Origin of the sequence: Vibrio sp. YT-18, from assembly GCF_033337345.1 — a bacterium.
Taxonomy (GTDB): domain Bacteria; phylum Pseudomonadota; class Gammaproteobacteria; order Enterobacterales; family Vibrionaceae; genus Vibrio; species Vibrio alginolyticus.
Genome location: NZ_JAWOQO010000009.1, coordinates 57,672 through 173,014 on the forward strand (window position 1 = coordinate 57,672; position 115,343 = coordinate 173,014).

Annotated in this window: 106 protein-coding genes and 1 pseudogene (2 of these 107 cut by a window edge); 61 read left to right on the plus strand and 46 right to left on the minus strand. The window is 43.8% G+C overall.

All coding sequences use genetic code 11. The features are described from left to right. The 4 genes in view from R7M72_RS13840 to R7M72_RS13855 are tightly spaced (at most 28 nt apart) and all read right to left on the minus strand, a layout consistent with a single transcriptional unit that may run on beyond the window. Positions 1–200, minus strand: partial view of a hemin ABC transporter substrate-binding protein gene (locus R7M72_RS13840; RefSeq protein WP_182016438.1) — the 5' end (the start) only. It extends 670 nt beyond the left edge of the window; the window shows 200 of its 870 coding nt (coding positions 1–200); its start codon is at positions 198–200; the stop codon falls past the left edge of the window. Between the two features lie 28 nt (positions 201–228). Continuing rightward, positions 229–642: an ExbD/TolR family protein gene (locus tag R7M72_RS13845; RefSeq protein ID WP_005375322.1), complete on the minus strand. Its 414-nt coding sequence runs from the start codon at positions 640–642 to the stop codon at positions 229–231. Further along, on the minus strand, positions 639–1,337 hold the full coding sequence (locus R7M72_RS13850) for a MotA/TolQ/ExbB proton channel family protein (RefSeq protein WP_005385044.1): 699 nt from the start codon (positions 1,335–1,337) through the stop codon (positions 639–641). The genes R7M72_RS13845 and R7M72_RS13850 overlap by 4 nt, the downstream gene beginning before the upstream one ends. Then, positions 1,337–2,080, minus strand: a complete 744-nt coding sequence (locus R7M72_RS13855; protein WP_025998667.1) for an energy transducer TonB — start codon at positions 2,078–2,080, stop codon at positions 1,337–1,339. Before R7M72_RS13855 ends, R7M72_RS13850 begins: the two co-directional genes overlap by 1 nt. 160 nt (positions 2,081–2,240) lie before the next feature. Here R7M72_RS13855 and hutW point away from each other — a divergent pair, with 160 nt between their 5' ends. The 4 genes from hutW (at position 2,241) to R7M72_RS13875 (ending at position 5,368) form a co-directional block, all read left to right on the plus strand. Next, positions 2,241–3,611 (plus strand): heme anaerobic degradation radical SAM methyltransferase ChuW/HutW, encoded by a 1,371-nt coding sequence (gene hutW / locus R7M72_RS13860; protein ID WP_206953515.1) that lies wholly within the window; start codon positions 2,241–2,243, stop codon positions 3,609–3,611. Positions 3,612–3,643: 32 nt separating this feature from the next. Continuing rightward, the gene (hutX, locus tag R7M72_RS13865) at positions 3,644–4,147 is read left to right on the plus strand and encodes a heme utilization cystosolic carrier protein HutX (RefSeq protein WP_005385051.1); all 504 of its coding nucleotides are present in this window, start codon (positions 3,644–3,646) and stop codon (positions 4,145–4,147) included. 56 nt (positions 4,148–4,203) lie between these two features. Continuing rightward, positions 4,204–4,734 carry a heme utilization protein HutZ gene (hutZ, locus tag R7M72_RS13870; protein WP_017635270.1) on the plus strand — a complete coding sequence of 177 codons (531 nt, stop codon included), beginning with the start codon at positions 4,204–4,206 and terminating at the stop codon, positions 4,732–4,734. 97 nt (positions 4,735–4,831) lie between these two features. Further along, positions 4,832–5,368, plus strand: a complete 537-nt coding sequence (locus R7M72_RS13875; protein WP_318056228.1) for an ATP:cob(I)alamin adenosyltransferase — start codon at positions 4,832–4,834, stop codon at positions 5,366–5,368. An 80-nt stretch (positions 5,369–5,448) separates the two neighbouring features. Here R7M72_RS13875 and R7M72_RS13880 read toward each other — a convergent pair whose 3' ends face one another. After that, positions 5,449–6,363, minus strand: coding sequence for a chemotaxis protein (locus R7M72_RS13880; protein WP_005385059.1), 915 nt, complete (start codon positions 6,361–6,363; stop codon positions 5,449–5,451). A 214-nt stretch (positions 6,364–6,577) separates the two neighbouring features. Between R7M72_RS13880 and ppiC the strand changes: the two genes are divergently transcribed. The 6 genes from ppiC (at position 6,578) to R7M72_RS13910 (ending at position 13,634) form a co-directional block, all read left to right on the plus strand. Then, positions 6,578–6,919, plus strand: coding sequence for a peptidylprolyl isomerase PpiC (gene ppiC, locus R7M72_RS13885; protein WP_080276970.1), 342 nt, complete (start codon positions 6,578–6,580; stop codon positions 6,917–6,919). Positions 6,920–7,263: 344 nt separating this feature from the next. Further along, on the plus strand, positions 7,264–8,568 hold the full coding sequence (locus R7M72_RS13890; protein ID WP_053303813.1) for an MATE family efflux transporter: 1,305 nt from the start codon (positions 7,264–7,266) through the stop codon (positions 8,566–8,568). A gap of 172 nt (positions 8,569–8,740) precedes the next feature. Further along, on the plus strand, positions 8,741–9,502 hold the full coding sequence (locus tag R7M72_RS13895) for an ATP-binding cassette domain-containing protein (protein ID WP_017635267.1): 762 nt from the start codon (positions 8,741–8,743) through the stop codon (positions 9,500–9,502). Positions 9,503–9,522: 20 nt separating this feature from the next. Next, positions 9,523–10,371, plus strand: a complete 849-nt coding sequence (locus R7M72_RS13900; protein WP_017635266.1) for an ABC transporter ATP-binding protein — start codon at positions 9,523–9,525, stop codon at positions 10,369–10,371. Next, on the plus strand, positions 10,361–11,875 hold the full coding sequence (locus R7M72_RS13905; protein ID WP_315957241.1) for an ABC transporter substrate-binding protein: 1,515 nt from the start codon (positions 10,361–10,363) through the stop codon (positions 11,873–11,875). The genes R7M72_RS13900 and R7M72_RS13905 overlap by 11 nt, the downstream gene beginning before the upstream one ends. Before the next feature lie 46 nt (positions 11,876–11,921). Then, a complete protein-coding gene (locus tag R7M72_RS13910) occupies positions 11,922–13,634 on the plus strand; it encodes an ABC transporter permease subunit (RefSeq protein WP_196363368.1) in 1,713 nt (570 codons plus the stop codon). A 313-nt stretch (positions 13,635–13,947) separates the two neighbouring features. Here R7M72_RS13910 and R7M72_RS13915 read toward each other — a convergent pair whose 3' ends face one another. Next, entirely contained in the window at positions 13,948–14,748 is an 801-nt protein-coding gene (locus R7M72_RS13915; RefSeq protein WP_202599865.1) for a hypothetical protein, read from the minus strand. A 287-nt stretch (positions 14,749–15,035) separates the two neighbouring features. Here R7M72_RS13915 and R7M72_RS13920 point away from each other — a divergent pair, with 287 nt between their 5' ends. Continuing rightward, the gene (locus tag R7M72_RS13920; protein ID WP_053303811.1) at positions 15,036–15,938 is read left to right on the plus strand and encodes a DMT family transporter; all 903 of its coding nucleotides are present in this window, start codon (positions 15,036–15,038) and stop codon (positions 15,936–15,938) included. A gap of 91 nt (positions 15,939–16,029) precedes the next feature. Here the strand turns inward: R7M72_RS13920 and R7M72_RS13925 are convergent, their stop codons facing one another. Further along, positions 16,030–16,929, minus strand: coding sequence for a LysR family transcriptional regulator (locus R7M72_RS13925; RefSeq protein ID WP_053303810.1), 900 nt, complete (start codon positions 16,927–16,929; stop codon positions 16,030–16,032). Positions 16,930–17,076: 147 nt separating this feature from the next. Between R7M72_RS13925 and R7M72_RS13930 the strand changes: the two genes are divergently transcribed. The 4 genes from R7M72_RS13930 (at position 17,077) to R7M72_RS13945 (ending at position 19,737) form a co-directional block, all read left to right on the plus strand. Further along, positions 17,077–17,616, plus strand: coding sequence for an NADPH-dependent FMN reductase (locus R7M72_RS13930; protein WP_053303809.1), 540 nt, complete (start codon positions 17,077–17,079; stop codon positions 17,614–17,616). 10 nt (positions 17,617–17,626) lie between these two features. Next, positions 17,627–18,091 (plus strand): Dps family protein, encoded by a 465-nt coding sequence (locus R7M72_RS13935; RefSeq protein WP_053303808.1) that lies wholly within the window; start codon positions 17,627–17,629, stop codon positions 18,089–18,091. Between the two features lie 96 nt (positions 18,092–18,187). After that, on the plus strand, positions 18,188–19,069 hold the full coding sequence (locus tag R7M72_RS13940) for a glutathione S-transferase C-terminal domain-containing protein (protein ID WP_053303807.1): 882 nt from the start codon (positions 18,188–18,190) through the stop codon (positions 19,067–19,069). 32 nt (positions 19,070–19,101) lie between these two features. After that, positions 19,102–19,737, plus strand: coding sequence for a DsbA family protein (locus R7M72_RS13945; protein ID WP_053303806.1), 636 nt, complete (start codon positions 19,102–19,104; stop codon positions 19,735–19,737). 359 nt (positions 19,738–20,096) lie between these two features. Here the strand turns inward: R7M72_RS13945 and rcnR are convergent, their stop codons facing one another. Next, a complete protein-coding gene (gene rcnR / locus R7M72_RS13950) occupies positions 20,097–20,369 on the minus strand; it encodes a Ni(II)/Co(II)-binding transcriptional repressor RcnR (protein ID WP_005375370.1) in 273 nt (90 codons plus the stop codon). A gap of 135 nt (positions 20,370–20,504) precedes the next feature. Here rcnR and R7M72_RS13955 point away from each other — a divergent pair, with 135 nt between their 5' ends. Together R7M72_RS13955 and R7M72_RS13960 are read left to right on the plus strand one after the other, a co-directional pair. Further along, complete coding sequence (locus R7M72_RS13955) at positions 20,505–21,581, plus strand: nickel/cobalt efflux protein RcnA (protein WP_213906917.1); 1,077 nt, start codon at positions 20,505–20,507, stop codon at positions 21,579–21,581. Between the two features lie 549 nt (positions 21,582–22,130). Then, positions 22,131–23,690, plus strand: coding sequence for a methyl-accepting chemotaxis protein (locus R7M72_RS13960; protein WP_017635256.1), 1,560 nt, complete (start codon positions 22,131–22,133; stop codon positions 23,688–23,690). Between the two features lie 147 nt (positions 23,691–23,837). Here R7M72_RS13960 and R7M72_RS13965 read toward each other — a convergent pair whose 3' ends face one another. After that, the gene (locus R7M72_RS13965) at positions 23,838–24,737 is read right to left on the minus strand and encodes a LysR family transcriptional regulator (RefSeq protein WP_017635255.1); all 900 of its coding nucleotides are present in this window, start codon (positions 24,735–24,737) and stop codon (positions 23,838–23,840) included. A gap of 141 nt (positions 24,738–24,878) precedes the next feature. Between R7M72_RS13965 and accD the strand changes: the two genes are divergently transcribed. Continuing rightward, complete coding sequence (accD, locus tag R7M72_RS13970) at positions 24,879–25,742, plus strand: acetyl-CoA carboxylase, carboxyltransferase subunit beta (RefSeq protein WP_065275419.1); 864 nt, start codon at positions 24,879–24,881, stop codon at positions 25,740–25,742. 31 nt (positions 25,743–25,773) lie between these two features. Here accD and R7M72_RS13975 read toward each other — a convergent pair whose 3' ends face one another. Then, complete coding sequence (locus R7M72_RS13975) at positions 25,774–26,751, minus strand: hypothetical protein (RefSeq protein WP_258474246.1); 978 nt, start codon at positions 26,749–26,751, stop codon at positions 25,774–25,776. Between the two features lie 450 nt (positions 26,752–27,201). On the opposite strand from R7M72_RS13975, the gene R7M72_RS13980 reads away from it, so the two are divergent. Next, entirely contained in the window at positions 27,202–29,628 is a 2,427-nt protein-coding gene (locus R7M72_RS13980; RefSeq protein ID WP_213970899.1) for a M9 family metallopeptidase, read from the plus strand. Positions 29,629–29,910: 282 nt separating this feature from the next. Then, complete coding sequence (locus tag R7M72_RS13985; RefSeq protein ID WP_005375384.1) at positions 29,911–30,141, plus strand: PAS factor family protein; 231 nt, start codon at positions 29,911–29,913, stop codon at positions 30,139–30,141. 77 nt (positions 30,142–30,218) lie between these two features. Here R7M72_RS13985 and R7M72_RS13990 read toward each other — a convergent pair whose 3' ends face one another. Together R7M72_RS13990 and R7M72_RS13995 are read right to left on the minus strand one after the other, a co-directional pair. Continuing rightward, a complete protein-coding gene (locus R7M72_RS13990; protein ID WP_042521541.1) occupies positions 30,219–30,596 on the minus strand; it encodes a carboxymuconolactone decarboxylase family protein in 378 nt (125 codons plus the stop codon). 58 nt (positions 30,597–30,654) lie between these two features. Further along, on the minus strand, positions 30,655–31,011 hold the full coding sequence (locus R7M72_RS13995) for a MerR family transcriptional regulator (RefSeq protein ID WP_017821530.1): 357 nt from the start codon (positions 31,009–31,011) through the stop codon (positions 30,655–30,657). A 521-nt stretch (positions 31,012–31,532) separates the two neighbouring features. On the opposite strand from R7M72_RS13995, the gene R7M72_RS14000 reads away from it, so the two are divergent. Further along, entirely contained in the window at positions 31,533–32,882 is a 1,350-nt protein-coding gene (locus R7M72_RS14000; RefSeq protein ID WP_053350526.1) for an alpha-amylase family protein, read from the plus strand. 108 nt (positions 32,883–32,990) lie between these two features. On the opposite strand, the gene R7M72_RS14005 is transcribed toward R7M72_RS14000, so the two are convergent. After that, positions 32,991–33,284, minus strand: coding sequence for an ArsR/SmtB family transcription factor (locus R7M72_RS14005; protein WP_005375388.1), 294 nt, complete (start codon positions 33,282–33,284; stop codon positions 32,991–32,993). Between the two features lie 245 nt (positions 33,285–33,529). Here R7M72_RS14005 and R7M72_RS14010 point away from each other — a divergent pair, with 245 nt between their 5' ends. Further along, a complete protein-coding gene (locus R7M72_RS14010; RefSeq protein WP_005375389.1) occupies positions 33,530–33,823 on the plus strand; it encodes a hypothetical protein in 294 nt (97 codons plus the stop codon). 91 nt (positions 33,824–33,914) lie between these two features. Here the strand turns inward: R7M72_RS14010 and R7M72_RS14015 are convergent, their stop codons facing one another. The 3 genes from R7M72_RS14015 to R7M72_RS14025 all read right to left on the minus strand — a co-directional run bounded on the left by R7M72_RS14015 (position 33,915) and on the right by R7M72_RS14025 (position 37,085). Further along, positions 33,915–35,879 carry a monovalent cation:proton antiporter-2 (CPA2) family protein gene (locus tag R7M72_RS14015; protein ID WP_005385095.1) on the minus strand — a complete coding sequence of 655 codons (1,965 nt, stop codon included), beginning with the start codon at positions 35,877–35,879 and terminating at the stop codon, positions 33,915–33,917. Continuing rightward, entirely contained in the window at positions 35,876–36,493 is a 618-nt protein-coding gene (locus R7M72_RS14020; protein WP_005375391.1) for an NAD(P)H-dependent oxidoreductase, read from the minus strand. Before R7M72_RS14020 ends, R7M72_RS14015 begins: the two co-directional genes overlap by 4 nt. Positions 36,494–36,659: 166 nt before the next feature. Continuing rightward, the gene (locus R7M72_RS14025) at positions 36,660–37,085 is read right to left on the minus strand and encodes a universal stress protein (protein WP_005375398.1); all 426 of its coding nucleotides are present in this window, start codon (positions 37,083–37,085) and stop codon (positions 36,660–36,662) included. A gap of 445 nt (positions 37,086–37,530) precedes the next feature. On the opposite strand from R7M72_RS14025, the gene R7M72_RS14030 reads away from it, so the two are divergent. From R7M72_RS14030 to R7M72_RS14060, 7 genes are all read left to right on the plus strand, one after another. Continuing rightward, on the plus strand, positions 37,531–39,102 hold the full coding sequence (locus tag R7M72_RS14030; protein WP_053303800.1) for an ATP-binding cassette domain-containing protein: 1,572 nt from the start codon (positions 37,531–37,533) through the stop codon (positions 39,100–39,102). Positions 39,103–39,308: 206 nt separating this feature from the next. Further along, the gene (locus R7M72_RS14035; protein WP_053303799.1) at positions 39,309–41,468 is read left to right on the plus strand and encodes a prolyl oligopeptidase family serine peptidase; all 2,160 of its coding nucleotides are present in this window, start codon (positions 39,309–39,311) and stop codon (positions 41,466–41,468) included. A 528-nt stretch (positions 41,469–41,996) separates the two neighbouring features. Continuing rightward, complete coding sequence (locus R7M72_RS14040; RefSeq protein ID WP_017635247.1) at positions 41,997–42,788, plus strand: hypothetical protein; 792 nt, start codon at positions 41,997–41,999, stop codon at positions 42,786–42,788. Between the two features lie 90 nt (positions 42,789–42,878). Then, the gene (gene vmeP, locus R7M72_RS14045) at positions 42,879–44,021 is read left to right on the plus strand and encodes an efflux RND transporter periplasmic adaptor subunit VmeP (RefSeq protein WP_053303798.1); all 1,143 of its coding nucleotides are present in this window, start codon (positions 42,879–42,881) and stop codon (positions 44,019–44,021) included. A gap of 10 nt (positions 44,022–44,031) precedes the next feature. Then, positions 44,032–47,172 (plus strand): efflux RND transporter permease subunit VmeQ, encoded by a 3,141-nt coding sequence (vmeQ, locus tag R7M72_RS14050; RefSeq protein ID WP_129830583.1) that lies wholly within the window; start codon positions 44,032–44,034, stop codon positions 47,170–47,172. A 120-nt stretch (positions 47,173–47,292) separates the two neighbouring features. Then, positions 47,293–48,378: an OmpP1/FadL family transporter gene (locus R7M72_RS14055; protein WP_315957239.1), complete on the plus strand. Its 1,086-nt coding sequence runs from the start codon at positions 47,293–47,295 to the stop codon at positions 48,376–48,378. 176 nt (positions 48,379–48,554) lie between these two features. Next, the gene (locus R7M72_RS14060) at positions 48,555–49,352 is read left to right on the plus strand and encodes a hypothetical protein (protein ID WP_151515405.1); all 798 of its coding nucleotides are present in this window, start codon (positions 48,555–48,557) and stop codon (positions 49,350–49,352) included. 47 nt (positions 49,353–49,399) lie between these two features. Here the strand turns inward: R7M72_RS14060 and speG are convergent, their stop codons facing one another. Continuing rightward, positions 49,400–49,939: a spermidine N1-acetyltransferase gene (gene speG / locus R7M72_RS14065; protein WP_005375417.1), complete on the minus strand. Its 540-nt coding sequence runs from the start codon at positions 49,937–49,939 to the stop codon at positions 49,400–49,402. A gap of 246 nt (positions 49,940–50,185) precedes the next feature. Between speG and R7M72_RS14070 the strand changes: the two genes are divergently transcribed. Beyond that, a complete protein-coding gene (locus R7M72_RS14070; RefSeq protein WP_005375418.1) occupies positions 50,186–50,338 on the plus strand; it encodes a hypothetical protein in 153 nt (50 codons plus the stop codon). A 112-nt stretch (positions 50,339–50,450) separates the two neighbouring features. On the opposite strand, the gene R7M72_RS14075 is transcribed toward R7M72_RS14070, so the two are convergent. The 7 genes from R7M72_RS14075 to R7M72_RS14105 all read right to left on the minus strand — a co-directional run bounded on the left by R7M72_RS14075 (position 50,451) and on the right by R7M72_RS14105 (position 60,597). Next, positions 50,451–51,500 (minus strand): sensor domain-containing diguanylate cyclase, encoded by a 1,050-nt coding sequence (locus R7M72_RS14075; RefSeq protein WP_053303796.1) that lies wholly within the window; start codon positions 51,498–51,500, stop codon positions 50,451–50,453. A gap of 282 nt (positions 51,501–51,782) precedes the next feature. Further along, the gene (locus R7M72_RS14080; RefSeq protein WP_005375420.1) at positions 51,783–52,634 is read right to left on the minus strand and encodes a carbenicillin-hydrolyzing class A beta-lactamase CARB-42; all 852 of its coding nucleotides are present in this window, start codon (positions 52,632–52,634) and stop codon (positions 51,783–51,785) included. Between the two features lie 326 nt (positions 52,635–52,960). Next, positions 52,961–53,506 (minus strand): copper-resistant cuproprotein CopI, encoded by a 546-nt coding sequence (gene copI / locus R7M72_RS14085; RefSeq protein WP_315957238.1) that lies wholly within the window; start codon positions 53,504–53,506, stop codon positions 52,961–52,963. A 76-nt stretch (positions 53,507–53,582) separates the two neighbouring features. Further along, positions 53,583–56,762 (minus strand): efflux RND transporter permease subunit, encoded by a 3,180-nt coding sequence (locus R7M72_RS14090; protein WP_315957237.1) that lies wholly within the window; start codon positions 56,760–56,762, stop codon positions 53,583–53,585. A gap of 2 nt (positions 56,763–56,764) precedes the next feature. Further along, complete coding sequence (locus tag R7M72_RS14095; RefSeq protein ID WP_170897038.1) at positions 56,765–58,483, minus strand: efflux RND transporter periplasmic adaptor subunit; 1,719 nt, start codon at positions 58,481–58,483, stop codon at positions 56,765–56,767. A 164-nt stretch (positions 58,484–58,647) separates the two neighbouring features. Beyond that, positions 58,648–60,039: a TolC family protein gene (locus R7M72_RS14100; protein WP_318056229.1), complete on the minus strand. Its 1,392-nt coding sequence runs from the start codon at positions 60,037–60,039 to the stop codon at positions 58,648–58,650. 135 nt (positions 60,040–60,174) lie between these two features. Then, complete coding sequence (locus R7M72_RS14105; RefSeq protein WP_315957235.1) at positions 60,175–60,597, minus strand: hypothetical protein; 423 nt, start codon at positions 60,595–60,597, stop codon at positions 60,175–60,177. Positions 60,598–60,912: 315 nt separating this feature from the next. On the opposite strand from R7M72_RS14105, the gene fdhF reads away from it, so the two are divergent. Together fdhF and R7M72_RS14115 are read left to right on the plus strand one after the other, a co-directional pair. Continuing rightward, complete coding sequence (fdhF, locus tag R7M72_RS14110) at positions 60,913–65,151, plus strand: formate dehydrogenase subunit alpha (RefSeq protein WP_315957234.1); 4,239 nt, start codon at positions 60,913–60,915, stop codon at positions 65,149–65,151. Between the two features lie 391 nt (positions 65,152–65,542). Then, the gene (locus tag R7M72_RS14115) at positions 65,543–65,914 is read left to right on the plus strand and encodes a hypothetical protein (RefSeq protein WP_005375433.1); all 372 of its coding nucleotides are present in this window, start codon (positions 65,543–65,545) and stop codon (positions 65,912–65,914) included. A gap of 109 nt (positions 65,915–66,023) precedes the next feature. Here the strand turns inward: R7M72_RS14115 and R7M72_RS14120 are convergent, their stop codons facing one another. From R7M72_RS14120 to R7M72_RS14135, 4 genes are all read right to left on the minus strand, one after another. Further along, on the minus strand, positions 66,024–67,121 hold the full coding sequence (locus R7M72_RS14120; protein ID WP_315957438.1) for an ABC transporter permease: 1,098 nt from the start codon (positions 67,119–67,121) through the stop codon (positions 66,024–66,026). Further along, positions 67,121–68,047 (minus strand): ABC transporter ATP-binding protein, encoded by a 927-nt coding sequence (locus R7M72_RS14125; protein ID WP_054822160.1) that lies wholly within the window; start codon positions 68,045–68,047, stop codon positions 67,121–67,123. The genes R7M72_RS14120 and R7M72_RS14125 overlap by 1 nt, the downstream gene beginning before the upstream one ends. Before the next feature lie 4 nt (positions 68,048–68,051). Then, the gene (locus R7M72_RS14130; RefSeq protein ID WP_372430176.1) at positions 68,052–69,002 is read right to left on the minus strand and encodes an HlyD family secretion protein; all 951 of its coding nucleotides are present in this window, start codon (positions 69,000–69,002) and stop codon (positions 68,052–68,054) included. Positions 69,003–69,209: 207 nt separating this feature from the next. Continuing rightward, positions 69,210–70,001, minus strand: coding sequence for a PhzF family phenazine biosynthesis protein (locus R7M72_RS14135; RefSeq protein WP_213873907.1), 792 nt, complete (start codon positions 69,999–70,001; stop codon positions 69,210–69,212). 187 nt (positions 70,002–70,188) lie between these two features. Here R7M72_RS14135 and R7M72_RS14140 point away from each other — a divergent pair, with 187 nt between their 5' ends. Continuing rightward, entirely contained in the window at positions 70,189–70,722 is a 534-nt protein-coding gene (locus R7M72_RS14140) for a YbhB/YbcL family Raf kinase inhibitor-like protein (RefSeq protein ID WP_053307853.1), read from the plus strand. Positions 70,723–70,741: 19 nt separating this feature from the next. Continuing rightward, positions 70,742–71,521 (plus strand): helix-turn-helix domain-containing protein, encoded by a 780-nt coding sequence (locus tag R7M72_RS14145; RefSeq protein WP_054701303.1) that lies wholly within the window; start codon positions 70,742–70,744, stop codon positions 71,519–71,521. A gap of 36 nt (positions 71,522–71,557) precedes the next feature. Here R7M72_RS14145 and arsB read toward each other — a convergent pair whose 3' ends face one another. Both arsB and R7M72_RS14155 read right to left on the minus strand, forming a co-directional pair. After that, positions 71,558–72,613 (minus strand): ACR3 family arsenite efflux transporter, encoded by a 1,056-nt coding sequence (gene arsB, locus R7M72_RS14150; RefSeq protein WP_005385145.1) that lies wholly within the window; start codon positions 72,611–72,613, stop codon positions 71,558–71,560. A gap of 85 nt (positions 72,614–72,698) precedes the next feature. Next, positions 72,699–73,040, minus strand: a complete 342-nt coding sequence (locus tag R7M72_RS14155) for an ArsR/SmtB family transcription factor (protein ID WP_005375451.1) — start codon at positions 73,038–73,040, stop codon at positions 72,699–72,701. 270 nt (positions 73,041–73,310) lie between these two features. Between R7M72_RS14155 and R7M72_RS14160 the strand changes: the two genes are divergently transcribed. Both R7M72_RS14160 and R7M72_RS14165 read left to right on the plus strand, forming a co-directional pair. Then, positions 73,311–73,895, plus strand: a complete 585-nt coding sequence (locus tag R7M72_RS14160; RefSeq protein ID WP_017635228.1) for an NAD(P)H-dependent oxidoreductase — start codon at positions 73,311–73,313, stop codon at positions 73,893–73,895. Positions 73,896–74,062: 167 nt separating this feature from the next. Further along, positions 74,063–74,428: a winged helix-turn-helix transcriptional regulator gene (locus R7M72_RS14165; protein WP_054865851.1), complete on the plus strand. Its 366-nt coding sequence runs from the start codon at positions 74,063–74,065 to the stop codon at positions 74,426–74,428. Between the two features lie 195 nt (positions 74,429–74,623). Here the strand turns inward: R7M72_RS14165 and R7M72_RS14170 are convergent, their stop codons facing one another. Together R7M72_RS14170 and R7M72_RS14175 are read right to left on the minus strand one after the other, a co-directional pair. Beyond that, positions 74,624–75,307, minus strand: coding sequence for a hypothetical protein (locus R7M72_RS14170; RefSeq protein WP_064369141.1), 684 nt, complete (start codon positions 75,305–75,307; stop codon positions 74,624–74,626). Between the two features lie 511 nt (positions 75,308–75,818). Further along, complete coding sequence (locus R7M72_RS14175) at positions 75,819–76,358, minus strand: redoxin domain-containing protein (RefSeq protein WP_315957233.1); 540 nt, start codon at positions 76,356–76,358, stop codon at positions 75,819–75,821. Between the two features lie 638 nt (positions 76,359–76,996). Here R7M72_RS14175 and R7M72_RS14180 point away from each other — a divergent pair. The 10 genes and pseudogenes from R7M72_RS14180 (at position 76,997) to R7M72_RS14225 (ending at position 87,683) form a co-directional block, all read left to right on the plus strand. Then, on the plus strand, positions 76,997–78,076 hold the full coding sequence (locus R7M72_RS14180; protein WP_017635225.1) for a phosphoribosyltransferase domain-containing protein: 1,080 nt from the start codon (positions 76,997–76,999) through the stop codon (positions 78,074–78,076). Between the two features lie 5 nt (positions 78,077–78,081). Further along, positions 78,082–78,825, plus strand: a complete 744-nt coding sequence (locus R7M72_RS14185) for an HAD family hydrolase (RefSeq protein WP_053303784.1) — start codon at positions 78,082–78,084, stop codon at positions 78,823–78,825. 7 nt (positions 78,826–78,832) lie between these two features. Further along, positions 78,833–79,951 (plus strand): cysteine protease StiP family protein, encoded by a 1,119-nt coding sequence (locus R7M72_RS14190; RefSeq protein WP_053303783.1) that lies wholly within the window; start codon positions 78,833–78,835, stop codon positions 79,949–79,951. Next, complete coding sequence (locus R7M72_RS14195) at positions 79,948–80,823, plus strand: HpcH/HpaI aldolase/citrate lyase family protein (RefSeq protein ID WP_053303782.1); 876 nt, start codon at positions 79,948–79,950, stop codon at positions 80,821–80,823. The genes R7M72_RS14190 and R7M72_RS14195 overlap by 4 nt, the downstream gene beginning before the upstream one ends. A 70-nt stretch (positions 80,824–80,893) precedes the next feature. Further along, complete coding sequence (locus R7M72_RS14200) at positions 80,894–82,006, plus strand: hypothetical protein (protein ID WP_053303781.1); 1,113 nt, start codon at positions 80,894–80,896, stop codon at positions 82,004–82,006. Continuing rightward, positions 82,007–83,254, plus strand: a complete 1,248-nt coding sequence (locus R7M72_RS14205) for a toxic anion resistance protein (protein ID WP_017635836.1) — start codon at positions 82,007–82,009, stop codon at positions 83,252–83,254. It begins immediately after the preceding gene. 3 nt (positions 83,255–83,257) lie between these two features. After that, positions 83,258–83,824 (plus strand): TerD family protein, encoded by a 567-nt coding sequence (locus R7M72_RS14210; protein WP_053303780.1) that lies wholly within the window; start codon positions 83,258–83,260, stop codon positions 83,822–83,824. A gap of 9 nt (positions 83,825–83,833) precedes the next feature. Continuing rightward, positions 83,834–84,412, plus strand: coding sequence for a TerD family protein (locus R7M72_RS14215; RefSeq protein ID WP_017635838.1), 579 nt, complete (start codon positions 83,834–83,836; stop codon positions 84,410–84,412). Between the two features lie 488 nt (positions 84,413–84,900). Continuing rightward, positions 84,901–85,416 (plus strand): annotated as a pseudogene (locus R7M72_RS14220) (IS5/IS1182 family transposase); the annotation flags it as partial. Between the two features lie 509 nt (positions 85,417–85,925). Further along, positions 85,926–87,683: an SgrR family transcriptional regulator gene (locus R7M72_RS14225; protein WP_053303779.1), complete on the plus strand. Its 1,758-nt coding sequence runs from the start codon at positions 85,926–85,928 to the stop codon at positions 87,681–87,683. A gap of 9 nt (positions 87,684–87,692) precedes the next feature. On the opposite strand, the gene R7M72_RS14230 is transcribed toward R7M72_RS14225, so the two are convergent. After that, the gene (locus R7M72_RS14230) at positions 87,693–88,568 is read right to left on the minus strand and encodes a LysR family transcriptional regulator (RefSeq protein ID WP_017635840.1); all 876 of its coding nucleotides are present in this window, start codon (positions 88,566–88,568) and stop codon (positions 87,693–87,695) included. A 141-nt stretch (positions 88,569–88,709) separates the two neighbouring features. On the opposite strand from R7M72_RS14230, the gene R7M72_RS14235 reads away from it, so the two are divergent. The 3 genes from R7M72_RS14235 (at position 88,710) to R7M72_RS14245 (ending at position 90,622) form a co-directional block, all read left to right on the plus strand. After that, positions 88,710–89,678, plus strand: a complete 969-nt coding sequence (locus R7M72_RS14235; protein ID WP_053303778.1) for an aldo/keto reductase family oxidoreductase — start codon at positions 88,710–88,712, stop codon at positions 89,676–89,678. A gap of 9 nt (positions 89,679–89,687) precedes the next feature. Further along, the gene (locus R7M72_RS14240; RefSeq protein WP_005375465.1) at positions 89,688–90,074 is read left to right on the plus strand and encodes a GlcG/HbpS family heme-binding protein; all 387 of its coding nucleotides are present in this window, start codon (positions 89,688–89,690) and stop codon (positions 90,072–90,074) included. A gap of 167 nt (positions 90,075–90,241) precedes the next feature. Next, the gene (locus R7M72_RS14245; protein WP_005375467.1) at positions 90,242–90,622 is read left to right on the plus strand and encodes a hypothetical protein; all 381 of its coding nucleotides are present in this window, start codon (positions 90,242–90,244) and stop codon (positions 90,620–90,622) included. Positions 90,623–90,733: 111 nt separating this feature from the next. On the opposite strand, the gene R7M72_RS14250 is transcribed toward R7M72_RS14245, so the two are convergent. Then, positions 90,734–91,066, minus strand: coding sequence for a helix-turn-helix transcriptional regulator (locus R7M72_RS14250; protein ID WP_315957232.1), 333 nt, complete (start codon positions 91,064–91,066; stop codon positions 90,734–90,736). A 141-nt stretch (positions 91,067–91,207) separates the two neighbouring features. On the opposite strand from R7M72_RS14250, the gene R7M72_RS14255 reads away from it, so the two are divergent. The 3 genes from R7M72_RS14255 (at position 91,208) to R7M72_RS14265 (ending at position 93,980) form a co-directional block, all read left to right on the plus strand. Beyond that, positions 91,208–91,519, plus strand: coding sequence for a hypothetical protein (locus tag R7M72_RS14255; RefSeq protein WP_005375472.1), 312 nt, complete (start codon positions 91,208–91,210; stop codon positions 91,517–91,519). Between the two features lie 723 nt (positions 91,520–92,242). After that, entirely contained in the window at positions 92,243–93,400 is a 1,158-nt protein-coding gene (locus tag R7M72_RS14260) for an amino acid permease (protein WP_053303777.1), read from the plus strand. 232 nt (positions 93,401–93,632) lie between these two features. Next, complete coding sequence (locus tag R7M72_RS14265) at positions 93,633–93,980, plus strand: hypothetical protein (protein WP_318056230.1); 348 nt, start codon at positions 93,633–93,635, stop codon at positions 93,978–93,980. 144 nt (positions 93,981–94,124) lie between these two features. On the opposite strand, the gene R7M72_RS14270 is transcribed toward R7M72_RS14265, so the two are convergent. From R7M72_RS14270 to R7M72_RS14285, 4 genes are all read right to left on the minus strand, one after another. Further along, positions 94,125–95,996 carry a methyl-accepting chemotaxis protein gene (locus R7M72_RS14270; RefSeq protein ID WP_025768473.1) on the minus strand — a complete coding sequence of 624 codons (1,872 nt, stop codon included), beginning with the start codon at positions 95,994–95,996 and terminating at the stop codon, positions 94,125–94,127. A gap of 436 nt (positions 95,997–96,432) precedes the next feature. After that, positions 96,433–97,797 (minus strand): YjiH family protein, encoded by a 1,365-nt coding sequence (locus R7M72_RS14275; protein WP_017635848.1) that lies wholly within the window; start codon positions 97,795–97,797, stop codon positions 96,433–96,435. Between the two features lie 455 nt (positions 97,798–98,252). Next, positions 98,253–98,924, minus strand: a complete 672-nt coding sequence (locus R7M72_RS14280; protein ID WP_005375484.1) for a YoaK family protein — start codon at positions 98,922–98,924, stop codon at positions 98,253–98,255. A gap of 153 nt (positions 98,925–99,077) precedes the next feature. Continuing rightward, complete coding sequence (locus tag R7M72_RS14285; RefSeq protein WP_025768472.1) at positions 99,078–99,479, minus strand: GFA family protein; 402 nt, start codon at positions 99,477–99,479, stop codon at positions 99,078–99,080. A gap of 200 nt (positions 99,480–99,679) precedes the next feature. Here R7M72_RS14285 and R7M72_RS14290 point away from each other — a divergent pair, with 200 nt between their 5' ends. Together R7M72_RS14290 and R7M72_RS14295 are read left to right on the plus strand one after the other, a co-directional pair. After that, positions 99,680–100,309 carry a hypothetical protein gene (locus R7M72_RS14290; RefSeq protein WP_017635850.1) on the plus strand — a complete coding sequence of 210 codons (630 nt, stop codon included), beginning with the start codon at positions 99,680–99,682 and terminating at the stop codon, positions 100,307–100,309. A gap of 124 nt (positions 100,310–100,433) precedes the next feature. After that, complete coding sequence (locus R7M72_RS14295; RefSeq protein ID WP_017635851.1) at positions 100,434–101,717, plus strand: peptidoglycan DD-metalloendopeptidase family protein; 1,284 nt, start codon at positions 100,434–100,436, stop codon at positions 101,715–101,717. A 106-nt stretch (positions 101,718–101,823) separates the two neighbouring features. On the opposite strand, the gene R7M72_RS14300 is transcribed toward R7M72_RS14295, so the two are convergent. Next, a complete protein-coding gene (locus R7M72_RS14300) occupies positions 101,824–103,644 on the minus strand; it encodes a putative bifunctional diguanylate cyclase/phosphodiesterase (RefSeq protein WP_318056231.1) in 1,821 nt (606 codons plus the stop codon). A gap of 183 nt (positions 103,645–103,827) precedes the next feature. Beyond that, on the minus strand, positions 103,828–104,715 hold the full coding sequence (locus tag R7M72_RS14305) for a LysR family transcriptional regulator (protein WP_025768470.1): 888 nt from the start codon (positions 104,713–104,715) through the stop codon (positions 103,828–103,830). Between the two features lie 105 nt (positions 104,716–104,820). Here R7M72_RS14305 and R7M72_RS14310 point away from each other — a divergent pair, with 105 nt between their 5' ends. From R7M72_RS14310 to R7M72_RS14320, 3 genes are all read left to right on the plus strand, one after another. Then, a complete protein-coding gene (locus tag R7M72_RS14310; RefSeq protein ID WP_017821607.1) occupies positions 104,821–106,014 on the plus strand; it encodes a multidrug effflux MFS transporter in 1,194 nt (397 codons plus the stop codon). A 176-nt stretch (positions 106,015–106,190) separates the two neighbouring features. Next, positions 106,191–106,538, plus strand: a complete 348-nt coding sequence (locus R7M72_RS14315; protein WP_005375501.1) for a hypothetical protein — start codon at positions 106,191–106,193, stop codon at positions 106,536–106,538. Positions 106,539–106,671: 133 nt separating this feature from the next. Next, on the plus strand, positions 106,672–106,806 hold the full coding sequence (locus tag R7M72_RS14320) for a hypothetical protein (protein WP_017635854.1): 135 nt from the start codon (positions 106,672–106,674) through the stop codon (positions 106,804–106,806). Between the two features lie 127 nt (positions 106,807–106,933). On the opposite strand, the gene R7M72_RS14325 is transcribed toward R7M72_RS14320, so the two are convergent. From R7M72_RS14325 to R7M72_RS14335, 3 genes are all read right to left on the minus strand, one after another. After that, a complete protein-coding gene (locus R7M72_RS14325; RefSeq protein WP_315957230.1) occupies positions 106,934–107,548 on the minus strand; it encodes a glutaredoxin in 615 nt (204 codons plus the stop codon). A gap of 43 nt (positions 107,549–107,591) precedes the next feature. Continuing rightward, the gene (locus R7M72_RS14330; protein ID WP_315957229.1) at positions 107,592–108,449 is read right to left on the minus strand and encodes a DMT family transporter; all 858 of its coding nucleotides are present in this window, start codon (positions 108,447–108,449) and stop codon (positions 107,592–107,594) included. Positions 108,450–108,913: 464 nt separating this feature from the next. Beyond that, positions 108,914–109,885 (minus strand): porin, encoded by a 972-nt coding sequence (locus R7M72_RS14335; RefSeq protein ID WP_005375535.1) that lies wholly within the window; start codon positions 109,883–109,885, stop codon positions 108,914–108,916. A 609-nt stretch (positions 109,886–110,494) separates the two neighbouring features. Between R7M72_RS14335 and R7M72_RS14340 the strand changes: the two genes are divergently transcribed. Beyond that, the gene (locus R7M72_RS14340) at positions 110,495–111,553 is read left to right on the plus strand and encodes a porin (RefSeq protein ID WP_086047288.1); all 1,059 of its coding nucleotides are present in this window, start codon (positions 110,495–110,497) and stop codon (positions 111,551–111,553) included. 220 nt (positions 111,554–111,773) lie between these two features. Further along, positions 111,774–112,388, plus strand: coding sequence for a fumarylacetoacetate hydrolase family protein (locus R7M72_RS14345; protein WP_213893613.1), 615 nt, complete (start codon positions 111,774–111,776; stop codon positions 112,386–112,388). Here the strand turns inward: R7M72_RS14345 and R7M72_RS14350 are convergent. The 3 genes from R7M72_RS14350 to R7M72_RS14360 all read right to left on the minus strand — a co-directional run bounded on the left by R7M72_RS14350 (position 112,385) and on the right by R7M72_RS14360 (position 114,313). Beyond that, complete coding sequence (locus R7M72_RS14350; protein ID WP_005385193.1) at positions 112,385–112,696, minus strand: AzlD domain-containing protein; 312 nt, start codon at positions 112,694–112,696, stop codon at positions 112,385–112,387. The genes R7M72_RS14345 and R7M72_RS14350 overlap by 4 nt on opposite strands. Further along, positions 112,696–113,406 (minus strand): AzlC family ABC transporter permease, encoded by a 711-nt coding sequence (locus R7M72_RS14355; RefSeq protein WP_005375526.1) that lies wholly within the window; start codon positions 113,404–113,406, stop codon positions 112,696–112,698. Before R7M72_RS14355 ends, R7M72_RS14350 begins: the two co-directional genes overlap by 1 nt. 79 nt (positions 113,407–113,485) lie before the next feature. After that, the gene (locus R7M72_RS14360; protein ID WP_005385198.1) at positions 113,486–114,313 is read right to left on the minus strand and encodes an AraC family transcriptional regulator; all 828 of its coding nucleotides are present in this window, start codon (positions 114,311–114,313) and stop codon (positions 113,486–113,488) included. Between the two features lie 229 nt (positions 114,314–114,542). Here R7M72_RS14360 and R7M72_RS14365 point away from each other — a divergent pair, with 229 nt between their 5' ends. Further along, a complete protein-coding gene (locus R7M72_RS14365) occupies positions 114,543–115,175 on the plus strand; it encodes a LysE family translocator (RefSeq protein WP_017635859.1) in 633 nt (210 codons plus the stop codon). A gap of 79 nt (positions 115,176–115,254) precedes the next feature. Next, a protein-coding gene (locus R7M72_RS14370) for a GNAT family N-acetyltransferase (protein WP_005375519.1) crosses the window boundary here: on the plus strand, positions 115,255–115,343 show its start. The gene runs 334 nt beyond the window's last position; only the first 89 of its 423 coding nucleotides appear in the window; it begins with the start codon at positions 115,255–115,257; the stop codon falls past the right edge of the window.

Genomic DNA, 115,343 nt, shown 5'->3' on the forward strand with positions numbered 1-115,343 from the left:
CCTTTTGGTAATTGACTGGTGACGTCGATAGCAACCAAGCTATCTTTAGCGTCGAGTTCAAGCAAGAGTTCAGTGACGGCGCTGCCTGCGCTAACAACGCGCTCTGAGGATGGCGTTTCATTGGCAAAAAGTTGACTACTCGCAAGTAGGGAAATGGCTGCCGTGACAACAGCATGAATAGTGATGCGTGTGTTCTTCATTTTGAAAGGATCTCTATCTTACTTATTTTTATGATGGCTCTTCAGTGAGTAACTGAGTTGCTTGAATTCCGTTTTCTTGTAAAAAGCCGAGAAGTTGTACTAGCGACTGAATATTCGCGGTTTTTTCTGCTCCAATTACAATCGGTTTATCGCTTGACTTACTCTCTTCTAACAGCGCGAGGGTAAAGTTGTCCCAATCGATATATGTCTTGCCGTTAATAGCCCAGTAAGGCTCGTCTTTAAGAATATTTACCGTGATGGATTGCTTATCGACATCTGCAACAGCCTGAGATTCTGTGCTCGGTAAATTGACGTCTAATGAATCGAGTTTGACCGCTGCGGTTAACATCAGGAAAACCATGACGATAAAAATAATGTCTAACAGCGGTGTTAAATCGGGGGTTAAACCGTTACGACTATTTTCTTGTGGTGTTTTAATCATTGAGTTGCAGCCTCAATCTTCTCAGAAGAGCGCAGTGTTACTTTTGAGTGGTCTGGCGAGACATGCTGTAACGAGATACCTTCAAGCCATAAGTTGACGTAGTTTAAAGTGTGCTCAAGCTTGGCGATTACACGATCCGCCCACAAACCAATGATCTGCGCTCCTGAAATGGCAGGAAGTGCGATAATGAGACCCGCGGCAGTGGTGCGCATAGCAAGACCTAGGCCGTCAGCCAAATCATTCGGAGTGATATTCCCCGTTGAAACCGCGATGCCTTTAAACATGTCAATTAAGCCAAGTACCGTACCAAGCAAGCCAATTAAAGGGCTGATGACGCCAATCAGCGTCAGCAAACGAAGGCCGGAATGCAACTGATGGCGTTTTTCTTGCAGCCAAATACCTGCGGCATCTTCTCTTAAAGATTTCGAAAACGAATGATGAGCAAGCAACATCGCAACACCACGGTACAGAAGCGGCCGCTTATTCGACAACTCTTCAGCAAGTGCTTCAAGTTCGCTCCCATTTGTTGGGTCTAATCCTGTGAGCTTTTGGCGAATGGCTCGCTTTCCTACACCAAGGCTAATTAACACATGGAATAATCGCTCGGCGATGATCATCACGGTTAGAGCTGAGCAAATGATCAAAGGCCATGTCATCAGCCCAAATTGAGTTTGTAATTCTTGTAGTTGTTCCATTATCCATCCAACTTAAAACGAACAGGTACTTGTACTCGGTGAGCGACTTTTAGCCCACCTGAAATATGTGGTGTAAATTGCCACTGTTTGATCGCACGAAGTGCTGAGGCATCTAGCGACTCTGTGCCGGAAGACTCAATCAAAACCTGTTTAATCTGGTTACCATTCTCATCTAGCCATATCTCATACAAGGCTACACCTTCAATACCGCGTCTTTGTGCAGACCTTGGGTAACGGGGTTGTGTTGGTTGACTCACAAACGTTGGTTTGTCGACCAAGACAGGCTGAGACGTTGCCCCTTTGGATTGGCTCGCAGGTGCGGATTGTTGAGCTACCGTCTCTTTCTTCACCGGTTCCGTTTTTTTCTTTGGTTTCGCTTCGGGCTGAACCTTTTGCTTTGTTACGGTTTTGGTGGGCTCGACCGCTTTAGGTTTAGATTGTTTAACCGGTTCAGGTTTTTTCTCTACTACCTTCTTCTTAACAGCGTCTTTCTTGACGACCTGTTTTTTTACAATCTTCTTTTCTGGTTCAGGTTGGTCTTGAGGCTGCTCTTTTGGTGGCGCTACATTTTCTGGTGTAGATTTTTCGACAGCGGGAGGAGCAGACACAAGATTTAGACTTACCGAACTTGCTGGGTTTCCAGCCGGCATCGCGAACACCTTTGTCTCTTGAGAAACAAAAAGAAGTGCGGCATGGATGGCAAGGGAAGCACCTCCTGCAATGACATATCTTTGTACGTTCACGGAATATCTCGGGAAACTATGAAAACTTGGGCAGATTATTACTTACAATGGAAATAAGATCAATTATCAATTGCATTATCATTACGCTCAAATTATGATTCTTGCAGAATTTTTAAGATCAGCTTCCATCCCTTACATGATGGGAGTTAAGCGAGTATATATGAGCGTCGATATCGATAAGCTTGATGAATCAGTGTTGGGCAGTGATAGTCCTGATCCATTGCGATTTGCTTTTGTTAAGAAGCATTCTGCACATGCCGGGGGAGCGAGCGTACCTGTGCCCTCGTCTCAACAACAGGCGATTTTTTCGAGTATTACGGCTAACTCAATTAAAGCGACCAATAAACGCTGTCTTTATATTCATGTTCCGTTTTGTCGCGTTCGTTGCACTTTTTGTAATTTCTTTCAAAATGCTGCAAGTCGCACACTGGTTGATGAGTACTTTGAAGCATTAATGCAGGAGCTTAGAGAGAAAGCGGCATTACCTTGGACACAAAATGGTATTTTTCACGCCGTATATATCGGGGGCGGAACGCCAACGGATTTATCTCCAGTACAGGTTCGTGTGTTAGGCCAGGCTATCCGAGACTACTTTCCTTTGGCTGCAGACTGCGAAATCACCTTAGAAGGTCGCATCAATCGTTTTTCTGATGAGTTGTATCAAGGCGCTTTAGAGGGTGGGTTTAATCGTTTCTCTTTTGGTGTGCAAAGTTTTAATACACAAGTGCGCCGCAGCGCAAAACGTTTAGATGATAGGGAAGATGTCCTCAAACGAGTGAGCGAGATCGCCAAAGAAGACAAAATTCCGGTCATTATCGATTTACTCTATGGCTTACCTTATCAAACCAAAGAAGTGTTAGAGCAAGATTTAAATGATTTCCTCTCGACTGGCGCACACGGACTGGATTTGTATCAGTTAGTGGTTGGTGGGTCAGCTCCCATGCTCAACCTCGTAGAAAAGGGAAAAATCCCGCCACCTGCGACCACACCAGAAAAAGCGGGAATGTATGAGCTCGGTGTGAGCTTTATGGCCAAACACCATATGAAGCAACTTAGCGTGAACCATTGGGCAATCGATAACCGCGAGCGTAGTTTATACAATAGTTTAGCCAAGACTTATGCAGAGGTATTGCCAATTGGCTGTGGTGCTGGAGGTAATATCGGTGGCTACGGGATGATGCAACACCGCACACTAGAGACCTATATTAAAGCGGTCAAAGAAGGTCAATGCACCATCGCGATGATGATGAAACAAAGCCCTCTAGAACCACTTTTTTCTGCACTCAAATCTGCGTTTGACCGTGGCATTGTTCAAGCAAATCAACTTCCATCATTTATGGGAGAGGACGCGTTCGTGTTTTTATTGCCTCTATTTAAAGTGTGGCAAGCGAAAGGCTTAGTACAGCTACATGAACGTAGCGCAGTCCTTACTCTTGCAGGCAGCTTCTGGGCAGTGTCATTGGCTCAAAGTTGTATTCAGGTACTCACGTCAGAGATGAACGAAACGGTACCGAAAGCATCCAATAATTAATGAAAACAAATTGAACAAAAACGGAAGACACAATGGAATCAATCAAGCAACAAGTTGAAGTATTACTAGAGCAAGAACCACAATTATTGCCAGCTGCGATGGCAGAGCGTCTTGGCATTTCCGAGTTTGAGGTTGTTGCGGCTCTACCTCAGGAAATGGTGGCTATTGCACCAGGAGAGCAAGCGCAAAGCATCCTAGAAAGTTTGGTTGGTTTTGGCCCGGTGACGACCATCGTCCACTCTTTTGGTTCTATCTTTGAAGTTAAAGCGCCGTTTCCAAAAGGAAAAGTGGCGCGTGGCTATTACAATTTAATGGGTAGAGAAGGTGAACTGCACGGCCACCTTAAATTAGATAACGTTAAAAATGTCGCATTAGTCAGTAAACCGTTTATGGGTAGAGAGAGTCACTATTTTGGTTTTTTCTCGGAGTGCGGAAGCAATATTTTCAAGGTTTATTTAGGCCGTAACGAAAAGCGCGAGTTGATTGAAGAACAAGTAACCGCATTTCGCGCCCTACAAGCCGAATTAAAAAAGTAATCACAAACATAATCGAGGCTTAACTCGAATACTAATTAGTAAAGTCAGGTATCAATATGGATCAACAAGTTAAACAAGAGCGTTTGCAAGGTCGTTTAGGGCCAGAGATCAAAGAGTTTCGTCAGGAGCGCCGTACACTTCAGCTTGCAACTGTCGATGCAGAAGGTCGCCCGAATGTAAGCTACGCGCCTTATGTCCAAAACCAGGAAGGTTATTTCGTTCTCATTTCTAAAATCGCTCGTCATGCCCGTAACCTTTTAGAAAATCCAAATGTTTCATTGATGATGATCGAAGATGAAGAGTCTTCAAAGCAGCTGTTTGCTCGTAAGCGCTTAACTTTTGATGCGGTAGCAAATGTAGTTGAGCGAGACACAGAGATGTGGCAACAAGTTGTTGAACAAATGAAAGAGCGTTTTGGTGAGATTATTGATGGTCTAAGCCAGCTAGAGGATTTCGTTTTGTTCAACTTAAAGCCAGAATCGGGGCTATTTGTTAAAGGTTTTGGTCAGGCGTATCAAGTGTCTGGTGATGATTTAGTCGATTTTGTTCACCTTCAAGAAGGTCACAAGAAAGTCGAAAGTGCCTGATTGTTAACCGATCATATGAATGTCGATCATTTGGCATAATGAACGTTTAAAGGGAGTTAGGTTATACTGACTCCCTTTTTTATATTGGAACAAAAGCATGAAACCTGTAAGTAAGGAATTGAGCGAGATTTGCTATCCGTTTATTTACGAGGACAGTCCGGTTTGTGACTTTGAAATTACAGCAGATGAACTTTGTAGTCGTATTGGCCTTGTTCTCGCTATGGAGTTGGACGAGTTTAGCCGCGATATACTGACAAGAATGCAGCCTAATGTTTATCATCTAAATGGCTCGGTTCGCGGAAAATTAGCGATTACAGAGGCGGAAGTTGAAGAGTTAAAGGCCGATTATGCTTTGCTCAAGCAACGTATTGATGGCGGCTTCAAAGGCTTTGTTCTACCCGGAGGGCACCCGGCAGCCAGTCAATTGCATTTGTGCCGTTGCCAAGCTAAAAAAACGGTACGAGCATTAGTTACCGTTGAACATACAGGTAAGAAGCAGCCCGCACCTATTTTGTTTCTTTACGCGAACTTATTAGCGAATGTACTTTACAGCCTAGCTTCTTATATTAATCATGCTCACCAAGTCAAAGAGACGGAATTCGTTTCTCGTAGTTACGCGATGCCAAAGAAGTGAGCTGAGAAATTAGCGGATGTGAGCATCAGGGATAGGACAAGCACTGCATTATATTCTCAAATCAAGTCGTCCAATAAGAGTTAAGAAGTCATAGCTTTGGCTTCTAGCTCTTTTGCTCCGCGAAGCATCGCTTCGATTAGTTCTCCTGCATTGAATTTCTCAAGTGCCTCATGCGCGCCAACTTGGTGAGCTCTGTCTACACAGATTTCGCTCGATAACGATGTGTGTAAAATGCGGTATGAATGGTTCAGAGAGGAATTATTCTGAACTTCAAATGCTAACTCATAACCGTCTAATCCGGGCATTTCAATATCGCTGACCAGAATATCAATTGGGCGATGAGCCGCAGCGTCACTTTTCATCAGTTCCAATGCATCTAAACCATTTTTACAGATTTGATACCCAATATTGATGCTATCGAGTGCGTCACATAGCTGTTTACGAGCGATGGAAGAGTCATCCACCAATAGAATACTGAGTGCTTTTAGGCGTTCTCGCTCAATATCTGTCAGCATTGGGATCTTTGAATTCTCGTACTGCGGATAAATTTTGGAAAGTAGCAGTTCCACATCCAGCATTTGAACCGTTTTATCCTCGTAGCGAGTAATTCCAGTCACGAAAATATTTTTTCCAGCGCTCGGAGGTGGCGTTTCAATAGCTTTCCAATCGCACTCAATGATCTTCTCTATACTACGAACCATAAAAGCAACCACGGTTCGCAAGCAATCTGTCACGATCAAGTAGCAGCTTTTATATTCTTCTTCACTTATAGGACGAAAGCCAACAGCCGCTGACATATCGATCACTGGTACTGTTAAGTTACGTATCGTAACGGTTCCAATGACGTGATGATGCGAGTAAGGGATCTTTGTCGTTGGCATGTACGGGACGATTTCACGGACTTTTAGCGTACCGATAGCGAAACTCTGTTGCAGGGTGAGCTTAAACATCAACATACCCTGAGATTGATTCGCTTTGCTAACGACTTTTGCCATGAAAATAACCTTATAAATACCACCGAATTGTGTCTAATCTAATCTTATCAGACGAAGGCTTCAACCATCGGAGAGACAAATGTGAGCTTTTTAGACAATCTTTTAGAGAATAGTGATTAACTGAGCAAAACTTGTTTGTATTTTAAACTCATTATGTAGACGATTTTATATTCCTCGTGTAGTTGGGCCTTTACCGCTGAGTTATTATTAAGAAATGTTTGGTCTGTTAAAAAGGATTGGGTACACTTGCGCGACCAGAATAGTGAGAGATAGATCAATGGCAAATACAGCAGCCGCATTACATATTCTTGTGAAGCACAAAGAGCAAGCGGAAGACATAATCAAGCAACTGAAAAAAGGCGCAAAGTTTCAGACATTAGCGAAGAAGTATTCAACTTGCCCGTCAGGCAAACGCGGTGGTGACCTTGGTGAATTCCGCCGTGGTCAAATGGTACCTCAGTTCGACAAAGTGTGCTTTTCTGGCGAAGTGTTAACGCCGCATTTAGTTAAAACCAAGTTCGGTTGGCATGTTGTAAAGGTGCTTTACAGAACATAAGGCTTGGTATCGACCTAAACATTGTCAGATGAAACCCACAAGCATTAAATATCATCTGTACGGTCTCTTTTCACCAATCACTACCGTTATGACATGGCAGATACATTCTGATCTGCCATGCTCAACCAAACGCTAATCTTTCCAAACTAGAAACTCATTTATATGCAGTTAACTTGGCTTTTCTCATAAGTCGTTATCCTATTTCAAGCTTTGGTATGAGAATACGTTTGCTGGTTGTATCAATTATCAATGCTATTCCTTGCTGGCGAACTTTGGTTCATGTTCGGACGCCATTCGCATATGATAGCGACCTTATAAAAAATTAACCCCGTTCATAATTTAAGATGTCCCTGACTCATAAAGACTATTTTAAAATCGCATTTCCTTTCATTGTTTCTACTGTTACCCAACCATTATTGGGGGCGGTGGACACCGCGGTGATCGGTAAACTCGGTGTGGCTGAGATGATTGGTGGTGTGGCGATCGGCACCGTCATCATGAATACCTTGTATTGGCTGTTTGGCTTTTTCCGCGTCAGTACTACCGGGCAAAGTGCAATTGCATTAGGTAAAAATAGCCCAGAAGATCAAGCGAGCAGCTTATTCCGTCCTTTCGTGCTTTCGCTCTGCCTTGGCTTGATTTTCATTGCGTTGCAGTCCGTGATTTGGATGGGGGCAGAGCTGATTATCTCCCCTGATGCCGTCGTGGCAGAAAACGCTAAGATTTACTTCGATATTATGATCTTTGGTGCGCCATTTGTACTGCTGAACTACACCGTGATTGGTTGGTTGATGGGGCAGGCGAAAGCCAAAGAAACCTTGTTCACGCAAGTGTTTGGTAACGTGCTGAACATCGTGCTGGATATCGTATTTGTGTTGTACTTCGATATGGGGATTGCTGGCGTTGCGGTAGCGACACTTATCGCGCAAATCTCGACGTTTGTTATCGGTGCGGTGCTGGTGTTGAAAACCTGTCGCTTCCCGCTGTTTGATTACATTCAAACAGCGAAAATGACGCGTAAAGATCTCAAAGTTATCGCGTCTTCCAATATGGATCTGCTGCTTCGTACTGTGTGTCTATTGGTGTTCTTCAACATGATGGCGCGTGTAGGCTCTCAACTAGGTTCTGATGTGCTCGCGGCGAACGCAATCTTGATGCAAGTGACCTTTATCGTCAGCTACATGTTTGATGGTGTAGCGAATGCGTCGAGCGTCTTTGCAGGTAAAGCCGTAGGGCAGAAGAATCCGACATTGCTTGATAACGTGATTAAGCTAAACACGCAATGGACCGCGGCGTTCGTTGTTGTATTGACCTTGCTGTTGGTACTGTTCAAACACCAAGTGGTGACGTTGTTTACCACTTTGCCAAACCTTGTTGCGCTGTACCTAGACATGAGCCCTTGGTTATTGGCATTCCCGCTGGTTGCTGGTTTTGGTCTTACGTTTTACGGCATCTTTACCGGCACGGGGACAACGCGACCAGTTCGTAACTCTACCTTCCTAACCATGGTGTTGTTCTTAGTGACGCAATTTATTGCGGTGCAATACTGGGGCAATCACGGTTTGTGGCTGGCATTCACTTTGTTCTACGTTGGGCGCTTTGTCTTCTTGTTCCCGTACCTCGATCAAGTGAAACAAAAGTGTCAGTAATTCACGCTTTTACAATCGGTTTTATTTCGATTTTTTATCGCAAGGGCGGAGCCATCTGCCCTTGCTGATAAAAGCGTGAAAAAGGTGATGAAATAACCCCTCTGAGTTGTTTTCTTGCTCAGACCTGCGTGATACTATCGTTATGTTATATTGTTACATTTAGTTTGATGTCGTGATTTCTCAACCAATACTCTCCGTTAATAATCTCAGCCTTACAGACTCAGAACGCACACTCTTCAAAGACATTTCTTTTGAGCTGTTTCAAGGTGAAGTTCTTGCCATTATGGGACCTTCCGGCATTGGTAAATCCATGTTGTCGAAAGCCGTCGCAGGTTTTTTGCCGTCTGATATTTGGGTAGACGGAATTATCCAGCTTAACAGCAGTGAAGTCGCACAAACTGCCATGCTGCAACGGAGTCAATCCCAGCGTCCCGCGGTCATTTTCCAAGATGCACTTAAAGCGCTGAATCCATTGGCGTCTGTCGAGCAACAACTGTGTTTGGCATTGACGGGCAACAAAACGCGCTTGTCTTCAGCAAACCGAGACACGGTGACGACCTTGTTGTCTCAACTCGGATTTACGGAGCCAAAAGCAGCATTGGCGCAGCATCCAAGCCAGTTATCTGGTGGTCAGCGCCAGCGTATTTGTATTGCGATTGCGTTGCTTGGTAGTGCGAACTTGATCATCGCTGATGAACCTACCAGTGCGCTCGATCCCATCACCGAAGCGGAGATCCTTGAGTTGTTCCGCAGCAGTGTTCAGCAACGCAGCATCAGTGGTTTGTTGATCACGCACGATCTGTCTGCGGCTTTGGCGTGTGACAAAGTCTTGGTGATTGCGGATAACACCATGGTGGCTTATGGCGAACCATGGCAAGCCATTCAGCAAAGCTCGCATCCTTTCTGCCAACAACTTGCGCAACTGCTGCCTTAACCTCATCTCTGGAGCCTATTTTGACTAAGCACAACTTGAGCGGGCACACGCAGCCTAAATCGGCGGAAGTTCGCTTTGAGCAAGCCAGTGTTCACTATTACTCCAAACCAAGTTGGTTAGGGGGCAAACCGTTTAAAGCGCTCGAACAACTGGATCTTGCCATCGACACAAAGAACATTGCGATTGTTGGTCCTTCTGGTGCGGGTAAATCGACCTTGATTGAACTTCTGTTTGGTCTTCGTAAACCCACATCTGGTGAAGTGTATGTGTGTGGTTATCCGTTATCGCGTAGCTCGGCTAAGCAGCGTCAAGAGTTGTGTCAGCACATTCAACTGATTCCTCAAGAGCCGCAATCGAGCTTGAATCCGTACTACACCGTTCGCCAGATCTTACTGGAGCCGCTAAGCAACATTGGTTTGACGCAAGAGCTTAACGAGAAGGTGGAAAAGGTTTTGACGGATGTCGGTTTGGATCTCACATTGCTGGATCGTAACCCGCAGCAATTATCAGTTGGGCAAGCTCAACGTGTGGCTATCGCCAGAGCTTTGATTGTTGAGCCTTGCGTGTTGGTTGCCGATGAGCCAACCAGTAGCTTAGACCCCGTCAGTCGTAAACAGATTCTCGACTTGTTGGCAGGCATTCAAAAGAGTCGTCAGATGCGCTTGATTTTGGTGACACATGACCTCGATGCGGCACAAACCCTATGCGATGAAATCCTAGTGTTAGACAAAGGACGCGTTGTCGAGCACGGCACAGCACAGAACGTGACAAATAACCCATCGCACTTGATCACGAGAGCCTTGATGAGCGCTCAACACAAAAGTAATGAATTCACAAAAACCATTGGAGAGGTTTCTTATGCACCTTAGTACTCCCAAGTTAGCTTTGTCGCTGGCTTTAAGCGCACTGCTGACGGGTTGTTTTGACTCTGGCGAAAGCAAGCCAGAAGCGGAAAAAGCAGCTGCACCGCAAGCAACGGAAATTCGCGTTGCCATGATGCAACCACCACGCACAGGTTTGTCACCACTTTCAGATGACGCGTTCAAACTGTCACGTTGGAGCACGGCAGAAACGCTGGTGAACCTAAACGATCAGTCGGTAGCAGAGCCTATGCTGGCAACAGAGTGGGAACAAATTGACCCGATGACGTGGCAATTTACGGTACGTAAGGGCGTGAAATTCCACGATGGTTCTGACCTTGATGCCAATGCGGTTGTGAACTCTCTACAAAAAGCATTAGATGCCGCTCCTAAGCCACGCATTTTGGATGGTATCGAATGGCAAGTTCGCGCATTGGACGACTTCACTGTTGAAATCAAAACGACCTTTAACGATCCACTGTTGCCAAGCCGTCTTTCTAGCCCACAGCTAGCGATCCTTTCTGGTGCTGCATATCAAGAAAACGGTCGTGTTGTGCCAATCAATGCGGGTACGGGTCCATTCGTTCTGACAGAAATCAACGGGACAACCAGCGCAAAACTGAAGCGTTTTGACGGTTACTGGGGTGAAAAAGCAAAAGTAGACAGTATCTTTGCTGAATACGTACCAAACGGTTTTGCTCGTGCTGCAGCGCTGCGTACCGGTGAGGCGGATGTAGTTGAAGCGGTTCCTGTATCGCAAATCGCGATGATGGAATCTTCACAGCTGCACGAAGTCGCCATGCCGCGTACCAACACGCTTTACCTAAACAACAAATCAGATGTGTTTAGCCAGTTCGGTTTGCGTAAAGCAGCGGCTCAAGCGGTTAACCGTGAGCAAATCATCAAAACGGTTTACGAGAACCACGCCGATTCAGCAAAAGGTTTGTTAGGTCCTGCATTGGCATGGGCTCAGCCAATTCGTGATGCGAACCCTCGTATGGAAACCATGGAAATACGCCACGCGAACGGTGAGAAGATCACCATCGGTACATTTACCGACCGTGCTGAGTTGCCAGAAGTAGCGGTGCTGCTAAAGCAACAACTTGAAGCGGCTGGCTTTGTGGTTGAGCTAGATGTTCGTGAATACGCACAAATCGAAAACGATGCACTAGCAGGTAAGTTCGATGCGTTCTTGTTGTCACGTGCAACAGTGCTGGATTCTGGTGACCCAGTAGCGTACATGCAAAGTGACTTTAGTTGTAAAGGTTCTTACAACCTAGGTCAGTTCTGCTCTGAAGAAGTGGACGCAGCATTGAAACACGCTGATCGTCAGCCATTGGGTGAGAAACGCCAACAAGCGATAATCGAAGCAGAAAGCAAAATCCTTGAGCAATACGCTGTGATTCCACTGCTTCACGAGCGTGTAATCCAAGGTGAGAGTGACCGCGTGAAGAATGCACAACGTGACCCACGTGAGCGTCGCCTGATCGACCAGTTTACTGAGGTGAACTAACTCGATGTCGTCTGTTGCCAACATGCGCTTTCGTTGGGGCGCTTGTATGCCCGAATGGTTTGCGCGTTTTTTGTCGCGCTTCCTGTCACTCGGGGTAGTGGTTGTACTGGTGGGTTTGATGCCGGATATTGCCGGTATCGATCCAAGCCAATCAATCCTCCGTGCCCGTGCGGGGGCTCAACAATTGCTGACGGCAGAAGCTCTGCAAGCAATTCGAGAAGATCTTCAACTTGACCGCAGCGCTGCTGAGCGACTGTGGGATTGGTTGACGCTTGCCATGCAAGGTGACCTAGGTGTCTCTTGGGTGAGCGGGGCGTCCGTCATGGAGAGCGTTCAACAAACCGCAAAAACGTCACTATTACTGATGCTTACAGCGTTAGGTATGGCATTTGTAATGTGCATGGCGAGCGTGCTTTACACCGTGCGTCGTTGGCAACAGAATCGTTTAGACAAGCATCATGACACGCTCAGTTCGGTGTTGGTCTCATTGCCAGAATACGTGATTGCTTCGTTGCTGATCATGGTGTTTTCCATTTGGTTGGGCTGGTTCCCGCCTTATGGTTGGCAAGGCGTGCAAAACCTCTGGCTACCAAGTTTGGCAATGGCATTGCCTGCTGCTGGCTTGTTCGGGCGCTTGCTCAATGACAGCCTCAAGCGAGTATTAGATGAGCCTTGGGTGATCACTTGGCTATCGGCAAACGTCAGTAAGTTTCAAATCTTACGCTTTGCCTTGTGGCGTGCCGTTAGTAACTTGATTCCTCAAATCGCAATGACGGTGATTGGTTTAACCGGCGGCGCGGTTGCTGTGGAACAAGTGTTTTCCATTCCGGGCATCGGACGACTAATCTTAGGCGCAGCGAAGTCACAAGATCTACCGATGCTGCAAGGTGGCTTGTTGGTGTTGCTGGTGTTCTCGATGTTGATCAGCAGTGCGAGCATCTTATTGCAACGCTGGTTACTCGGGCACAGTGTCACGAGTGGCAAGTTGATCAGCAGTCACAGCACGTTCCGTTTTACCCAAAGCACCACCAAACGTATCGTCAGTGCAACAATCTTTGCCTTGCTGATTGGTTGTGCGGGATGGGCGTTAATGCGCGATCCTTACACTATCCAATTTACTCGCCTTGAATCGCCTAGCTTAGCAGCACCGTTTGGTGCCGATGCGGTTGGTCGAGATCTGCTTGCTCGTGTTGGCGGCGGTATGATGTCGACAATCAAAATGGGCATCATCGCAACCTTCCTTAGTTTGGTGATTGGTTTGCTGCTCGGCTTTGTGACTCGTTATAGCCAAGGCTTAATTGAGATTACCAAAGGTGTGCCATACATTGTGGCGGGTCTGCTGATTGCTGGTCTAACGGGGATGAACCCAAACAGTGCCTTGATTGCGATTGTTATGGTGTCATGGGCACCATTAGCAGCGCACTGTGCAAGTTTGTTGATGGAAGCCAAAGCGCAGCCTTACACGCATCTTGCGCCCATTTGGGGAACCAGTCAGTGGCGAGTACTCCGTTACTACTTGTTGCCTTATGTGCTGCCGCCATTGATTCGTCATGCGTTTCTACGTTTGCCGTACATTACGCTCAGCCTGACTTCTCTGAGTTTTATCGGACTTGGCGTTAAGCCGCCAGAACCTGAGTGGGGTTTATTGATTGCGGAAAACCTGCCTTACATCGAGCGCTCACCATTGGGTGTCTTGCTGCCAATCTCAGGTTTAGTTTTGATGGCAATTGCGGTGAATTTGATTTTTGATGACAAGTGACGAGCAGCGATAAAGCGAAGTGAGCTTCCATATCCAGATGTAATCAGTAATTTGGTAATTTAGAAAACAAAAGGATGTGTTTTCTGCCAGAAAGTACACAGCACGGTCTATGTATATTGGAAGTGCTCAATCCCCACTTATTACCTATACAGTTGGCTTTTCTATCGCTAAGCTGTTGCTAGTTAAAGAAAAGTTATACTTACCAAGGACACTTCGTTAACCAAAGGAGTGATATCCCCTAAAAATGAAAAAAGACTCAGCAAGTAAGCCGAGTCATTTTTTTCGTTAGTCTTGGTTTGTCGTACTTTTGATATTAATCCAGTAGCTTTGGAATATCGCCGCTGAAGTCGATCCATGAGTTAGTACCCAGCGTTTCCGTACCTTCAACACTCGGCTCTTCATAACGCATAACAAAGTTTTTAGGGCCGTGTGCATAAGCGACAACCAAGCCATAAGGTGCATCTAAGAACCCACCATGAGGTACGAGACCTGGGTAGCTGATTCGCCACGCATCACCATCTAGTGAGACGTGACTCAGCGTCAGTTTACCAATCACATTGTCTGGTAATACAAAGAACCAAGTCCATGGCCCACCAGACACGATGGTCATCACTTCATCGATACCTACGCCATTCTCTGAGCTATTAACATGTAACTTGCCGAATTTTTCTTGTAGAAAGTGCATAACTTCTGGAGTCATTGCTTTCATATCATAAACCTTTGGATATGGAGCAACGCCTACTTCAGACGTCGATAGGAAACCGCCTCTGTGTGCCTCTGGTAATCGGCCAGCTTTTTCGATTTGATCCAGTAAGTCACCACGGTGCATAGAAAATAGTGAGATTAGTTTTTCACTTTCTTCCTTTGTAATAGCTCTTTTTTTGGATATTTCCAGAATAGGTTTGGCTTCTTCAGGCAGCGAAACGGTACTAACTCGCACACCAATAGTTTTGAGCACTTCGTTGACCTTCTCAACGCCTTGAGTTGGCGCTCTACCATCACTGTAAGACAGAGTCAGCTGACCCTCTGTTGACATTGTTTTTGCTACGCTTTGTGCGATCGGCATAGTGGCAATCATGCTCACTAATACTAAATTGATCCATTTTTTCATCATTCGGTCTCCTGCTTGATTATAGGACGATGAGTTGTGTTTTCAGGCCTAAGTGTAGAAGTCGCGCTAAATCAGATAAACAGCACTCAGGTAAACAAATTGTTTACCAATAGTGAACTGACGATGTGGAGGTGTATTAATAAGGAGTCAATTACTACAAACTATTTCTCTTTGGTAAACAGTTAAGTTACTAAATGGAGCTTTAATTACTCAATGCGGCTGTTATGGTTAAGTCTTTAGTGCTTGAGCACTAGTAGAGTATTTATCCCCTTAAAATAGATGGCCTTGATGTGAAAAATATTAAATATCACCTTTTGTCCTTATTAGTGACAGCGCTGGTTGCAGGATCTTTTTTATCTTCAGAAAAACTATCCGGTGTAATCAATCCATTCTCCTTAACGTTATTGAGATTCCTGCTTGCAGCACTGGTATTGTTTCCTTTTATTCTGACAAAGAAACATCGCATCAAAATGGCAAAAGATGTGTTTCCAAGAAGTCTTATCATGAGCCTTTTCTTTGCGATCTTTTTTATATGTATGTTCAGGGCTTTGCAGACAACCACGGCATTAAACACAGGCACACTGTATACATTAGTGCCATTTATTACTGCCATTGTTAGTGTTTTCCTCTTTAAGGAAAAATTATCTATTCAGATGCTTGGCGTTTATTTGGTAGGGACTGTCGGGACATGTTGGGTGGTTGTGAAAGGAGATTTAGAGACATTATTGAAACTAAACCTCAACAAAGGAGATATTTTGTTTTTGCTCGGGTGTATGTCTATGGTGTGTTTTTCTGTCTCGATGAAAGTTTTTCATCGTGGAGAAGAAACCATTGTTACCGTGTTTTGTACTCTGATTGGCGGTGCCTTCTGGATGTTGCTGGCATTGTTTGTATTCCATCAACCACTAGACTGGTTTGCATTAAATGCCGAGCTTACCTTGCACATGCTATACCTCGCTTTGTTTGCGACATTGCTCTCAACCTTTATCATCCACAAAGCCACCGTTGTACTGGGGCCTGCAAAAGTGATGGCTTATATTTATCTAAGTCCTGTATTTGTTGCTTTTATCATGTTGTTATTTGATGGAAAGAGTATACCCACAGCTGTATATCCTGGTATTGCACTATCCATTCTTTCTACTGTGGTATTGCAAGTGTCGAATAGTCAGGCCGAGCGAAATCAAGTCTGTTGAAAAATCTGGCCACCTTCTCACATCTGGCCACCTTCTCACAAAGGTTGCGTTTTCATGCTCAGGTAATCAATTTGACAGGAGAAGATGAAGGCTAGTGCTGTTTGTTTTCGAAGTGTTTAACGACAAAATCAATAAAAGTTCTGACTTTTTGAGATTGCTCTTTATGGAAAGGATAAACAACATACAGTGAATGCCTATCAGCTTGCCACATCGATAAAACCTCAACTAATTCCCCAGATTCTAACTCGCCTTTAACGAATAAATCCGGCAGCAATAAAATACCATGGCCTGAGCACGCTGTTTGCTTGAGCGCTAATCCATTGTTTACGACATAAGAACTTGATTGAAGCTCGATCTCTTTGACTTCATCCTCATTTCTGAATAGCCAACGTCTTGCTGACGAAGAAAAACTGTATATGAGGCACTTATGATGAGCGAGATCTTCTGGCTTAAGAATCTCGCTGGATTTTGAAAGATATTCAGGAGAAGCGCAAAGCACTCGTCTCATATCGATAAGCTTTCGGGATCTTAAACTAGAATTGCTTAATTCTCCCCCTCCTCGAATCGCTATATCAATGCCTGAGTCGATGAGATCGACATATTGGTCACTCATGACAACTTCAATAGACAAATCAGGATATTGGTGCATGAATTCACAAATGATGGGGTTAATTTCTAAAATTCCTAACGACATAGGAACGCTTATTTTCAGTGATCCTTTTAACGTATGAGACGACTCGATGACTGACAAATCAGCATGTTTCAAATCATCTAATATGTTGCAAACCTGATTGTAGTAAAGTTGACCATTATCCGTTATGTGCATGTTACGCGTAGTTCGGTTTATCAGAGGGCTTTTAAGATAGTCTTCCAACTCATTGATATTCTTACTAACGGCTGCTTTTGACAGACTTAAATCTTCAGCTGCTGCTTTGAAGCTTCCCAGTTCCACAACCCTTCTGAAAACGGTTAGCGCCCTTATTTTATCCACTTCGACCTCATTTAAACTCTTATTGTTTACCAAAAGTAAACTATTTAGTTACTAACATATAGTTTATTCACCAATGCTAGTCAATTAGTATTTATTGTAATCACCAACACTGAGGTGTTGACCTTAAATACCTAACAGGACTAACTCATGAAAAAGATACTCGCGCTCTCGGGAAGTAATCACAGTCAGTCAATCCATAATACTCTGATTCGTTCCTTGGCTGAAAAAGCCACCCAAACTAAAGTGACCATCATCGAATTGAAAGATTTCGATTTGCCAATGTATGGCATTGATGCAGAGTCAAAAGGTATACCAGCCGACGCCATCACATTGAGACAAATGATGAATGAACACGATGCGCTGATTATTGCTTCTCCTGAGCACAACGGCTCTATGCCCGCATTTTTAAAGAATGTCATTGACTGGCTTTCACGTGTTGCTGAATCAGGTAAATCCTTCTTTGGTGACGATAAGAAACCCGTTCTTTTAGTCAGTACTTCTCCTGGACCGAATGGCGGTGCGACCAATCTCAGAACGATGGCGGAGCTAATGCCATGGTGGGGTGGCGACGTTAAAGGAATCTACAGTTTAGGGAGTTATCAGGAGAAAATTCACGATGGTGAGTTTGACGTAGCGACTAAAGTTGAACTGGAAGCGCTGATGTCTTCCTTTGAAAACGCACTATAGGAGCGTAGGTATGAAAGTGGATATTGGTATAAACGAACAGGATCGTGTTGTGATTGGAGAAGCGCTTAAACGCCTTCTGGCAGACTCCTACACTTTGTATTTGCAAACGCATAATTTTCATTGGAACGTTACTGGCCCCCAATTTCGCGAGCTACATCTTATGTTTGAAGAGCAATACAACGCATTGGCAATCGCCGTCGATGACATTGCTGAGCGAATACGAACACTAGGTGAAGTTGCGCCAGGGACTTACAAAGCGTTCGCCGACCTTAGCTCAGTTTCTGAAGTAGATGGCGTGCCCTCAGCAGAACAAATGGTGTCTATTCTTGTTCGTTCTCATGAGCAAGTGGTCAAGACTTGCCGAGACGTTCTGAAATTGGCTCAGGATGGGGATGATGAATCTTCTGCTTCATTGGTTTCTGATCGAATGCGAGAGCATGAAAAAACAGCCTGGATGTTACGTTCAATGCTGTGAGTCAAATTCGTCGCTGTATACCTTAACAATGTAACGTTGAGCGAAAGCTCGCGTTATTACATATGTTTCCTTAATTTAAGTATGTAGGTGCACCCCATGGCTGTTTTAGAAAAAGGGATTTGGTATCCAAATAAAGAAGTAAAAGACCTGTCTCATGAGGACAGCTTTGAATTGCCAAAAGTCGCTGAGCAAGGGCGTTATCACTTGTACATGTCGTTTGCTTGCCCTTTTGCCCATCGGCCTTATCTGGTGATCAATTACCTAGGATTGAATGACGCAATAACTGTTTCTTCTGTTGCAGCAAAGCGATATTCCGACGGATGGTTATTTGACGATGCTAACTCAGATCCTTTGTACGGCTCTCAAAACTTGATAGAGCTTTACCAACGAGCAAATCCAAATTACACGGGAAGAGTAACAGTACCGATACTATGGGACAGACAAGATCATGCAATTGTAGGTAATGATTCCTCTGCGATAGCAATGGAGCTTGCTACCAACTGGCTACCTTTAGCTAAGAACAAAGTTGAGTTGGTTCCAGATAGTCTGCGAGAAGAAATAGAAAAGCTCAACGAGTGGTTACACGTCAATGTGAATCGAAAGGTCTACCACGTTGGTTTTGCCACAGAGCAGGCAGAATATGATCTAGCCAGTGACACCTTATTTGATGCTATGGAGCAGTTGAACAACAGGCTAAGTCAAACTCGTTATCTGTATGGTTCGAATATCACACTATCGGATCTGTTTCTGTTACCCACACTTGTCAGGTTTGAAGCCGTTTATGAAGTTCACTTTAAGGCCAATAAAAAGCCACTAAAAGCCTTCGATAACCTTTACCAGTATATGCTGGATTTACTCAGTCATGAGAGCATCAGAAAAACGATCGATATCGAGTACATGAAGTTGCATTACTACTTCTCGCACAAGCACATTAACCCTTATGGAATTGTTCCAGCAGGACCGGTCATTAGTTGGTAAGCCAGTAATACTTTCAATCTTGGAGAAAAGTAATGAGCAAAAAAATTAGAGTCGATTTTTTTCACGACGTCATTTGTGGGTGGTGTTATGTTTTGTCACCTCGACTACGCCAGCTTGAAAAAGAGTTTAATTTAGATATCCATCATCATGCATTTGCTTTGTCTGCCTCACGGGAAGAAATGATTGGCAAGTTTGGCTCAATGAAACAAGCGAAGCAAATTATTTTGGAACACTGGGAGCAATGTGCGCGTGCCGACGATAAAAAGCGCGTAAACGTAGAAGGGATGCGTCAGCAGACGTTTGAATACCCATTTTCAACGCCAGGTTTGGTGGCATGTAAGGCGGCTGAACAACAGGGAGGATCCAGTGCTTACTGGGACTATTTTGATGCTGTTACACATGCACATATGAGTGAAAACAGAAATATTGGTGATTTGGACGAGCTTACAGAAATTGCTGGTGAGGTTGGGCTGAATAAGGCTCGTTTTCTTGAGGACTTTGCTTCTCCGGAGCGACAAGCTGAGATACAGCGTGACAGAAAGTTGGCTCAAGAATATGACATCACTTCTACGCCAACGTTGGTTATCAATAAAGGGTGGGTTGTACCGGGTGCTCTCGGTATCAATACATTGCGTAAAACATTAAAAGAGCTCACAAATAAAGTTTGAGTCCCAAGAAAAGCCTTTTCAAATTTTCACAATGCCTTTTGCCAGCTAGATAGCTGGCTTTTTTCAATTTGTGTGAGTTAAAGTTATCCATCTGATGGATATAAGTACTTTCCAACCTGAATAGATTTTGCCCCTATGTGTATCAAGTCGGTTCTGGTTAAAGTTGCAGCCAGAATGATTGATGTGAGCATTATTAGGGAATTTACGGCACTAAGTGAGGTTGTTACGGAATACATTGTTATGTAAATGGCAGGTAGTATGGTCTATATCTGCCATTGCTATTTCCCGCTTAGTAAGCGATTACCTATAAAGGATCTATTCGAGTTTAACCTTAGTGACTTTACTCTAGCGAAGTAGGGTTACTTTATATAAGAGTCCAGTACTTTTAATACGACTTCCATATCTTTTTCACGTTGAGTTTTGTCTTCCTCAAGTACGACGTGTTCAAGTAAGTGACCTTTAATTACTTCTCGCATCAAACCATTTACTGCCCCCCGAATAGCGGCAATCTGCTGCAACACATCTTGGCATTCATGCTCTTCTTCCAGCATTTTTTTAAGTCCATTCACCTGACCCTGTATTTTACTGACTCGAGTGTTGAGCTTCTTTTGATCTCTGGTTGTATGCGACATGTCTTATCTTCTTTAAGTTACGGGCAGAGTTATTCTAACTGATAATGTAGCACTCAATTTATACTGGGGGGTAGTATTTAATACTAGGGGGGAGTATAGTTTGCGATAAATTAGAATCAACAACAGAGAACAACAATGGATTTTGTCGCGTTACTACAACAAGGTAATGGGTGGTTCTTTATTCCCAGTGCCATTTTGCTTGGCGCTTTGCATGGTTTAGAACCTGGGCACTCTAAAACGATGATGGCGGCGTTCATTGTCGCGGTGAAAGGAACGGTCAAACAAGCCGTGATGCTGGGTTTAGCTGCCACACTTTCTCACACTGTAATTGTATGGTTAATCGCTGTTGGCGGGATGTATATTAGCCAGAAATTCACCGCTGAAGCGGCTGAACCATGGATGCAACTTATGTCTGGGGTCATTATCGTGACAACCGGCGTATGGATGTTTTGGCGGACATGGAGCGATGAGCGAGCTTGGAACAAAGCTCAGGATCATGCTCGCGATTGGACGACGCAAGTTGTGGATACAGGACATGGGCATGTTTCGCTTTCGATTACAGAGGAAGGGGAGCATCACCGTTTCCAGTTGCGAACACTCAGCGGTAAACCTTTAACTGCTGAAGGTATCAAGGTTTCGGTATCGAGTGATGGTTATCAACCTGCTGATATTTATCACTTTATAGAGCGTGATGGATACTTGGAATCGGCGTCTTGCATTGAAGTCTCTAATGGACTTTCTGTCACTTTGATCATCGGGCACCATGATCATACCCATGACTTTGATGTACATTTCCGTCCTGGTTCTCATTTAGAAAGCGAAGATAAGGAATATCAAGATGCTCACGAGCGCGCTCACGCTTTAGACATTCAAAAGCGCTTTGAGAATCGAGACGTGACGAATGGGCAAATTCTGCTGTTTGGATTAACGGGCGGTTTGATTCCATGCCCTGCTGCGGTAACGGTTTTGCTTATCTGTTTGCAGCTTAAGGCAATGACTCTTGGTGCGACTTTAGTTGTGTCATTCAGTATTGGCTTAGCCTTGACTCTGGTTGCTGTTGGCGTTGTGGCAGCAGTGGGCGTGCAAAAAGCGACATCTAAATGGAGCGGTTTGAATGATGTTGCACGTCGAGCTCCTTACTTATCGGGCGTCTTGATCAGTGCAGTTGGTTTATACATGGGTATGCATGGATACATATCGCTGACAAGTTAAACTCTGTGGTAAAGATTTTTTTCCTTTCTTTTTTTATGGGCAATGGCTTCATGCCTTGGTTTGCATATTTTGCTGCCGATTCTTGATTGAGAATCACTCGATCTGACATCGCTGCCATATCTACAAACCAAGTCATTCTCGCTTCACCAAGCATCTCGGATTACAACCGCTGCAATTGTGGATCTAATATCTGAACCTGAGATACTAAATGATAAAACGGGAGCACTGACCACAGGGCTCCCGACGGCAAAACGCTAATTAGAACTCTTTTCTTTAATGTTCGATACCAATTTGGTCGCATAGTTAAATTTAACTATGCAAACGTTTCCTTTTGCGTACTCGTCCCTTCGCCAAACCTCGTAGAAATGTGACGTTTTGAAGACTTTTTTTCCTTCTGTCTAAAGTAATCGGGAACCAAGCAGATACATAGTTATAAAGTTATGTCTTGCTCTGCCAAACAGACCCAAAATGCAGTTTGGTTGGTTTTGGAGAAGAAAGGCTTAGCGCTCGATTAATGAGCATCAATTGAATTGTATTGAGACAATTATAATGAAAAGAATCATCTTATTAGCAGTCTGCGCCATGTTTGGTATTGCTGTCGTGGCGAGTATGGCATCAACGTACCTAATTTCGAGTCAGAAAATCGATGACATCATCTTAAACAAATCCCAAGTTCAAGCTGAGTTTCTAGCGGGAAATGCGAGTTACATTTTGGAGAACTCAGCTAATCCAATGCAAGATTTACAATCGCTTGTTGAGGGGCTGAAACAACGTTCAGACGTGAGTTATGCCGTTGTAATTGACCGTAACGTAACGGCAGTAGCCCACAGTGATAAGCACAAGCTGAACAAAACCTATAACGATGAATATACTGTTGAAGGCGCGACGAGAGGTGTTCAACAGTACTCAAAGTGGTATGCCGATGTCCAGAAAGTATGGGTGTTTGACATCATGGCACCAATTTATGTGGATGGTCAGTTATACGGTACTTTTGATATCGGTATTCCTATTACTGAAGTGAGCCAAGCGACGAATGGAATTATTACTTACCAGTTGATCTCTATGGTGGCGATCTTCGTTATGTGTGTTTTGATTCTGTCACTTCTGCTAAATAAACTGATGAGACCGCTTTCTGCGCTTAAAGACGCTCTACAAGACATCTCAAAAGGAGACGGAGACTTAACCGTTCGTTTGCCAGCGAAAGGTAATGACGAAGTCGCGCAAATTTCTTCTGCTTTCAACGTTTTTGTTGGGAAAGTACATGAGATTATTACACAAGTTGTAAATACTGGTGTGGAGCTTAATAGTTCAGCTGTCGCTTTGCGTGGGCAATCTCAACAAGCGCTCACAAGAGGGCAAGAGCAGAACGAGCAAACCATGCTGGTTGTCACATCCATGAACGAAATGATTGCGACGGTCAATGAAATTGCCTCCAATGCTGCCGGAGCAGCAAATGCTGCGAGTGCAGCAAGTAATGAAGCGCAAGATGGCTACACGACGCTAGAAAGAACCAAAACGGCGATGACTAATCTTGAAAACGAGATGAACAGCACTTCCAACATTATCGTGAGTCTTGCTGAAAATACTCAGTCGATTGGTAGTATTCTAGAGGTGATTAGAGGTATTTCGGAGCAAACCAATCTATTGGCTCTCAATGCGGCTATCGAAGCTGCACGCGCTGGTGATGCCGGCCGAGGTTTTGCAGTAGTCGCTGATGAAGTTCGCAACCTAGCGACTAAAACGGCTCATTCTACCGATGAAATTGACAACATGATTCACCAGCTACAAACTGAAGCTCAAAGTGCGGTGAATTCAATGAGCAATAGTAAGACTCTTATTGAAGAAGGAACGGCAGAAACCGAGTTAGCTCGACAGGCTTTAGAAGCAATAGCTGCACAAGTGACGACTATTTCAGATATCAATACTCAAGTAGCAACCGCAACAGAACAGCAATCAACGGTAGCAAACGAAATTAATATGAACATGGATACCGTCAGCCACTCAGTGAAAAGTGCGCTAACGGCGAGTGAGCAACTAGAAGAATCAAGTCAACAACTCGCGGAGCTATCGCGAACACTCGATCGTCACGTAGGAGCGTTTAGAATCTAAACGCCAACTGACCCTCTTTAATAAAAGCCAGTAAATGTTAATTGCTGGCTTTTTTATTTGAAAAAATCGAGTCTCAAATCGCTTAGCGGTGTTTGTCCTTTCTAGACGATAAAACAGAATACGATAAATTAGTTGAGTAAAGCTTAGCTAGGCGTTAAGTTTTGCGTTTTGCTTTAAATGTTCAACAAACATAGATATTTTCTTAGCTACATGTTTTCTTGACGAGTAAAAGGCGTAAAGCACTAAATCCTCAGGTTCGTACTCTAGAGTGACGATTTCTAGCTCACCATTTTTGATCTCATTTTGGCATGACTCAATTGGCAATATTGCGTATCCAAGCCCTGATAACGCGCCATATCTGGCGAGATGACCGCTGTTTACTTTGAATGAAGATTGCACAGTTTGAGTAATATGGCCCCCAACAGGGTTTCTGAATACCCATGGTGCACCATTTACTGCGGTAAGCGTCGTGATGCAGGGAACATGACTTAGATCCGTAATTTTGTAAGGGGTGGCGTATTTCTCAATTAGTTGAGGCGCGGCTAAAATGGCACTGGGCCAGCGTTTTATCTCTCTCGCCACCCAGTTACTGTCTGACAAAGTCCCTCTATGAAAACTCAAAATGACATCAAAGCTGTCAATAACATCATCTTTAGGGTTTAGCGTTGTATCGCAAGACAAAGAGATTGACGGGTATTGCGTGCAAAAGGTGACAACCGCTTTGGCGAGTACAGGTGTGTCTGGCATAAGAATTCGCAGTTTCCCTGTTACCGTGTGTGAGTGGCGCGTTACCGTTTCTAGTGCGGCGTTGAGTTGCTCCAATAACGGACGAGTGCTGCTATAGAGCTCTTCTCCAGCCTCGGTAGGCGTCATTCGCCTTGTTGTTCTATTGAACAACCTAATGTTTAACTTTTCTTCAAGCAGGGCAATGTGTCGGCTGACATTTGATGTTGGTATGTTCAAACACTCAGCGGCTCGCTTAAAGCTGTTGTTCTCATAAACACAGTGAAAACTTTTTAACCAGATTTGGTCAACGTTATCAAACATTTCATTATCCCACTTTATTGGATTATCAAGCCAGCATATCGCACTTTATCCCTGTACTAAGTTACATACAATTTTATTTACAAGTTTAAGCGAACAAACAACGAGATATCGCGCTAGAACGTAATCAATAGTGGTGAATTTATGAGCTGGTTAGAACGGTTATTTGAGAATAAAAATATAATAGGTTCGCGCAAAGCGTCTATCCCTGAGGGCGTTTGGACAAAGTGTCCTGAGTGTGAACAAATACTTTATCGTGCCGCGTTAAAAGAAAATTTGGAAGTATGCCCTAGATGCTCATATCACATGAGAATGGCTGCGCGTCAAAGGTTGATCTCTTTTCTGGACCATGGAACACAACAAGAGTTGGCAAGTGAGTTGGAGCCACAAGATATTTTGGGTTTTAAAGACTTAAAGCGATATAAAGAGCGAATTGCTTTAGCGCAGAAAACGACTGGAGAAAAAGATGCGTTGGTGGTGATGCAGGGCAAGTTATTGGGGCTGCCTGTTGTTGCGTGTGCATTCGAATTCTCTTTCATGGCAGGCTCGATGGGCGCAGTGGTTGGCGAGAAGTTTGTCCGAGCAGTTGAAAGCGCAATTAATACAAAATCTGGGTTAGTATGTTTTTCCGCTTGCGGAGGGGCGCGCATGCAAGAGTCTTTGGTGGCACTCATGCAAATGTCAAAAACCAGCGCCGCGTTAAACCACTTATCTGAGCACAGATTACCCTATATCTCAGTATTGACGGACCAAACTTATGGTGGCGTCTCGGCGAGTTTAGCCATGTTAGGAGACATCAATATTGGTGAACCTAAAGCAAGTATTGGCTTTGCGGGAAGACGGGTCATTGAGCAAACGGTACGTGAAAAGCTACCAGACGAGTTTCAGCGAAGTGAATTTTTACTAGCGCATGGTGCGCTAGATATGATTGTCGATAGACGTGAAATGCGCGATCGCGTTGGCCGCTTACTGGCTAAGTTAACCAACGCGAGGGTGGTCTCAGAATAGGTTGTATCAAAGTTAGACTTAGTACTTGCGTTTATTGAGCTGTAATCATTACAAACCGTTCATTTTGCCCCCATCTTGGTTCCGCATTCATTAGGCTGAGATCCAACGCCGTTTGGTATGGGTCAACAGCAAAATGGTCGCTTACTAACCCCCAGAGCATCCAGTTGATTGCGGTTTCATTCTCGGTAAGCTCTTCGAGTGGCGCTTGGAGGAAAAAGTACTCATCTTCGCCATCGTAACCGAGCCGATCATAGATAATGTTGCGTAGCTCTCGATCCAAATCATGTTGGAGGTTGATTGAGTCGTACAGTTGCTCTTCTGTTGGGCCATTCTCATGGTGATAAACATTGCGTTTTGACTCTTTGTGTAAAGTACCTGCGCCAGTTTCAATGCTTACTTTCTTTTGCGAGTGTTGCTCAAGAACTTGAATGATTTCATCCTCTAGTTGATCGAGTTTACTCAGCAAAACTTGATTGTTTATGTCACCAGCGGGGGAGGCCATCGTTTGGAAGGCTTTCACTCTCTCGTAGACTGCTTTCCCGTGAGGAAGGGCTGCAAAACACTGTTCTTGGAGCGCTTCATTGGCTTGCCAAATGCCCGAGTAGAGCTCGTAATCATGTGTATATGGTGGAAGCTCTTCAGTATCTTCCCCTAATAATTCTCGCCAGTGCTTTTGCCACTGTTCTTCTTTTGCGTGTTTTACACGCGCGTATTGCTTAACCCAGCGGTTACGAAGTTTTACCCCAAAAATGGCAAGTCCCCATGGAGCGAGCAAATAAAAATAATAGTGAGAAGAGTTATCCCAAAAGTAACCGTAAACGTAAACACCAAAAGCAAGCACCCAAGTTCCAATAGTACAAGCAATAAGCCCGGACATTACTGATGATTGGCGCTTTGTTTCTCTTAATGTATTACCTTCAGCACATAACCAAAAAATGCCGCCAAAAACAAAGGCAAACGTTGTCATGAAGTAGGCAATCCCCGTTCCCAAAAATCCCCAAAGTGACATGTATTATCCCTAGCCAAATATCTGCTTTATTCACTCATCAATGACTCGAGGAGTAAATGTGTTTGATTTGGCGGAGAATTTACCATTAATGCCAACCTATTGATATGCACTCGATGACTTATTGGGGATGAGTCACAAATAAAAATAGATGGTATCAAGCATCAAAATTTAATTTGGAACCTTTGATTGTCGTGAACTCTATCTGGAAGAGTTAAGGGGGGGGCGTTTAAGGGCAATTTTCCTCTTAAAGTCGTTATTTAGAAAAAGGTAAATTAATGTTTTTATTGATAATTGTGAGTTTTTTTGGAGTGGGATTGCTCCCATTTAATTAGAGTAAAAGACCTATTTTTGGGAGCGGTTTCATAAATTTTATGACACTGATTTCACTGTTTGAGCTGTAAAGAATATAAACCCCCACTCAATGTATGTTAATAATCAATGAGTGTTGTTATGTCTCATATCCATTTTTTCCCGCGCCATCGTTTGGCGCTTGCTTGTATGCTAGCGAGTGTGTCTGGCTTCTCTTTTGCACAAAATCAGTGTGCTGTTGCTGATTTACAACAATCGCGAGATCTGGCTACTGCCGTTTCTGGTGCTGAGTATGATTGCTACCACGCTTGGTTTTCAGCACCTTCAGAAACGCTGAATGATATCTATAGTGAAGCGAGCCTAAGCCGTATCCAAGTCGCGCTGGATCAAGAAATCGCTCGCTATCGTGGTGAAGCAGATCAAGCTCGTATTCTAGAGAACCTAGGCGAATTTATTCGAGCGGCCTACTACGTTCGCTACAACGCTGGTACTGGTACACCTGAGTTTTCGCAAGCGTTGAGTCAGCGTTTTGCTCAGTCGACGAACCTATTCCTAAACAACCCTCATGCTTTGGATCAAGGTCGTGAACAAGTTGGTGCAATGAAGAGCCTGACTTTGATGGTTGATAACGTTAAGCAGTTGCCGCTGACCATGGATAGCATGATGGCCGCGTTGATGCACTTTAATCGTGAAACCGCGCAGGACACGCAATGGGTCGATGGTTTAAACAACTTGTTCCGCTCTATGGCAGGCCATGCGGCGAACGATGCGTTCTACCGATACATGGCAAACAATACACACCATATTGATACGTTGGTGAAATTCGCATCTGATAATGCTTGGGCATTAGATACGGATGCAAGCTTTATCGTTTTCAATGCATTACGTGAAACTGGTCGTTTGCTCGCGAGCCCAGATCAGGAGACCAAACGCAAAGCATTGGCAGTAATGCAACAGGTGATGCAGCGTTATCCACTGGGTAGTGAGCATGACAAACTATGGCTTGCTGCCGTTGAAATGATGAGCTACTACGCACCAGAAGGCCTAAATGGTCTGAATATTGAGCAAGCCAAGCAAGATTTAGCTGCACGTGTAATGCCAAATCGTTTTGAATGTCAGGGACCTGCCATTATTCGCTCTGAAGATCTGACCGATGCTCAAGCAGCGAAAGCGTGTGAAGTGTTAGCGGCAAAAGAAGCCGACTTCCATCGAGTTGCGAATACGGGTAATCAACCTGTCGCTGATGATTTGAATGATCGTGTTGAAGTGGCGGTATTCGCGAGTAACGCTAGTTACGTTGATTACTCTTCATTCCTATTTGGTAATACAACGGACAACGGTGGTCAGTACCTAGAAGGTGACCCTTCAAAAGCGGACAATACTGCGCGTTTCGTCGCTTATCGCTACGCGAATGGTGAAGATCTCTCTATCTTGAACCTAGAACATGAATACACGCACTATTTAGATGCACGATTTAACCAATACGGTTCGTTCAGCGATAACTTGGCTCATGGTCATATTGTTTGGTGGCTAGAAGGTTTTGCTGAATACATGCATTACAAGCAAGGTTACCAAGCTGCGATTGAGCTGATTGCAGATGGTAAACTGAGCCTTTCCACTGTGTTTGATACCACGTACTCTCACGATACCAATCGTATCTATCGTTGGGGTTATCTAGCTGTTCGATTCATGTTAGAAAATCATCCACAAGACGTCGAAAGCTTGTTGGCATTGTCGCGCTCTGGCCAGTTCGAACAATGGGCACAGCAGGTGACGTCTTTAGGTCAACAATACGATGCTGAGTTTGAACGTTGGTTGGACACATTAAAAGTGGAACCTGGGCAACCTGGTACAGACCCAGAAGAACCAACAGAACCAACAAGCCCTGAAGCACAAGTGACTGAATTGACGGCGAACCAAAGCCTTCAGCTCAGTGGCGAAGCATACAGCGAAAAACTGTTCTACGTTGATGTTCCAGCCAACACAGTTAACTTCAATGTATCTATTGAGGGTGCGGGTGATGCGGATCTTTACATGAGCTACAACAAAGTCGCGCATTACTATGATTTCGAAATGAGTCAATATGCTGATGGCAGCAATGAAGAGATTGTGTTTGAACCAGAGCAAGATGGTTACGTTAAAGCGGGTCGTTACTACATCAGCTTAACTGGACGTGATAGCTATGACTCAGTGAATCTTGTGGCTGCGTTAGAAGTGGAAGCGCAAACACCGCCAACCCAAGTGCAAGATGATTTAGCACCTGTGGTATTAGAGTCTGGTGAAGCCAAAATGCTTACCGTTCACAAGCAGCGTTATGCAGCAGTTTATGTGCCTGAAGGTGTTGAAGAGGTTCGTGTATGGCTAACGGCTCACTCTCAAACTGGTAATGTCGATCTATACGCGAGTAGGGAGCATTGGCCTACAGTAGAGCAGCACGAGTATGCGTCCAACTATGCAGGCAGCAATGAATACCTTGCGATTCCTATTACTGAAGCAGGGTACGTGCACTTCGCTCTTCAGGCTCCAGAGCAAGGCGATGACGTTGAAATGCTAGTGCACTTCAACTAAAAAAATTCGATTAACTAAAGTCGAGATAAAACGTCGCTGATACAGCGACGTTTTTGTTTATATCGGACACGATTATAAACAAACAGCGGCGAATGCTAGTTAATCGGCTGATCTATCGAGTTATCAGTTGCCCTTTTTCTAAACGGCTTTAGGTTTGTATTGCAATTTACCGCGCACATAAACTTTTTTAGCGACGCGTTCTGTGACCTAGCTTCTGATTTGTGCTTCCCAAATGGATACAATATATATGCACCCCGTGCAATAAAGTGAAAAGGGAAAGACATGAAAACGCTTATTTATGAAACGTTGATTAGCCTTGCTAACCAAGAACCAGAACAACATGCAAGAATCCGACAAAATCTCTATGAACAGTTGGATCTGCCGTTCGATAAGCAGCTGGCTTTGTATTCTTGTGCCCTTGGTCCTGCAAGTTCAGGTAAGTTGGAGAGCAGTCAAGGCATTAACAACGCGGTAGATTGCGCAGTTAAACTGCTTGAAACTCCTGAGCGCTAATTCACTCGTTGTTTTAATCACGGCCCGATCCCCAAGGGCCGTTTTTAATTGCGGTTAAATTGATGTCAACGTTGTTATTACTCTGCTCTTTCCGCTAGCACTTCTTTGAATGCAAACATGCCGTTTAATGCCGCGGGAAACCCTGCGTAGACGGACATCTGCAAAATGATCTCTTTAATCTCATCCTCGCTACAGCCTACATTCAGCGCTGCATTTAAGTGCACTTTTAGTTGCGGCGCGCAATTCCCCATTGCCGTTAGCGCGGCGACGGTTGCGATTTCTCTCGATTTTAGGTCTAAGCCCGGGCGAGCATAAATATCGCCAAACGGATACTCAATGGTGTACTGAGCTAAATCTGGACAAATATCTTGTAAGCTTTCGATGACATTATGACCAGCGTCGCCATCAATTTGAGAGAGTAGTTCTAATCCTTTGTTAAAGCGCGATTGTTCCATCGGTATGTTCCTAGTGAATAAATGTAAACACACCTTAATCGTTAGAGTTAACTCTAAGTCAACGAACTTTTCCACTTGTATACAAGGCAATTTTTTCTTCTAGAGCCGATAAGTGCTTTTTCTGTTGCTCAATGTGGCGTTTGAGGTTTTCTTGGTGTTGTTCTAACAGGGCTTGACGTTGTGGTACAGATTGAGAGCCGACTTCCCTTAATTTGGCATACTCTAGAATCTCTTCAAGTGGCATTGCAGTTTCTTTTAAACGCTTAACAAAGCTTATCCAGTTTAGATCTTTCGAACTATACATTCGATGTCCACTCGCGTTTCTATGGACATGTTTAAGTAAACCGATTTTTTCATAGTATCGAAGAGTATGAGCAGATAGCCCGACGAGGTCAGAAAATTCTTTGATATTCAATATTATCCTCCAAGGTAGAGCATACCCCCATAGAGATAAGCTAAGTTTCGCATTTTGAAGTCATTTCGGGACAGATACAAACAGAAATCTTTAGTCTTTTAACACTAGGTATGGCGATTTACTGGATTTTTGAAACGCGCCAAACGTGATCCACCTGCCAGTTTCGTTTTATTAACAATTGATTACTCAACGGGTTGGCTTGGCTATTTTTATCCTTTGGGCCTATTTTAGGGCGTACATAGATCTTATGTTCTATCTTTTTAAATTGAAGTTTTTGCCAAGCAAAACAATGCTTTAGGTTTGTTTTGGGCTATTTGGGTTGTATGTTGTGTGCCCGTTATTCACTCAGAACGATTTATCGCTGTGCAATGGATGAGTCGCTACGCCTTCGATTTCAGCCTTGAGTTAGTGCTAAAAGGGTGAGTGCCTCTGATGAATAGCTTTTATAATTTCGATTATTGAATTCACTCACAAAAAAATGCAAACAAGTAATCGTGAGTGGAAACGAGCAGGAGAACAACATGAGTGGCTCACAGGAAACACAATCATTCGGTGCAAACGTTATCTTACATGCGTTTGATTGGAAGTATGCTGACATTGCCCAACGAGCAAAAGAAATCCGCAAGCTTGGTTATGGCTCTGTGTTGGTTTCGCCACCAATGAAAAGCGCACACGATGAGCGCTGGTGGCAGCGTTATCAACCACAAGATTATCGTGTTATCGATAATGCCTTGGGTGATACCAAAGATTTTATTCATATGGTTCGTGAACTGGAGCAAGTTGGTGTGTGGGTTTATGCCGACGTAGTGTTTAACCATATGGCAAATGAGGCCCACCTTCGCAGAGACCTTCAGTACCCAAGACAAGAGGTCTTGGAGGAATACCAGAACAACAAGCAGAAATATCAGTCGCTAGCGTTGTTTGGCGATCTATCTCAACCACTTTTTGATGAAGAGGACTTTGTTGAAGCATTCGGCATTAAAGACTGGAAAGATAAGTGGCAGGTTCAAAATGGACGTATCACAGGTGGACCAACCGATCCTGGCTTGCCAACTCTTCGTGTTTGTGACCATGTCGTTGAACAGCAGCGAGCGTACCTAACGGCGCTGAAAGCTATTGGTGTGAAAGGTTTTCGTATTGACGCTGCGAAACACATGACGTTAGAGCATCTTAAGCGTGTTTGGACAGACGACATCACGCGGGATGTGCATATATTTGGTGAAATTATTACCGATGGCGGTGCGACGGAAGAAGAGTATCAGCTGTTTCTTGAGCCGTATCTACAGGAAACTCGCCTAGGTGCGTACGATTTCCCTTTGTTCTCAACCATGTTTAAGGCGTTTGCTAAAAAGGGCAGCTTCAAGTCTCTGATTGATCCCTATTGTTTTGGTCAGGCTCTGTCCCCCGGTCGTGCGATTACATTTGCTATCACACATGATATTCCTAACAATGATGTCTTTCTTGATCTCATCATGGACGAGGAAAACGAATGGTTAGCTTATGCCTATATTCTAGGCCGAGATGGTGGTGTGCCGTTGATTTATACCGACTTAAACACCAGCGGTATTAAAGGCAAAAATGGTCAGCCAAGATGGCAGGGTGCATGGAGCGATCCGAGAATGGCAAAAATGATCCAGTTCCATAATATGACGCATGGCGAGCCGATGAGTGTTCTTGAAGGTAACGATGACATGCTCGTACTTAAGCGAGGTGACAAAGGTATTGTGGTGCTTAATAAATCACAGCGTCAACAGTCTTTGACATTAAAAATCGATGGTAATTGGGTTGATTTGATGACAGAACAAATCATTCCAACTGACGGTAAGTTAATCGTACCATCTAAGTCGTCAATGTTACTTGTCGCGAACTAGAAGATGTACACACCGAGGTTAGCAACTTCGGTGTGTATGTTTTTCATCGTCATTCACGTTCTGCTGAAGTTCAATAGAAACTCAAACTCTCTCGTTTTTGCTAGAAATTTATGAGCACTCGTTAACGCAACATTCTGCTTTTAAAAAACCAATTACGTCATCTAAGCACTGATACTCTGCAACACAAAAAAGGGTTCTACCCTCGCGGCGCTGGGTGAGAAGACCAGCTGAAGCAAGGCTCGAGATATGATGAGAGAGAGTGGATGCTGGAATGCCAAGCTTTTCTTGTACGCCGCCTACCGCGATACCTTTGTATCCCGCTTTGACGACTTCTTTGTAAATACTTAAACGAGTCGGATGCCCTAACTCTTTTAGTGCTTTAGCAACGGCTTCAAGCTCCATACTGACCTCTAAAGAATGACCACAGTAATTTTGTTTCGATAATAGGGAAAGTCTCGGTAAATGCCAACTATTACGATCTCAGAACAATTTAAATCAGATGAGATTCATACTGGCTCATGCCTTCATGACAACAATTGTCTGTTCTAATGAGACAGATCAATCTTCATTATTATTTCACGCCACGTTCAAAATCCCTCGTCTACACTCAATGTTGAGTTGTCAGTTGGCAGACCAAGGAGGCGGCCATGATTGCGGTTCATAGAGATTATTGTTTGTCTAACAGTTCGGAGTTACATGCCCACGTTAAAGTCAATCCTGTCGGTAAATTAGAAGTTGAGATTGTTGAACTTCAAGAGCGCCACACCACAGAGTTTGATGATTTGTCTTTTGAGAGTCGTGGGTGTGAAACTCGAATCTGTGGTAAAGAAGACACAACTCCGTGGCAGTTCAATCTTGCAGTTACTGATGCGTTAGAGCTTTCTCATTTAGTGGAAGAAGCAAACGAAGAGTATGAGATTTTAATGAATGATCTTATGTAATATCGAGAAGATCATTTTATCCTGCACGGCGTGTGGCTCTGTACTGAAAAAATAAAAACCTCCCAAGTGGGAGGTTTTAATATGGAGTGCGTTATCGTTGGATAGGCTCTTCTCTTGGTGGTGTTAGCTCTTGGACGTTATCTTCATTAAAATCATCGGCGTAACCTTTAGGTGGCGGTGTCCAACCACGTTCTGACCGCGATAGTTTGTCATGACGATCTTTTTGCATCTCTTCCGCCATTTTCTCCTCTAACTGAATAAACAGTTGTCGGAAATTGTTGTCATAGCGTTCACCTTCAGAATCATCCTCCCAAGCTTTGTAAAGTATTTCTGACTTACGTGCTTCAACACGCTTATATGTCGCCTTCTGTTGTTCAACAAAGAAGGGGTGAATGCCAAGGGCTTTCATTGTGTGACCGCCCATCTCCAATGCAGAATGGTAGGTCTCTGATTCAATAATATCAGCCCCCGCTTGACGCAAAAGATAGCCATGTCCACGGTCAAAGGCACGTGCAATCACTGTTACTTTTGGGTACGTGTGCTTAACGTACTTCACCAGTTCTACACTCGATTCTTGGTTATCAATCGCCACAACCAACGCAGCGGCGTGCTCAATGCCGGCTGTATGTAGCATATCTGGTCGAGTCGCGTCGCCAAAATAGGCGCGAGTGCCAATCTGGCGCATGTTATCGACTTGGTCAGATTGATGATCAAGTACCACGGTAGTCACGCCGTTTGATACCAATAGGCGATTCACTATTTGTCCAAAGCGGCCGATGCCGGCGATGATCACCGTGCCTGTTTCCTCAATCGTATCGCTTTCGCGTTCATTTGACTGGCTTTCAAAGCGCGGCAGAATCACTCTATCAAACAGAATAAACAAACCTGGTGTCAGGAACATCGAAATCGCAACCACTAACGCAAGAGTTTGTGAAAGTTCAAATGGGATGACGTGGTTTTGCACTGAAAAGCTTAGAAGCACAAAGCCGAATTCACCTGCTTGAGCCAAGCTTAGGGTAAACAGCCAGCGGTTGCTGCCTTTCACCCTAAATATCAGTGCAAGAATAAACAGCACCAAGGCTTTCAAAACCATCACGCCAATGGTCAATGCCATGACCAACCAGAAATCACCAAAAAGGACCGAGAAGTTGATCCCTGCGCCAACGGTAATAAAGAACAGACCTAACAATAGACCTTTAAATGGTTCGATATTGGATTCTAACTCGTGGCGGAATTCACTGTTCGCCAATACAACGCCAGCCAAGAAGGTTCCTAAGGCAGGAGATAAGCCCACTAAACTCATCAGTGCAGCGATACCAATGACAAGCATGAGTGCAGTTGCGGTAAAGATTTCTCGCAAACCAGAGCTAGCCACATAATTGAGCAGAGGTCGACTTAAAAAGTGTCCACCAACGACGACGATTGCTATCGATGCTGTGATTACAATGCCGTATGCCCAGCCGGGTAACCCCGCAACGAGGCTTAATTCTTCATGGTGCGCTGCGGCTGTTTGTGCTGCGGACTGTGCCTGTTCAATTAATTCAGGTAAGGCCAATAGGGGAATGAACGCCAACATTGGTATCACTGCAATATCTTGAAAAAGCAACACGGAGAAAGCGTTTTGTCCACCTTCCGTCTTCGTTAATCCTTTTTCGCTAAAAGTTTGCAAAACAATCGCAGTAGAAGAGAGGGCGAAGATCAAACCTATGGCTAAGGCTATGGTCCAAGGCTGGTCAAAATACAAGGCAATACCCATAATCGCCGCGACGGTACCACCGACTTGCAGACCTCCTAAACCCATTAAGCGATTGCGCATCGCCCACAACATTTTGGGTTCGAGCTCTAAACCAACGAGAAACAGCATCATCACCACGCCAAACTCGGCAAAGTGCTGGATTGTTGTTGTTTCTTCACCGACTAAACCGATAATTGGGCCAATGACCACACCTGCGATGAGATAGCCTAAAACGGACCCAAGTCCCAAACGCTTAGCAAGTGGGACTGCAATTACAGCAGCAATCAAATATATGAAGGCTTGTAAGAATATTCCTGTCATGAAGCCTCCTTAATGAGCTCTGGCAATGCGCTGTTAAGCTTGATTAATGACGCCGCAGCTTCAACATCCAACCTATCTTCGACTAAAGCTGTTAGCAGGCTCTTGTACCGCTCAACATGACGAGGGATTCGCCCTTCTTCATCTGCTGTACGTGCGCCAAACATCGCGAGAGGGGCAATGTAGTTCATGCCGGTCAGTGCGGACATTTGTTCAATGGGCGCAAGCAGTTGACGAATCGTAAAGTGGTTGTAGCCCTCTGCCTTATAAGCTTCTTCTTTGCCCCCTGCAGACAGCACACAAAGCATGGTCTTGCCTTGCAGTGCTGTGCCATCTGTACCGTAAGCAAAGCCATATTCCAAAACCAGATCTTGCCACTCTTTTAAAATCGCAGGCGTTGAATACCAATATAGTGGGAATTGGAAAATCACCACGTCATGCTCACGTAAGCGTTGCTGCTCACGGTCGATATTAATATCGAAACGAGGGTATTCGCCATAGAGATCAACACATGTCACGCCTTCAATTTTTTGAGCTTCTTTGAAAAGTGGAGTATTCACTTCTGAACGATGCTGGGAAGGATGAGCAAAGAGAATGAGTACTTTTTTATTTGCCATAGGGATCCTTGCTATCTAAATAACCATGCCCAGTAGGAGCGCGGGTTGGTTAGAAAATGTAACTCATAAATGATCGCCAAGCTAGTTTGGAAAACTGTTTAAGCTGTTTCAATATCAATAAAAAACCACCAAATAAATTGGTGGTTTTGGGAAGCGTTACGTTTTACTAATCATGAATAGGGACGACTAGAATATCCACCGGTGACTTGTTAATTAAGTGTCTGGAGTAAGAAATAATCTTGCTCCAGAAATCTTGGTGGTGACCACAAATCAGAAGATCCACTTCTTGCTCTTTAATGGTGACCTCTAATTTATCAGCCAAGTCGCCAGTACCTACGAAGAAATGTTTAAGTGGGTAATCCATGTAATCACTAAATGTTTTTAAACATTCCATTGAATGCTCATTCAACGGCCTTTGATCCGGGTTTTCTTTGATGTCTACAAGCTCACGATAGATTTCTCCGTGCGTACCATCAATATGAATAAAGGAGATATCGGAGTCGAGATAGTTTGCCATTGATACCGCTCTGTCGATAAGCACGGTGCTTTCATCTGACAGTTCGAGTGCAACAAGGATATGTTTGTATTTCATAACCACGCCCTTATGTGGATTATCTTTACCCTAAGCATAGTATGGCTTGGATAAAAATTGTGTTGCTAAGATCTCGAAATTGTTCAAAGACTTGTTAAAAAGTTAATGTGATATAACAACTTACTGTGAAACTTTCTTTTTGTTCACATTTGGTTAGAAAGCTTGCTTTTTGAACAAAAAAGCGGCTACACTCTGCGCATCATTTCTCTAGGAGATTACGCCAACATGAAGAACTAAACCTGTCATCCATATTTTTACTTATTTTTTGGATCTGCAGGGTTAGTAGGCGTAGCTCACTTTCCGATATTTCTTTGCAACAAGACGACTTTTTGATTTGACGTATATCGTCGAACTTTACATAGAGCTTAATGCGTTTGTGCACGCGTTTTGTTGCAATTTCAAATCATAGCTACGGCTGTTGTCCCTGTCATACAGGAGGCAAATTATGCCGGTTTTACAAGCTTTTAATGTTAGCCATCAGTTTGATAATGGCGATACGCTATTCCAGTCTACTTCTTGTTCCATGACTAAACGACGTGTTGGTTTGGTTGGGCGCAATGGCATCGGTAAGTCGCTTTTGGCTTCCATTTTGGCGGGCGAAACTCAGCCTGCCAGCGGTGTTGTGACTGCTCCCTCTTCTTTCATGATGTATCGCCAGCAGCCGTCTGATCTGCTTTCAGGTCAGCAATCGATCGCCCAGTTTCTGGGCAAAGATGCGGTCTTGCATGCTTTAAAGCAGATTGAACAAGGTGATGTTTCTGAACATTGGTTCGAACTGGTTGGCGAGCAGTGGGATATTGAATTAAAACTCAAACAGCAGCTCGCTGCGATGGGATTACCGCAAGACCCTGATTTCTCTTGTGCTCGGCTCAGTGGTGGTCAGTTGGCACGTTTGCAGTTATGGCAGTTGTTTGAAAACGAAACGGAGCTTTTGATTCTCGATGAGCCATCCAATCACCTTGATACCGAGGCGAAACAATGGCTGATAGAGTCTATGACGCATTTCAGCGGTGCGATTTTACTCATCAGTCACGATCGTGAGCTGCTGCGAGAGATGGAGGAAATTTGGGAGCTATCGGGCCTAGGTTTACAGGCTTTTGGTGGAAATTACGATGTGTACGCCGAGAAAAAACGCACTGAACTGCAAGCGATCGAGAGGCAGTTAGCGCAAGTCGATAAACAGAAAAAACGGTTAGCCGAGCAAGCCCAAAAAAATCGCGAAAAAGCAGACCAACGCGCCGCGCAAGGGAACAAACTGCGCAAAGACGGCAGTCAGCCCAAAATTTTGCTTGATGGAAAAAAGGATAGCGCGACCGCCAGCGCCTCAAATCGCAATAAGAATGAGCAACTCAGACAAACGCATTTACAAGCCAAAGAACAGGCGTTGCAATTGCGACATGAGCAACTCAAGGCGCAAAAGCTTTATCTTACAGATAATCCGAACCGTTCGCGAAAAGTATTGTCGATACAAGAAGGTATATTACCTTTTGGGAATTCTACACCTATCACGTTGCAGATTTTTGCGAACGACAAAGTCCATCTCAAAGGGAGAAATGGCTGCGGAAAATCAACCTTGTTAAAGACGTTGCTTGGCGAGTTATCGTTGCAGAGTGGTGAGCTGAAAGTGAATACGCCTTTGTATTATCTCGACCAACATTTTGGTGCAGTGAATCCAAATCTTTCGTTACTTGAAAACGTGATGGAGAGCTGCCAGGAGATGACGGAAAGTGAAGCGAGAACCTTATTGGCCGGGATCGGTTTTCGTCGAGATGCTGTGTTTCGGTTGGGGCGCCTACTGAGCGGTGGCGAGAAGATGAAGCTCGCGATGCTGATAGTCAGCCACCAAAACTCTCAGCCTTTGCTGCTGCTTGATGAGCCAGATAATCATCTCGACCTCGAGTCAAAAATAATGCTTAGTCAGGCGTTAAATGTATACAAAGGTGGATTTGTTCTGATTAGTCACGACCAAGATTTCGCTTCTGAGTCTGGGGTTTTGCGCCAAATCGAGCTGACTTAGACGAAAGAGAGTAAACGTCATCGTAGCTCTTCAGTATTGTTCCCAAGTTCTACACTTCCACTTACTAGTTTGTAGAACTGGAAGGAAATGAGGGAGTTAGGATGGCTTTCACAACTCGTTTAATGAAATTAGATTCATTTTGTCGATATATAGTAGAGTTCTGATGTATTGCACAAAAAGACAACAGAAAAATAAAAAGGAATTTCATGAAAAAGAACACCCTAGCACTCACAACCGCTCTCGCACTCGGAAGTGTGTTGTCTGTGGCGCATGCCAATGAAGCGGCGCAATCGTCGGTTGAACAGGTAAGCCCGAAAGCCATCACGTATCCAACCACACAAAAAGTGGATATTGTCGATGACTACTTTGGTACAAAAGTGAGTGATCCTTATCGCTGGTTGGAAGACGATCTCAGCCCAGAAACCGCAGAATGGGTGAAGGCGCAAAATGCAGTGACGTTTGATTATCTGGCGAAAATCCCTTACCGCGAGCAGATTGAAGAGCGCATCACTAAGCTCATGGATTACGAAAAACAAAGCCAGCCGTTCAAAGAGGGTAAGTTCACTTACTTCTACAAAAATGACGGGTTACAAAACCAAGACGTGCTTTATCGGCAGCTAGGTGATGGTGAAGCAGAAATTTTCCTCGATCCAAATACTTTTAGTGAAGATGGCACCACATCGTTAGCGGGAGTGAGCTTTTCACGAGATGGATCTTTGGTTGCATACAGCATTTCGGAAGGCGGTAGCGATTGGCGCAAAGTCATTGTGTTAGACACAGAAACCAAAAAGCCCGTCGGTGAAACGCTGGTGGATATTAAGTTCAGCGGCATCAGTTGGCTCGGCAATCAAGGTTTCTATTACTCAAGTTATGACAAGCCAAAAGGGAGTGAACTTTCCGCGAAGACAGACCAACACAAGCTCTACTTTCATAAACTTGGAACGAAACAAAGTGAAGACCAGCTGATTTTTGGCGGCTTTGAGGAAGAGAAATACCGTTATGTTGGCGGCTATACGTCGGATGATGAACGCTACTTGTTTATCTCAGCCAGCGTATCGACATCGGGTAACAAACTGTTCTTTAAAGATCTGAGTAAGCCAAACAGCCCGCTTAAAACCATTTTAGATAACACCAGTTCTGATACTTGGGTGATAGACAACCAAGGCACGAAACTGTACTTGGTTACGAACCTTAATGCGCCGAACAAACGCGTCGTGACGGTGGATGCGAGTCAGCCGCAACCCAAAAACTGGAAAGATGTGATTCCTGAAACAAAGAACGTGTTACGTGTTTCTACCGCGGGTGGCAATTTGTTTGCGAGCTATATTGTTGATGCGATCTCGATGGTGAAGCAATACGACATGAACGGCAAACTCATCCGAGAAATCAAATTGCCTGATATTGGCAGCGCATACGGTTTCTCGGGTAAAAAAGATGAAACCGAAGTCTACTATTCTTTCACCAACTACAAGATGCCCAGCACTACGTATCGTCTGAACATCAAAGATGGTGATAGCGAGGTGTACTACAAATCTAAAGCGCCATTTGATCCAGCTTTGTATGACTCTCGCCAGGTGTTTTACACCTCAAAAGACGGAACAAAAGTGCCGATGATCATCACCTATAAAAAAGGGACACCGATGGACGGCAGTGCACCAACCATCCTATATGGTTATGGTGGTTTCAACATTAGCCTCACACCATCTTTTAGCCCGACACGTGCGGCTTGGTTGGAGCTTGGTGGTGTTTACGCGGTAGCGAACATTCGTGGCGGTGGGGAGTATGGTAAAGAGTGGCACAACGCTGGCATTCAAATGCAAAAGCAAAATGTGTTTGATGACTTTATTGCTGCGGCTGAATTCCTAATTGATGAAAAGGTAACGTCATCAAACAAGTTAGCCATTAACGGTGGATCGAATGGTGGCTTGTTAGTGGGGGCCGTTATGACGCAACGTCCACAGCTGTTTAAAGTGGCGCTGCCAGCAGTCGGCGTACTGGATATGCTGCGTTACCATACTTTTACCGCAGGTGCTGGTTGGGCGTATGACTACGGCACGGCAGAGCAAAGTAAAGAGATGTTCCAATATCTGAAAAGTTATTCGCCGGTGCACAATGTAAAAGCAGGGGTGGAATACCCAGCAACATTGATTACAACCGGTGATCATGATGACCGTGTTGTTCCTGCTCACTCATACAAATTTGCTGCTGAGTTGCAATCGAAGCAAGCGGGGTCAAATCCGACCTTAATTCGCATCGAAACCAATGCAGGACATGGTGCAGGCACACCAACGCGTAAAATAATTGAGACAAATGCAGATATTTATAGTTTTGCACTGTTCAATATGGGAATAGAGAAACTGCAATAGTGCGAATTGTTTGCGTTTTAGTTATCGAAACGCATCGGCGCTTTATCGCTCGATAATAAAAGGGAATCACAGAGAGTGACTCCCTTTTTATTTATTATAGGCCTACTATTCTAATCTGATGCTAGGCTAATCAAACTAAGGTTTTTTAAATTATTATAATGTTCTAATTAATCTGAAGAGTGTTGTACGATCGAAATGAAACATTGATCGCGATCACCTAAATCCATTGCACTCTCTATTTATATGGTAAAATTAATTAATCATTTGTTCTAATGATAATTGAATTTTCATAAGTTTTAATATTTCCTTCTTCATTGGTATTACCAAATTTCAAGTTATATAAGATATAAGTAGCGGTGATTGAACTTTTACGATGCTTTATTTTATTTTAATTAAAACGTCGAATGTTTCGTCATTATTGAATTTGCTTTGATAATTTATGTTATCCAAAGCGAGTTGTGTTGCTTGCTATTTATGATGACCTCATGACGTGAATAATTTTATAATCATTAAAATGGATACAGTTTTATGAATTTAGTGAAACCGTCTGTTGCCATTATGGTTGCAGCCCTACAACTCGCGTCTTCTGCCTATGCGCAGACAAACAATAACGAAGAACTACAAGATATGTCTGACCCACTTGCGGTATACACCCAAGCGGGCTTTGGTATTACTGATAAAGGCGCGAACATCAAAATCGGTCAAACTTATCAATCTAGCCAGCCTGGTACCATGGCGATGAACATCATTGAAATGAAAGGCATTGGTGGTGAGCTATTTGGCATTCGCGACAATGACGATCCAATATATGCCAACGTTGATGACAGCATTGACTCTTTCAGACTACGTAATTTCCAAGTAGAAGTCGCAAAAGGTCTAGGCCGTCAATTAGATGTAAACTACGACGTTGATAACGATAAATTAGATGCATCTTATAGCTTTATTCAAGGTCTACCTAAGTTTGGTATGTTGCAGCTATTTCCTTTAGCTGGTGCGGGTGTCACTATTGCTAATGATTTTAGTGGTGATGACAAAGGTTATGAAATTCCAGGTACTTTCACTGTTGTGGGTATGTACTCAAAAATTGAATTAACCGATAAAATCTGGATTAACTACAACCCAATGTATATGCATACGTTGTCAGGGTCTAGTCAATATAAAGATACTTATTACGCGGGTGAAGATAATATCTTGACTCATGAGTTTGCGTTGTCTTATCAAATTAATCCTCGCGCAAATATTCGTTACTTTGCAAACTGGAATGAGCACGTTAATTTCGGTGATGGTGATCACCGTATCGAATTTAACTACCAATTCTAACTCCCTCGTTTATTTCCAGAATAGAAAGTGTGTTTATCCATATATTTAAATATTTAGGCTAGGGCACTTTCTAAATAAAGTAGGTTTATCATGAAAGCCAAATATAAATTTGCGTTGGTATCTATTGCTATATCTTCTGCATTACTATCAGGATGCAAAACTGGCGATATCGCAACGAAAACAGCCCAAGCACCCTCTGTTGAAACCGTTACCCTAACCGAAACAAAAATCACTCCTTATCATACTTTTATCGGTCGAACTGAAGCGGTAAATGACGTTGATATTATGCCGCGAGTCGGTGGCGAATTAACCGCGATTCATTTTAAAGATGGCGATATGGTCGAAAAAGGCCAATTGTTGTTTGAAATCGACGACCGTCCTTACAAAGCGGCACTGGCGTATGCAAAAGCGTCGTTGCAAAAAGCAAAAGCACAACTCGTTCAAACTACGCGTGATGCAGAACGTGTGAAGAAACTCATCAAAGATAAAAGCATCAGTGAGCAGCAATACGATGACGCCATTGCTGCGCACGCCGCAGCGATTGCTTCGGTAGAAGAGGCGAAAGCGACGCTGGTTTCAGCAAGGCTCGATCTTGAATTTAGCTCTGTGCGCGCTCCTTTCTCTGGCCGCGTGGGTTTCAGCAACTTCCGAGTGGGTGACCGTATTTCGAAAATTCAAATCGTTCCTCTTGTTTCGATCACTCAAGTAGACCCAATTCGCTTTGGCTTTGATGTGGATGAGAAGCTCTACCGCCGAGTAAGAAGTGCCATTGATGTGGCTCATCGTAACGATGACAAACTGGATGTTGATTTAACACTGACGCTTTCAGACGGTTCATTGTATCCGCTTGATGGCAAGATCTACGCCGTTGGCAATAAGATCGATTTAGAAACAGGCTCAATTCGAGCAGAAGCACAATTCGATAATCCAACTTACGCGCTTATGCCGGGTGAATATGGCAACTTGACCATCAAGCTGCGCAACAAAACCATTGATGGTTTGCTTATCCCATCGGCGGCTGTTCAACAAGACCAAGCGGGTGACTACGTCATGGTGGTTGGTGATGATCACGTGGTGTCTCGTCGTAACGTTGAACTCGGTCAGACCTACGGTGTGAAACGTGCTGTGCTGACTGGTTTGGCGGCTAACGAAAAAGTCATCGTCCATGGTCTACAAAAAGTGCGTCCGGGTGCAACGGTGAAAGACGTTGAGCTACAGAGTGAACAAGGCTGAGTGAGTACTGATGTTAAGTAAATTTTTCATTCACCGGCCGAAATTTGCTTTGGTGATCTCACTGGCGATGACATTGATGGGTATGATCGCCCTGAAAGTCTTGCCAATTTCTGAGTATCCTCAAATCTCTCCAACGGTAATTACGGTGAGCACCATGTATCCGGGTGCAAATGCGGACGTGGTTAAAAAGACCGTAGCACAACCGATAGAAGCCAAAGTCAACGGCGTTGAAGACATGATTTACATGTCTTCTGTGATTGGTAACGATGGCTCATACACATTGCGTATTTACTTCCGAGTGGGCGCAGATGGCGATATGGCGCAGGTTCGTGTGAACAACTTGGTGGCACAGGCGACGTCGTCTCTACCACAAGAAGTAAACCAAATCGGTGTGACGGTTAAGAAGAAATCTTCCGACATGCTGGGCGTTATCACACTGCGTTCTCCGAAACAGTCTTACGACAGTATCTACCTTTCTAACTACGCGGATCTCAATATCGTTGAGCGTCTAAAACGTATCGAAGGTATGAGTGACATTACGCTGCTGGGTAAGAAAGACTACTCAATGCGTATTTGGTTGAACCCAAATAAACTGGCTACCTTGAAGCTTTCTGCTAGCGATGTTATTGGCGCAATTAAAACGCAAAACATCCAAGTGGCGGCGGGTAAGATCGGTGGTATGCCAGCTCCGGGTGACCAGCAATATCAATATGTTTTGCAAACCAAAGGCCGCCTCACTTCTGCGGAAGAGTTCGAGAACATCATCATTCGTGCGAGCAAGAAAGGTTCTTTGATTCGCTTGAAAGATGTGGCTCGTGTCGAAGTTGGCGCACAAGGTTACGAAGCTGATGGTCGTATGAATAACGAACCAGCAGCCGTTCTGGCCTTGTACCAGTTGCCGACCGCGAACGCGCTAGACGTGATGGAACGCGTGAAAGAGGCCATGAAAGAGTACGAGAAATCGTTCCCAGATGATTTGGTCTATGACATCGCGTATGACTCTACCGAATACGTAGAGACATCGATTGATGAAGTGTATGAGACGCTGGTGATTGCGGTACTTCTTGTCACCTTCGTTGTGTACGTTTTCTTGCAGAACTGGCGAGCGACCATTATTCCAACCTTAGCGATTCCGGTTTCCATCATTGCGACTTTCGCAATCATGGGCGTGATGGGCATGACCATTAACACGATCTCGTTGTTTGGCTTGATCCTCGCCATCGGTATCGTGGTGGACGATGCGATCATCGTGGTAGAGAACGTGGAGCGGGTTATTCATGAAGAGCATTTAGACCCGATTCCGGCCACTATCCAAGCTATGAAAGAAGTGACGGGGCCAGTATTGGCAACAACGCTTATTTTGTTGGCGGTATTCGTACCGGTTGCGCTATTGCCGGGTATTTCTGGTCGAATGTTCAACCAGTTCGCGGTCACCATCTGTGTATCGGTGCTGATCTCTGCGATCAACGCATTGACGTTAACGCCAGCGCTTTGTGCGTTGATGTTGAAATCTACTCACTCGCAACCTATTGCGCCTTTGCGTGCGTTTAACCGAGGTTTTGAAGCAATAACGCGCAAATACCAAGGTTTAGTTGGCTTCTTGAGCCGTCGTATTGTGCTGAGTATCGGTGTTTATGGCGCGCTTATTGCGGTGCTGGCATTTGCGTTCATGACCGTACCTTCTTCTTTCGTACCGAACGAAGATAAAGGCGTGTTCATGGTCGAAATGCGTTTGCCAGACGCAGCAGCATTGCAGCGTACTGCACCATTAATGAAGAAGTACGTTGATGAGCTAAAACAGATGGAAGGTGTGGAGAACGTGGTTTCGGTTGCGGGCTTCTCGGTAATTAACATGGCGTCGATTCCAAACTCGGGCATGTTGATCATCAAACTGGATAACTGGAGCAAACGTAAAGACCCTGAGCTACACCAACGCGCATTGATGAATAAAGTTAACCAAATGCTGAACTCAACGCCAGATGCCGCTTCGTTCGTTTTCGCGACACCGGCAATCAAAGGTATGGGTGCGGTGGATGGTTTCAACCTTGTGCTGCAGGACAACTTGGGCCGTTCTCCACAAGAGTTGGCAAAAACAACCGCTGATTTTGTTGCCCAAATCAACCAACTGCCTGAAGTGGCACGTGCGTTCTCGATTTTCCGTGCGAATATTCCGCAACGTTACATCGATATTGATCGCGATAAAGCGATTTCGATGGGCGTACCGTTGAATGAAATCTTCAGCACACTGCAAGCACAGTTGGGCGGCGCCTACATTTCTGACTTCAACTTGTTTGGTCGTTCGTACCAAGTGAAAGTGCAAGCAGAAGAGCAATACCGTGACAATATCGACGACATCAACCATCTGTTTGTTCGCTCAAGCTCTGGAAAAATGGTGTCACTGGCAACGCTAGTGAAAGTGAAGCCGATCTTCGGCCCAGATACCTTGTCGAACTACAACATGTTCAGTTCTGCAACCGTGAACGGTGCGCCAGCGCCAGGTTACAGCTCGGGTGATGTTGTAAAAGCCATTGAAAAACTGGCTGCGGAATCTTTGCCAAGTGGTTACTCATACGAGTGGTCAGGCATGACTTACCAAGAGATGAAAGCAGGCAACATGGCGCCGATCGCGTTCGCATTGTCTTTGCTGTTCACATACTTGTTCTTGGTGGCTCAGTACGAAAGTTGGACCATTCCTGCAGCGGTAATGATGGCGGTTCCAGTCGCGATTCTCGGCGCAATGGGCACGCTACTGCTGGTGGGACAACCGTTCGACTTGTACGTGCAGATTGGTGTGGTCATCTTGATCGGTATGTCCGCCAAAGTGGCGATTCTTATCGTGGAATTTGCCAAAGTTCTGCGAGAAGAAAAGGGCTTATCCATCATTGATGCTGCCAAAGAAGCTGCTCGAATCCGTTTCCGTGCAGTACAGATGACCGCATTTGCCTTCATCTGGGGGGTATTCCCGTTGGTGATTGCATCGGGTGCCGGTGCGGCATCTCGTCACTCACTGGGCTTTGCAGTATTCGGCGGCATGATTCTCTCTACGTTTGTAGGCACGTTACTGACGCCAGTGTTCTTCGTGATGATGCAATCTCTGCGCGAGAAGTTTAAGCGAAAGAAACCCACTGAACTTGAGGTGAGCGAGCAATAACGCTGATTTCAACTGACTGACTCCACAACACCCCCACGCTGTGTGCGATTGGCCAATGCCTTTCATTGATATACAACCACCGTCGCAGCGTGGGTTCCCCAAACAATAATAGGTTTTAGCATGAAAAATCTTTCAAAAATCGTCGTAGCGAGCTCTCTACTGACGTGTGCTGCTGCGCAAGCGGGTGGGTTATACCTTTACGAAACAACTGCATCGGATATTGGTTTGGCATCCGCTGGTATGGCGGCTCGTGCGCAAGATGCCTCAGTAATGGCAGCAAACCCGGCTGGTCTGGCGAATGTTTCTGGTAAATCTTTCTCTGGTAACCTGATTGGCCTTTACGGTGACGCGCAACTAGACACGATGACTGGCGATGCGGGCAACGTGATTGGTTTTGTTCCTATGGCGTCGGCATTTTACAGCCAACAAGTAAACGACAAATGGACGCTGGGTATTGGTCTGTATGGCAACTACGGCCTTGGCCTCGAGTACGAAGGTCTTTTGGATAATCATTTAGATATTCCTACAGCAACGACGCAAGCCTTAACCATTCAACCTTCCGCTTCTTACCGCATCAATGATCACTGGTCTGTGGGTGCGGCGCTTGGTATTCAGTACGGTATGTATGAAGTGGAAACGAAGGGAGTCTTGAACTTCAATGACGAAGACCAAGATACTCAGCTCAACGGCCGAGTAGGTGTGCTTTATGAAGCAACACCAGGCACGCGTCTTGGTCTGTCTTACTCTTCTGAAACCGAATTTGAATTCGACAAGAGTAACTCCATTGCTCCACAACAACTGATCTTCAGTGCTTACCACGAAGTGAATGATGACCTAGCGGTGATGTGGAACGTGAACTGGCAAGACTGGAGCGAATACACAACCACGCTGAACGTAGAGACACAAGACACTTACCAAATCGCATTAGGTACTCAGTACAAACTGAATGAAAAAATGATGTGGAATGCAGGTTTTGCATTCGATACCAGCATGTATGAAAGTCAATCAAACGGTGACATTACCGTTCCTACTGGCAAGGCGTACCGCATTGGTACAGGCATTGATTACAAATTGGATTCAGAAAACTCAATTGGTTTCGCGTTGGAAGCGATCTTGGTGGAATCGTCGGAAACGCCACGCTTACAAGCTGGCTTTGATGAGCCTGCTCTGTACTTCATGAGCATGAGCTACAACTGGAAAAACTAATCATTCCTAATCGCTAAAACGCCTTCCTTACAGGCCATTCCACCCTAACTACCTGCACTGGATGCTGTCACACCATCTAAGGTAGTTAGGGCGCTTCTGTCACATCCAGTGAGTGATGATTCAAAAAGTCTCTGCGCAGCTAAGTGCGGGTATTCAACATCTCAAAGGACTAAAAAATGAAAAATAAACTAGCGTTAGTGTGTACGACTTTGTTGGTCAGTACGCTGGCTCATGGTGCCGAGCACCGAGTAAAAGACAATAAAAACAAGTTGGCGGATGACCCAACAAAAGTCATCACGAAATTTGGCGCGTCGTACGCAAACAACTACGATTTTGATGATCAAAACATCTCATTCTCGGGCTCACTTGCGCTTGACCAAGCGCGCAAAATCAACCTGCGTATCAATGATGATGCGAGCGAGTGGCGTATTGGTGGCTCGTGGTTGTTTCCGGTCGGTATCGTTAACTTCAACTTCGGTAAAAATGAATACGTAAACGGCGCGGATCAAACCAACTACAGCGTTGGTACCTTTATGCCGCTAAGTTATTTCGGGATTGAGCCAGCAGGCTTCCAAATTTTCCCAATGGCAGGCTATACGTACAACACTGGTGATGTTCCTGTTTGTGACGGTGCAGCAAGTAGCCACTGTAGCGAGCCTAACTTTACGGGCACTCCAAGTGCAGAGAATGGCTTCAATATGATGAGCTCTTCAGGCAGCAGCGGTTACGTTGGTGCATTTGCGCTGAAATCGTTTACCAAAGAACTGACGTTAATCAGCTTCGCAGCAGGCACTTACGGCTCAGAAAACAGTGAAGGAGAGAACTACAAAGGCTTCTTTGGTGGTATCGGCCTTGGTTACCTCGTGAGCAAACGCCACTCGTTTAACGTAATGACGTTTGTCATGGACAACAACACCTATTTGGATGAAGCAGACAAGCGCATCGTATTATCATATCAATATCAATTCGAATAAATAAAAACGCAGCCCAAATAGCTGCGTTTTTACTTTGATAGAATGAACTAGTGAATTGAGTTGTTTTCTTCGATCTTTTTCTGGTACTGGTGTTTTAATATATACATGCGCTTAACATCGCTGTAAGCGCCGTTAATAAAGTATTCTTCTACAAGGTGACCTTCTTCGATAAAGCCGCACTTTTTGTATAAGTGAATAGCGACTTCGTTATCCACTGCGACTAATAAGTAGATTTTACGTAGATTAAGAATTGAGAATGAGTAATCTAACGCACGATTAATCATCTCTGTCGCATAACCTCGGCCTTGATGCTCTGGGGCGATGATTATCTGAAATTCCGCGCTGCGGTGAATGTAGTTAATCTCGATCAGCTCAACTAAGCCAATTACGATGCCGTCTTCATCTTCGACGACAAAACGCCTTTCAGCGTCATCATGTATATGTTTTCGATAAAGTTCTTCGAGCTCGTCATAAGACTCGTAAGGTTCTTCGAACCAGTAGGCCATGATATTTCGGTTGTTATTCAGTTCATGAATAAAGCGCAAATCAGAACGCTCTAATGCACGCATTTTTAGGCCTTTCTTCATCATTTTTCTCCAATGAGGGCGGAGAATACCTCCGCACTTGATGCTAGAAAATATTACCGTATTTCACAAGAATCGCGCATCTTTTTTTGGAAAATATCCTGTGATTTTCAATGTGGAAACTTAGAGTTCACGACAAATATAAATTAATCTTTACGATAAAAAACTCGATTAGGTGCTTTGCCTAATATCGTATTAAATACCGCGCAACGACTTAGTGTCTTAATCTAAACAAACAAGGTATTCAATATGTTTTCAATCGGTGACGTAGTAGTAGCGACTAAAGGTATCGATCTTGGCGAAATGGTTGTTACAGGTTTAAGCAGTGGCGGTTTTTACACACATGTAAAAGCAGGCGAAAAAACACTAACTTACCCAGCTAAAGATCTTAAGAAAGCATAATTAAATTTGCTCATTCTTATTTTTAACTGGCTTAAAGTTCGTACTAGTTATTTTAAGCGGGTTAGAATCGATAAAAGGTAGCGCAATGAGTCGCTACCTTTTTTTATTTTTTCTACCTTTCTTCACCAATATGAAACTCAACGCGATTTCTTCCGGTTTCCTTTGCCTTGTAAAGTGCTAAGTCTGCGCGTTTAACAAGTGGTTCAAATGAGTCGTCGAGACGACAGACTTGAGTTACCCCAATACTCGCGGTGAAGCTCATATCACAACCTGAATGTTGAACGGTCGTCGTTTCTAGTGCATTACGAATCGTTTCTAATGTGTCTAGAGCTTGCTGTGATGAGCGACTTCTTAATACGATGGCAAACTCTTCACCACCAACTCTGGCAAGTAAGTCACAATCAAGTAGATGACTTTTAATAGTATTAACTGCATGGATCAGTGATTTATCGCCTGCGTCATGACCAAATCGGTCATTGAGGCTTTTAAAATTGTCGAGATCTAAAATAGCAACATGGAAGTCAATGCCCTGGGTTCGGTATTCATTTAGGCGGCTTTCGATTTGTCGCATGAACTCTCTGCGGTTTGGAATACCTGTTAGATCATCCGTCGTGGCGAGGTGCTCCATTTTCATAATCTGTATATGAAGGGCAATGTTCAAAGCAATCCAATTAGCGATGCACTGAAGCTGTGCCGCTTGTTCGTTTGTGTAAATGTGCGTTTGATGATGCGCAACATTAAGCGTTCCTAGGCAGACTTTACCGTGCATTAAAGGCGCGTCCATACACGTACCCATACCATTGGATGCGAGCATCACACAATCGATCTCATCAGATTGCGTAACATCGTCGCAGATCATCAGTTGTTGCTTTTTGAACACTCGGCCAACAAACGCTTGATGAATGGGCACTAAAAATTCAGCGGGAATCGCTTTACTACCAGAGAAAGAGTAGACCTTTAAATGATCATTGTTTTCATAAAGTGTGATACTCGCACGGTCAGAATTAAATATACGATTTATCCATTCTGCCACCGTATCAAGTACTTGCTGTAGTGTTTCCGATTGAGCTAAAAAGTGAACAAACCCTATCGGCATACATATCGGACTTTCCATGTTTTGCATCGATAAGTCATCAGGGTTAAAAGTTCTTTCAAGTCTCAATAGACATCTCCTTGGCAATGTTGCAAATACCAACAATAAATTACGTGAAGCTATTTTGTAGAAAATGTGCTTCTTGGTAAGAGTATGGTTTAATTATCGCCGTTTGTGTGCATTTGGTTGCTTAATGTGGGCGTTAACTCACCCTAAATAAGTAAATCTTATACCTATTTATAAGTAAGTCATTACTCAATAAGTGGTGTTTTTAAGATGGAAGTACAGAATGAGCCCTTCTGGAATAGAAGGGCTAGAAAAGGATACAAATAGGGTCAGGTGAGTGGTGACTTAATTGTCTTTGTACTTTTGTAAAATCAACTGACTTATCTGCGCAACGAGTTGGTCCCTAGCTTGAAGTGAGAGCTCGGTTTCTGTGACATAAATACTAATGTAAACAGGTCGATGATTTTCCTTCCATATAATCGCGTTAATGCCACGTGAACCATGACCTCCCGCACCAGAACGGTCTGCAATAGACCAACCTGTTGGTAATACAGAACGCATTAACGAGTCTGAAACTTTGTTGTCCTGCATCCAGATTTTTAATTGTACACGAGACTCATAAGACAACGTTTCGCCTTCGACCAAAGTTCGAAGAGTGTTTAGTATGGCGTTAGGTGTGGTTGTGTCGCGGCTGTCGCCTGGTGTGGCTTCGTTCAAGCGAGGTTCTATTCTGTCTAGGCGCGTTGCTTTATCTCCAATTGTTCGCAGAAACATTGTTACGGCCTTAGGGCCGCCAATTTCATTTAATACTAAGTTGGCTGCGGTATTATCACTCATTAACATAGCGGCTTCACACGCGTGCTCTATGCGTGTGTTTTGGCCTGCGAGCTTATCCATCACTGGAGACCATACAACGATACTGCGCTCATCGACTTTTGCGGTCGCATTTTTACTTAGCTTACCGCTGTCCATATCACTTAGCATTTTGGCACAAGCTAGGGTTTTGAATGTGCTCATGAGTGGGAAGCGTTCATCGCCACGGTAATCCCAACGCTCGTCTGCTTGGGTATCCCAAACTGACACCCCAATTCTGCTTGAGGTTTGTTGCTCGAGGAGAGAAATGTCCTCATTCAGTTGGGACGCGTAACTTAGGGTTGAGCAAACCATTAGCCCAGCCAACAAAAATAACTTTTTCATGGATCGTGTTCTTCAATTTTAGTTTTAGTTCGCACGGTAGCGAGGTCACGTAAACTATAACGAGCCAATACTCTAAACACTGTTAAATCTATGTCTATTTTATGTAGGATTCTTTGCAATACGCTTATACGGTCTCAATATAAGCAGAAGAGTGTTGCTATCAAGGCCTGTAGTTTGGCTTATATATTACGTCGGTGATTCGGTCATAAAAATATCTTAGCGTGAGACACTGGCTCAGAATTTCTTGTCATGAGCTAACGAATAGTTTGATCCAGAGAAATAAAAGGAGCTGAATCATCAGCTCCTTTGTCTAGTTGGATAATTACTTACAGTTCAATCTTTTTAACCATGCCCGATTCTGCATGGCCCGGAATGTTGCACGCGAACTCAACCTTGTTGTCATCGTGGAAGTGCCACAGTAATTGCTTCGCTTTACCTGGTTCTACCGTAACTGCGTTGTCTGAGTCATGCATGTGATCGCCACTCATTGTCTTCATCATTTCGCGATGTTCTAGCTGCTCTTTAGCCGAACCAATCGTAAACTCGTGGTTGATCTTACCTGTGTTCATGACTACAAACTGCACCACATCGTTTGGCTCAATCTTAACGTCTTTCTTGAACTTGATGGTCATGTCATCACCCAAGATAACGTGTACCACCTTGTCTGGCTTTGCCCCTTTCGCTGGCATACCTACTGCCGACATGCCCGGCATATCCATCATGTTTGAATGGTCCATTTTACTGTGGTCCATATTTTCATGCTTCATGTTGCTATGATCCATGTTCGCGTGGTCCATGTTTGAATGATCCATTTGGGCAAACGCAGTCGTTGTTGTTAGGGCTAGAGTAAGAGTGATTAGTGTCTTTTTCATTTTTATATCCTTGTTTTAATTCATTAATAACTTGGTTGCTTCCCCTCAAACGGCATGTTTGAGAGGAAGGTAGGGATTAAGCGTTGTTGTTTACATCACTAGCTTGAGTGCTAGCTTGGTGATTAGTCGCATTGCTTGGGCGCAACTCACGTTGTTTCCACAGCTTGAAGATGGCTGGAAGCACTAACAGCGTCAGCAGCAGTGCTGATGCCATACCGCCAATCATTGGTGCAGCGATACGTTGCATCACTTCTGATCCTGTCCCTTCGCCGTACATGATCGGAATCAGACCAATAATTACTGTTAGTACCGTCATCATTACTGGGCGAACACGCAGGCCTGCACCTTCACGAATGGCATCGGTTAGGTCTTTCGCCTCAAGCTTCTGTTGGCTCTCTTCCGCATCCAGCTTTTTGTAGTGCCATGCTTGGTTGAGGTAGACGAGCATGATGACCCCAATTTCAACCGCGACGCCTGCTAGGGCAATAAAGCCGACCCCAACGGCAATCGAGAAGTTGTAGTTGAGGATATGCATGAGCCACAAACCACCAACCATAGCGAGTGGTAGGGTAAGCATGATGATCATCACTTCACCGACACGACGGAAGCTGAAGTAAAGCAGCAGCATAATGATGGCGATGGTGATTGGTACCACGACACTCAAGCGATCTTTCGCACGCTCCATGTATTCGTATTGACCAGACCAAGCCAGCGAGTAACCCGCAGGAAGTTCTAGTTGATCGGCCACGACTTGCTGTGCTTCCACGACGTAAGAGCCAAGGTCACGCCCATCAATGTCGACAAATACCCAGCCATTTGGACGCGCGTTTTCCGTCTTGATCATCGGAGGACCGTCTTCATAACGAATGTCCGCTACATCAGCCAGCGCAATACGAGCACCATTTGGTGTCACTAACGGTAGGTTTTGCAGTTTAACCACTGAGTCTCGGTAGTCTTGTGGGTAACGAACGTTGATTGGGTAACGCTCCAAGCCTTCGATGGTTTCACCCACATTCATGCCGCCCACCGCAGTGGAGATCACCTGCTGAACGTCTTTGATGCTCAAGCCGTAACGCGCTGCTGCACGACGTTTAATGTCGATCGTGACATAACGACCACCTGCTACACGTTCTGCGTAAACCGATGCCGTGCCTTGTACGCCATTAAGAATTGGCTCTAGCTGAGAACCGATCTTCTCAATCACTTTCAGATCAGGTCCGGCGATCTTAATGCCGATAGGGGTTTTGATGCCCGTTGCCAACATGTCGATACGCGTTTTGATCGGCATTACCCAAGCGTTAGTAAGACCAGGGAACTGAACCAGCTTGTCGAACTCTTTGCGCAGTGACTCGGTTGTTACCCCTTCACGCCATTGGTCGCGTGGCTTCAACTGAATCACGGTTTCAATCATGGTGAGTGGCGCTGGATCGGTTGCAGTCTCAGCACGGCCAATCTTGCCCCATACGGTTTTCACTTCTGGAACGGTTTTGATCAGCTTGTTGGTTTGTTGTAGAAGCTCGCGAGCCTTACCAATCGAGATACCCGGATAGGTCGTTGGCATGTACATCAAGTCGCCCTCATCCAGCGGCGGGATGAACTCGCTACCCAGTTTACTGGTTGGGTAGTAAGCCGATGCCATTAGACCTAATGCGATAACAATCATGGTCTTAGGGTATTTTAAGCTGGTGTTCAACAGCGGGCGGTACAGCGCGACCAAGCCGCGGTTAACCGGGTTTTTGTGTTCCGGTAACACCTTACCGCGAATGAAGTAGCCCATAAGAACAGGGACGAGTGTGATCGCCAAACCTGCTGCCGCTGCCATGGCGTAAGTCTTAGTGAACGCAAGCGGCGAGAACATCTTGCCTTCCTGACCTTCTAAGGCGAACACCGGTACGAAGCTAAGAGTAATGATCAGCAATGAGAAGAACAGCGGTGCGCCAACCTCTTCTGCGGCTTTGCCAATTACTTGCCAGCGGTTTTTGTCGGTAAGTGGCGTTCGTTCAATGTGCTTGTGAACGTTTTCAATCATCACGATTGCACCATCTACCATGGCACCGATGGCAATCGCGATACCACCAAGGGACATTATGTTGGCATTGATGCCTTGCCAATGCATTACGATAAACGCAGTGAGAATGCCAACCGGTAGGCTCAGAGCGATAACCAATGAAGAACGAATGTGGAACAGGAACAACGCACACACAATCGCAACGACGATGAACTCTTCTGCAAGCTTCTTCCAGAGGTTTTCTACCGCTGAATCGATAAGGGTAGAGCGATCGTAAGTAGCAACAATTTCCACGCCTTCTGGCAGGCTGCGTTGTAGGTCTGCGAGTTTGTCTTTGACTTTCGCAATCACTTCACTGGCGTTTTCACCAAAGCGCATCACGATAACACCACCTACCGCTTCACCTTCGCCATTCAGCTCTGAGATACCACGGCGCATTTGTGGGCCAAGGTTAATGTCTGCGATATCACCTAATAGCAACGGCGTGCCTTTCTCAGTGACTTTTAGCGGCAGTGACTTGATGTCTTCAATGCTGGTTAGGTAACCCGTGGTACGAACCATGTGCTCGGCTTCAGCCACTTCGATAACGGACGCGCCGGTTTCTTGGTTGCCGTTTTGGATTGCCATGTTCACTTGTTGCAAAGTGATGTTGTACGCACGCAGCTTGGCAGGATCAATCTGCACTTGATACTGCTTCACCATACCGCCCACGGTAGCGACTTCAGAAACGCCATCAACGGTTTGCAATTCGTACTTCAGGAACCAGTCTTGCAGGCTGCGGAGATCCGCCAAATCATGCTTGCCGGTTTTGTCCTGTAATACGTAGCTGTAAACCCAGCCCACGCCAGTCGCATCAGGACCTAAGGTTGGTTTTGCGTTCGGTGGCAGCTTTGGTGCTACTTGGCTTAAGTACTCCAACACGCGTGAACGTGCCCAGTACATGTCGGTATCATCGTTGAAAATGATATAAACGTAAGAGTCACCAAAGAAGGAGTAGCCACGAACCGTCTCAGCACCAGGCACGGCAAGCATGGCGGTGGTGAGTGGGTAAGTCACTTGATCCTCAACGACTTGAGGAGCTTGACCCGGATAGCTTGTCTTGATGATCACTTGCACATCAGAAAGATCCGGAATCGCATCAACAGGCGTATTCTTTACACTGTAAAGTCCGCCTAATACAAGGGCTAAGGTCGCGACCAACACTAGGAATCGGTTGCTCAGTGACCAACGAATAATAGCATTGATCATAATTAACCCTCGACGGCTGTTGTTGCAGGAACTAGCTGTTTAAGAACGTAGTCAGATCCTTGTTTTTCAACTAGAAACCGAACTCTCTGTCCTTCTTCAAAACCCGATAGATCAACGTCTTCACCCACAGAGAAGTTCATCTCGCCAGCATCCCAGTTCCATTCTGCAACTAGTAGGTGGTTTAAGGTGATCATGCCAAAATCAGCCATCAGCATGCTAATGTCACCAGTTAGCCAAACTTCTGCGGCAATGACGCTGTTGTCTGCCTTATACTCGATGATTTGGTACTGACCGGACTCCGTCTTTTGCATTTCAAATTCGATAGCCTGACCTTTTTTCAAGTCACCCATTTCAACGCCATCTGCGAAAGTGAAGTTCATTACCATGCCCGGCCAATCCCATTCTGGTACAGGTTGGTGGTTGATGGTCAGCATGCGGTGATCTTTCATTACGTCTGTGATTTCACCTTTGGCCCATGCTGTTTCTGCCGCTGCTTCTACACCATTGATGCGAGACAGATCCGCCGACTGGCTTGATTCAGAATCGAGCATGAAGTGAGATGAAGTAACGATCTTATCGCCTTGTTTAAGTCCTTGTAATACTTCGATTTGTTCGCCAGCTTCACGGCCAACTTCAATTCGAGCGGAGCGATATTTGCCTTCGCCCTCAGCTAGAACAACGCGAGTCATACCACCAGAGCGGATAACAGATGATTTAGGAATCGTTAACACTGCGTCGTCAGTAACAGGCTGCAAGGCAATATTGGCGAACATGTTTGGCTTCAATGCGCCATCTGGATTAGGGAATTTAAGACGCACACGCAACGTACGTGTTTTCGGATCAAGGATTGGGTACACGTAATCGACAACACCTTGCCATTCATTGCCCGGAATCGCGTCAAGGGTCATCGTGGCTTGAGAACCCGCTTTCATCCAGTGCGCTTGACGCTCAAAGACTTCTGCATCAACCCAAACATTGTCCAAAGGACCTGCACTGATCACCGCTTGAGCAGGGGACAAATAGCCACCTTCACGCACGTTTAAGCTCGCGATAACGCCATCAGCAGGCGCTTTGATTTCAATGGTTTGCGATGCTTTACCACTACGAGTAATGGATTTGATTTGAGCACGGTCAACACCAAGCGTTACCAAGCGTTCGGTCGCGCCTTTTACAAGACCTTTGCGGCCAGTGCGGTACGCATTCAGCAATTCTTCTTGTGCTTTAACCAGTTCAGGAGAGTAGAGCGTGAAAAGCACATCGCCTTTCTTCACTTTCTCACCCACGGCATTGATGTAGAGTTTTTCTACCCAACCCGCCACACGAACGTTGGTTTGCCATAACAGACTTTCATCAAAGGCAATATAGCCAACCGTTTCGATGCGTGGTGATAACTGCTGTAGTGTCGCGTTTGCGGTTTTAACCCCGAGGTTATTTTCTACTGAAGGGTCAATAGTCACTGTACCCGGTGCATCTTGTTCACCGGATAGGTCTTCTGCGTAAACCGGAATCAAATCCATGCCCATTGGGGACTTACCCGGCTTGTCGCGTTTGTAGTTCGGATCCATTGGGGCAACCCAGTAAAGCGGATCATTAGAGTTTGCAGCAGATTCGCCACCCATCGCACTCATGTCGTGAGCCGAGCCCGTAAGAAAATGATTAGTACCAGACCCTAAAGCACCACCAACAATCAGCGCGATGGTTGCAATTTTAAATGTTTTCATTGTTTTACCTTATTTTCCCCTTCACATTTGACGCTACAGCGTTGTTGCCTGCTCTCGTTCACCCAAATCACATAGCAGATCCCTTAGTTTGTTAGGGAAAGTGCTCATGGGATTCTCTCGTTTGCCGCCTAGCTGTAGCCCCAACTGTCTTGGGGAATCACAAATTAATATGTCGAAATAGAGCGAGCTTCTGGAGAAGCCACTTGATAATCGAAACCACCGAGTAGGGTGGCTAAATTGCTGTTTGCGATGTTGAGATCGGTGAGCAGACGTTGTTGCTCCAATCGCAGAGCCAATTCGTCTGTCGTGGCTGAAATCACATCGTTAAACTGCGCTGTGTTGTTTTGGTAGCCCCGCTCAACGGCTTGAATGCGCGCTTTCGCTTGAGGCAATAAGGTGGATTGATAACGTTCTAAGCGTTGGGTTAAGTTGCCGCGATCAACCAGCAAAGTGTTCACCTTGGCATTCATCTGCGTTAGTAAGGTGTCCTTTTGTGATTGTGCCGCGCCAACTTGGTATTGAGCGGCCGCGAGATTGCGATCTTGGCGGTCACCTGTGAACAGTGGAATGTCCATGGTGAGGTGAGCGCTAACCAAATCAGAGGCGGGCTCACCCATCATGTTGTCGGCTTGGCGGTAGGCGTACATTACTTCGACGCCAAACTGTGGGTTGTAGGCTTGCTCAGCAATTTCCACCTGAGTTTTATTGGCAGAGATGCTGACGTCGGCCATCTTAACCATCGGGTGTTGGCTGAGTTGCTGATAATGCTTGGTGGAACCCTGACTGGCAGCAAGTTTGCTGTTCAGTGTGTCCCAATTAAGTTGATTGCTCGCGTGCAGAGCCTCTTCGTTTGCCAACCAGTCTGACCCCAACCATTCGGAGAGTTGAGAGATAAGACGACGTTGCATTTGTGCGTTGGCTTGCAGTTTCTCATCCAACTTGCTGACTTGAAGTTGAGCATTGAGCAGATCTTGCGCTTCACTCTTACCAATCGAATAGTTGGTTTGAATAAAGCTTTCCATTTCCTTCATCAACTTGCGGTTCTCAAGCATGATTTGCTCCGCGCGTTGCTGGTAACCAAGTTCTAACCAAAGTTGAGTCATGCTGTTGGCTACCTCAAGCTCACGAGCATGAACTTGAAGACCAAGGCCGTCGGCTTGTTGATTGGCTTTCTTCTGCTGTAAATCAAGCGTCGAGCCACGCTCAAACTGTTGCATTAAACCAACGGAGATATTGGTCATTGGGTCTTCATCGAATTTGAAGCTGTCGACAGGCAAGCCACCAAAACCCACTTTCAGTTTTGGGTCCATCAAGGTCGCGCTCGCGACGCCCGTTTCACGCATGGCAGCAGATTGCGCAGAGTATTGCTTACGATTGCCATCATTACTCAAAGCGACGTTGATGAGTTGGGCAAGCTTGGTCGTTGAAGCTCGCTCACTTGATGCGGAATTTTGCGCTGCGTGCGTCTCTTTACCTGCGGCGTTAACCAAGGTTGGCGCAGCGACCAGAGCCACCATAAAAATAGGTGCAGCTAAGCGGTATGGTTTGATATCCATAATCTAAATCCAGTGTTCGCCGGATCGATGGAGGTGCGGATTTTATTGCGGGAACAGTAAAGCCTTGTTACCTCATCGTTCAGGCGCATTAAAACAACCTGCGATACACGCGCAGGGTCGAATGCTAGGATGGATTTAGGCTATAGGAGGTCGGTATAGGTCGCGGCTGACGTGTACGACTGGGGAAGCAACTTCAGGAGTAATGGTTGCGCGATAGACAACGGGCATTGGGCTATTGATAGGATTCGGTAGGGGGACGAAAACTATCGTACACGCGGCAGTACAGCAGGTATGAACCATGCCGGAGCCTCCACCACAGTTCATGCTGGTTTCTCTTGCATCGCCATCTTCGGACATAGAAGCGTCTGTCATGGAGACGTCCATCATGCCAGGCATACCGCAGTGTTCGCTGTCACTCATCATAGAAGGATGGTGAGCTATGCCAGTAGACATCATTTGAATATTCATCAACGGCTCACTGTTCGCCACACTAGATACCAATAGTACTAGCGCCGTGAAAAGAGTTAACCAGATTGTATGCAGCGATTTTAAGTGCATACCCTTTCCCATGTGTTTGATGAAAATGATGAAAACCCTTCGATTCTAAAGGTTAACCTAAGGGTAAGGTCAATCATTTATTACTCTTATTATCAAAATCGTCCACCCCTTCAGTTTTCGCACTTTCGAGGGAGTAAAACGTTTGTTAAACACCGAGTGTTGAAAGTTAGCGAAAGAAGCCCTCGCTTTTTATGACACGTGAAAAATGTGGTTTATAAGTTTTACATCACACTAACTTGTCTTACAAATGATTATCCTTATAGAATATATGGTTTTACTTGTGCAGATTTGGATTTGCTTTGCTGCGGGGGTTGCATGATAGAAATTGTCATCGATGGAAAATATAGAATTGTAGAAGAGGGTCTAACCCTTTTAGAAGCAGCAAAAGTGTGTGGGGTCGAGATCCCATCGCTGTGCGGAATGAACAAAAGTAATGAAAAAGTACCGTGTGACTTGTGTGTAGTTGAAGTCGAAAGTGGCGGTACTAAGCGTGCGTGTGAACTCGAAGTTTACCGCGGCCTTAATGTGGTCACGCAATCAGAACAATTAAGCGAGCACCGCAGAGAAGCACTCAACCGCATCATGACGGACCATTACGCCGATTGTGAAGCGCCATGTAAAACCGCGTGTCCTGCGGGCGTGGATATCCAATCGTACCTTTATCACATCGCACAGAACGATCATCAAAAAGCGATTGAAGTGATTAAGCGTACGCTTCCTATGCCACTATCGATTGGCCGTGTATGCCCAGCATTTTGTGAGAGCGAATGTCGCCGTTCGTTAGTCGATGAGCCTATTGCAATTCGTCAGCTAAAACGTCATGCCGCGGATGCGGATTTGTCTGCGCATGAAGCCTACGTGCCAGAAAAGAAACCAAGCAAAGGTTTGAACATTGCCGTCGTCGGCAGTGGTCCTGGTGGTCTAACGGCTGGCTACTACCTATCGAACGAAGGCTATGACGTTACGGTCTTTGAATCCATGCCAAAAGCGGGCGGTTGGTTGCGTTACGGTATTCCTGAATACCGTTTACCAAAAGACATTCTCGATAAAGAAATCGAACTGATGTGTCGCAATGGCATGCAAGTTAACACCAATCAAAAGCTGGGTGTGGATTTCACGCTTTCTCAATTGAGCGAAGAATACGACGCAGTGTGTTTGGCGGTCGGCGCGTCTCAAGCGGTCGAAATGCATTACACAGGCAGCGAACTTGAAGGTTGCTATTTAGGCGTTGATTACCTCAAAGATTACGTTACCGAGCAAAACTATGTAACGGGTCAGAAAGTCGCGGTGATCGGTGGTGGTAACACGGCAATTGACTGTGCTCGTACTGCGCGTCGTGCTGGTGCAGACACCACGTTGATTTACCGTCGTACCCGTGACGAAATGCCGGCAGAAGACTACGAGATTGTCGAAGCGGAACACGAAGGGGTGAAATTCCACTTCTTGACCAACCCTGCAGAAAACCTTGCCGATGAAACCGGACGCGTGAATGCGATTCGTCTAGAGCGCATGGCGTTGGGTGAGCCGGATGCATCTGGTCGTCGAAGCCCTAAACCAACTGGCGAGTTCTTCACCGAAGAGTTCGACACCGTGATTGCGGCAGTATCGCAAAAGCCAGACCTGAGCTTCCTCGAAGGCGAAGATTTATCGATTCCACTTACGCGATGGAATACCTCTGATGCCGATGAAAAGACCATGCACACCGGTACGGGTAACATCTTCAGTATCGGTGATTTCCGCCGTGGTCCAGCAACGGCAGTTGAAGCCGTGGGTGATGGTCGCGTTGCGGCAAAAGCCATTGACCTGTTTTTGAATGGCGATATGGCGGATATGCCAAAGGCAGCGTTCAACTCGCGTAAAGAGAAGAAACTCTCTCAAGTTGATCCGCTTCACTTCGAGAACATCCAGAAAGTCGCTCGATCTATCATGCCTGAGCTGACTCCAGCACAACGCGAGCAAAGCTTCGCTGAAGTGGAGTTAGGCTTTGATAACGAAGAAGCGATGAAAGAAGCGGCGCGCTGTCTAGAATGTGGCTGTCAGGCAAATACCGATTGTGCGCTGCGTGATTACTCCACCGAATATGAAGCTGAGCAAAGCTTTGATTTCTCCTTACAGATTAAATCACATCAAGATTGGTTAGATCTTCGTGCGAAAGACTTGCGTCATAAGTACGAAGTTGACCGCAGCTCTGAGTTTATTGAGTTTGATGCTAACCGCTGTATTAGCTGTGGTCAGTGCATCCAAGCGTGTCGCGACAAAGCCGTGCACGGTGTACTGAACTTTGTGTGCGATAAACAAGGTCGTCCGGCATTACGTCCTGACGATCGTCCACACTTTGGAAGTAACAAGAATGGTTTAACTCTGATGGGCGATTCGAACTGCGTGCAATGTGGCGCGTGTGTTCAAGTGTGTCCAACGGGCGCGATGGTCGATAGTCGTGACCGTTCGCAAGGCCGTACTGAAGATCTGAAAGCGGTCGACACCATTTGTACATACTGTGGTGTGGGCTGTAAGTTGACCATGTACGTGGACGAAGCAACCAATACGATTCGTTACGTGAAGGGCGGTGACTCGCCGGTTAACCAAGGCATGCTGTGTGTGAAAGGGCGTTTTGGTTTTGATTTCATCGGCAGTGAAGAGCGTCTTACCACACCATTGATTCGTAAAGACGGTTGGTTGCAGCCTGCAAGTTGGGAAGAGGCGATTCAACTGATTGCGAGCAAGTTCTCTGGCATCAAGCAAGATTTTGGCAGTAACGCATTGGCGGGTTTCTCTTCAGCGAAAACCACCAACGAAGACAACTACGCGTTCCAAAAATTTGTCCGTCGTGAACTAGGCACTAACAACGTCGACCACTGTGCGCGTTTGTGTCACGCATCGAGTGTAACCGGTCTTGAGGCGTCACTGGGTAGTGGTGCAATGACCAACGACATTCCAAGCATTAAGCACTCTGATGTGATCTTTATTATTGGTTCGGATACCACATCGGCGCACCCGATTATCGCTTCACATATCAAACAAGCAATTCGTCACCACGGCGCTCGTTTGATTGTGGCTGACCCGAAACGTGTCGATATGGCAGAGCATGCAGAGCTGTATATGGCGCACCGTCCGGGTACGGATGTGATGCTCCTAAACGGTGTCATGCAGCAGATCATCAAGAACGGCTGGTACGATCAAGAGTACATCGAAGAACGTGTCGACGGCTTTGATACCTTACTGCAAGAGGTGATGTCGCCAGCTTACAACCTCGATAAAGTGGAATTGGTTACGGGTGTTAAAGCCGAAGACATTCAAGCAATGGCGCGTATGATTGGCACGGCAGATCGTACCGCTGTGTACTACTCGATGGGGATTACTCAGCACACGACAGGTCATGACAACGTGCGTTCTATCGCTAACCTGCAATTGCTGTGTGGCAACATCGGCATTGAAGGTGGCGGTATCAACCCGTTGCGTGGCCAATCAAACGTGCAAGGTGCGTGTGATATGGGCGCTTTGCCAAACAGCTTCCCGGGCTACCAAAAGGTATACAACCCAATTGTGCGTCAGAAGTTTGCGATTGAATGGAACGCACCAAATCTGCCTTCTGAGCAAGGTCTAACCCTGACAGAAATCATTGATGCGGCTTGCCATCGTGACGTTCGTGGTATGTACATAATGGGTGAGAACCCAGTATTGAGCGACCCGAACCAAGCGCATGTGATTGAAGGTTTAGAAGCACTCGACTTCTTGGTGGTTCAAGACATCTTCCTAACGGAAACTGCGCAATACGCGGATGTGGTTCTGCCTTCTTGCTCGTTTGCAGAGAAAGCGGGTCACTTCACCAATACGGAGCGTCGTGTTCAGCGTGTGAACCCAGTCGTAACGGCACCGGGTGAAGCGAAAGAAGATTGGTGGATTATCCAAGAGATCGCCAATGCAATGGGTAGTGATTGGGATTACCACTGCGTGTCTGATATCACCAATGAAATCGCACGAGTGACACCTCAATACGCGGGTCTTCGTTGGGATGCCATTACGCCAAACGGTGTGCAATGGCCGAGCAACAAGAACAACCCTGCGGGTACTCGCATCATGCACCAAACCCAGTTTACTCGTGGTAAAGGGCAAATGGTGGGTGTACCGTTCCGTTATGCGGCTGAGCTACCAGATGAAGAGTACCCACTTGTGTTGACGACGGGTCGTGTACTTGAGCAGTTCCACACCGGCACCATGACGCGCAAAACTAAAGGGTTGGATAACCTTGCTGGCCCTCGCGCGATGGTGAGCGTGGAAGACGCAGAAACGCTTGGCATCAGTAATGGTCAGCGTCTGACGGTGTCTACACGTCGCGGCAGCATTGAGATTGATGCTTTTGTGACTAAGCGTATTCAAAAAGGAGTGGTGTTCATTCCATTCCACTTTGTTGAATCGCCAGTCAACCGTTTAACGACAACGGCGACGGATCCGCATGCGAAGATCCCTGAGTTCAAGGTCGCTGCGGTTAAAGTGGAAGTGAGCGAAAAAACAACGCAGACAGAGTCTCTCGAAGATAGTTACCAACACGTTTAAATTCGGTGAGTCACATTGTTGTGGTCACTGACAATTTGAGCCTAGTTGATGGGCGGATAATCTAATCTTGATTTCCGCTCTCACTACATTCACTCGGATTGTCTTTTTCTTCCAACTCCTTTTACTTTTCTGTTATCACCGCGCTCCGGTTAGTTTTCCTTTCTTACTTCTTACTTCTTACTTCTTACTTCTTACTTCTTACTGTCTCTGTGGCGTATTTTTGTTCAAGCCCATGATGAGAGTGCAATAAAGTTTGTTGTTGAGCTTGTCATAGAATTGACTGTCTCTGACTGTCCCCTGTTATTTGGGCAAGTTCTATAACCTAAACTTTGCTCGCTTCCTATACTGAATTAACGAAGCAAGATTTTTATAACAACAAGAGGAAGCTTGTATGACAAGAACAACCTCATTTGCACTCGTTTTATTACTTATGTGCGCATACTTTGGTTACAACCGTTATTATGTATACCCCCAGCAGTTGGAAACACAGGCGAAGTCCATGCTAATACAAATGGCAAATCGCGAAGAGTGGGTCGATGTGTTTGAGATGATGAATCGCGTAGACGCGCACAAGGGCCATTTGGAACTTGTTGCTGACGTGACATCCTCTGATGGTCAGCGTGCGTACAGTGAAGGTATTATCACGTACACGGATCGCGAAGGCGTTGTCTGTAAACAGGTAGTGTTCAACTTTAAAATAAACTCTTTGAAAAACTACAATATTTCCGATTTACGAGATTGTTCCTACGGTGAGTACTATTAATATTGTCTGAGAGTTGAGCTCGATAGCGCAGTGTATGAATACAGAAACAAAAAATAGCCCTTCGTTGGGGCTATTTTTGTTTTTAAGGAATAAACGCAATATCGTGGAATTAGTCGAGTGATTTTTTGAAGCGAAATGAAGCGACAATAAGGCCGATAACGGTGAATCCAAGTAACCAAACTGTATCTCGCCATAGCTCCATTAGGTCTGCACCACGCAGCACCACACCACGAATAATTCGCATAAAGTGGGTGGCAGGCAGCGCTTCGGATATCCATTGTGCCGCGATGGGCATTCCTTCATAAGGGAACATAAATCCGGACAGAAGAATCGATGGCAAAAGAATAAACACCGTCATCTGCATTGCTTGAAGCTGCGTCGTCGCAATGGTGGATATCACCAAACCTAAGGTTAAACTCGCGGCGATAAACAACAGCGTGCCAAACAGTATCTGACTAATGGCGCCGTTTATCGGTACACCAAATATCCAATGACCCAAGCCTAAAATGATAAACACCTGTATCAGACCAACAAAGATGTAGGGAATGATCTTCGCTACCATGAGTTCGATGGAGTGGATTGGCGTAGTAATCAGTAACTCTAAATTGCCACGTTCCCGTTCTCGAACAATGGCTGCGCTGGTGAACAAGATCATCGTCATGGTTAGAATCACGCCCAATAAACCGGGGACAATGTTCACCGCCGAGCGCCGACTCGGGTTGTAATACAGCGCAACTTCAAAGGTTTTGGTTGGGGCAGGGCGTATCTCAAAATCAAAATCCGTTAACGGCATGGTTTGCAGTGAGAGAATCGCTGAGCTGATCATGGTGTCTGAACCATCCACAATCCACTGGCCAAGCTCTCTACCTTGCACCATGCGTTGGGTTAGGTCGCTAGGTAGAATTAAAGCCGCTCGCACCAAACCGTCTTGAATGGCTTGCTCGGCTTCAGAAGCGGTAGCGAAGGTTTCGACCACATCGACCACTTGTGTGACTTTGACGGACTCAGTGATCACGCGCCCGGCAGTGCTGCCACTTTGATCGACGACGCCAACGGGAATGTTGCGAATATCCGTATTAATGGCAAAGCCAAATAGCAGAAGTTGAATCAGGGGGATCATTACGACCATGCCAAAGGTAATGCGGTCACGTGAAAGCTGATGGATCTCTTTGATCATCACCGCTTTCATGCGGGCAATAGATTTCATCATTGGCGACCTTCTCCCGTAACGCTGACAAACACATCTTCCAAGCTAGGACGAGCAATGTTCATCTCGCAGCCATCAAGCTCAGGAAAGGTTTGGGTTAACCATTCGATCGGTTGTTCGATGTGCTGGTGGATCAAAATGCGTAAGCGAATGCCGAGCTGTGCGGCAGAACGGACTTCTTCGCGTCGAATGACTTTCTCTTTTAGCTCGCGTAAGTTATCCGCTTTGACTTCAACGATGTTAACGCCCATTTGGGCCATGAGTTCTTCTGGCTCACCATCGGCGCGGATTTCCCCAGCTTCCATAATCGCCAGACGATGACAGCGCTCTGCTTCGTCCATGTAGTGCGTTGTGACCAAAATCGTCGTGCCTTGGTCAGAGAGATCAAACAACTGCTCCCAGAAATCGCGTCGGTTCTCTGGGTCAACCGCAGATGTGGGCTCATCGAGAAACAACAGTTCTGGTTTGTGCATAGTGGCTGCGGCGAGAGACAAGCGTTGTTTCTGGCCGCCACTCATTCCGCCGACGCGCTGTTTACGCAGCTGGTCGAGACCGTAGGTGGATAGTTGTTCTTCGATGCGAGCTTTCAGAGCCTTGGTTTCCATACCAAAGATTTGTCCAATAAACTCAAGATTCTCTTGAACTGTCAGGTCATCATAGAGGGAGAACTTTTGTGTCATGTAGCCAATCTTGAGGCGCAGAAGCTCAGATTGTTTTGGGATCTCTAGCCCAAGCACATCCACGTTGCCCTCACTTGGGCTAAGCAAGCCAGTCAGCACACGAATGGTTGTTGATTTACCGCAGCCGTTGGGACCAAGAAAACCATAAATACTGCCTTTGGGTACATTGAGCGTGATGTTGTTGATGGCGGTGAAGTCACCAAACTTCTTCACTACATTTTCAGCTTGAATCGCGTATTCGGTCATTGGCTTACTCCACCAAATCCACTTGCGCTGGAATGCCCGAAGGCAAGGATTGTGCTGAGTCTTGTAGGTCGACTTCTGCAAGGTACATCAAACGCGAGCGTTCTTCCTCGGTAAGCGCGAAATAAGGCGTAAATGAAGGCTCAGTCGCAACCCAACGAACGGTGCCGCTATATGGTTGCTCAACGCCATCTACATGCACGTTAACCGTTTTACCCGGCACAAAATCGACTCGGTAGTTGGCAGGAACGTAAACGCGAGCGTATGGGACGCGGCTGGCTTGTATTACAGCAACTACACCATTCACAGGAACGCGTTCGCCAAGGTTAAACGGTAGGTTATCTAACAAGCCATCTCGCGTGGCGGTGATGGTGAGTTCTGCCAGTTTCTGTTCTTGTAGTGCCACATCGGCTTTTGCTGCCATGAGTGCGGCTTTTGCTTGTTCAATATCTTCAGGACGAGAGCCAGCGGTCAGTTTGCTGAACTCTTCTTGTGAGGAGTCTAGCTCTGCACGGGCAGAATCTCTGGCTGCTAAAGCGGTGTCTTTTTCTGATTGGCTGATGAGTTTTTTACGAACTAACTCCGCCTTACGTTGGTAGTTCTTTTGCGCTTCAACCAATTGAGCTTCCGCTCTGGCAACGCGTGCTTGCGCTGCGGCAATGTCTTCTGGTCGCTCACCATTGGTCAATTTCAAAAGATAGGCGTCAGCCTTGGCTTGTTCGGCTACGGCGTGAGCTAAAACGGCTTCTTGGTTCTTTGTATCGAGCTGAACCAGCACTTCTCCTTCGGTGACTTGGCTGCCTTCCTTGATGGGTAGGGCACGAATTATCTCGCTAGAGGTTGCAGTAAAGGTTACGCGGTCACGTTCCAGTGTGCCAAGGGCTTGCTGTCCGTCATCTTTGGAACAGGCAGCTAAAAGAGTCAGGGCTAGGGTGCCAAGAATGATTCGCTTCATCATGCGACGCTTCCTCTAAGAAGGTGAGCTCGAATTCGTATCAAGCTATAGAAGAGTGTGGGACTGCATTCAGTGTAACGTGAGTCAGTTTTGTCCGGCTAGGAAGTTAATTCCTTCAATATTCATCAATTGATTAATTATTGAAACTGGCTTTATCCTGCTGAAGCCGTGCTTTACTTGGCTCTTTTAAGTTGATTACATGAATATCATTTAAACAAAAATCTGGCCTTTCATGTAGAGCACGCCGTCGCCAGATACTCTTACTTGTTCGCCAGTAACTTCACAGTGCAAAATACCTCCGCGCTGAGAAGCTTGGTAAGCGACCAGTGATGCTTTGCCTAACGCTTCTGCCCAGAACGGTGCTAACCCAGCGTGAATCGAGCCAGTTACGGGGTCTTCGTCACCACCATTTGCAGGCCAAAAGTAACGCGATACAAAGTCTTGTTGATCACCTTTCGCGGTAACGACCACATCGTAAGGAGCGAGTGTCTTGAGGTGCTCTGAACGGTATTGAACCTCAAGTACCTCCTGCTGGTTGCCGACCACCACGAAATACGCTTGAGGGCTAAGCAGTACGCGTTCCACATCGCAACTTAGGCCATCAATCAATGCCGAGGGAATATCAGAAACGGCTTTTGGAGGACGAGCAGGGAACGTCATCTCGATCTTACCTTGCGCATTCTTCTCTACGGTGAGGGTTCCTACTTCCAGAGTATGAAATTCAATCGTGCCATTAATGCCAAACTCATCAAACAGCACTAACGAAGAGGCCAGTGTTGCGTGTCCACAGAAATCGATTTCAGTAATCGGAGAGAACCAACGAATCTCATATCGGTTTGCGCCAATGGATTTTAGAAAAGCCGTTTCCGACAAGTTGTTTTCTGTCGCGATATTTTGCATCAATTCTGGGGCTAGCCATTCCTCTAACGGTACGACCGCTGCTGAGTTGCCTTTGAATTGCGTATCGGTGAAGGCGTCCACCACGTAGATATCCAATTCCATTTTCCTTCCTTGTTCCGTGAGCGATTAATTCGCATAAACCAAGTGCAATTAAGAGAGTAAGAAATTTGTGTTAGAATCTTAAAGTGTCAAAATTATAGATTATTTTGTGTTTTTTGATACTTACTGACAAGGATTCGGACTGCTGGGTACTTACACTAGTGTTGAATTCATTGAAAGGAAGAAAAACATGAAAGCGATCTACAAATCAGTTTTGGCATTGAGTGTTTTTGCGGTCGGTTCTGCCCATGCATTTGAACTCGTGAGTAGAGATATTCAAGAAGGCCACCCGATGGCGAAGACATTTGAATACTCTGGTTGGGGATGTGATGGCGGGAATCAATCACCACAATTGATGTGGAAAGAAGCTCCAAAGGGCACAAAAAGTTTTGCGATCACCGTGTATGACCCCGATGCACCAACAGGCAGTGGTTTTTGGCATTGGATAGCGTTTAATATTCCATCCACCGTTAGCGAGCTGCCTCGAGGCATTGATATGAACAAGTTAGGCGGCAAAGAATCTCGTATTGACTACGGTACAACGGGGTTCGGCGGCGCGTGTCCTCCAAAGAATGATGGGATGCATCGTTACCAGTTTACGGTGTGGTCATTGCCAACTGAAGAACTGAATTTGGATGAAAACACGCCACCAGCCATTGTAGGGTTTACTTTGAATAGTGTTGCTTTGGGTAAAGCGACATTAACCACGACTTACACGCGATAATTGAATATAAGGGGAGAGAATGGGTCACCAATATCAGGTTACGCTGTTTCGTGCGGAGCAGCAGCAGAAGCTTCGTAATGTCAGGATTCACTCCCCAAGCCTTATTCAGATTGTTAAGGGGAGTAAACATCTTTTCTGGAAAGATGAAGTACTCGACATCCATGATCCAAATATCATGCTTTGTGAAGCAAATGCATCCCTAAATTTTGAAAACCTTCCTCTACAAGGGCGATTTCTTTCTCGAATGTTCAGTTTTCACTGTGTGCCTAGCGATGAAATGTTGGAGCTAAGCATGAGCAACGCATTAGGAAACTATGTACCCGTTGTTGAGACAGATAAAGCATTGAAAGCGACGTTAAATGCTTTGTTTTCGTTTGAGCGGGAAAGCTTAAGTGAAGCGACACAACGCTATTGGATTATGGGCCTATATCAGCAGCTAGCTGAGAGAGGGTTATTGCATCGGTTGTTCTCGAGTTCACATATCTCTTTTAGTCAGAAACTTAGTCGTTACTTATCGCGCTCTCCAGGGGATGAGCATCCATTAGACATGGTCGCGGGGCACTTTGCTATGAGCCGAGCAACATTGATACGCAAACTGAAACAAGAAGGTACCCAGTATCGTGAAGTATTGGCAGAAGTGCGCTTAAATCACGCACTTTACTTGATGCAAAATGGCTCGTATAACGTTGCGCTGCTAGCACAGTTGTGTGGTTATCAGTCAGAGGGGCGTTTTAGCCAACGCTTTAAAAGTAAGTTCGGCCTAACGCCCAGCGAGTATATTAAAACGGTAGTGAGTTAATGTTTTACCGCTTTTGTATTTTTTGTGCTTTTTAGGTTAGCCATAATATTTGGCCTTCATTCGCAATGCTACATTCACCAAAGCAATCAACACAGGCACTTCGATCAGCGGGCCAATGACACCAGCAAAAGCTTGGTCTGAGTTTAGGCCAAACACCGCGATAGAAACCGCAATTGCCAATTCAAAGTTGTTGCCTGTTGCCGTGAAAGCAATCGATGCATTTTTGTCGTAGTCGATGCCCATTTTCTTACCAACGAAGAAGCTGACAAAGAACATCAACACAAAGTAGATAGCCAGTGGAATTGCTACACGGAATACATCCATTGGCAGTTCAAGAATCATTTCACCTTTTAAGCTGAACATCAGTACGATGGTCGCAAGTAGGGCGATAAGCGTAATTGGTGAAATGCGTGGGATGAACACGTCGTTGTACCATTGTTCACCTTTCGCAGCAACCAGCCATTTGCGGCTTAGGAAGCCCGCTAGGAATGGGATACCAAGGTAAATCAGAACGCTTTCCGCGATGTCCATCATCGAGATATCAACCACGAAACCTTCGTAACCAAAGACTGGTGGCAACACAGTGATGAATAACCATGCCATCACACTGTAAGTCACGATTTGGAAAGCGCTGTTTAATGCAACTAGAGCTGCACCGTATTCTTTGTTACCGCCACCGATATCGTTCCATACCAATACCATGGCAATACAACGAGCAAGACCGATCAGAATGATACCAACCATGTAACCCGGATGATCACCTAGGAAAGTCAATGCAAGGATGAACATTAAAATAGGGCCGACAATCCAGTTCATGACTAAAGACAGCGTGATCGCTTTTTTATCTTTCGTCACTGTACCTAGCAGGTTGTAGTTCACCTTTGCTAGCGGCGGGTACATCATCAAAATCAAACCAATCGCGAGCGGTACGTTCGTGCTGCCGACTGACATTGACTCATTCCACTCAGCAACTTGAGGGAACGCTGCGCCAATACCTACACCGATTGCCATTGCGACAAAAATCCACACCGTTAGGTAACGGTCCAAGAAGCTCATTTTGTCGCTGGCACTATTTAAAACTTGAGTAGTCATAGTGTTCTCTTATTCGTTTATCGTCGAAAGGCGATAGTTGAAGGTATAGTTTATCTCTGCACGCCTGACCAGCGTGCAAAGGGAATTAATCAAATAACTTGGAAAAGCCTAGATTGAACTGATCAAACGCGTCGCGCTGAATGCGGTAACACACCTTAGGTGGGTTTGGCTCGGCGCTGATAAAGCCTGCTTGCTTGAGAATACGCAAGTGCTCGGAAACAGTAGATTGCGCAAGACCCAGTTCAGAAACCAAATCACTGTTCAAACAACCACCCATGGTATCGAGCGTGTGCAGGATATGCAGAATGCGCAAACGTGCTGGATGCGACAAAGCTTTTGCTTGCGCTGCGAGAGTTTGTTCTTTCTCGAGCTGTTGTTGCGTTGTCTGAAAAACAACTTCGCACGTGTCCTTGCACTTATCACTCATTCGCTGGCCTTAATAGTTAATCGTCGAATTGCGATAAAGTGTACGCCTGCTCTGTGGAAGATGCAACAACTCGATGAAAAAATTAATCGTAAAATAACGATGAATAAAAAATTGAAAAAATATATGTTTTAAAAACAGTGATATAATAAAAAATTAAGTAGGTTACTAAAAGTTAACTAATTGCACTATATTTCTAGGTTACCATAATAAACCACATCCGACGCACAATGGTTACTGCGTCATCTTGTGAACTTATTTAAAGGTAATCCCATGAGCAACGTACTGATCATCAATGCACACGAACCATCACCATATTCAGAAGGTCGTCTAAATGCTTCTCTTGTCGACAAAGCACAGACGCTTCTGCAAGCAAAAGGCCATGAGGTTCGCGTTGTGACAATGCAAGATGAGATCAACGTAGATGAGCAACTCGCACACTTTGAGTGGGCTGATCGCGTGATCATCCAAAGCCCAATCAACTGGATGTCTGTGCCTTGGTCATTCAAAAAATACATGGACGACGTGTTTACTGCGGGTATGGGCGGCGCACTGTGTGCATTTGATGGCCGTAGCGCAGAAGAACCAAAGAAAAACTATGGTACAGGCGGTACTCAAACCAACAGCAAATACATGCTTTCACTGACATTCAACGCGCCAGAAGAATCGTTTGATGATGAGAGCGAATACCTATTCCAAGGTAAAGGCGTGGATGATTTGATGTTCCACATGCACGCTAACTTCCGCTTCTTTGGTATGTCAGCATTACCTACATTCGCTTGCTACGACGTGATGAAGAACGCAGATATCGAAAACGATTTTGTTCGTTTCGAAGCTCACATTAACGAAAACTTCTAATCCTTTTAGAAAGATAGTGCGAACTGAATGATGAATTGAGATGGACTGCTGTACGCGGTCCATTTTTATTTGTTTGCGGCGAGGTGACGTTTTTATTACTCTAAAGCACTAAATGTATCTAGCTTACTTTTCGTTACCTAGATTAGGTGCGTATCTTGGGGTGTATTGTGGAAAGCAGAATCAGTGTAGATAGCAAAGGTCGTAAGTCAGTGGTGAACGTATGTGCGGAGCCATGTGCTATCGAGAAAGGGATGCGTCTAATTGGTGGTAAATGGAAAGGTTCTCTGATTTATCATTTGAAAGACGGCCCAGTTCGTTTCAATGACTTAGCACGCATGCTAGGCGGTGCAAGTAAAAAGATGATCGACCAACGCCTGAAAGAGCTAGAAGCGGAAGGTATGGTGGTGCGTAAAGTGATCAGCGACCGCCCAATTGCAGTCAGCTATGAACTAACAGAGTTCGGCCGTACCGCACTTAAGATTCTTGATGATTTGCGAATTTGGTCTGAAAAGCATCAAATTGAGCTTCGTTAAGACCAAAGTAGTTAATCGCAAACGTTACTCTCTTTTGAAAGCTGATTAACAATACATCGCCGTTTATACCCAAGTAACTTAGATGTGCTTCATTTAAATCGTAATTTGTTTCGTAAAACAACGTACTCTTTCGAGTCAGGCATATCGAAGCTACTTGAGCATAATCGTACTTTTTAAGTTTTTGATTTTTAGTTATTATTTTATCATGCTTAATAAGTTGTAGAATAAATCACTCACTTCAGTTGAATTTAAAAAAGCACTATTTAATTCCAGTTTCTTTTCAAAATCGGAATATTTATCGAATTCCTCTTTCTCAACTAAACCTATTGGTGAGTTGTCGTTAACGTGGCTTTCATATTTTTTGATGGTATATAATTTAGACTTTTCGTCAAAATATTGAATTATCTTAATGTTAACGTCAGGTCTCTCCGTATTATACGTGATCGTAATTTTTTCATAATCTTTATTAATCGGAGTCGTAAGCCCTGTAGGGTAGATGATTTTAAACCTATTAATGTCATTCTTCTTCGTGCTTCTATAATGTTTTGAGTATGAAAAGTTTTCAATTGCACTTTTAGTGACGATAATTGACTCACCTTTCTTTAAACCGTATTCGGTACATTCATAATCGTCGACAACCGTAGAATTTCTTTTCTTTTCAATCAGGTAGGACATAGTTGCAGATGTCCCTCCGTGTTCCAGTTTTTGTTGGTTTACAGAACAATAGAAATGACCTTTGTCCACCGTCATTGCGTTGACTTGTTCCGGATTTGAAATGGTGGGATGTATATCTTTTGCTGGATCGTTGTCGCTTCCTCCTGAACCGCATCCAACTAATCCGATACAAACGGCCATATAAAGCAAAGAGATTTTATTCATACTGTATTTCTCAATTAAGATGTGTGATTGCAAATAACGATTAATTACATTTTTATAAAGTGAAATGTTTTTATTTTAATTGAACGGTGTTTTATTGGTAATTTAATCGTTTGCTTTTATTTTGTCTCTTACGGTATCTATGTTTTCATTTATGGTATGAATTATTAGATTTGCACAATTGTGAGTTGCAATAGGATAATAATCGCTAGCCAACTACTTGTGTAGGTACCGTTATGATTTATATATCCGTTAAGTCTAAGTTTTTAGTCTTAATTTCATGTATTTATCGTGAAAGTGACTTAGAAGTAAATAACTAACGTTGTTTGAGGGGAGTCTGGGCTTCACTGATCTTGTTTTTCATCAAGGCGTTGTATAATGAACAAGGACTCTATTTCCAACTTGTTGATACATATCAGATCTCACGGATCTGATATGCATTCCAAGTTATTCTCACTGAGGCAAGAATCCTAGCTTATTTAAGGATAGAAAGTTTACTTGGGTGTAGAAGATATTAGTAATCCAATGTGCCACGGATAGGGTAGTTATTGTTTGGATCGCGAATCCATGCCAATCCGCGTGATAGCGCGCCAAGCTCAGGGCGAACAAACGGGTTGTTTGAAATATCCACCACGTGTAAGTCGCCGTGTTCATTCACCACAAACAGACCTGGTTCTGCGAAATTATAATCGGTTTCCTGTTCAGATCGAGGAATAGATACATACAAGCCTAGCGTTTTCATTTGTTCTTCGGTCAGGCCGTAAGCGATAGGGAAGCTGATTTCAAGTTTCTCTAGATGCCCCTCTAGCTGTGCTTTTGAATCGCCAGAAACGGCAAGAATATCGACGCCAGCATCAGCGAAAGCCTGTTTGTAACTCTCAAGCTCGTTGAGGTACTTAGTACAAAGAGGGCAGTGTTTACCACGATAAACGAATACTGCTTGCCAAGTCGCATCACCTTGCGGCTGACCCAACGTTACGCTTGAACCATCTAGCAAAGTGGCTTGAAGATGAGGGAAGCTGTCGCCCGCTTTAAGTTTCACTGAAGTTGCCATATTGACTCCCGAATTGGTGGTGTATATCCATGAATGCCCCCTTTCTCAACAAAGCGATTGGGGGATGAGACTTCAATGTAGACTCTGTTTTGCGGTGTTTCAACTAGTTAACTTTTAGTAACCACAAAAACTGCAATGGAGCTTTAAGGTGTAATTTGACTTAGCTTAGGGTGATAAACTACTAGCTTACCTGTTACCTTCAAAACGAGTTAGGTTTAAAGGTAAACCTTCTCATAAAACAATGAGTTTAGAGCCTTAAGGAATGACGATAAGTTAGCGGTTATCATTGAATTAAATGTTGAAGTTGGAGAGGTGCGGAGGAATAGGTATTTAAATCTATTGATTTAGGTAAAGTGTTACACCTTATCTACGTGGAAGTTATACGATTGAAATTACCTTTAATTTTCGATGGAAAGGACAAAAACTAAGACTTTTAGTGATTTTGATGTTCAAAGCACATGCTTGACATGCATAATCACTAAATTATTAGAGTTTTAGTTCTTTCTGCAAGTTCCTAATATACATTTTTTATGTTTATTATTATATTAACTCTATTTTTTAAGTGATCTCTTCATTCTTTTTTATATTTGTGAAAGTAAATAATCACGATGAATGAAATTAATTAGCAACCGATAATAATGAATAAATTTAAAATAGAAATTAAAAATGGAACATTAAATATTGATTTATTTAAGCAGATGATGCCATTTGAGGATCTATTAGACTTCGCTTCAAGAGAGAACCCTAAAAGAGGTTTTTTATTTGTTTCTAAAGTTTTAGGTAAACATATTTCAGTAAAACCAAGTACGATGAGAGATACTTATGATTTACTTGTTTCGCAGATTAATAATGATCTAGGCAGTTTTGTGATTGGTATGGCTGAGACCGCGACGGGCTTTGGTGCTGGTGTTGCGGATAGTCTAGCTAGGGCACAAAGCAGAGAAGTTTACTATCAGCATACCACTCGTTACAAGTGCGACCTGCCAATCTGGTTTACGTTAGATGAAAATCATAGTCACGCTATTGATCATATTTTGTATCAACCAAAGATAGAACTATTAGAACCTATTTCTAATTGTCAGCGTCTTATACTCGTTGATGATGAGATTTCAACTGGTCGTACGCTAAAGTTACTCGGTGATAAGATTTTACCAAAGATGCGATTTGTGAAAGAGGTTGTAATAGTCTCATTAGTCAACTGGTTAAGCGAAGAAAATCGCGCTCAGTATGAAGAGTGGGATGTTACAGTTACTCATGTTTCATTAATTGATGGTCAGTTTGACTTTCAGGCAAAGCCTAACTTAAATCTTTCTCTCCCAGAAAAAGTTGATGGAGACCTTGTCAAAAAGCCTTGTAGGGATGATTTAGGGCGATTTGCTATGAAAATGCCATTCTGTGGTCATATACCTGTATTAGATATTACTTTTCCGAGAACTGTTATCGGAGATGGAGAGCACCTATATTTGCCTTTCCTAGCTGCGGAGCTAGCAGAGAGTCGAGGAGGAGATGTGATCTTTCAATCTACAACTCGTTCCCCGATTTTGGTGGGAAATGCAATTAATACGAAAGAAGCTTTTCAGGTGGATAGCCGGGATGTAGAGCATTACATTTATAACCTTCAAGAGAATGAGAGGCTACCAGTGCTCTTTTTAGAAGACGAATCACTTAGATCTGAGCACCAATTAGCCCAGCGTTTTTCTCCACTTGAGAGAGAGTAGTTATCATGCGTACTGTGCTTTTTACAGATATTGATGATTGTTTTATGGCAACTAAAAGGAAGTTTTCAGAAAGCGATAGTCTTTCTATAGCGTCATTAGATATTGACGGCCAAGCTCGTTCATTTATGTCAGAGAAACAGCGGACTCTTTTGGAGTTATTTATTGACACTAGATCTACAATTATTCCGGTAACTGGACGGAGTTATAACACGCTCAAAAGGGTTCAAGTAAGTTCATTATTTAAGTCGTGGATGGTCGTTTCTCATGGTGCTTTAATTATTGAACCTAACGGAAAGAAGTGCAACGCCTGGGTTGAGCATATTAAAAATAAATTTCCACTTGGATTATGGTCTGATAAATTGAATTTAATAAATGAAGAATTAAAAGAATTTATACTTTCTAAAGGGTTTAATGCACAAAGTTATATTGTTTCCGAGGATGATATTGATTGTTATGTTTGTGTAAAATGCACTGAAGGTATAGATTATGATTTTATATTCGATTCAATACTTTCACAAATCAGTATAGATTTAAATGATATAAAAATACATATTAATGGCCGAAATATGGCACTTTTGCCACCTTATACCCAGAAAAAATTAGCTGTTGATTATATAATACGTCAGCTAGATGAAAAGTCATTAATTTTAACCATGGGCGATAGCCTATCTGATATCCCATTTATGAAACTTTCTGATTTTGCTTTGATGCCCACTAAAAGCCAGATCGCAGATTCATTATCTTGGTAATAATATTATGAGCTTATCTATATCTCCAATAATCGGTAGTTATAATGAGAACGACTGTCAGTTCCTCTTAGAGGTTGTCAAGTGTCAGTTCTTTTCAATTAATGAAAAAGAAAATCTAATCCAGTCTGAAGGGGTTCATTACTCTGAATTATTGAACAAAGAATCAAAACCATCAATTAAATATCAAAGACTGTTCTTTGAATTTACCGATAAGTATAAAAACAAACTAGCAAAACACATTTTTTCTCTCGCTGAAAAGATTAATAATAATCAATTGGGAGATATCACTCTGGTTTCTTTAGCTAGAGCAGGAACACCAATTGGCGTTTTAATAAAGAGAGCGTTAGAGTATTATTTTAATAGAAAAGTTTGTCATTATAGTATTAGCATTATTCGGGATAGAGGTATTGATTCGGTTGCTCTTGATTACTTGTTGAAAATTAAAAGATATGATTCCTCTTCCTTAGTATTCATTGACGGCTGGACTGCAAAAGGAGTAATCACTAAGGAATTAAAGCGATCTATTTTCTCTTATAACAAAAGAAATAATACTGATATAAAACCGTACCTTTATGTTGTCAGTGATACAGGTGGGGTTGCCGATTATTGTGCCACGAAAGAAGACTATCCAATACCTTCGTCTATGTTGAATTCTACAGTATCAGGTTTGATTTCGCGAAGTTTATGGCAAGATCCTAAAAAACAAAAATTCCATGGCTGCGTAATCAATAATCACCTAAAAGAATTTGACTATTCCCACTGGTTTGTGGAAAAGATAGCAGAATGTTTTTTGAAAGAAAACTTTAAAGATGAACCTTTTGAGCAACATGAGACAATTGTCGATTTAGATAACACTAAAGATCAAATAAAAAGATTTATATCCTCATTGACCATTAAATATTCTATTAAAGATGTAAACTATATTAAGCCTGGGATAGCCGAAGCAACTAGAGTCATGCTAAGACGTGTTCCTTCTTTACTTATTGTTCGCTCAATAGACAGCAATAAAGTCAAACATTTATTAATGTTAGCAGATGAAAAAGGAGTCAAAGTAGAAGAAGAACCAACCTTGCTATTTGAAGCATGTGCACTTATTAAGCCACTTAATATAGAGGCAATAAAATGAACATCTCTAGCTACTTCTCTTTGGGAGCAACATTGTATACTCCGTGTAATCACCCGAATCTAAAAATGTTAATGAAAGAAGGATTGGGATCAAAGAGTATGGTTTTTTGTACTGAAGATGCCATTTCTGAAGGTGAATTGAATCAATCACTTAAGAATTTGAGTGTTGCGATCGATGGATTAGATAGTTCAAATACACAGTTCAAAAGGTTTATTCGTCCCAGAAGCCCAGAAGTTCTTGAAAATATATTGTATTTTAGAGGGATTGAAAAAATAGATGGTTTTGTTCTCCCTAAATATGATCTAAAAACAAATGATGATTATCATAGAGTATTAAAATGTCACTCTATTAAGTTTAAACTAATGCCTACCTTAGAATCTCTTGATGTAATTGATGCGTTTAAATTACCAGAGATTAGAAGAAGTTTACAAAATATCTATGGAGATATAACTTGCCTTCGTATAGGAGGTAACGATTTATTCAATCTTCTGGGTATAAAACGTATGACAGGCCAAACAATTTATGAAACCCCCTTACGTTCGGTGATAGAGAATTTAATTATCGCTTTTAGGCCATACGGTTATGAGCTTTCTGCGCCTGTGTTTGATATGATCGATGACCATAAAACGTTGATAAGGGAACTTGCTATGGATGTTAACTATGGCCTTTTTGGAAAAACTGCCATTCATCCTCAACAAGTTAAAATAATTGAAGGTTTTTTTAAAAGTTATTCAAATACACATATTGTTCAAGCTGAGTCAGTTTTGGCAGATTCTTCCCCGGCAGTTTATAAAATGAATGGACAAATGATGGAAGTAGCATGCCACAGTAATTGGGCTAAACGAACTAAATTTTTGGCTAATTCATTTTAGACAACTTATGACCTCAAATTGATAATTATTATTGAGGAAGTTTTGATTTAATATCATAGTGCGAAAAGTAATGATAAAAACATTTCATCATAAAGATTTAGATCCAACTCATGTTAATGAACTTCCTGAAAATGAAGAAAAACATGAATTAGCTGTCAAGAAATTTAGCCATATAAAGTCTAATAGAAGTCTTGTATCCGAAGAGAGTTTTGAACACCTTCAGAGTGAAAAATATTGGAAAAACATAAAATATAATAATAAGAAAAAACCTTCTGTTTTATTTAGCAATAAAATAAAGTCAATTCAAAGTGACTTAGTTAATGTTGAAGAAGATTTTAAAATTGAAGTTGACAAACTGTGTAGAAGAGAGTTTAAAAATGTCAATTTAAATAATGGAGACTATTTGGTTATAATTAACATTTACAATTCTATTATTTTCAATGATCCTATGTATCAAATAGAATTTGGAAATGTAGAGTCAAAAAAATTCCAACAATTACAAGGGTTTTTGTCCGATTATGCTAAGTTAAGTAAGGTAGATAAAATTTTAGGATTAGGACAGATCATTATTAAATTGGCAAAAAGTATAGATATTGATATTTTCAATCCACATAAATTTGGTACGAAGCTATCTAAACTTTTTGGTAACCATAATCAAAAAATAAGAAAGATTAAGTATGACTTTGATTATGTAAGTGATAATATTGACGAAAGAATAAATCGAGTATTTGATAACCTAGCTGAAATGCGAACGCATCTCGAAAAGTTTCAGTATTGGTCTATAGAGTTACAAAGCTTGAATAAAAACCTTATATTCAAAATTTTAGCATTGATACTAAGGATGGATAAAGAAAAAAAATCAATTCAACAAGAAAGTATTAATCTTTCTGACTCTTTTAAAAAAAACGGATTTGATTCAATTAAAAGATGGGAAAGGAAAGTACAAACTTTGCTTTCTCTAAAACATTCGATAGATTTGACTTTCCCCCAAATAGAATTATATAGCTCTAATTTGTTAGGTAGCTTTGAACAGTTAGAAAAAATTAAAGTAGATATTATTCAAGTCTGGAAACAGCAATTTTTAACAGTTATTGCTATCGACGAATCAAACGATTCAATACTTTACTATGAGCTGAACGACATTCAGGAACAATTGATTCGAAATATAGAGGAGCTGAGATAAATGGTATTCCAACCGAAGACTTTTACATCCAAAAATTTTAATTCTAGCAATATAGAAAATTTATCTAATACTAATGTTGTAAAAACAATAGAAAACTCACTAATAGTTGAAGGCACTACAGATATCTCTAAACTTCCGACGATTAAAGGACAAAATGTTAAAAGTATATACAGTTGTGTTGAAAAATCCATTGAAGTTTATCAAGCTGATCTGAACGAAGCGAACTTAAACCCGAGAGAAGCATTTCAACGTATAGTTACTCAACTTAATCAGATTGATATCTATTCGTCACGAGGTATTAGTACTCTCGGTCATGAGTCAGCTGAGAAAATAGCTGAATATTCTGACTCTATGTTGAATCAAGTTCGGACTAAAGATCTGGAAGAAATGGGAGAGAACCTAAATCAAGTTGTGGGCTTGGCTAAAGGAGTTGATTTAAGTGGGCTAATGGGGAAAGACAGCTTTTTTGGAAAGTTGATATCTAGATTCAAATATTCTAAAGAGGCTATTTTAGCTCAGTTTAACTCGGTAAGCACTCAGCTCGACAGGGTAGTAAAAGAGATTAATTCGCAGCAAGTGCGTCTCCAGGAGCGTTCTGTTCAGCTCGAAACTGTTTTTTCTCAAAACATAGCGCAGTATAAGGCGTTAACAGAAGCCATAATATACGGAGAATCAAGGCGTTTGCTCATAAAAGGTAAAGCAGAAGTCTTAGCAAAAGAGCTTGAAGATGAAAACTCTCCTTTAAAAGCGCAAGAATTAAGCGACTTACAGTCCTTTCACAATCGTATTGAAAAACGTGTTCACGACTTAAGGTCATTGCAAATGCTTGCGTTACAAACGGCTCCAATGATTCGGATGGTACAGACTAACAATATCACTTTGATTGAGAAGTTCGACAATATTAAGACATTAACGATCCCATCGTGGAAGAAGCAATTTACGCTTGCTATTTCTATGTTAGAGCAGAGAAAGTCGCTAGAACTTGCGGGCAAAATTGACAATGCTACAAATGACTTAATTAAGAGAAATGCAGATTTATTAAGACAAAATACGTTGCAAACAGCAAGAGCGAATCAACGTTCAGTTATAGATCTGGAAACACTGGAGCACGTGCAAAATACTCTGATTACCACATTGCAAGATGTTGTTTCCATTGAACAGGAGGGAGCTAGAAATCGCGAGATCGCTGATGAGAGAATGGTTAATATGAAAAAAGAATTATCTAAACTATTAAAAAATAAGGAATAATTAATGTCGATTAATTTAGAAAAAGGTAATGCAATAAACTTAACGAAAGCTGAGCCTGCGTTGCGTAAGTTGAGGCTTGGGCTTGGTTGGGATCTAATACCCACAGAACCACCAATTGACATTGATTGCTGTATATTTATTTGCTCTTACGATGCACAAGATCAGCCTAAACTTTTGTCTGATCAGCACTTTGTTTTTTACAATAATCTGGAGTGCCCCCAGGGAGCAGTGGTACACCATGGTGATAACCGCACCGGTGCTGGCGATGGTGATGATGAGGTCATCAACATAGATCTGCAATCAATTGACCTAAGAGCAGCTGAGTTATCTATTTTTGTTACGATTCATAACGATACACGTGGTTTTTCACATGTAAATACCAGCTACATTAGGCTTTACAATGACGTAACTGGGAGCTTGATTGCTGAGTACAAACTAGGTCAAGAGTTTGCAAACGAATCTGCTGTGCAAGTAGGTTCGTTAGTTAAAAGTGGTAACGAGTGGGAGTTCCATGCAGTTGGAGCTGGCTACCAACTAGGTCTCGGCGACATTGTGGCTGGTTATCAATAAGGTAAGATTATGTCTATTAATTTATCAAAGAACTCAACGATATCGCTTACTAAAGAAGTTGAAAAATTATCTAGTATTACTGTTGGTTTAGGTTGGGACGTAGCTAAATCGAAAGGTTTCCTTGCTTCTATTTTCGGTACCGCTTCAATTGACTTAGATGCATCCTGCCTATTGATTGATGAAAATTTAAATGTACTAGATTCTGTTTGGTACGCTCAGTTGAAATCAAAGTGTAAGTCTGTTATCCACCAAGGAGATAATTTGACAGGCAAAGGTGATGGTGACGATGAGAAAATTACGATTAACCTGACAAAGTTGCCTAATTCTGTTAAATACATTGCTGTTACAGTTAACAGTTTTAGAGGACAAACTTTCGATAAAGTCGAAAACGCTTTTTGCCGTATTTTGGATCAATCTTCAAATGAGATTTGTCGCTTCACTTTAAATGAACAAGGGAGTCATACAGGAATTTATATTGGCCTTTTGACTTATAAAAATAAAGAGTGGAACTTTACTTCTAAAGGGGTTAACGCTAATGGAAGTAATGTGAATCAGATTGCAAGCACGGTTTTGCAACATATATATTAATTAGTTTATATAATATTTTAAACTTAAAATAAACAAAGCCTAACTGTTAATTTTTGTTAGGCTTTTTTAATGGTGAATTATATTTGCTAATGTTGTTTATAATGAAATGTAAAATTTAAACGATATTAAAAATTTAATATTACTTAACTTTTCTTACCAAATTCGTCTGTGCTGAGTAATTTGATGTAACTAAATAAATAAGTTGCGATTTGATAGGCTGCACTAGTTAATAAACATAACCTTATGCGTAAACCTCGTTAGAAAACCACTAAATAATGCCTTCATTAACCGGGGCTTACCCACTTTTGGGGTTGATGAATAAACCATAAGCGAATAGAAGCAAAGCAAATCGAACAAGCGTACTATGTCTCGTCGGATCTGAGACCTAGCTATTACTACCGCACTGGTGGTAAAGGGCGTTTTCTCTATACCGTTGGGCTTAGGACATTAAGCTTTCATTTAAAGCAACACTAGGAGCGCAATAGAGTATCTGGCGCAAGTTATATTTAGCCGTAGATACCAGCGCGTGCGAAATAGTCGCAGTAGCTCTGAGTTTATCTAAATAACTGGTGCCGAAGTATTGCCCCATTTACTTAGGCAGACACATTAAACGGTCCTAGAAGTATCAGATGATGACACTTATGGCACAAGAAAATGCCATGAATGTCATACGAATAAAGAGAGCAGTTCCTATCATTTAGCCAAGGGAAGGATCGGCCTTTTAGGAGCGTGGATACCTTCGTAATCTGGCTTTAGGATGTAAGACATTCTACGGTATATAAAGGAGGTCAAGAAAGAGCTCAGATGTGCACTCTCCGAAAAAGCTATGTATCGAGTGAAGCAGTTGCTGGGTTAGAAACTATAACTAAGAAACTACCACGCTCAAGTTGGTGAAACTTACACCATGATTAAAAGTGCTCAACAAGCTTAGAGGGTTTGGCATGCCTGAAGCTCAGTGTTTTATATCAAAATCATTTCTCTTTAGGCTGTTTAGCCTCTTGTAAGAATTTTGCAACAACGCTAATAGTGCATGAAATAATACTATTTCAAATAGTCAACTTTTAGTAACCTGCAATAAGGTATTGGAGTGCAAAAGATGAAAAAGCAGAACTTAAGATACAACGAAGTGGGGGTGTAGTATCAGGAGCTAAGTTCTGCTTGAGGTTAGGCTATGACCACTGGAACATATCGTTAAGATAGACCAGAGTCATGACTTCTATTTTATTACTCGATTGAGCTAGGCGTTGCTGAAAAAAGTACGCCATCATTGGCTTCTTCATTTCTTCCTCCTTTACGCTGACGAGTAAATTATGCGTATAAAAGGGGAGATAAAAAAGAGAGTGCTTTTGTTAACTTTGTTCCTAATAACGTAAATATCTGGGGCTTTAAAGCCGAATTTGGAGGTTAATTGTGGAAAAGGGGAACAGATAATTAGGAAGTTTTCTTATTTTATTGCCGCCAACTTAAGTAAACTATTCCTATCCACAAACTTCACAGCTCTAAGGTTGATTCAGTGTCTGATCTCAATTTGTTTCGCTATTACCAACGATTACTCTCGTTTAGCGTTGGTGATGAAACAAAAACCACGTTACAGGACATTGCCGACATCATGTTCACTTCTTCTCGGCATGCTCGTAGCCTGCTAGCGCAGATGCAGCAGAAGGCGTGGTTGAGCTGGCACCCGAAAGCTGGGCGGAACCAACGATCGACTCTTATTCTGAATATGGAGTTAGACGTTTTAAAAGAGAGCTTGGCTCTTGAACGTATCAAGTTAGGCAAGTATGAAAAAGCACTGGCGATATTAGATGAAGACGAAATGGCATTTGGCCGTTTGTTAAAAACAACGTCTGGTGCTTCTGTTCAAGAAGGACAGCTCAATATTCAATTAACCTATAAGCGAATGTTTGAGCGCGTCGTTCCACATCAACTTCAGCGTAGCAGCGAACGTTTCTTATTAAGGCAAATCTATTGTTGCTTAGTTTCGAGTGATAACAATGGGAAAGTGCAACCAGAACTCGCACATCACTGGCGTTATGACGAAGACACCTACGAATGGACTTTCTACCTTCGTCCAGGTCTGACTTTTCATAATGGTAATTCCATTGATGCAGAAACAGTGGTTAGCTTGTTTGCAAAGTTGAGTTCACTACAGTACTACGAAAAAGAGTTGGCACATGTTGCTAACATTACTGCGCCAACGCCATTGAAAGTTGTTTTTAAGCTTAATCGAGCTGACTTGGGCTTTGCTGGACTTATTTCTGGAGTGAAATACGGCATTCAACCAGTAAGCCAAGTTAACGTAGCGAATAACAAGCTGGTGGTCGGAAGTGGCCCATTCTCTGTTGTCGAGCACAATGAAAGTCGTTTAAAACTGCAAGCATTTAATGGTTACTATGCATGTAGAGTTCTAACGGATTTGGTGACTATCTGGATTGTTAATGACGAGCAGATGGAGAACCCGTCATTGGCAGCAAATACGTTGCAAAGGGATACTTCGCCCGAGGAGGATTTGTGTGGACACTATATGTCGACGCAAAACCGAGAAAACTCATCGGCGAGCAAGCGTAGCCGAATAGAAGATGGTTGCTTATTCGCCTTATTTAATCAGCACGCTAAGCACAAACTCTCTTTAGCGCAGCGCCGTTATATTAGTGAGCTAATTCAACCTGAGCACTTGGCCGAAGTGATGCGTCGCGAGAATATTGTATTTGGGAGTATACCCGCTTACAACCTGCTACCAGGTTGGAAGCCAGTGCTCCGTCCGTTCAGTGAGCCGCTTAAGTTACCTAAACACATTACGATAGCCGGATATAACTATACCGCGTTGCGTCGCTGTGCGCGGGCTATTTCTAATCGTTTGGTGAGTGTTGGCAGTAAAGTAGAAATTGTTATGTATTCCTATCGTGAGCTGAACGAGAAAGCTAAGAATGGTGAGCTAAATGAGACGATGGTCGTGACGAACATAAACCTAGATGATAATCGTCATGCCTCAGCGTTCACGAACTTCTTCAGCAACGCTGTGCTATTCCACACTTTGGGAGAGAAGAACGCACAATGGTTGGATGAACAACTACAGAGAGTCAGATCTTTCGTTCCACTTGAGGACTACCTTAATGCATTGGAGCCAATTGCATCGACGTTGATCAGCGAGTATTGGATTGCACCCATGTTCCACCATACACAAACTTTGCGTTTCCAAGGTGTTTTAGAAGACGTCGCTCTTACTAACTGGGGTTGGCCAGATATTCGCTCGGTGTGGTCTGCGGATTAACTGCCTTAGTTATATAGCAAAGTGCTGCTTCACGAATTCAATGAAGGCTCTGGTTTTCGCCGATTGATAGATGAGCTGCGGATACACCAAGTACACCGCGTTGTGCTGGTGGTCGGTTTCTTCCGATAAAACCTGCACTAGACGGCCGTGCTCAACGTCTTGTTCGACAAAGTAACTTGCTAACCGAGCAATGCCATTGCCAGACAGGGCTGATTCTTTGAGTAAGCGGTTTTCATTGCTTGAAAGCCAACCTTGGGTTTGAACTGTTCCCGTTTTTAACGGCCACTCTTTTTGATGCAATGTGGTTAAGCATTGATGCTCTTGTAAATCATCTAATGTCTCCGGCGTACCTTCTTCTTGCAGATACTGAGGAGAGGCAACCAGCCAGTGGTGGTAGTCCAAAAGGTGATGCGCAATCATATTCTCTGGCGGCGTTCTTGTCGCTCGAAACGCAAAATCAACGCTGGTTTCTGTCAGATTAAACGCTTGATAGCTAGAAAGGATCTCGAACTCTACGTTTGGATGTAAAGCGCGAAACGCTACGCACAAATCATGCAGCACCGCTTCAGCAAACATCTTGGGCGCGGTAAGACGAATCAGACCGTCTATTTGTTCAGATCGCTGACTTAAACTCTTTTCCATTTCCATTACGCGGCGTTTGAGATCTTCCGCTTGTGCAAAGATCGATTCACCTTCTGCCGTCAATCTCACGCTGCGTGTGGTTCGAACAATCAAAGGCGTTGCGAGTTCCGATTCCAATCGCTTGATTTGTTCCGACAGGTAACTTTTAGAGATACCAAGTTGCTCTGCTGCTCTAGAAAAGTTGAGTGTTTGAGCCACTTCAGCAAACAGCATCAGTTTTTCGATTCTCTTATAATCTGCCATCTTTATTGCTCGCTTTAATTGTTCGGTAACGAGGATAATGAATTCGATTTTACGGTATTAAACTAATTTTTACGAACGGTAAGATGGTTCGAGTTAATTTAAGAAATTGAAGATGCAGAAATCGGAAAAGTGAGAATAACGATGAACAATCCAACACTACCGCTCGCCAAAACCTTACCTAACGTTAGCCGCTTGGTCTTCGGCTGTATGGGACTTGGAGGGGAGTGGAATCGCAACCCATTAACCGCCCAAGATGAAAACCAAGCTTATGCCGCTGTAGAGGCAGCATTAGAGCTTGGCATCAATCTCTTTGATCATGCGGATATCTACAAATTCGGTAAGGCTGAAGAAGTGTTTGGGCGCATCTTAGCCAATGACTCAACCTTACGAGAACGAATGTATCTGCAATCAAAGTGCGGCATCCGTCTAGGAGATGAGCAAGGTGTTAAGCAGTATGACTTCTCTGCCAAATGGGTGACGGCTTCTGTTGAGGGCATTCTTGAACGCCTTGGCGTGGAAAATCTTGATGTTTTGATGCTGCATCGTCCTGATCCTTTGGTTGAATTTGAAGAACTGGGCACAACGCTAAAAGCCCTGAAACAAGCTGGCAAAGTTAACCACTTCGGTGTTTCTAACATGAACAGTGCTCAAATTGACCTTCTTCAACAAGCAACGGGCGAAGTTGTTGTGGCGAACCAGTTGGAAATGAGTCTGGCTAAGTCTGACTTTATTAAGCAAGGCATGGGGCTTCCTTCGTCGGAATCTGACTACGTTGCGGGAACACTGGAACATGCCCGTAAGCATAATATCCAACTGCAAGCGTGGGGCAGTATGGCGCAAGGAAGATTCTCAGAGCGTGGTTTACATTCTGATGATCACAACACCAGACAGACGGCGGAGATGGTGATGGCGCTAGCAGCTGAATATGGCGTGTCGTCTGAGGCGATTGTTTTAGCCTTCCTAACGCGTCACCCAAACCAAATTCAGCCTGTTATTGGTACTGCAAACCCACAGCGTATTCGCGCTTGTGCTCAAGTAGAGAACGTCACGCTATCACGTAGCCATTGGTATGGCTTGTTCGAGAAAACCCTTGGTCATGAGATCCCGTAGGAGAGAAAAATGAAATACGTACAAGTTCAAACTCTGATTCAAACGGCATTGGAAATTGCGACTGCTCGCAAGCAGAACATTGCGGTTGCCGTGGTTGATACACATGGAGAATTGCTCGGTTTTGCCCGAATGGATGATGTGAGTGTGCAAGCAGGTTTGTTGGCACATAACAAAGCTTACACCTCGGCTAGAGACCGTCAGCCTAGCGGCAATCTGGGTGCTTGGGCTCGTGAGACGGGTAAGCAGTTGAGTTATTGGACTGACCCGAAGATCACAGGCTTTATGGGTGGTGTACCTGTAGAACAAGAGGGGAAAGTCGTCGGTGCAATTGGTATCAGTGGTTTGGCTGAGCAAGATGATGAAGCACTTGCGATGGAAGTATTAAACGCGCGTTGAGTATAATGTTTATCAGTAGGTGTGATGCTTTGTCCAGCTTTGTACTCACTGTAGGGACTCAAGTTCACAGGCTTCGTCGAGTCACAATGCTATCGAATAGCCTGAAGTAAGCAGAAGTTGAAATCGCGAACTATGATTAATTTATTTGAAAGCTTTGAGGCCTAAATATGTTTCATAAGGTATTCGTTTCGCTATTTTTTGTTCTCCTCTCAGGCTGTGGTACGAGTGACAGCGCGTTAAAAGAGAGCGGTTATGATGAAGCTTATATCCAAGGCTTTCATGACGGTCGGCATAGTGGTATGCAAGAGGCAGGGAATGATTTTGAACACTATATTAAGGACGAAACAAGGTATCAAACCGACTCCGATTATCGGCAAGGCTGGGATGCTGGTGAGGTAGAGGGTAACAAGTTACAAAAGCAGGCGACCGCGATAGGACAAGGCATGATTGATAATTCATATGAAGAACGTGATGTCTTTGATCCTGATAAAGTGGCGAAAGATGCAATAAAAGGCGTTGATACATCGGAATTGAAAAGCCTAGAGTAACGGACTGATATAAAGAATAAAACTCGTCATTTGACGAGTTTTATTTTTGTCTAAACGATTCATGTTTCAACGCTCAACAGGGCATTCATCGTTTGGGTATGAGCAATGTCGTTAATCACCTTTCTTGTTCTTTTGTTCAAGGACTAACGATAATAGGCGAACGAGCAGGGACTGAGCTTCCGGTGAGAGCAATCTCGCCACGGCCGTTAGGTCATTTGCTGTGACATGCTGAACATCACGTACATCTAAAGCAATATCTAGGTCAGTCAAATGAAGCGAACGCAATATGGCACGATATTGTGAGAGTTTAAGATCGGACTCTCCGCGCTCGATCCTTTGATATGTTTTTACGCTCATTCCAGCGATGTTTGCCATTTGCTCACGGGAGAGGCCATTCGATTTTCGTCTTGCGATCAGTGCTTGAATTATAGGGTCTACCAGCATGTGCTCTCCTGAAAGGACAGTTTTGACCTAAACGGAGCAAGAAGTGGACCAGTTTAACCACCACATATTTACCTGCTTTGCAATCAGTATAAAAATAACTGTCTTATAAAAACGTAAATATTTTAGTCAGTTATTAACTCAATGGAAAAGTATCAATCATACAAATCAATAGAAACGAAAGCTTCTATTCGCAAAATGCAACGCATTTTAGATCATTTATTTAGTGAAATTGATCAGCAACATCGTGAGACTAAAGAGAATGTTGTGACACTGATTCAACAGTCACAACAGCGATTGATGAACTACAAAGAGCTTTACCTTCACAAAGAATCGATAAGTGAAGTAGAGCTGCGGATGGCGCATGAAAATATGAGTGAGACTGAGAAGCAGGTCGCCGATATGGGTATTCCAGTGTTAACTTATATCATTGGCGCGCTAGATAAAGCGTATTAACACAGTCGTAAAGTCGGGCGATACAAGATTTACGCAATTTCGATCAATTGATGACATCTAAAAGAAAGGATGCAAATGCTGGGGAACCACACCCAGCATTCGGACACTCATTTACCTATATTTTCGAACCGTAAATCAGTGTTTAGAGGTATGTGAACCGAACAGTGTCGGTACGCAGCGAATAATAGCGATATTGTCCGATCTAGGCTACGTCCTTGGAATCTAACACCTTCACTTAAACTGTAAATTAATCTGTACACCCAGCCAAATTGAGCCATTGAGCACGTTCTTCCTTCTCTTTAAGCGATAAAAGACTAATTAGTGACGAAAAAAACAACACATCTTAGGTAAAAGATAAGAGTTGTTAAAATATATCGCTATAAGATTGACCTTTTGCTTTTCAATCGTCCTGCTTATGCCTTACAATCTTTTCGAACCAAATCCATTCATAACGAATGGGGTTGATGAATTAAGATGAACAATTTTGCTTCGAACCCAAAGTTGCGCACATTTCATCAACGATGACATCGCCAAAAACGACTCTCAAGTGTTCATGTGCAAATGATTAACCACCTTTTGTTGCGTGTTTTCTTAGCCATACAGGGCTCTTGTAACATAGTGCTCTTGTAACCAAATTTTGACTAAGTCGGAGCGTTTTGTTGTGTGCTTTAGATAAAGCACAACTGGTGAGAAATTAACGGATTGAATTTAGAGGTATTAACCGTGAACCTAAAACTTGTCGGCAGCTCCCTGATCGTTGCAGGTACTGCTCTTGGCGCTGGTATGCTTGCTATACCAATGGTGCTTGCTCAATTTGGCCTCCTTTGGGGCACTCTTCTTATGTTGTTCATCTGGGCTGGAACGACTTATGCTGCGCTGCTCCTTCTTGAAGCCAGTTGTAAAGTAGGTGGTGGTGTGAGCATGAATGCAATTGCTCGCGAAACGCTTGGTAAAGGAGGCCAGTTGGTAACCAACAGCTTGCTTTACGCCCTGTTAGTTTGTCTATTAATGGCTTACATCATTGGTGCGGGTGATCTCGTACAAAAAGTAACAGCCTCATTTGGGCTTCCAACATCTACGATCTCAAGCCAAGTCGGTTTTACTCTTTTAGTTGGTATCATTGTTTCGGCAGGTACAGGGGTAGTAGATAAGCTGAATCGCGGTTTGTTCCTAGGCATGATCGTAGCGCTGATCCTGACACTTTTTGCGCTTGCACCAAGCGTCTCGTTTGAAGGACTTGATGAGGTTGTGAGCGACGATAAAATGGCACTTATCAAAACCAGTTCGGTGCTTTTCACCAGTTTCGGTTTTATGGTCGTGATCCCATCGCTTGTAACTTACAACAAAGAAGCGAGTAAAACACAGCTGCGTAATATGATTATCGTGGGCTCAACTATTCCGCTTGTTTGTTACCTATTATGGTTGTTAGCGGTTGTCGGCAATCTACCACCTCATGAGCTTGTTCAATACTCCAACGTAACAGAGTTGATCTCGGTACTAGGTCAGCAATACGAGGGCTTAGAGTTCATCCTATCCATGTTTACTGGTTTGGCACTACTAACGTCGTTCTTAGGTGTTGCAATGGCGCTATACGATCAAAATGCAGACCTACTGAAAGCAAGTAAGCCAGTGATTTTTGTTACTACTTTTGTGCTACCACTATTAGGTGCTGTATTTGCGCCAGAACACTTCCTAGCTATTCTCAGCTACGCGGGGATTATTCTTGTGTTTCTCGCGGTCTTTGTCCCATTATCAATGACCATGAAAGTGCGCCGAGTGCCGGTAGAAGATGACAATATTTATGAAGCTGGTGGCGGCGCAATGGGAATGAGCATGATCTTCCTATTCGGCTGTTTCTTGCTGTTTGCCCAAGCAGTATAAAACCACGCTAGCTTATTTAAAAACTGAGCCGCTCGTATTCAAACGGGCGGCTTTTTTGTATTCATAGCCGAACCCAGGCCACTCAAAGTCATCAGCATTTGTGATGTTTGACGTTTCTCTGATAATCACGGTTAGCGCTGACTTTTTAGTAAAACTCCTTAGCGAAAGGCTGACATGTACAGTGATTCACCCTCCTATTATATCAATGTTGATATGAATAAGAGGCTCTGTTGTGTCAAAGCAATTATCTTTTGCCATGGTTGGCGTTATGTTGTCTTTAGGTGTGTTGAGTACAGAAGCGGTGGCTGACCCGAAGCATAAGCATGGACATCGGTACGGGTACGATCACCATCATGCGCATCACCACCATCATAAACACAAGCGCAAGCACAAGCATAAACACAAACATCGTGACGTTATTTATGTGGAGGCCAGACGACCAAGGCGCAGTTACTATTACCATGACCGAATTCCTCGGAATAGTACCTACATAAAGATTGGAGATTTCACTTATCTAAAAGTGGACGACCGCTATTATCGTCGTTCTAATGATCGCTATATCCATGTCGAGCTCAATTAAACTTGAAAGGACACATAGTCGGCGTTCTTGTAATGTTGAGCTTAATAGCACCAACATGGCACATGTAACATCGACCAATACTAGGGTAGAGGGTTAAAAACAAAAACAGCGAGCCGGTGCTCGCTGTTTTTGCTTAAATGAGTGTTAGACAGTAAATCTATTTAAGATTTGATCTTGTTTATGTACATCTTCTTGTTGCGCCTGCATCGCGTCGTTGGTTCGATTTGCCGATTCGGCGACTTGAGTCGATAGGTCTTTAATATTCACCGTATTGTTGTTGATCTCTTCAGCGACGAGGCTTTGCTCTTCCGCTGCTGAGGCAATTTGCAAGTTCATATCGGAAATACGCTGAATCGCATCACGAATGCGTTGTAACGCACTATTTGCTAAACCCGCTTTTTCAACGGCCTCTATAGCACTACCTTTGCTTTGATGCATGGCATTTGCCACAGATGAAGCGCCAGATTGTAGTTGCTCAATCATAGTACGAATCTCTGTTGTCGACTCTTGAGTGCGTTGTGCCAGTGTACGTACTTCATCTGCAACAACGGCGAAGCCTCGGCCAGATTCTCCCGCACGTGCAGCCTCGATTGCGGCATTCAACGCGAGTAAGTTTGTTTGGTCCGCAATATCGTTGATGACTTTTAGAATCGTTTCGATATTGGCGGTAGCAGATTCCAACACTTGTACTTCTTCGACTGCAAGGTCAATGCTATCGGAAAGCATGTTTATCGTTTGTGTCGATTCACCAACGATAGAAGACCCCTCAACCGTTGCTTGGTCGGCTTCTTTAGCTGCACTTGCCGCACCTTGCGCATTATTAGCAACCTCTGTCGCGGTGACAGACATCTCATGCATCGCGGTAGCAAGTTGTTCTAGCTCTTGCAGCTGAGTGTGAATTGCGCCTGCCGAGTCTTTTGCGCCCTCAGCGGTGATTTGAGTTCCGTTTAAAATTTGATCAGAAATACGTTTCGACTCAATGATTTGCTGTTGTAAGTTCTCCATGAACGTATTGAAGTTTGTGGCAAGCTCAGAAAACTCTTGGTCAGTATCTGTTTCGAGGCGTTGTGTAAGGTCGCCTTTCCCTGATGCTACATCTTTAATCGCATTGTTTAGCGTGTCCAAAGGACGCATGAGAGTGCGAATCAACAGAGTTAGGGCGATAATAGATGCAATCACGGCAATGATTGAATAAATAATAGCGTTGTTACGAAGCTCTCCTACGGCAGAATAGGCAACAGCTTCATCGATCACCGAACCTACGTACCAGTTCTCGCCAGGAATGTGAGTCAGGTTAACCATGTAGCGGTTGCCATCAATCTCAACATGTTGTGCTGATTGCGTAAGTTCGATTTGCGGGAGGTAGCTACCGACCTTCTCGCCGTTATACTTACTTTGAGGGTGAGCAATAGTTGTGCCATCAGCGGTGATCAGAAATAAGTAACCAGCATCAAACAGATTCACTTGGTTGACCAGATCAGAAAGGGTAGTTAATTCGAGGTCATAAAACATACCGGCTAAAAACTGGCCATTTTCTTTTACTGGCGTACCAACAGAGATGATAACGTTTTTCGAAGACGCATCGACGTACGGATCGGTTACGACCAAATCGCCTTTGCTCTTAGCTGCAATAAACCAAGGACGCTGACGTGGGTCGTAGTCTGGACCCGCATCCCAGCCGTCGTCATTTTCAATCACAAAGCCATTACTTTCATAACCAAAACCGATGGCAAGGAAGCTGCTTTTTGGCGTCGGTCTTTCAAGTATGTTTTGAACATAGCTATGTGAACTGGGATCAAGCTCAATCACTTCAGTAATGGAGCGAGCGAGATCCTTCTTTGCATTCATTTCTGATTGCACAGTGTTACCAACACTGGTCAATATCTCGTTTACACTTGAGTCGATTTGCTCCTGAGTTTGGGAGCGGATGGTCATAACTTGTTGTGTCGACAATAACGACACGGTAATTAGCAGCAAAAATGAAGAGGCTGTGACAACCTTATGTCTGAATTTCATGAGCTTTCCTCTGATTCTCCCGGTTGGTTCCACTTTGCTTTCGCCTCTTTTAAACCGAGCGAATTGGGCATAAAGAGAAACCTATTGTGTTTGGTTATATTTTTATCGACATCTTTGTCAAAAACATGAACTCATTTGTCGTCTTTTTTAACTAAATTTAAACAAAACGATAGTTTACGTTAAAACTTGTGAGTGTGATCATGTTTGCGAGCTCGATTAATGAAATCGTCATAATGAAAAGAATTGCTTAACAAACAGTGGTATCAACTGGTTTTACAGGTGAGGTGATGAAAATTTTGTTGGTGCTGACAGGTGTTTTGTTTAAGTTTTGTCTTTGTAAATTATGAGCTTTTTACTAAAAGCCTAATGTGGACGGAGTTTTAGGTATAAAAAAGGCCCCGACGATGCGGAGCCTTTGTTAATTGACGTCTCGATTTTAGAAAATAAGATGAGCAACGCCAGCAATCACCGGTAACGTGATTAACGTACGTAAAATGAAAATTACGAAGAGCTCTACAATGTTTACTGGAATTTTGCTGCCTAACAGTAGGGCACCTACTTCCGACATGTAGATAAGCTGAGTTACTGACATTGCTGCAATAACAAAACGTGTCATTTCGTTATCGATTGAGGCCGCTAAAATTGCTGGAATAAACATATCTGCAAAGCCAACAACTATTGTCTGTGATGCTGCAACAGCTTCAGGGACTTGCAGTAGCTCTAGGTATGGGATAAACGGTTGACCCAGAATTGCAAATACAGGCGTGTATTCTGCAATCACCAATGCGACGGTACCAAGACCCATAACTACAGGTAGTACGCCAAATACCATGTCGACTGCGTTGTGTACGCCTTCTTTAAATACAGACTGAACCGATGTGACTTGACCAGCACGCTTAAGAGCTAGATCCATACCCCAAGAGAATGTGGTGTGGCCTTCTGGCACTGCATCTGCGTCTTTATCTGGGTTGCTGCCGTCAATGTAGCGATCTTTCTTCAGACTAAGCGGAGGCAGGCGAGGAATGATAATCGCAGCTACGATACCAGCTAGACAGATAGCGCCGTAGAAAGGCAAAAATAAGTGCTCTAGTTTTACCTGAGCGATAACAACTAAGCTAAACGTGATCGATACTGCTGAGAAAGTTGTCCCGACAACAGCCGCTTCACGCTGAGTATAGAACTTATTTTCGTATTGCTTGCTGGTTAGCAAGATACCAACACTTCCGTCGCCTAACCAAGATGCCATACAGTCAATTGCACTGCGGCCAGGTAGGTTGAATACCGGACGCATTATTTTACTGAGTAACGCACCAAATAGCTCCAGAAGACCGAAGTTCAAAAGAAGCGGAAGCAGTAAACCCGCGAAAATGAAAACGGCAAACAGAGTAGGTAGGAGACCAGTAAGAACAAGCCCGCCAGTGTTTTCTTCCCAAATTGCTTTTGGACCCACTTGGAAAAACGTCATTAACACGGCAGCGCCGCCGATTAAACGAACAACGAGCCAAAGTGGAGATGGGTTGAAGAGACCGTTTAAAAAACCATTACGTAAAATTGCAGCTGGCTTAAAAATTTTGCAAAGAACAGAAGCAACGGCCATGAAAGCGATGATACTGGTGACGATAGCAATCAAGGTATCGCCTAACACCGCTGGGATGACTTTTGCCATCACGGCAACGGGAATGGTTAGGCCACCATCGTAAGAGATCGGAGCCATAAAGAGTAGAAGACCAATTAGGGAAGGGATGAAAAACATCCAAAAGTTGCCCTTAGGAGCTTCAGTAGCATTAGTGGTGTTATGCATAGTTGTCTCGTGTTACTACTAGTCAATACTTGCCATTTCCATGACATAAATATTCACTAAACATCCGTATTTAATCACAGTTTTGCGGAGGGTACCCGCAAACTGCATCCATTGCAATACTATTCATTAAATACATCTAGTTATTCAGCCGATTTGTCGGGTAATTGGTCAAATAACGTCTAAGTGTATGCGAATATGTTGCTTGTGTTAGAAAATTGTAGCACGAGGGGCGAATTGCGCAGTGAATTATGGGGCGCATTGTGACTGGAATAATAAAATGGTAAACAAATGTGATTTTGATCTAACTAACTTCTTTGCCAGAAATTCAGTTAGCCTTATCTATTCTAAGGTTTTTAGTGGTGTCAAAATACCGTTCAGCGTTTCTTGTACCGTTGCAGTGTGAACCTATTGAGCCAAATCCGATTGAAGCATGTCGCTTCAATCGGATCGAAATTTTATGCTTTTTGTTGACGGCTAAGTATGTATAGGTAACTCCAGTAAATCAGAGCTGTAGAAAAAGCCAATATTGCTGGGAAAACCAGCGTATATAAACCATATACCGTAAATAGAGCCGCTCCCGCGACGCCGCCAAACAAAAAGCCAAAGAAAATGAATAGGAATAATTTTGCTTTACGTCGGTCAAATTGACGACCTCTCAAGCTTTCTCCAATCATAATCCCTAGATCGGTGATGATTCCGGTCATATGTGTGGTTCTGACTACTGCGCCGCTAAACGTGGTGATCATTGCGTTTTGTAATCCACATGCTGCTGATGCTAGATATTGGCCGTACAAATCCCCTTGCACCAAAAAGCCCAAGCTGAGTAAGAGCAAGCTCCCTTCTATGCACAGTGCAACACCATATCTTCGCCCTAGTTTTAACGCACTGCTTTCAATAAAAAAGCCGCTAAAGGCAGCGCCAATCAAAAAGCTAAATACGATGAAGAGCAAGTGAATGGAGCTATCCACACCTGTTAGCAAGCTGTTCCCTAGCTGAGTTACGGTTCCCGAAAGATGAGTTATCGCTTGGTGTTGAAAGCCGAGAAGACCAACGGCGTTGACGCAGCCCGCGAGAAGAGCTAGTAGAAACGCGCCATATTCCACCCAACGAGGAAGTCTGGAAATCACAATAAACCCCCACCAAATATTAGGAGCCGATTATAACGCTCACACCGAGTTACGAAACCCTTTACAGTAAAACTCGATTGATCATTCTCAAAAAAATCTCACTTATAGGGTGTTTGTCCGAGCCAAAGTAAATATGTGAACGTGGATTGCCCGCTAGCAGATGTGTTCCGTTGTGCATTCGAAACTCACCCACCCGTGTTTCATTTGTTCATAGACTGAAACGGTAGGTTGGTGGAACTCTTTATCGGTAAATAGACCGACGGGAATGATCATGATTTCTGGGTATGCAGCAACGAACAACCTCATTGTCGTGCCGCAGGATGGACAAAAGTCATACTGAACCTCACTGCCATCATCGCCAATTCGGGTATAGCTAGTGACTTCACCGTTTAAAGTGACGTGCTCTTTTTCAAAGCGAGCTTGTACCCCAAAAACACTGCCAGTTCGTTTTTGGCATTCGAAGCAATGGCAGACAGACGTGTGGGTGGGCTCTCCCTTACAACGGATCTCAACTAAACCGCAGGCGCACTCGCATGTATGAATGGTTTTTGTCATCGTGATTACCTATTTGTCCCAATACACCAATAGACCTAGAGCACAGAGCTTGTGTCACTAGCTCGTTATGAGCTCTGGACTTGAGACTATTTGGATATAATCAGTTTAGTTTAATTTTGAAACACTTGAAGAGGTGAAATCATTTGGGTATACAATGGTATACTCGCTTTTCGTTTATACCTTGAAACAAGGAAGCTTTCATGACTCACAAAAAAATCCTGCCGATACCACTTATTCTACTTATTCCAATCGTTTTATTAGTTGTGGTTGTGATCGCAGGTGTTTATCGTTTTAGTTTGTCTGATGACGAGATCATGGCTAAGTTTCCTCAAACAGAAGTAGAAACTAACGTTATTGTGCAAGAGACGCTTGGTATCACTGCACGTAATCCTTGGACGATACAAGTCCCCGAGCAGGGTGCGGTCACTTTTCTTGATGAGTGGGATAAAGAAAACGGCTATTTGATAGGTGACTATGATGCAGGTGCGACGAAAGGTCAGGTACTTGTCCCAACTGCGTCGATTAGTCAGCGTGAGATTGAAGGTGTTTCATGGGTTGTTGCACCGATGATTGTAACGACACAAGGTAGCGGTTCGTTTAACTATGTTGGCTTGTTCAAGTTTGACCCCGTGCCGAGCCGAGTTGTACTTTTAGACAGTATTTTTGTTGGTGACCGCGTGAAATTTACTCAGCTCGAATGGAAAAGTGATACAACTATCACGCTTTCATATTTAGCGCACGGTGACGATCAAGCAATGGCAGACACGCCAAATCAATTCAATTCATCCACATTACAGCGTGTAGGGAATAACTTACATATGCAACAGTGATGAATTTTTTTTGAGTTCTGTAAAAATTCAGTATTTTCTGCGCTAGATCTCGAAATTTCCTAGTGATTTCTTATTCGGGAATGCATAAGCTATGAGCCTTGTTTGAAAGGAGATAGTAATTCCCGTGTCTACAAATGAAATTACAAGACGGTTGCCGAATCTGACAAGTCGTAGAGCGCTGCTGTTATACTCCTTGCCAGTTTTAGTTGCGATTGGTGTTTCTCACTCTCTCAAAGAGTCATCTTTAACCAAAACCATCGCATTGAACCTACCTGAATCTCAGGTCGTTGAAAAAATTCTTGATGCGACAACTGCCGAAGTTGTCACTCCCCCGAACTTCGAATATCAAATCCAAGCAGGTGACAACCTAAGCACTATTTTTAGTCAGCTCGGTTTCGGTTACAGCTCGTTAATGAAAGTAATGGAAACGGATTTGAACTACTTGGCACTTGATACACTTAAGCCGGGCAATACGCTCCGTTTCTGGCGTGATGATGCAACAGGCGAGTTAGCGAAAATGGAACTGCAATTTTCTATTGCAGATAAAGTGGTCTACAAGCTGAATAGTGATGGTAGCTATGACTTTACTGATATTTCCATTCCTGGCGTGTGGAGCCAAGAACCTTTAGTTGGCGTCATTCAAGGCAGTTTTTCTTCTTCTGCGAGTCGTTTAGGTTTAACGTCGGCGGAAGTGAGTCAAGTCGTAAGCTTACTCAAAGAACAACTTAACTTTGGACGTGATCTTCGTGCAGGTGATCGATTTGAAGTTGTTCGCCGCTCACAAAGCATCAATGGTGTACCAACAGGTAAGAACGAAATTGAGGCGATTAAGATTTATAATCGCGGCCGCGAGATCACCGCTTACCTTCATACTGATGGTCAATTCTACAATGCCAAAGGTGAAAGCTTACAGCGCGCATTCCAGCGTTACCCTGTAAGTAGCCGTTGGCGTATCAGTTCTGGCTTCAACCCTAATCGTTTACATCCAGTAACGGGGCGTGTTGCGCCGCACAACGGCACTGACTTTGCTGTACCAACCGGTACACCAGTCGTTTCTACTGGTGATGGTACAGTGATCATGACTCGTAAACACCCTTATGCGGGTAACTACGTGGTTGTTGAGCACGGCAGCAAATACAAAACCCGTTACTTACACCTAAGTAAGATTTTGGTGAAGAAAGGGCAAAAGGTTTCTCGAGGCCAGCGTATCGGTCTTTCTGGTAAAACAGGTCGAGTGACTGGGCCACACCTTCACTATGAGTTGATTGAATACGGCCGTCCAGTTAACGCTATGCGAGCAAATATCCCAATGGCGAGTTCTGTTCCTAAGAAAGAGATGGCTACTTTTGTCGCGAACAGAGATGAAATGGATAAACTATTACGCGATAAAGAGAAAGCAGTGCTGTAATAAAGTACTTCGCTCAAAAAACAAAAAGAGACTAAGCATAGCTTGGTCTCTTTTACTTTGTGCATTAACTAGATTTGAATTCTATGACAGCAGTCTGTTCAGTACGTTAGGCACTCCGTACTTCACGTTCATTTATCAGGTGTACGATTTCTTCAACACTGTGTGGACGAGAGTAAAAATAACCTTGGATGTAGTGGCAGCCCATTTCAATTAACTTTTGCAGTGCTCTATCGTCTTCTACGCCTTCGGCAATCAAATCCACATCAAGCAGCTCTGCCAATTGCGCTATCAAAAACACCACTTGTTCAGAGGTTGTATTTGAGAGCATGTTCTGCACAAAGGTAGCATCGATTTTGATGCTATCAATCGGATAATTGTGTATATAGTTCAAGCTTGAGTATCCCGTACCAAAATCATCCAGTGCGACTTTAAAACCCAAGTATCGCAACGAGTTAAGTACCATCTGTTCACGGCCACTTTGTGAGAGTAAGACGGTCTCGGTGAGCTCTATAACAAAGTCTTTTGCTTCGTGCTGATACTTTTCAACCATGTTGGTTAAGTGATTAATATAACGGTTGGAATCAACCAGCTCATACGCTGAGCAATTGATGGAGAGTTTGACTTTATAGCCTAGGTTCGCTTCGAGTCCTTGCTTTGCGATACACGCGAGTTCAATAATCCGTTCACCTAACTCGATAATCAGGCCTGATTGTTCGGCAGCTTCAATGAACTCCGCTGGAGAGATATTTCCATAGATATTGCTATTCCAACGAGTCAAAATTTCAAAGTAATTCCAGCGGTCGCTCGTGATATCGACGATCGGTTGAACCACCACATACAACTCATCGCTGTCTTGTATATCAGTACTTAGCTGGACTCGCATTGCCTCAATAAGCTGCGTCCTACGGTGGTATAACGCACTAAGGTGTGTGTCGTAATGCTGAATCCGTGTATCGCGGTGTTTTTTACAATCTTTGAGAGCGAGACTGGCATTCAAAATCAGCTCATCGCTGTTCAACATATGTACTGGGGCACGCGCAATACCAATACTAACGGTGAAAGAAATCCGGTTAGATTTGTCGCTGTAGCCACTTTCAATTTTGTCGAGTACTTCCTGACACACGGCTACAGGATCTTCGTCGTACGTGATGAAGGCGAATTCATCTCCTGCGACACGGAACGCATTGTTTGGCGACGACAAGCTCTGTTGAATGGCGTTAGCTGTGAACTTAATGATTTGGTCGCCGATATAGTTTCCGTTGATATCATTGATCGATTTGAAATTATCGATATCAAGATACGCCAAACTGAATGGGCGAGTCGCCTGCTGCGTTAATGTCTCCAAGGTATCAGCTAAACAGCTACGGTTGAGCAGTCCAGTTAGGTTATCATGCGATACCTCATAGCTAAGCTGATTAAGAAGCTTATCTGAACGTTCACTGACCCACTTTTCACGTAAGCTATGAATAATGACATTGGCATAAAATCGGTGGAAGTCGAGGATATCTTGCGCTTCTTTCGCGTGGATGCTTCGGGTAAAGGTAGACAGTAAAATTCCCAGAACTTCGCCATTTTGTGTCTTCAATGGCAGGCCAATGTAAGCTTGAATGCCATCTTCTTGAAACATCTTATCTTCAGGAAAACGCTTGTATACCTGGTCTTGATAGAAAATATGTTCGCCAATGTCTTTCGCCACTTTTTCACAGGGGGTGCCTGAAAGGTGGTAGCTTAGGTTGTCTGTAATTTTTCCATTGCTGGCGAAGGAAATGGTATGAGCCGATTGCTGAAGATGCGCAACTTCTACAACGCAAGTGCAATGGCTCTGCAAGTGTTGATGAATATCTAACGTGACTCGGTTTAGCTGAGCCGTGCCGTTTAGCTTCAATATCTCATCAATTTTGTGGAAACTGATTTGTACCTGACCCATCGAGCATTTCACCTAGCGTTGTTATTAACATATCGTGTAAGACACGACGAATTATTATTTGATATGCATCAAATAAACTATCGGTTACTAAGGCAGATTTTTCAAATTTTGTGAACGAACAAATCATTATTTTCATGTTTTTATGCTTGAACCTTTTAAAGGTATAGCGATAAAAACGCTAAGCTAGGCGCGCTTCTCCTCTTCTAATCGTGATTTGAGATAATCGAGGAATAGCTTAGTCCGGGTATGCTGATAATCCAGCTTTGGATAGTAGGCATATACAGTAGCTTTATCCGCTGTGATATCGGGCAGGATAGGGACTAACGCGCCGGATTTGAGATCATCTTTGATCATGACGTTGTTCGTCATCAAAATACCCATGCCTCTTTTGGCACCATGAAACAGCGCTTCTGGGTTGGTCGTGGCAAAGTTACCGGACAAGCTGATACGTTTGCCTCGATTTGTTTTGATTTCTCGTGAGGGTTTTTCTCCCCAAATCAGGACATTATGCTCTGTCAGATCCTCAACGCATTGTGGGGTGCCGTATTTTTTTAGGTAACTAGGCGCAGCGTAAAACTGGGCTTTATGTTCGAAAAGCGCAGTGGCTTTGAAACTCAGAGAGTTCAGTTGCTCTAATTCCCGGCTAATAAACAGGTCTAAGCTTAGCTCTGGCAATTGACCTGGTAGCGTTGTTGTTAATTGAAGTGTGATATCTGGATATTTATCAAGAAAATCATCAAGATAATGAACTAGAAATTTAGAACCAACGGCCAACGTTGCCCCAATCTTTAATAGCCCCGCTGGTGATTGGTTGACTGAGCGAGTTTCATCTAATACCGATTGCCATGAATCAAGCTGACTTTTTGCTCGTTGATAAAACAGAGCACCAGCTTCAGTTTGGCTAATTGAGCGGGTCGTACGTTTGAGTAGTTGAACGCCAATTTTATCTTCTAGCCATTGAACTCGCTTACTGATAGCTGAGCTGGTGGTATTGAGTTTCCGCGCTGCGGCATTAAAGCTACCTTCTTCGACCACACGAATATAACTCTTCACGCTTTGAATCCAGTCCATTGTATCTCCTTGGGAATTAATTCCTTTCCAACTTAGCTGATTATCATCTTTGAGTATCAAATATACACTGTTTGCCATCAATCTGTCACAAAGTAGGAGGAACGTTTGCGTAAAACACCATTGTTATTAGCGATGATGATCATTGCCACAGGCCAAGTTGGCGTTAGTATTTATCTTCCTTCTTTGCCATTGATTGGTCATGACTTGAATTTGCCGCAACATTCGATTCAGAATCTCGTCACGCTATTTCTCGTTGGCTTCGGTATCTCTCAGCTTTTTTACGGCCCATTGTCTGATGCGATTGGTCGTCGGCCGGTGTTTATTCTGGGGCAAAGTGTATATCTAGTTGGTACGGTTATTTGCATCGCGTTTTCGGACAACATTGTTGCCCTTGAAGCGGGACGGTTACTGCAAGGCCTAGGAGCGGGCAGCGCTTCGGTACTTGGTCGGTCAGTACTGCGTGATAGTTATGACGGTATGCAACTAACCAAAGCGCTATCTTATATTTCAGTCACTGCTTCAGTGATGCCAATTATTGCTCCGCTGTTTGGTGGCTGGATCGCTTTTCACCTGAGTTGGCATGCTGTCTTCGTGTTTGTGCTGATTTACTTAATGGCAATTTTTACACTTGGTTTATTAGTGCTGCCAGAAACGCTGCCTTATCCGAAGAGAAAATTTAAAGTAGGCGAAGTAAGCGCGAACTATTTGCGTCTGTTAACGAATACACAAGTGATTGGTAGTGCGAGCTACAACTGGCTTAGTTATTTATCGGCTCTGGTTACGCTCTCCTTGTATCCATTTTTAATGCAACAAGAGTTAGGATTAACGGCGGCAGATTACGGCTCTTTGATGATCATACCGTCAGTTGGTTTGCTGACGGGTAGCTTAGTGCTGAATTTGATCAATGCTCGTTACAAAGCTCAGCAAATCTTGCTGATGAGTTTCGCGATTGTTGCTGTTGCTGGCTTCATGTTGTTGGTTACCCCCTTCAGTGTATTTTCATTGCTGACGGCATTCACGTGTTTAAGTTTTGCCCAAGGCATGTCATTCCCAGTATCGATCAGTTTGCTACTTTCGCCACATAAGCAACAGGCAGGCGCGGTTTCTGCGTTATCTGGCTCTATTCAAATGTGTTTAGCAGGTTTGTTTGGTGGGTACTTAGTAGACTCATGGGTTACGAATCAGCAGCAGCTTGGGGTGTTTTATTTGTTTATTGCGTTACTTTCTTGCTTTGTTCTTGTACTAAGCCAATTTCGTAAAGTGCCAGAAGGGACGGTTCAAGCAGAAACTTCCATCTGAATATACTTGCAACCAGAAGGTCGGCTTTCTAAAATGCGCAGCTAAATTAAGCTAGGCCTGTTGTGTATACTGAATGACTTGGTTTGAAAGGAAGAGGGCGAACCTTGATACTTCTCTCAAGCTTGGAATACATTTCTGCCCAATGGCTATCCGATCTCTAATCGTTAGGTGAAAGAATGCAACAAAACGAATTTGAAACACTGGTAAAAGAAATTACTCAGCAAGAAAGCATGCCAAAGGCACTTGAAATCTTGAAGGCGTGTGAGGAAGAAGAAGTTGCACAAGCGGCGCAATCCCTAACGGGTCAGTTTGGCCTTGCAGAAGTTGATGGTGAGAAACGTATTTACCATATTACCACTCAAGAAGATGAGTCCGGAGAAGAGCAAGAATACGTAGAGCACGTCATGAATGAAGGCGATCACTTGATCAAGTTTGCTGCGTGGTTCTTTGAAACATTCTTTGAAATCAAACAGAAAGATACGTACGTCGCAGCGGGAAAAACATACCAACAACCTAAGCGATAGACGCTCATTTCAAGAAATCCACGAAAATCAAACTGAAAGTTAATTACAAAATAAATGTGACTGGAGTCTTGTTTTTATCTAATTGTGGTGTAAAATTACAACATAGTTAAGTCAATACATTCAGGAGAAGGTCATGGGTAACGAACTTGGTGGTGCTTATATTGGCCAGATGATTGCAAAAGACGCGATGCACAAAGCGCTTTACGGTAAAGCGAAGAAGAAAAAAGCTTCTGTTTTTGCTCGTGTTATTAAAAAACTGGCGAAATAATTTAAAAAGCCCTGATTGAAAAATCAGGGCTTTTTGCTTTTCTCTGTTTTGTTGTTAGTAAGTAGCCAACATATTGCACAACATTGGCAAAACGCTACTCAAAGACTGATGACATTTAAATCTAGAATTACGCGGATTGGCTTGGTATCTCCACAACATTGTTAGGCACTTTATCTAGCCCCTTTGCTGATAACCACTTTTCTAAATCGTCAGCGCCTCCAATATATTTTCCATCTAACCAGATTTGCGGCACTGTTACCGGTGTTTTTTCGCCAATGATGGCTTTTACTTCAGGAATCATACGGTATAAGGCGGCGCTGTCTTTAACTACATCATGGTACTCATACTGAACGCCAGCCTCGTCAAGTAATTGTTTGGCTTTGACACAGTAAGGGCAAGTTGCTTTACCATAAACAATGTTACCTTTTAGCTCATCGCGTTTTACCCACTCAGCAATAACAGACTGTAAAAGCACACCCCGATTCAATGCTTCTCCTTGGCTGATAACTTTCCCTTCGACAAGAAGAATGGGTGCATGCCAAGCCCCCGCTTTTAATGGTTCCCACCAGTGCGATAACCAATCTTTTACTTCAAGTTCAACGGGCACATCGGCTAGTTCGTTTTCAAAAGTATCCTTTAAAATATCTTTGGTTAATGTACATTCACCACAAGGAATATTGACTTTGAATGGGCCCCAACTACCAGCCCAGCGATACAGTGTAATTTTGATTGGTTGACTCATATGGGTTCCTCATTTCCTTTCCTGAAAATATAGAACTTTTAAATTAGATTTTTCTTTCAACTAACTTTGTCTTTTTCGCTTCCCAATGCGTAATAAACGCAATAGATGCAATAATAATCGCAGCACCTAACCATAAACGACCAGGTGGCACCCAACCAAACACCAACCAACCAGCAACAACATTCAAAGGCAGTTTGGCGTGATCAAATGGTTGCACAAATGAGGCGTCTGCTACTGCATATGCTTTAACGATAGCCCATTGAGCGAGTGCTGTAAGTGCACCTGCGGCTAAAAGCACACCCCATATCGTCCACGTATCTGGCATAGTAAACGTCGGTATCGCTAACAAGATATTAAATGGCGTTATCAGCAGTAATAAATAGACGACCATGGTTGAAGGCGGATCGTTTACCGACATTTTTTTAACCATTAATGAATACGCTGCCCAGAAAAATGCGGCGCCAACAGGGAGCAGGGTCGCCCATGTAAATGAGTCTGCCCAAGGCTCAAGAATGATCATGGCACCAACAAACCCCGTCAATGTCGCTAACCAGCGTGCAGTACCTACTTTCTCTTTGAGTAACAAGCCAGAACCAACTGTGGCAAATAACGGAGAGGTCATGAGAAGTGCAATGCCTTGCCAAATTGGAACTGGGTAAGCGAGAGCCCATAACCAAAGTTGAATCCCGATAACAGAGAGAAAAATGCGGAATGCATGCCAGCCAAAGTGTTGGGTTCTTAAAGAACGTCTAATCCCAAGTGTACGTATGTAGGGCAGAATAACAAATAAGGCGATTGCATATTGGAATAACGCAAATGTGGTAGAGGAGACACCAAAGTTGATGCTAGCAATTTGGGCGAAGCTGTTCACTATGGCGAATGCCAAGCCAGCTGTTAGCATCCAGGACGCACCTTGAACAGGATGATGATTCAATTGAAAAATTCCAGTTTGATAGAGGTGGCGGGATCATACGTCCTATTGTTTTTCGCGCCAATAAAAAAATGCCTCCCAGAGGGAGGCGACATTACCAATTCAAAGGACGTGCCTGTTATAACAGGTACAAAGAACGAGAAGCACAAACGCTGCCATGCATTTGCATAAATAATATTGCAGAACACGTGCCAACTTTTATATGTTTGATTTTAAATGGTTTTTTGGTTTTTCTATGTTGTCGATTAGATGAAATGCACTAACTTAGTGATCAATCGCATTAAAAGAGGGCAGAAGTAGGCGTCGTTACGCTCGTTTTTCATTGCTGAGCGATGCTTGGATAGTGTGAAAACTTATCGAGTTGTGTTGGGTTAAATAAAAAATGGCCAGCAAAGGTGCTGGCCAAGTGGACTCGCTCTTAGGACAAGAGTGAATTAGAAATCGTAACGTACGCCTAGGCGCAGTGTATCTTCGCCTTCTGTTACTAGACCTGTTGTTGCATCTTTTGCTTCATCAAGTTGGTTGATGTAGTAAGACAGGTAAGTACGGAAGTTGCTGTTTAGTTTGTAGTAACCAACAAGCTCGATACCTTCAACGGTGTCGTACTTTGAACCGTTGTCTGGATCATTCTCTTGAGCTGTGTATAGAGCTGCAAGTGTCACTTTGCTTGCTACTTTGTAGCTTGCGACTAGCTCGTAAGCCGTAAAGTCTTCAGAGTCAGTCAGGGAACCTTGAGAATAAGTACCTGCTAGGTAAAGGTTGTCCATCGAGTAAGCGATACCACCTAGAATTTGATCTTCAGAGTTATCTTTATCTACATCGCCACCAGAGTATGCAAGACCAAAGTCGAGGCCCATTGGTAGTGAGTACATTCCAGAGATGCCGTATTTATCTTCGTTATCGCTAGAGTTTGCTTGGTAGGTTGCTTGAAGTTGTAGTGCATCAAACGCACCACGGTATGCGAAAACGCTGTCTTGCTTATCAGAAGACGAATCAATAACTTGCTGAACACCAGAGAATTCTGTGATATCCGTCATGTCAGAGATGATGACTGCAGCCATGTCTTGACGACCTACAGAGAAAGCACCGATATCAGAGTCGACGCCTGCATACATGTAGCGGTTTTTGAATTCACTCTTGCCCGTTTTTTGTTCGGCTTCGTAAACACCGAAAGCAGAAAGGCCGTTGCCGATGTCTGTTTTACCTTTTAGGTTAAGACGAGCACGGCTTTTATCTTCCATGGAACCTTCAACTTCAGCACCGTCTGAACCGATGAAGTCACCACGAAACTCAACGCGGCCGCCAACTTTTAATTCAGTACCGTCGTTTTTGTATACAGTTGCTGCGAATGATGGTGCTGATACCAATGCTGTAAGAATTGCAGTAGTTAGTGCTGCCTTTTTCATTTTCTTATTACCCTAGTTGTAATCGATGGGCTTTCTTGCCCGATGTGTTGATGACGCTAAGGTAAAGGCTGAAAATGAAAGATAGATTTCTGTTAAGTTATGATTTGATTGCACTTTTATTGCTGGCGAGAATAAGTGCCCCTTCTCATACCACTTATAAAAAGAAAGGTTTATCTTTTTTGAGGTTTTTTCCTCTCCGTTAAAGACTGTGTTTTTTTCAAAAAGTTCCTGAATTGTTTCTTGACCCTAAATGTAAGTAAACATTTCAATTTGGCAGGGAAGTTTGGCCTAAAAATAGCGAATCATCAGCTATTTGTGAGCTAACTCTCTCTAAAGCATTTCTTATTGTAAGGTTTTTATTTCTCGATTTTTTGAAGGCTAAGTAAACGATTGCTTTTTAGGTTTTGTCTGAGATCTTTTCACTCGGTTGTCAGGAACTAATCAAATAAAGTGTCGGCAGTTGTTACACAAAGGTAAAACTAATCTGGTGGAAACGATGCCTCGGATAGCCTTTGTATTCCTCTCTTTGTTCATCATTTCGTTTTTACGAAAGTGAACCAAAGCCGGGTCTAAAACTGACTAACCAACTAATAAGTAATGGATTTAGAAATGAATAAAAAATTATTAGCAGCGGCAATCGCGGCAGCAACCTTCGGTACTCAAGCAGTTGCAGTGGAACTATATAATAACGATGGCACAACATTTTCGATGGGCGGCCACGTTTCTGTTAATTTAAATGGATCAGAGCAAGGTGACACGGATGTGGGTACTAACTCTCCTCGTATCAATATCTCTGCGACACAGGATTTGGGTAATGGCTTCACCGCAGACGCACGTGGTGAATGGGCGCTAAACTACTTAGACGGTGGTGAAGAGTCGTTTAAAACTCGTCTAGGTTACTTAGGTATAACGCATGAGGTTTATGGTCGTGCAGTAGGTGGTACGCAATGGTCACCTTACTACGATGTCGCAGGTATTGCAGATATGCCAATCGCGTTTGCCAACGACTTCATCTATGACGATCATGGAAACCTTGGCACTGGCCGTGCGGATAAAATGCTTTCTTACCGTAATGCCATCGAGCTGGGTGAAGCGGGTGTGATCAACTTTGGTCTTGGTTGGCAGGGTGCAAACGATGATTACACGCGCAACGATGCTGGAGTTATAACTGGCGGTGCTAAATACGATGACCGTGTGCAAGCTGCGCTTTCTTACTCAGTCATGGGCGCTAAAATCGGTTACTCTTACAATGGCGGCGATTTCCAGCACCCTGCATATGCAGGTAAGCACACGGCGGAATCACACGTTGTATCAGCATCTTACGGTGCGTACGGCCAAGGCCTATTCCTTGCTGCGGTTTATGGTTCAAACGAAAACATGAACTTCAGTGCAAAAGGCGACCGTTTAGAAGAAAGTGATGCGTACGAAGCGATCATCGCATACGCTCTAGCAAACAGCCTAAACTTGAGTGTTAACTATGAGATGGTGGAAGGTAAAGAGTTTAAGAGCTCTAAAACAGAAACTGCTCGTGAAGAAATGGCACTACAAGCAGAATACAACTTCACGCCTAAATTTGTTGGTTACGCGGGTTACCAGTTTGACCTAAATGACGACAATGGTCGTGAAACTGATGACAAATGGGCGTTAGGTGCTCGTTACTACCTATAATAGGATTTAGCGAGAACTATTATTCAGCTCATTGATCTAAAGCCAGCATCGTGCTGGCTTTTTTGTCTATTTGTTTTACAAATACTTTGCTGTTTCAATTAGATGATACAAAACTCAAAACGGGGTGAATGTCTTATTTTTTACACTAGAGGTTGCTATTTAGTGTCGTTAAGTCAATAGGTTAGATTATGATGGGATTTTTGTTTTGCAGGGAAGAATGATGAGTGTTATTCAAGTTGAAGAAAAGAAAGTAGAAGTGGGTAAAGTGCTTTGTGTTGGACGAAATTACGTTGAACATATTCATGAGCTTAATAATGTAATGCCTGAGCAAATGGTGGTATTTAATAAACCCGCAACTTCCGTATCAACAACTCTGCGTTCATTCCATCAAGAGCCCCTTCATTATGAGGCTGAAATCTGCTTTTTGATCAAGGATGGACGTTATTCAGCGGTTGGTTTGGGATTGGATCTGACCAAGCGTGGTTTGCAATCCTCGCTTAAAAATCAGGGGTTGCCGTGGGAGCGTGCTAAGGCATTTGATGGCTCTGCTGTGTTTAGTCGGTTTGTCTCTTTGGATAACATTGATATCAATGATCTTAACCTTGAGCTCTTAATTAACTGTGTTCGTGTACAAAAAGGTCACGTTAACCAAATGCTCTATCCGCCGCTAACTATCCTGGATGAATTAACCAGTTACACAACACTTCAAGATGGCGATGTAGTGATGACTGGTACACCAAAGGGCGTTGGTGAGGTACATGAAGGTGACATCTTCCTTGGTCGATTAAAGTGTGGCGATGTCACCTTGTTGGAGATTGAATGGTTGGCGGATTAAAGCCAAATTCGCAGAACGAGAAATACCACCATACTGATAACCGTCGTTAAAAGAACATTTTTAGTAAAATACGCGATTAAAGCAGCCAGTACGGCAGCCAGTAAAAATGGGTTTTGCACATTGACGCTGAGCTCCCCATCGGGAATGAAAACGATAGGTGCCCAGATCGCAGTCAGTACTGCGGGGCTAGCGTAATTGAGTACTTTTTGAGTGCGCGTCCCTAATCGCAATGGTAGCTTGGGTTCTAAAAACAAGTAGCGGCTGGTGAAAACAAGTACCGTCATCAGCAAAATAGCCAACATGATCATTAGCGTTTCTCCTTTACTTGTTCCACAAAGTAACCAGTAAGCATGGCTAAAATGCTTGAAATCATCAAACTTCCCTCAATTTGATAATAGGTTAGGGCAACTGAGCTCACCAAAGCCACAATAACACTCGCGAGCACCGCTGCATTTTTAATGGTGGGTACTACTATCGCGATAAAAGTTGCGGCTACAGCAAATTCCAAACCCATTTCGTTCAGTTCAGGGATTAGACTTCCCGCAATAATGCCCGTCAATGTCGCGACATTCCAAAACAGGTAAAAACTCAGACCAGCCCCAAGTGCATACCAGCGATTAAATTGTTTATCGGAATGGTGGCCTACAATCGCAAACAGCTCGTCAGTAAGTAAGAAGCCGAGTGATAATCGCCATTTTAGAGGAAGCGGTGCAATTTTACTGCGCATCGATACACTGTAGAGGAAGTGTCGAGAGGTGATAAAAAACGTTGTCAGTAACATGGTCACTAGACCTGCTCCCGTTTTAATCATTCCCATCGCGACGAGCTGTGCAGAACCTGCGAACAAAATGGCGGATAGTGCTTGTCCTTCCAAAGGGTGAAGCCCAGTATCAATTGCGAATGAGCCTGCGAGTAAGCCCCAGGGGAGCACTGCGATACTCAAAGGCATCATCGCAAGTGTACCTTGCCAAAATAGCGTGGCTTTTGATTCTTTTTGTAACGGCAAAGTGTGGTCCATAGTTTCTTCTTATTTATTCCTAAATCAGATTACCAAGATAGCTCGGTAGTCGCATAACGCCTTGTACAATATTGCTGCTTTAGCTGTGACGGACGTATTGGCCGGGAGTGACGCCCATGGCTTTTTTAAAGTGTCGATGCAGATGGCTTTGATCATGGAAGCCGCATTCTTGTGCCACGTCTGAAATTTTTTGTCCCATTTTTAGTAGCTTCTTCGCCATACGTAAACGTTGCTGAATTTGATAGGCATGAGGCGGAAAGCCAAATTGCTTTTGAAACTCTCTCAGCAGATGAAAAGGGCTTAATCCAGACAGTTTGGCTAGTTCTTCTAGTGAGACGTCCGTTTGTGGAAAGTCTTCCAAAAATTCTCTGACTAGCTGCACTTGTCGCTGAGCTCTGGTTGACTCTTTCAGTGGTGCCCGATGAGTGCTGTGTTTACTGGCTAGCTTGATCAACGTGCCGTAAACCAAAGTTTCTCTCAATAAACGGTTGTCTGATTTTTCTAGTGTTTCAAATACCAGTCGTAACTGACTAGCCAGCTCAGGATCGTAAACCACAGGTTGAGGGAAATAGGGCAGAGCTACATTTGGTGAGCCAAGCTCTTGTCCTAAAGTTTGAAACTGCTGAGGTACGGGGTACATTGCTTTGTATTCCCAGCCGCCTTCCGAGGCTGAATGCCCGTTGTGTACTTCATCTGCATTAACAAGGATGATGCTGTCCTGTGGCGCGATATGATTCCCGCCCGTCCTAAAAAATTGTTGTGCCCCTTTTTCGATGACACCAATAGTGTAACCTTCGTGGCTATGGCGTGAAAAATTCTGCTTCTCATACTTTGCATCGAGAAGTTCTAAACCGCCGAGCTCTTGAGCTATCTTGAAGGTAGCGATTTCCTTATTCTTTTCTTTCATCTTTATCCGGTCTGCTCAAGAAAATCATTTTAGAAGTGTAACGGATCCATCGTGCTTATTTTTGTACAAAATTGCTATTCGATTTTGATAAACAGGCGAATTGATTGCAATTTTTCAGCTGGGCAAACTATGATTTTTATTTTTTGAATTATCTTGGCTATTTTGGGCTGGATGGTGTCATTTTGTTGGTATAACATTCGCCGCCTTGTTGTAGAAAAGCGGTTCCATCATGATTGATTTATCTGTACTTCCTGTTTATCTCACCGCAGTAGTGGCTTTGTTACTGTTACCAGGGCCCGATATGTTGCTGATAGCGAGCTCTAGTATGAGTTACGGTAAGAAGGTCGGTCTTTTTGCTAGCTTAGGCAATGCGACGTCTGGTGTTATTCTTACTTTGCTTGCTGCGATGGGAGTATCTACCCTGATTGCCATGAGCCCAATAGCCCTTAAAGTCCTTCATCTACTAGGTGGCGCTTACTTGTTAAAAATGGGTTGGGACTGCTTACGAGCTGAGGCATCTTCGGCTCCAGAGCTTGATGGTCAAAACAAAATAGCATCAACTTATTATCAACGTGCTTTGATGAGTAATTTGCTCAACCCTAAAGCCTTGGTCTTTTTTGTGATGTTTTTGCCGCAGTTTGTCTCAAGCAATATCACGGCATCTTCCGGTGAGCAGATGCTAGCGCTAGGGTTATTGTTGAACGTTCTTGGCTTGTCATTCAATTTATTACTTGTTGGGTTAGCAGGCACATTGGGCAAAGGGCTGCTCGAGAACGAAAAATTCCGCACGTATCAGCATAAACTAATGGGGTTAGTGTTTGTTATTCTGGCGTTGTGGATGCTGAGTAGTTTCGCCTTGTAAAGTTATCATATTCCATCAGAAAGCCAGCAATTGCTGGCTTTTTGTTTTAGGATATTGGTGTTTCCTAAGGAGAGGATATATGAAGCTTGAATTTTGTTTAAATCCAGATCAAACAGACCTTGATTTTGTTCGTGAAGGTATTCGATCTTATAACCGACTGCATTTACC

Excerpts from the sequence above, each read along its gene's own strand:
- R7M72_RS14140 (WP_053307853.1), top strand. The coding sequence starts at position 70,189 with ATGAAAGCGATCTACAAATCAGTTTTGGCATTGAGTGTTTTTGCGGTC.
- R7M72_RS14330 (WP_315957229.1), bottom strand. The coding sequence starts at position 108,449 with ATGCTAACAGCTGGCTTGGCATTCGCCATAGTGAACAGCTTCGCCCAA.
- R7M72_RS14240 (WP_005375465.1), top strand. The coding sequence starts at position 89,688 with ATGAAATACGTACAAGTTCAAACTCTGATTCAAACGGCATTGGAAATT.
- R7M72_RS14305 (WP_025768470.1), bottom strand. The coding sequence starts at position 104,715 with ATGGACTGGATTCAAAGCGTGAAGAGTTATATTCGTGTGGTCGAAGAA.
- R7M72_RS14175 (WP_315957233.1), bottom strand. The coding sequence starts at position 76,358 with ATGGCAACTTCAGTGAAACTTAAAGCGGGCGACAGCTTCCCTCATCTT.
- R7M72_RS14290 (WP_017635850.1), top strand. The coding sequence starts at position 99,680 with ATGACTCACAAAAAAATCCTGCCGATACCACTTATTCTACTTATTCCA.
- R7M72_RS14115 (WP_005375433.1), top strand. The coding sequence starts at position 65,543 with ATGACAAGAACAACCTCATTTGCACTCGTTTTATTACTTATGTGCGCA.
- R7M72_RS13945 (WP_053303806.1), top strand. The coding sequence starts at position 19,102 with ATGAGCAAAAAAATTAGAGTCGATTTTTTTCACGACGTCATTTGTGGG.
- R7M72_RS14255 (WP_005375472.1), top strand. The coding sequence starts at position 91,208 with ATGGAAAAGTATCAATCATACAAATCAATAGAAACGAAAGCTTCTATT.
- R7M72_RS14215 (WP_017635838.1), top strand. The coding sequence starts at position 83,834 with ATGTCTATTAATTTATCAAAGAACTCAACGATATCGCTTACTAAAGAA.
- R7M72_RS14335 (WP_005375535.1), bottom strand. The coding sequence starts at position 109,885 with ATGAAAAAGGCAGCACTAACTACTGCAATTCTTACAGCATTGGTATCA.
- R7M72_RS14135 (WP_213873907.1), bottom strand. The coding sequence starts at position 70,001 with ATGGAATTGGATATCTACGTGGTGGACGCCTTCACCGATACGCAATTC.
- R7M72_RS14350 (WP_005385193.1), bottom strand. The coding sequence starts at position 112,696 with ATGATCATGTTGGCTATTTTGCTGATGACGGTACTTGTTTTCACCAGC.
- R7M72_RS14235 (WP_053303778.1), top strand. The coding sequence starts at position 88,710 with ATGAACAATCCAACACTACCGCTCGCCAAAACCTTACCTAACGTTAGC.
- R7M72_RS14155 (WP_005375451.1), bottom strand. The coding sequence starts at position 73,040 with ATGAGTGATAAGTGCAAGGACACGTGCGAAGTTGTTTTTCAGACAACG.
- R7M72_RS14360 (WP_005385198.1), bottom strand. The coding sequence starts at position 114,313 with ATGAAAGAAAAGAATAAGGAAATCGCTACCTTCAAGATAGCTCAAGAG.
- R7M72_RS14040 (WP_017635247.1), top strand. The coding sequence starts at position 41,997 with ATGAATTTAGTGAAACCGTCTGTTGCCATTATGGTTGCAGCCCTACAA.
- R7M72_RS14080 (WP_005375420.1), bottom strand. The coding sequence starts at position 52,634 with ATGAAAAAGTTATTTTTGTTGGCTGGGCTAATGGTTTGCTCAACCCTA.
- vmeP (WP_053303798.1), top strand. The coding sequence starts at position 42,879 with ATGAAAGCCAAATATAAATTTGCGTTGGTATCTATTGCTATATCTTCT.
- R7M72_RS13905 (WP_315957241.1), top strand. The coding sequence starts at position 10,361 with ATGCACCTTAGTACTCCCAAGTTAGCTTTGTCGCTGGCTTTAAGCGCA.
- R7M72_RS14100 (WP_318056229.1), bottom strand. The coding sequence starts at position 60,039 with ATGGATATCAAACCATACCGCTTAGCTGCACCTATTTTTATGGTGGCT.
- ppiC (WP_080276970.1), top strand. The coding sequence starts at position 6,578 with ATGTTTGGTCTGTTAAAAAGGATTGGGTACACTTGCGCGACCAGAATA.
- R7M72_RS13880 (WP_005385059.1), bottom strand. The coding sequence starts at position 6,363 with ATGGCAAAAGTCGTTAGCAAAGCGAATCAATCTCAGGGTATGTTGATG.
- R7M72_RS13980 (WP_213970899.1), top strand. The coding sequence starts at position 27,202 with ATGTCTCATATCCATTTTTTCCCGCGCCATCGTTTGGCGCTTGCTTGT.
- R7M72_RS13910 (WP_196363368.1), top strand. The coding sequence starts at position 11,922 with ATGCCCGAATGGTTTGCGCGTTTTTTGTCGCGCTTCCTGTCACTCGGG.
- R7M72_RS14195 (WP_053303782.1), top strand. The coding sequence starts at position 79,948 with ATGAACATCTCTAGCTACTTCTCTTTGGGAGCAACATTGTATACTCCG.
- hutX (WP_005385051.1), top strand. The coding sequence starts at position 3,644 with ATGGAATCAATCAAGCAACAAGTTGAAGTATTACTAGAGCAAGAACCA.
- R7M72_RS14160 (WP_017635228.1), top strand. The coding sequence starts at position 73,311 with ATGAGCAACGTACTGATCATCAATGCACACGAACCATCACCATATTCA.
- R7M72_RS13965 (WP_017635255.1), bottom strand. The coding sequence starts at position 24,737 with ATGTTTGATAACGTTGACCAAATCTGGTTAAAAAGTTTTCACTGTGTT.
- R7M72_RS14355 (WP_005375526.1), bottom strand. The coding sequence starts at position 113,406 with ATGGACCACACTTTGCCGTTACAAAAAGAATCAAAAGCCACGCTATTT.
- R7M72_RS13890 (WP_053303813.1), top strand. The coding sequence starts at position 7,264 with ATGTCCCTGACTCATAAAGACTATTTTAAAATCGCATTTCCTTTCATT.
- R7M72_RS14180 (WP_017635225.1), top strand. The coding sequence starts at position 76,997 with ATGAATAAATTTAAAATAGAAATTAAAAATGGAACATTAAATATTGAT.
- R7M72_RS14130 (WP_372430176.1), bottom strand. The coding sequence starts at position 69,002 with ATGATGAAGCGAATCATTCTTGGCACCCTAGCCCTGACTCTTTTAGCT.
- copI (WP_315957238.1), bottom strand. The coding sequence starts at position 53,506 with ATGAAAAAGACACTAATCACTCTTACTCTAGCCCTAACAACAACGACT.
- R7M72_RS13990 (WP_042521541.1), bottom strand. The coding sequence starts at position 30,596 with ATGGAACAATCGCGCTTTAACAAAGGATTAGAACTACTCTCTCAAATT.
- R7M72_RS14250 (WP_315957232.1), bottom strand. The coding sequence starts at position 91,066 with ATGCTGGTAGACCCTATAATTCAAGCACTGATCGCAAGACGAAAATCG.
- accD (WP_065275419.1), top strand. The coding sequence starts at position 24,879 with ATGAGCTGGTTAGAACGGTTATTTGAGAATAAAAATATAATAGGTTCG.
- R7M72_RS14125 (WP_054822160.1), bottom strand. The coding sequence starts at position 68,047 with ATGACCGAATACGCGATTCAAGCTGAAAATGTAGTGAAGAAGTTTGGT.
- R7M72_RS14030 (WP_053303800.1), top strand. The coding sequence starts at position 37,531 with ATGCCGGTTTTACAAGCTTTTAATGTTAGCCATCAGTTTGATAATGGC.
- R7M72_RS14185 (WP_053303784.1), top strand. The coding sequence starts at position 78,082 with ATGCGTACTGTGCTTTTTACAGATATTGATGATTGTTTTATGGCAACT.
- R7M72_RS14325 (WP_315957230.1), bottom strand. The coding sequence starts at position 107,548 with ATGAGTCAACCAATCAAAATTACACTGTATCGCTGGGCTGGTAGTTGG.
- R7M72_RS14005 (WP_005375388.1), bottom strand. The coding sequence starts at position 33,284 with ATGGAGCTTGAAGCCGTTGCTAAAGCACTAAAAGAGTTAGGGCATCCG.
- R7M72_RS14055 (WP_315957239.1), top strand. The coding sequence starts at position 47,293 with ATGAAAAATCTTTCAAAAATCGTCGTAGCGAGCTCTCTACTGACGTGT.
- R7M72_RS14090 (WP_315957237.1), bottom strand. The coding sequence starts at position 56,762 with ATGATCAATGCTATTATTCGTTGGTCACTGAGCAACCGATTCCTAGTG.
- R7M72_RS13955 (WP_213906917.1), top strand. The coding sequence starts at position 20,505 with ATGGATTTTGTCGCGTTACTACAACAAGGTAATGGGTGGTTCTTTATT.
- arsB (WP_005385145.1), bottom strand. The coding sequence starts at position 72,613 with ATGACTACTCAAGTTTTAAATAGTGCCAGCGACAAAATGAGCTTCTTG.
- R7M72_RS14275 (WP_017635848.1), bottom strand. The coding sequence starts at position 97,797 with ATGCATAACACCACTAATGCTACTGAAGCTCCTAAGGGCAACTTTTGG.
- R7M72_RS14190 (WP_053303783.1), top strand. The coding sequence starts at position 78,833 with ATGAGCTTATCTATATCTCCAATAATCGGTAGTTATAATGAGAACGAC.
- R7M72_RS13935 (WP_053303808.1), top strand. The coding sequence starts at position 17,627 with ATGAAAGTGGATATTGGTATAAACGAACAGGATCGTGTTGTGATTGGA.
- R7M72_RS14105 (WP_315957235.1), bottom strand. The coding sequence starts at position 60,597 with ATGCACTTAAAATCGCTGCATACAATCTGGTTAACTCTTTTCACGGCG.
- R7M72_RS13850 (WP_005385044.1), bottom strand. The coding sequence starts at position 1,337 with ATGGAACAACTACAAGAATTACAAACTCAATTTGGGCTGATGACATGG.
- R7M72_RS13985 (WP_005375384.1), top strand. The coding sequence starts at position 29,911 with ATGAAAACGCTTATTTATGAAACGTTGATTAGCCTTGCTAACCAAGAA.
- R7M72_RS14020 (WP_005375391.1), bottom strand. The coding sequence starts at position 36,493 with ATGGCAAATAAAAAAGTACTCATTCTCTTTGCTCATCCTTCCCAGCAT.
- R7M72_RS13960 (WP_017635256.1), top strand. The coding sequence starts at position 22,131 with ATGAAAAGAATCATCTTATTAGCAGTCTGCGCCATGTTTGGTATTGCT.
- R7M72_RS14010 (WP_005375389.1), top strand. The coding sequence starts at position 33,530 with ATGATTGCGGTTCATAGAGATTATTGTTTGTCTAACAGTTCGGAGTTA.
- R7M72_RS14285 (WP_025768472.1), bottom strand. The coding sequence starts at position 99,479 with ATGACAAAAACCATTCATACATGCGAGTGCGCCTGCGGTTTAGTTGAG.
- R7M72_RS14365 (WP_017635859.1), top strand. The coding sequence starts at position 114,543 with ATGATTGATTTATCTGTACTTCCTGTTTATCTCACCGCAGTAGTGGCT.
- hutW (WP_206953515.1), top strand. The coding sequence starts at position 2,241 with ATGAGCGTCGATATCGATAAGCTTGATGAATCAGTGTTGGGCAGTGAT.
- R7M72_RS14120 (WP_315957438.1), bottom strand. The coding sequence starts at position 67,121 with ATGAAATCTATTGCCCGCATGAAAGCGGTGATGATCAAAGAGATCCAT.
- R7M72_RS14000 (WP_053350526.1), top strand. The coding sequence starts at position 31,533 with ATGAGTGGCTCACAGGAAACACAATCATTCGGTGCAAACGTTATCTTA.
- R7M72_RS13875 (WP_318056228.1), top strand. The coding sequence starts at position 4,832 with ATGAAACCTGTAAGTAAGGAATTGAGCGAGATTTGCTATCCGTTTATT.
- R7M72_RS13845 (WP_005375322.1), bottom strand. The coding sequence starts at position 642 with ATGATTAAAACACCACAAGAAAATAGTCGTAACGGTTTAACCCCCGAT.
- R7M72_RS14025 (WP_005375398.1), bottom strand. The coding sequence starts at position 37,085 with ATGAAATACAAACATATCCTTGTTGCACTCGAACTGTCAGATGAAAGC.
- R7M72_RS14205 (WP_017635836.1), top strand. The coding sequence starts at position 82,007 with ATGGTATTCCAACCGAAGACTTTTACATCCAAAAATTTTAATTCTAGC.
- R7M72_RS14035 (WP_053303799.1), top strand. The coding sequence starts at position 39,309 with ATGAAAAAGAACACCCTAGCACTCACAACCGCTCTCGCACTCGGAAGT.
- speG (WP_005375417.1), bottom strand. The coding sequence starts at position 49,939 with ATGAAGAAAGGCCTAAAAATGCGTGCATTAGAGCGTTCTGATTTGCGC.
- R7M72_RS14340 (WP_086047288.1), top strand. The coding sequence starts at position 110,495 with ATGAATAAAAAATTATTAGCAGCGGCAATCGCGGCAGCAACCTTCGGT.
- R7M72_RS13915 (WP_202599865.1), bottom strand. The coding sequence starts at position 14,748 with ATGATGAAAAAATGGATCAATTTAGTATTAGTGAGCATGATTGCCACT.
- R7M72_RS14245 (WP_005375467.1), top strand. The coding sequence starts at position 90,242 with ATGTTTCATAAGGTATTCGTTTCGCTATTTTTTGTTCTCCTCTCAGGC.
- R7M72_RS13975 (WP_258474246.1), bottom strand. The coding sequence starts at position 26,751 with ATGTCACTTTGGGGATTTTTGGGAACGGGGATTGCCTACTTCATGACA.
- R7M72_RS14345 (WP_213893613.1), top strand. The coding sequence starts at position 111,774 with ATGAGTGTTATTCAAGTTGAAGAAAAGAAAGTAGAAGTGGGTAAAGTG.
- R7M72_RS14200 (WP_053303781.1), top strand. The coding sequence starts at position 80,894 with ATGATAAAAACATTTCATCATAAAGATTTAGATCCAACTCATGTTAAT.
- R7M72_RS14070 (WP_005375418.1), top strand. The coding sequence starts at position 50,186 with ATGTTTTCAATCGGTGACGTAGTAGTAGCGACTAAAGGTATCGATCTT.
- R7M72_RS14170 (WP_064369141.1), bottom strand. The coding sequence starts at position 75,307 with ATGAATAAAATCTCTTTGCTTTATATGGCCGTTTGTATCGGATTAGTT.
- hutZ (WP_017635270.1), top strand. The coding sequence starts at position 4,204 with ATGGATCAACAAGTTAAACAAGAGCGTTTGCAAGGTCGTTTAGGGCCA.
- R7M72_RS13940 (WP_053303807.1), top strand. The coding sequence starts at position 18,188 with ATGGCTGTTTTAGAAAAAGGGATTTGGTATCCAAATAAAGAAGTAAAA.
- R7M72_RS14315 (WP_005375501.1), top strand. The coding sequence starts at position 106,191 with ATGCAACAAAACGAATTTGAAACACTGGTAAAAGAAATTACTCAGCAA.
- R7M72_RS14015 (WP_005385095.1), bottom strand. The coding sequence starts at position 35,879 with ATGACAGGAATATTCTTACAAGCCTTCATATATTTGATTGCTGCTGTA.
- R7M72_RS14145 (WP_054701303.1), top strand. The coding sequence starts at position 70,742 with ATGGGTCACCAATATCAGGTTACGCTGTTTCGTGCGGAGCAGCAGCAG.
- fdhF (WP_315957234.1), top strand. The coding sequence starts at position 60,913 with ATGATAGAAATTGTCATCGATGGAAAATATAGAATTGTAGAAGAGGGT.
- R7M72_RS14320 (WP_017635854.1), top strand. The coding sequence starts at position 106,672 with ATGGGTAACGAACTTGGTGGTGCTTATATTGGCCAGATGATTGCAAAA.
- R7M72_RS14230 (WP_017635840.1), bottom strand. The coding sequence starts at position 88,568 with ATGGCAGATTATAAGAGAATCGAAAAACTGATGCTGTTTGCTGAAGTG.
- R7M72_RS14270 (WP_025768473.1), bottom strand. The coding sequence starts at position 95,996 with ATGAAATTCAGACATAAGGTTGTCACAGCCTCTTCATTTTTGCTGCTA.
- R7M72_RS13930 (WP_053303809.1), top strand. The coding sequence starts at position 17,077 with ATGAAAAAGATACTCGCGCTCTCGGGAAGTAATCACAGTCAGTCAATC.
- vmeQ (WP_129830583.1), top strand. The coding sequence starts at position 44,032 with ATGTTAAGTAAATTTTTCATTCACCGGCCGAAATTTGCTTTGGTGATC.
- R7M72_RS14095 (WP_170897038.1), bottom strand. The coding sequence starts at position 58,483 with ATGAAAACATTTAAAATTGCAACCATCGCGCTGATTGTTGGTGGTGCT.
- rcnR (WP_005375370.1), bottom strand. The coding sequence starts at position 20,369 with ATGTCGCATACAACCAGAGATCAAAAGAAGCTCAACACTCGAGTCAGT.
- R7M72_RS14210 (WP_053303780.1), top strand. The coding sequence starts at position 83,258 with ATGTCGATTAATTTAGAAAAAGGTAATGCAATAAACTTAACGAAAGCT.
- R7M72_RS14300 (WP_318056231.1), bottom strand. The coding sequence starts at position 103,644 with ATGGGTCAGGTACAAATCAGTTTCCACAAAATTGATGAGATATTGAAG.
- R7M72_RS14060 (WP_151515405.1), top strand. The coding sequence starts at position 48,555 with ATGAAAAATAAACTAGCGTTAGTGTGTACGACTTTGTTGGTCAGTACG.